The organism is Janthinobacterium sp. UMAB-56 (assembly GCF_900095265.1).
Lineage (GTDB): Bacteria > Pseudomonadota > Gammaproteobacteria > Burkholderiales > Burkholderiaceae_D > Janthinobacterium.
Genome location: NZ_LT607660.1, coordinates 1 through 113,095, shown reverse-complemented (window position 1 = coordinate 113,095; position 113,095 = coordinate 1). Strand labels below are relative to the sequence as shown.

The window sequence follows — 113,095 nt, the reverse complement described above, 5'->3', positions numbered from 1 at the left end:
CCGTCGAAGCCTGGCTGAACCTCAATACCAGCATGCTGCGCGGCAGTATCCAGGCGCTGGAAGTGCAGCGCGGCACCATCGCCACATTGAAATCAATGGGTGCGTCAATGGCGGCGGCCATCACCCAGCCCGGCGCCAGCGAAAAATCCGTGTTTGAATCGGTGCCCTACGCTTCCGCATTTTTCCAGCAAGCTAGCCCTGCGGCGCCTGCACCGAAACCGGCACCTGCCCCTGCACCCGCAGCGGAACCGGCTGCGGCGGCGCCCAGCGATACCGGCAGCCAGGCAGCGGCCCCGTTGGGCAATCCAAGTGCCTGGTGGAATTTGTTACAAGATCAGTTCAAGCAAGCCGTTTCGACGGCGATGTCGCCCGACGCCGCCAGTGCGGCAGCGGCCAGCTTTGGCAGCGTGAGCAAAGCCAAGCCGGCGGCCAGCAAGCCGGCCAAACCTGCCGAGGCAGGCACGGCAGCCAAGGCCAAGGCCCCGCTGCGCAAGGCGCCCGCGAAACGCGCAGCGCCCAAGGCTAAAGCACCAGGGAAGGCCTGATGTCGCAAGCCGGCAATATGATCAGGCGATACGATGAATGCGGATCGCCTCGATCATGTTGTCGGCCTGGCGTTTTACGTCACCGATCGTGATCAGGCCTTCGTCGGCCAGCGCCTTGGCGTGCTCGTACGAAGACTGGAATGTTTCCAGCGTGTCTCCCTTGGCGGCGACCGGGCGTACCCAGGCAATACTGCCGACTTTCATTTTTTTGTACACTTCATTGACCACATCACGCATAGTTTCTTCCTTATTGTTGTAAAGCAACTCAAGCACGGGCGTACCCACACTGGCCCCTAGTTTATCATCCGGCACGCTCACGCACGGATTTTCCGCCTTTTTCCAGCGTTGGCGCTGCCTTTTCCGGCGCCACGATGGCCTCTTCCGGCCCGGTCGGCGGCGTCAGCTGCACCAGTTGCTCCATCAATTGCGCGAAGCGCTGCTGCCCTGGTGCAATTTTGTCTACATATAACAACACGTCCATGGCCTCAGCCGCCAATTCCGCCTGGTAGCCGCGCTGCTCCAGGAATGACACGATGATTTGCGCGGAATTGAACAGGATGCGCAGGTTGTTCGGCAGTTTTTCGCGCGCCGCGCGCATCCAGGCGACCGCTTCGTTGAGCTTGTCCGTCTTCCACAGCAGCACGCCCTTGTTCATCAAGTCCGATGCTTCCTTGCGCGAGGCGATGATCAGGCTCGTACCTTCGTCGCCCATCTTGGCCTTGTCGAAAATCTTTTGCACCTCGTCCTGCACCACCTGGTTGTCGTGGTTATTCTTCACCACGTAGCACAGCAGGCCCGCCGGCGCATCCTTGACGCCGACGGCGAACAGCAAGGTGGCCAGTTCCATGCAGATGTTCTTTTCGGGCCGCGCCGGGTCTTCAAGCAGCATGGCTTCGAGCTCGTCGCCGCACTTTCGGGCGCGCCGGTAATCGCCCGTTTCGTGGTGCACCATGCCTTCCGTGATCTTCGCGCGCAAACCAATTTGCTCGGGCGAGAATTCACGCTGCGCCAGCAACAGCCATTGCAGCGCTTCCTTTGCATCCTTCTTCAGGCCGCATACGCGCGCCAGGCCAAGGTAGGCGTCCGGCGTCTTCATGACGGAAAACTCGCCGATGGAAATACACTTGCGAAAGGCCTTTTCCGCCATGCTGACATTGCCAACTTTCAAGGCCGCCAGTCCCAGGTTGCGCTGGCGCGGCACCGAATTGGGCGACAGGCGCGCCGCCTTTTCCAGCACGCCGCAAGCTTCCTCATGCTGGCCCATCAGCTGGTAAGCGACGGCCATCTGGTCGTAGGCATCGATGTAATACTTGTTTTCAACGATCACGCCCTGGAAAATCTGCCGCGCCGCCTCGTGCTCGCCGTTATTCATGCGTATCTTGCCCAGTCCCGCCTTGGCCCAGCTGTAATCGCGCTCGGCCAGCACTTTTTCGTACACGGCACGGGCCTTTTCCGGTTCGCCGCTTTTCAGCAGCAGGGACGCCTTCATGCGCAGCAGTTCCAGCGCGTGCAGCTTGTTGACCTCGATCTGCGCGTCGCACAGCTTGGCCGCGCGCAGATAATCCTTTTCCATGCAGGCCTGGTCGATTTCGCGAAATACCTGCTTCTTGTGCCACACGCGGTTCAGCCGCGTCAGCAGCACCCCTTCCGTGATGGGCTTGATCAGGTAAGCGTCTGGCTGGTGCTCGGCCGCGCCCATCACCGATTCCACGCTTTTCTCGGCCGACACCATCAGCCACACGCTGGACGGCGCCGTCAGGTTGCGCACGCGCGTCTCTTCCAGCACTTGCTGGCCATTCTTGCCTTCGCCGAGGTTGTAATCGCACAGCACCACGTCGTAGCGCGTCTTGGCCAGCAGCTTCATGGCTTCGCCGCCGCTGGCCGCCTGGTCGATATGGCGCGCGCCCAGGTTGCGCAACGATTCGCGCAGCAGGATGCGGATGCCGATGAAATCGTCGACCAGCAGATAATGTTTGTCGGCCCAGTCGGTGCTGCCCGCTTCGGCGGCGGTGGCGTGGCTGTCTGTCGTCATGGCGTCCTCATTCAGGGCAGGCGCAGGGTGAAACAGCCGCCGCCCAGCGCGCCGCCATTTTCCAGGGCGATGCTGCCGCTGCTGCCCCGGTGCTTGTGCATCTTCGCCACGACACTGGAAAAATACAGGCCCAGGCCCGTGCTGTTGGTGGAAAAGTTCACGCCGGCGGCCATGCCCTCCATGGCCGCGCTGCCCGCGTCGAGCAGTGCCTGCGAGTAGCCCTCGCCATTGTCTTCCACGCGCAATTCCAGCCAGGCATCTGCCTGGCGCACCGACAGGCGGATGGTGTCCTTCGTGTAGCGGATGGCGTTGTTGATGGCATGCGCCAGCACGCCGATGACCAGGTCTTCATCGAGGGTCCAGATCAGCTCCGGCGGACAGGCCGTCTGCAGGTGGATGCCTTTCGAGGCCAGCAGGATCTTTTCCTGGTCCACCACCTGGTCGACCACCTGGCTCATCAGTTGCGGCTGCACGTCGAAGGGGTAGCCGGGCTTGCCCACTTCCTTGTACAGGGCCAGCAGCTGGATCAGGTTATCGTTGAGGCGCTTGGTCTGGTACAGCATCTGCGCCATTTGCAGGTAGGCGGGGTCGGCCTGGGGCGCGGCTTTGGCCTGCCCGGCCGCCAGCAGCGACTCAAGGGTGCCGCTGACGACGCTGATCGAGTTTTTCATGTCGTGCACGGTCGACGCCAGGAACAGGAAAAGCTCGGGCGAACTGTGTTGATCTTCCACCGGATATCTCCTTGGGGCCGCAGCTTGAATATTGCCAAGGATAAATTATACCGCCAGCGTGCCGGCGCCAGCCAGCCGCACGCAAAGACCGTGACATGACGCAACAATGCGGCACGCTGCGCAAACGGAGAGGGAGAGGGAGAACTTATGCGTTACGGCGGCGTTCGCGCAGCAGGAAGCGCGCAGGGTCCAAGGCGGCAGCCAATTGACTCTCCAGCGGCAGCGGCTCGCCTTCCAGCTGGCAAGCCAGCAGCTCGGCCGCCAGCGGCGCCCAGATCAGGCCGCGCGAGGCGTAACCCAGCAAGCCAAACAGGCCAGGCCAGCGGGGCACGTCGCGCAGGCGCTCGCAGCGGCCTGGCACGCCAGGGTCGGGCAAGGCGCCCGCCAGCGGCAGGCGGTCCGGCGCCACGCAGCGAAAGCCCGTGCGCCCGGCCAGCGGTGCTTCGAACGGTGCCACGTCAAGGATGTCGGTGATCTTCGCGATATTTTCGTGCTGGCTGGCCACGCGCAGGCTGCTGTCTGCATCGGCATCATAGGAGGCGCCCGCGCAGACGACGCCCTGATGCGCCGGCGTCATGTAGGCTTCGCGGCAGACGACGAACGGCAACGATGGCAAGCTGCCTTCGGCCAGGTGCGTGACCTGGCCGCGCACGGCGTCCAGCGGCAGACCGGCCGCCTGTTCGAAATCGACCGCTCCCGTGCCTGCCGCCAGGATGACGGTGGGCGCCGCCGCGATCAGGGCACCGTCCGCATCGCGCACCAGCCATTCATCATCGCCACGCTCCAGGCGCAGGGCGCTGCTGGAAAAGCGCCGCGTGAGCAAGGCGCCGCAGGCGTCCAGCATGGCCGCGCAGACGGAAGACGGGCGCGCCCAGCCGCCCTGTTCGAACCACCAGGCGCCGTCGGGCGCCGGCGCGCCCAGCATGGCGGAAGCCTCGGCCACTTCCAGCCAGCGGGCGAATTCGGGCGGATACAGGCCGCTGGCGGCGATGTGCCGCTGCACTTGCGCATGCACGCCATCGCGTGGCAGTTGCAAGACGCCGCATTGTTCGCCCTCGATGGCGGCACCGATGCCGCCCAGGTGCTTCCAGTAGCGCAGTGCATACAGGTAGGCGGCACGCACCAGGCGCGTGACGATATTGTCGTCCTTCGACGGCAGCGGCATGAAGATGCCAGCCAGGTTGCCCGACGCTGCGCTGGCCGGCTGCGCGTGGCGTTCAATCAAAGTCACCTTCCAGCCGCGCGCGGCCAGCCGTTCGCAGGCGGCCGCGCCGGCCACGCCCGCGCCGATGACAATGGCGCGTCGTTCGGGCGCCACGGCAGCCACGTGCTCTGCCCGCCGCGCATAAAACACGGCGCGCAAACGGCTCTCGTCAAAAACAAAGCCGTTCTTTTGCAATTGCGTGCGCTGCGCGTCGTCCAGGTGCACGGCCTGCAGGNGGCCTGCAGGCGGGCGCCGTCCATCATCAGGCCCGCCAGCACCGGCGTGTCTGCCGGCACCCAGGCCAGATGCACTTCGTCGACACGCGCCGACAATTGCGCCAGGCAGACATCTGGCTCGCCGATCAGCACATCGAGTGTGACGAAGCCATCGCGCGAGACCATGCGGTGCAGGCCTGGCACGCAAGGCGGCCACTGTGTGCGCCACTGCTCGGGCAAGTGGCTGGCGTCGACGGGACGCGGCGCCAGCGCGATGTAATGCAGGCGGCGATCGCCATGCGCGGCGCAGGCGGCGCGCAAGCGGGCGCCGTCAAAATCCGTGTCGAGCAGGACCAGGGCGCGGCGCATCAATGCCCCGCGCGGCAAAAGCAGGTGGGTGCATGGTCGTTGACCATGCCGATACCCTGCATGTAGGCGTAGATGATGGTCGAGCCGACGAACTTGAAGCCCCGCTTGGCCAGGTCTTTCGACAATCTGTCGGACAAGGCCGTCTTGGCAGGGAATTGACCCGGTTGCCAGTTGTTGACGATGGGACGGCCATCGACATACGCCCACAAGAAGCTGTCCAGGGTTTGCCCTTCCGCGCGCAGGCGCAGGTAGGCCTGCGCATTCGTGATGGCGGCCGCCACCTTCAGGCGGTTACGCACGATGCCGGGGTCGAGCAGCAGCTGCGCCACTTTGTCCGGACCATACGCGGCGATCTTTTGCGCATCCCAGCCGTCGAAGGCGGCGCGGTAGGTTTCGCGCTTGTTCAAGATGGTTTCCCAGCTCAGGCCCGCCTGCGCGCCTTCCAGGTTCAGCATCTCGAACAGCCGGCGCTCGTCGTGGCAGGGCACGCCCCACTCCGTATCGTGGTACGCGAGATAGCGGGGATTGGCCGGATTGGCCCAGGAGCAGCGGGTAATAGTCGCAATAGTAGTCGCAATGGTCGCGGTGATCGTCATGGTCTTGGTCTTCGTGTGCATGCAGATGCCAGTATAGTTTATCGGCCGCGCAAGATACGCCCCAGTTGCAGCAAGCCGTGCGCCATCTCGGCCGGGGGGATCGCCGCAAAGCCCAATAACAATCCGGGTGGCGTGGCGCACGCTGGCCCCGCCGCCGGATCGGCATAGTGGCCCAGCGGACGCAATTCGATGCCCCGTGCCAGACCCGCGCGCGCGACGATTTCTTCATCGTGGCCAGCGCGAAAATACGCGCACAGTTCCAGGCCGCAGTCGGCCGGGCCGCACAGCAATTGATCATCGAGTTCGCGCGCAAGGCCACGCAGCAGCAGGTCGCGCCGCTCGGCATTGCTGTCGCGCGTGCGGCGGATATGCCGGCCAAAGTGGCCCTCGGCGATGAAGTCGGCCAGCGCCATCTGCGGCACGATGGCCGTGTGCCGGTCCATCACGGCCTTGGCCTGTACCAGCGCTTCGGCCAGCGCGGGCGGCGCCACCATGTAACCGAGGCGCAGGCCGGGGAACAGCACCTTCGACAGGGTGCCCACGTAGACCACGCAGCCGGCCCGGTCCAGGCTTTGCAGCGAGGCCAGCGGCGCGCCCGCGTAGCGGTATTCGCTGTCGTAATCGTCTTCCACCAGCCAGGCTTGCTTGTGTGCGGCCCAGGCCAGCAAGGCCAGGCGGCGGGGCAAGCTCATGCTCACGCCCAGCGGCATCTGGTGCGATGGCGTGACATAGGCCAGCTTTGCCTGCGGACAGTGCGCCACGCCATACGCCACGTCCAGCCCCTGCGCATCGACAGGAACGGGAAACACGCGCGCGCCGGCCGCGCGCAGCGGGCCACTGGCGCCACGGTAGCCGGGCGACTCCATCCAGGCCGAGTCGCCCGGCGCCAGCAGGATGGTCGACAGCATGAACAGCGCCTGCTGCGAACCGGAGGTGATGACGATCTGCTGCGGCGTGCACTGGACGCCGCGCGAGGCTTTCAAATACACGCACAGCAGCTCGCGCAGCGGCAGGTAGCCGGCCGGGTCGCTGTAGCCGAACTGGTGGTCGGGCCGGCGCCAGCGCCGCGCTTCCAGGCGGTTCCACACGTCGAACGGAAAATGGTCGATGCGCGGCATGCCGACGCGAAAAGCGCGCAGCGGGCCACGGTGGAAGGCCACCTGGCGCATGGCTGTCACCACACCCTGCCCGCGCGCCGACAGGGGCCGCAGCAGGCCGGGCGCATCCATCTTGCCGGCCGGCGCAGCCATGGGCTGCGGAACCTCGCGACTGACAAAGGTGCCGCGCCCCACAGCGCCATCGAGATAGCCTTCGGCCGCCAGCTGCGCATACGCATTGAGCACCGTCTGGCGCGACACGGCCAGCAGACGGCAAAAGTCGCGCGTGGGTGGCAGTTGCATGCCGGGGCTCATGCTGCCATCGAGGATGGCCGCCTTGATGGCCGCATACAGCTGGCGAAATAGCGGTTCGCGCGCGCCACGCTGCAGCGGCAAGGCGGCGATGATCTGGTTCAGGTGAGAAGCTGGCATGATGGCGCCTTTGAATTGGTAGTTTCAAGATAGCACTTATTGGCTATTTAAAATAGCCAAAACAAACACTAAGATGACGCATCCCCTTCGACTCTTGCGGAGCATCCATGCATCAATTTTTCGCCACCGTGGCCTGGCAGCGCGACGGCCAGGATTTCGCCGGCCAGCGCTATAGCCGTGGCCATGAATGGCAGTTCGACGGCGGCTTGCGCGTACCTGCCTCGTCGTCTCCTTTGTCCGTGCCGCTGCCCATGTCGGTGGCGGAAAATATCGACCCGGAAGAAGCACTGGTGGCCGCCGCGTCGAGCTGCCACATGCTGTTCTTCCTGTCGCTGGCAGCGCAGCGCGGTTACGTCATCGATGACTACCGCGACGACGCCGTCGGCGAGCTGGGAAAAAATGCCGCCGGGCGCCTGGCCATGACGCGCATCGTGCTGCGACCACGCATCGTATGTTCCGGCGCGGCGCCCTCGCCAGAGGCCTTGGCCACCCTGCACCACGACGCGCACGCGCGCTGCTACATCGCCAATTCGCTGACGGCCGATGTGGTGGTGGAAGGCGCGCACTAGATGTACACGCCCGCCACCTTCCGCGAAGAGCGCCTCGACGTGCTGCACGCCTTGATCGACGCGCATCCCCTGGGCGCGCTGGTGCGTCACGGCGCCGACGGTTTATGCGCCGACCATCTGCCGTTCGAAATCGCCGCGCCCACGCCTGAAGCGCCATTCGGCATCCTGCGCGCCCACGTGGCGCGCGCCAACCCGCTGTGGCGCGCGGCCGGCGGGAACGATGACTGCATGGTGATTTTCCAGGGACCGCACGCCTACATCACGCCCGCCTGGTATGCGGAAAAGCAGCGCAGCGGCAAGGAAGTGCCCACGTTTAACTATGCGGTCGTGCATGCCCACGGCCCCCTGCGCGCCATCGACGATGCGGCGTGGCTGATGGACTTGCTGGAGCGGCTGACGGCGCGCCATGAGGCAGATCAAGCTGCGCCGTGGCGGGTGAGCGATGCGCCGGCCGATTACATCGACAAGCTGTTAAAGGCCATCGTCGGCATCGAAATCCCTCTCACGCGCCTGACGGGAAAATGGAAGCTGGGACAGAACCGCAGCATGCAGGACCAGGCCAGCATGGCGCACGGCCTGGCGCTGGACGCTCAAGCCGGCGCGGCGCAGGCGCTGGGCGCACTGATCGCCGCCAACCTCACGCCAGCCAGCTGACGGCCGCCGAAAACGTCAGGAACGACAGCGCCGTCGAGACCAGAATGATGCGGGCGATGCGCGCCGTGTTCGCTCCGAAGCGTTCCGACAGCAGCGACACATTGCTGGCGCTGGGCAGGCAGGCCACCAGCACCATGCAGGTCAGCGCGTACGGATCGAGTGGCGCGCCCAGCGCGATGGCCGCGTGGCCGATGCCCCACACCAGCAGCGGATGCAGCAGCAGCTTTTTCAGCGCCACGGGCACGTATTCTTTCATCGGCGCCGGGTCGGCCGTGCTCATCTGCGAACGGGCCAGCACGGCGCCGATGGTAAACAGGGCCACGGGCGAGGCGGCGTCGGCCAGCAGGCCCACCGTTTGCATCAAGGGCTTGGGCAAGGCCAGTTCCAGCCACGACGCCAGGGCGCCGAGCACAATCGCCCATGGCATCGGGTTGCCTGCCATGCCCTTCAGGGCGTTGACGACGGCGGCGCGGCTGCCGTGCGCGCCGCCGCTGCCGATACGCGACAGGGCAATGCACAGCGAGCTGGTAATGAGCATGTCGACGACGATGGTGACGATGACCGGCCCCGACGACCTTGGCCCCAGCAAGGTCAATAGCAGGGGCACGCCCATGAAGCCAGTATTCGGGAAGGCCGCCACCAGCGAACCGAAGGCGGCATTGTTCCAGTCGATGCGGTGGCTGAGGGTCATGGCCATGGTGACGCCCACCATGATCAGGGCGCACAACAGGTACACGCCGAACACGCTGGCGTCGAGCAGTTGCGCGATGGGCGTGGCGGCGCCGAAGCGGTACAGCATGCAGGGCAGCGCAAAGTACAGGACAAAGCTGTTCAGGCCGCCGATGGCGGCCAGCGGCAGCAGCTTGCGTCGCACGGCCAGGTAGCCGCACAGCACCAGGGCGAAGAAGGGAAAGGTGATGGCGAGGATGGTCAGCATGGAGCGCCATTGTAGCGCGCTCCCTTGGCGCGCCGCCGGCGCAAAAAAAGGCCGCTCGCGCGGCCCAAGGAGGTTACGGGGAAATCGCCGCTGGCCGGCTAGGGCTTGAGCTGGGCGCGGATCTCGCCAGCCGGGTAGGCGGCGCTGTGCACGTTTACGTACAGCTTGCCGGCCTGGTAGCTCGCATACTGAGGCGGCGTGAGCATGCTGCCGGCCGGCACGGCAAACATGCCTTCCGCAGTTTTCACCAACGCCACGATGACGGGGCCGTTGGCGCCGGCGGGCGCTTCATGGATATGCGCGACGGTGGCCAGCATGCCCGTGTAGCTCACGCCGCCGCTGACGCTACCGTCGTGGGCAGCGCGAATAGTGCTGCTGCCGCTGGCCGTGCTGGTATTGGCTGGCACTTCCTGCGCGCCCGTCAAGGTGACGGCATGGCCGCCCGGATGCTGCGGACCATGGGAACAAGCGCCCAGCAGGGTGGCCAGCGCCAGCACGATGGCGGCGCGGCGCGCGTGTTGTTGCAGTGTGCTCATCGCAGTACTCCTTCAACGGATATCGGATCACGGATGGCGCCCCGCCCTGCCCACACGGCCGAGCCGGGCCTGCGCCTTGTATCGCACAAAAAATTGTCGCGCAAAAAATCTTGCTGTAATGCGAAGTTAACGCCATACCGTCGTGCCCGCTTTGCTTTTCGCCAAACTTGCTGCTCGCCTGGCGTCGCCGTTTCAGGCCAGATGCCCTTCCGCCACCCAGCCCCGGTTGGCGGGCGCGGCCTTTGGCTTGGGTGCGATGCCGCTGCTTTTTTCCGCATCGAGGATGATGCTGCGCATGCTGTCGCTGGCGGCAGGCCCGGGCGCGAACGCGTAGTACTCGTCATTGATGGGCAAGCCCGTCATGGCGTCGACCAGTACCGGATCGGCGGCCAGGCCCGTGTCGCGGCTGGCGATGACAAGGCTGGCGCCTTCCGGCGCGAAGTTTTCATTACCCCAGGCAATAAAGGCCAGCAAGACGGGCTTGAAGGCGCGCCCGGACTTGGTCAGCACGTAATCGTAGCGGGGCGGCTTGGCGCAATACAGGCGGCGCGTCATCAAGCCGCCCTCCACCAGGTCGGCCAGGCGGCGCGTCAGGATGGTGGGGGCGATCTTGAGGCTTTTTTCAAATTCGTCGAAGCGCGTCTTGCCATAAAACGCTTCTCGCAGGATGAGGATGCTCCACCATTCGCCCACCTTGCCCAGGCTGCGTGCAATCGGGCAGGGTAAATTATTAAAGTTGGTATGTTTCATGACCCTCTCCTCATATTGATTCAACACAACAATCGAAAAATAGTTCAGTTGCAATACGGAAACTTCAGTTACTATCAATTCACAAGTGACCTTCGCACCACGGTAACTGCCTGAAAATACGCAAAAACTCACACTTTCCTGCTTCAAGTACAATCATGGCTGCTTCTGTTCCCCCAATCCCGGTGCGAAAAACAGTGCCAGCCACGTCTGCCGGTGCTGCTGCCCACGCCCATTTTTCACTCACTGCGTTCACGATGACCCCTTCGAAGCTTGCCGTACTGCCTGCCCTGCTCGCCCTGCTCCTGTGCCAGACCACCACCGCCGGTACCGTATCTTCCGCCTCGTTCCAGGCCAGCTTCGTCGTCCACGAAGCGTGCACCGTCGTCTCGCAGCGCAGCAGCGCCCAGGTGCACTGCCAACACAACACGCCCTATCTGCTGCTGCAGCAGACAACGCCATCGGGCGCCGGCCTCGTCACCGTCACGTTCTAAAAATATATCGTCGCCGTCACCGTGTCCTTGTAGTCGCCGGGGCGCGGCGATACCTGCGCCGGCACGCGGCCGTAAATCGTCAGCGGCACGCTGGCGCCCGTCCCCGTGCCCGTCACCATGCTCGTGCCCGCCGTTCCATCCCCCCAGAGCGGGCCATCGAGGCTGGATGACAGCAGGTAATTGACCTTGTCCGTGGTCACGGTGTTCTTCATTTGTCGGTTGGCCACATTGGCCGCCACGCTGCCGCCGTTCAGGGCAATCTGGTAAGCATTGTTATTGACGCAGCGCACCGACAAGGTGCTGGTGCTACGCAAGTTGCCCGTCAGGATGGAAGCGTTCGCAAACGCCGTCGGCGTGGCCGTGATGGTGCAATCGTTGACGGCCGTGGCATTCACCGTGAAACCGAAGCTGCCGCTGCTGGCAGTGCAACCCTGCAGGTTGACCAGGCCATAGGTGGTGTAGGTGTAGGTTCCAACACCGGCAAAGCTCGACGTATACACGGTATTGGCGTTGGCGACCGTGGGCACGGCGGCCAGGGCGATGCCGGCAGGAATCTTTGCGTACACGGTAAACGTGGTCGAGTACGTGCCGGGCGGCGCCAGCAAACCGGCCGACAGGATCATGCCGAAGGTCGACGGTGCGCCCGCCACGCCGGCGCCACCCCATATCTTCGCCGTGGCATACGAACTGTCCACGTAGACGTTGTACTCCATGCGATTGCTGCCATTGCCCAGCTTGCGCGGCAGGGCCGAGGTGGAATTCGTGCCCAGTCCCAGCGAGATGCACACTTGCGCATTCGGCGTGAGCAACTGCCCCAGATTCAGCGACGAAAACACGCAACTGAAGGTGCCCGTTGCCTGCGCCACGTAATCGGTGCCGGAAATCGGGCTGACGGCGCCAAAATCGATATTCGTCATACTGACCGAGCAGGTATCGGCCTGCGCCGCACCGCCCCAGGCGCAGCCCAGTAGCAGGGTCAGGCATGGCAGCAGGCGGCGCATCAGCGGCCTGCCCCGGCGCTGGCAACAGCGCTGATGCAGCGCAGCGGCCCGATCACGGGCAAGCCGCCCTTTGCCGGACGCACATAGGCAAACCGCACCGTGCACGCGCTGTCTCCTTCGCCCACTTGCAACTGATTCTGCTCGAGCAGATCGTCGACGAAAACGATGCCGTCAAATCCCACGACCGTTTGCTTGCCGCTTTGCAGGTGCAGCACCGGCAAACCCGTGGCCAGCGGCTTGCCGTGCACATCCTGTACGATGACGGTGGCCGCGCTGTAGCGTTCAATGGGAAAGGCCGCCAGCACGCCCGCCAGCTGTTGCGGCACGACATTGATATGCGTCACGGGCACGCGCGCATCGACGTCGAGTTCCTCCGTGGCGATGCTGATCTGGTTATTGCCATAAGGATTCAAGTTCGGCACCAGCAGATAGCCGCTGCTGCCCGTCACGCCGATCTGGCGGTTTTCATGCAACACGGGAATATTTGCCACGCCGCCCGTGGACACCAGCGCAAAACCGTTGCCCACCTGGCGCGCCGCCTCGACATGGCCATCCATCAGCACCAGCGCTCCGGCTGCGCCCAGCGAGGAGGCATTGCCCATGCTGCTACTTTGCGTGCGCGCGCTGACGCGGCCGTCATTGCCCAGGTATTCCACTTGCGCCTGCCGGTAAGCATTGCCGCCCGCCGTGCCGGCCTGCAAGTTCCAGCCGAAGCCGCCGCCAAAGTCCGCCGCGCGCTGCGCGCTGACGCTGCGGCCGTGCTCGCCATTTTGTCGGCTGCTGTACACGCTGATGGCCAGATTGTTGTCGAAGGCCATGCTCAGGCCGAAGTAAAAACCCCGCTTCTCGCGTTGCCGCAAGTCCTGGAACAGGCTGGCGTTGAAGAACAGACCGTGCAACAGGGTGGCTGAATAGCCCACGGTGGCAATCTTCGACGGCGGCGCGCCAGGCGTGCGGTAGCCGATATAGCTGCTGCTGATGCTGCTTCCTGCCGGCAATGGCAAGCTGACGGTAAGGCGATCCGCCGCACGCACCACGGGGCTGCCGTCGCGCGAGGCAAGGTCGCCAAACCCGGCGCTGGCGCGCACGCTTTGCACATCGACGCTGAAGCGCGGCCCCATGTACTGGTAGCCGGCGCCCAGCTGCGCACCACGGCTGCGGCCGGCGCTAGCCGACAGCGAACCGCTGAGCACACCCGCCTGGCCCAGCCGCCACAGCGCGCCTGCGCCCGCTTGGTACAGGCCGGCCGCAAGTTCCACATGGCCTTCGAGAGTGAGCTTGTCGCTGACGCCATGGCGGCCGGAAGCACTGGCAACGAGCTGCCGCTCATAGGCGAACAGGCGGCGGCCATAGTCACGCCGCACGGCGCCCAGCTCGACCGAGTAATCGCTCAAGCCGCTGGCCAGCATGCGCGTATCGACGTACAGGGGCAGCACCGTCGTCACGCTACGCCCCAGGGCATCGCGCGTGACGACGGTGGCTTGCCCCGCGCCATTGATGCCGGCCACCTGGTTCAGCACGAACGGACCGCTGGGCACGCTGGCAGCATATTGCTGCACGCCATTCACATACAGGCTCAGCGACGATGGCACCAGCGCCGTGCCATCGACGGAGGCGACGGGAAAGGTCAGCAGGTCGGGGCGCAGCTGGAAATTCTTGCGCCACTGCACGCCGCCGACGCGCACGGCGCGACTCCAGCTCAGCGACGAGGAAATCAGGTCGCCCACCTGCCACGTTTGCAAGGTCTCGGGATCGGCATGGCTCCAGAAGGTGTCAAAACGCATGTACTTGCGCTGCTCCGAGCCCAGGTTCAAGGTGCCGGTATTGCTGAAAACGCCGCTGTCATTGAAATAGCGCAAATCGTTGAAGATGGCCGTGCGCCGCGTCTGACCCAGCTCCGCATAGGCTTCGTAATTGAGGACGGCGCCGGGCGTGACGCGCGAGGGCGACGTCTGCACCGCCGGGCGCGCGCTGATGCGGTAAGGCGAGCGCAACTCGTCCGCCACCTGCAGCGACACGCTCTGGCGCGCTGCATCATATTCATAGCTGAGTCCGGGAATCGCATCGAGCGCCACCTCGGTCTGGCCGGGCGCGGCCAGACGCGCCGGGTCCAGTCCCAGCTGCTGCAAGTTCGCCATACTGCTGCGCAAGCCTTTGCCCACCTGGGTAAAGCGCAAGATCAGCCCGCTTGATTCAGCATTCACAGTGACCTCCAGATACAGTTCATTCGGCGCCGCCGGATCGCTGGGCAAGCTGGCGGGGCCCGGATCGGCGCCCGTCATGGCCGCCGCGCCATCGGCCCTGGCCAGCGGCGCCATGGCCAGCAACAATAACGCTGCCAGTACGCGTTTCATGCCGTGGCCGCTTGCGCCCATGCCCGGGGTGCGCGGCAAGCCGGCCCGTCATGGCAGCCAAGTTCAAGGTATCGAATTCTTGGCAATGAGTGCCTTCGCATTCACATTGACCGCAATACTCAACGCTCCATTCAGTTCGGCCTCCCTGGCAACGGGCAAACGCCATACGCGCATGCGTGCCGCCAGGACATAACCAAACAAGCCCTTGCTGATGACGAACTCCTTGCCCGCCTGGTTCGTGAACGTCATCGCACCGATCTGCGCATGGAGAGTGCCGCTGTTTTTGATACGCAACATCCACTCGCCCTGTTCGCGGAAAACCTGCCAGTCAAGCATTTCCTTGCCCGGGGCGCCGGCCGGCAGTAGGAACACGGGCACCGAGTAGCGCAGCCGGATATCGACGCCGCTGCGGCCCGCCTCATCCTCGCGGCTGACTTCATCGATGAGCACGCGATACGTCTTTTCCTGCGCGACCGGGCCAGCCTGGGCACGCACGAGGCGGATGGTCTGCCGGCTGTTGGCGGCGATTTCGACGATAGGCGGACTGGCCACCAGTTCCTGCGTCGGCGCCAGCGTTTCCTCGCCATCGCGCTGATCCCAGGCGAACACCCGCACTTGACCGTAGATGGGCTGCTCACCGAGGTTTTGCAGGTTGATGCCGGCCGCACTCTGTGCCGCGCGAAAATTGAGCGTCACGGGCGAAATCTGCAGACTGGCGCCGTGCGCGCCCGCGGCGCAGCAGGCCAGCAGCGCCAGTACGCCTTTCATCAGGGAAGCAGCAGCGGCCTTCACGCAGCGCCCGGTTTAAAAGTACACGGTGGCCGTGATGGTCGACTTGTAGGTATCGGGGGCCGGTGTCGCTTGCGGCGGAATATTGCCGTACACCGTGATCGGCTGCGATGAGCCGTTGCCCGTGCCGCCGACGGTATCCGTGCCCTGAGTATCGCCCCACAAGGTGCTGCCGGCGCTCTGGTACAGATTGAATTGCACCGTCCCCAGGTTGCCGCCGGTGCCGCTCAGGTAGCGCGTGGTGCCGCTCGAACCGGTCCCCGAGCCGGCCGTCAAGCCCACGTTATACAGCGTGGTATTGGTGCAGGTAACATTCACGGTCGTATTGACGTTAACGGCAGTAGCCAGTACACCCTGACTTTGGCCAAAGTCGAGATTGGCCGCCGCGATGGTGCAATTGGCGATGATTTTCAGGGTGACGTCAAAGGTGGTGCCGGCGCTGCCATTCAGATACACGGCTGCGTCGGCGCCACGAGGCAGAAGCGCCGTAGCGGCAACAACCACGCTGGCAGCAACGATAAGGCGGGGGAAGTTCGCTCGCAACATGATACCTCCTGATGATGAAACATCATTTATGAGCCCGCCAAAATGAGGGGCGTCGAGGATAGTCACGGTATTGCCGGCGTTTTTTGGGGCACGCAAACCAGGACGACAAAATACGTGTGTCGAGAGTCAGAAACCCGGGGACTCCGGCACTTTTTGCAGCATTGGCAAAACAGATGTTTTTACAAGCGACATTGCTTTAAGTCAATGCATGAGTGAATTATTGGCGATCTGGGAAATCCGCGCTTCTTCTCGCGGAGAAACATCTTTTGAAATACGCGAAAAGCAGAAAAAAAAGAAAAAGCGAGGCATAATAAGCCACGAATTGCTATTTGGTTAAGCCATCCATGCCATGCCATTGACCAGCGAAACCATCAAAAAAAACATCCTGATCGTGGACGATTCCGCGTTCGAACAGCGCATGCTGATGGAGCTGCTCAGCGAGCAGCCCTACCGTTTCAGCATCGCGTTCAACGGCTACCAGGGCTACCAGCTGGCACTGGCCACGCATCCTGACCTGATACTGCTCGATGTGCGCATGCCCGAGATGGATGGCTACACGGCATGCCGTTTGCTCAAGGCCAACCCCGAAACGGAACAGATACCCGTGATTTTTCTCAGTGGCGCCGATGCCGCCAAGGAACGCATCATGGGCTTGCAGGTGGGCGGCGTCGACTACATTTCGAAGCCGTTCACGCCGGAAGAACTGGCTGCGCGCATCCATATCCACCTGGGTTTGATGCGTAAAAGCAACAGTACCTTGCCCGCAACGACACCGATCAGCAACAAGCTGCAGCATCCCGACCTGGTGTTTGTCAATGCGGTCAAACAACTCATTCTCGACAACCTGGGCAGCCTGCCGAACTTGTCCGAAATCGCCCGCAGCGTGGGCACTTACCGCGAAAAGCTGACCTTGATGTTCCGCGAGCAAACGGGCATGACGGTCTTCGCCTTCATCCGCGAAGCGCGCATTGCCCGCGGCGTGGAATTGCTGCAGCAGACGGACATCGATGTGCAGGATATCGCCCTGCTGATCGGCTTTCACAACGCGGGCAACTTCGCCACCGCCTTTCGCGAACGCATGGGCGTCGCCCCCAGCGCCTACCGCCAACGCCTGCAGGAGCAGACGGGCCAGCGGCAGGCGGCGGGCAGCGGCTAGCGCTGCCGCAGGCGCGTGCTCAGAACTTGTAGTTCAGTTTGAGTGCCGCAACGCGTCCGCGCGGATCGGCCTGGGTAAAGTCAAAGCCGGTGGCGGCATAGTCCCAGGGCGCCCGTTTGTTGGCCAGGTTTTGCGCGACGAAGGTGACGTTCGCCTTGGGTGTCACCTGCCAGCTGCTGGTCACGTCAAAGGTACTGAAGGCGGCGACCGATTCATCGAGGTGCTGCTGCTGCGCATAGCTGCCCACGTAGTTCCAGCTCAGGGTCGACGCCCATTTTCCCTGTTCCCAGGTAGCCGACGTGACGCCGCGCCACTTCGGGATGGAGCCGAAGTAATTGGTGCCGGCACCATCGGTGAGTGGCGCGCCATCGGACAACGGTTCGGCAAAGCGCAGCACGCGGCTCAGCTGGCCGGCCAGGGTCAGCTTGCCCCAGTGCTGGTCGACGAAACGCTGGCGCAGGTCGATATCGATGCCGGACACTTCGCGCCGGCCCTGGTTGCGGAACTGGCGGTACAGAGTCGTGATGCGCCCATCGGCACCGCGCGTGATCTGTTGCGGCGCCACGCTTTCATTGCCGAGGATGGTGGTGGCGCTGGCCGTGCCGATCACGCCATCTTGCTTGATACGGTAGTAATCGAGGCCGATGCTCGAACTGCTGGTGGGCGACACCACCACGCCCAGGTTCAGGTTGTTCGAACGCTCGGGGCGCAGGTTCGGATTGGCAATGGTCATGACCGTCACACCGCGCGACTGCGTCGGCGTCAGGGGATCGCGGGCATCGATCACGCCGGTATAGCTGACGGCCGTGCTGTCGGTAATTTCCGGCAGCGACGGCGCACGGAAGGCGCGTGAAACAGTACCGCGCAGCAGCAACCATGGCGCCGCCTGATAGCGCGCGCTGGCTTTCGGCGAAAACGCATTGCCAAAATCGCTGTAATGGTCGGCGCGGCCCGCCACGTTGACGGACAGATCCTTCACCACGGGCACATTGAATTCGGCAAACAGGGCCGACACATTGCGCGAGCCGTTGATGATATTGAGTGCGGGGCGCAATTCCGTGCCCGACAGCACGGCCGTCGAGGTTTGCGAATCCATCTTTTCGCGGCGCCATTGAAAACCGGCGGCAAAGCCGAGCGGACCCGCCGGTAGGTTCCAGATATCCTTGGCCGCCGAAAAGTCGAGCGTGTCGAGCGTCGATTCTGCCGGGCGCAGGGTAGACAGGCGCAGGGCGTTGCGCACCGCTTCGCTGTTTTGCGACTGGTCAAAGAAATTGTAGCTACCGTCGGCCAGCACTTTCTGGAAGGCATAGCGGTTGACGAAGTTCTGCACCGTTTCCTCCAGCTTGCTGCTGGAATGGGCCACGGCCGTGTCCCATTCCCAGCCCGCCCAAGTGCCCTTGGCGCCAGCCAGCGCGCGGTAGAAGGTGACGCGATCCTGCTTCAGGCGCGGTCCCAGATCGAACAAGGTGGCCGTGAACGGCAAGGGCGTCGCACCCGGATTATTCGGATGGCCCACGGGCAGCACCACGGGGATGGTATCGAGCAGCTTGCTGCTATTGTTCCACACGCGCGTGGCGTTATTCACCGTCAGCGGCGCGCTGAAGGTCTGATCGGCGCGCGAATAACTGTGCAGCAGGTCGACATAGGCTTCCGTATCCGCGTTCAGTTTGAGGGTGCCACGCAACGAAGAGTGAATGCGCTGGATGCCCGGGATCAGCGTCTTGTACGGCGCCGGATTGTAGGCCAGCACCTGGCCGCTGCGATCGGGATTGATGTCCTTGTACGACACCAGTTGCAGCGGACCGCGCACGCCGCCCAGAGTCTGCGTGGGATCGTTGCCAGCGTAATTCGTGGCAGTCCAGCCCAGGCTGCCGCGCTGCTGCTTGCGGTAATCGGCATCGCGCAGCCATGCCACGTCGCTTTGCTGCAGCTTGTCGCGCTGCTGGGCATCGACCGAGAAGACCACGCTATAACCATCTTCCTCAAGCTTGCCGAAACCCGTTTGCAGCGCCGCGCTCTTTTCGTGCTGGCCCGTGCCTTGCGTCGAACCGCCCCATTGCGCCGTGATGTCCGTGCCCGTGAATTGCTTGTACAGGATGATGTTGACCACGCCGGCCACGGCGTCGGAACCATACACGGACGAGGCGCCATCCTTGAGCACCTCGATGCGCTGCACGGCCGCCATCGGCAGGCTGTTGAGGTCAACGAAAGTCTGCTGCAAATCCTGCGCCGTGGCGTAGCTGGCCACGCGGCGGCCATTCACCAGGATCAGGGTGTTTTGCTGGCCGATGCCGCGCAGCGACAGGCCCGAGGTGCCGGCCGAGAAACTGCCCGTATATTGTTCGTTGTAGCTGTTGCCGCTGTTGGCGGAAATAGCGCGCAGCACCTCCGAGACGCTGGTCTTGCCGCTGGCTTTCAATTCCTTGGCCGTGATGACCTGCACCGCGCTGGCGCCCTCTTTTTCGCTGACGCGGATATTCGATCCGGTGACGTTAACGCGCAGCATGTCCTCCTCGGCATGGACGAAGGCGGGAAAGGCGGCGGCGATGGCAAGACTGATGGCGAGTGGTTTGAACATGGTTTCCTCTTATTGGGATTGCAGCCTTTTTCAGATAAAAAAGGCCGAGCAGGGGCACGCGGACCGGTTAGGCCAGCGGGCAAACGACAACGAAACGGATGGGAAAGACTTAGCGGAGGCGTGGACGGGCACGCATCGGCATCCACTGCGCCATGCATTGCATGGTCAGCTGGTGCCGGGCGGCGTAAAAATAGGTAGAAAGACTAAAGTGCAACATAAAAGACACCGGTAAGCGGGGAAGGACCACTATATCTCGGCGTCTTTATGGTGTGAACGAATTAAAAATTGAATGTATATACGATTTGAATCTAAGGACTGGGCGTGGCGATATCAGGCGTCGGCGGTCGCAGCGGTCGCCAGCGCCGCGCGGCGCGCCTGCACGCCCCACCAGTACCAGGAAATCAGGGCATTGACCCAGTAGGCCGCATACAGCACGGCCGTCAGGTGCAGGCCGCGGCTGTAGTAGAGCGGCACGGCCACGGTGTTGACCAGCAGCCAGAAGGCCCAGGTTTCGATGCGGCGGCTCATCAGCAAGAATTGCGCAATGATGCTAAAGACCAACACTGCCGAATCGATAAAGGGCGCGTAGGCATTCGTAAAGCGGTGCAGCAGCATGCCGTAAATGACCACGGAGGCGATACCGGCCGGCACCACCCAGGCCAGGCTGCGCCAGCCCGTGCGCGTGATCGGCAACGGTTTGCCACCCGGGCCACGCCGCCATTGCAGCCAGCCGATGACGCAGGTGACGATGAAAAACAGTTGCAGCATCACGTCGGCATATAGATTAACCTGGAAAAACAGCACGGCAAACAGCACGCAGCCGACGATGCCGATCCACCAGGAATGAATATTATTGCGTCCGGCCAGGATGATGGAGGCAGTCATCAATACATTGGCGGCAATCTCGAGCGGGGCAGTCAAGCGGTCTTCCTTCGCGGGGCAGTGGTAGCACCGCGCCACTATAGCCGATTTACATTGACCGGTGTCCCACGCGCCAGAGACGCAAGCAAGGGGGGCAGATGGGGAAAAACGCGCAAGAACCCGGGAAAAGCGAACCAGGCCAGCCTTCAGACGCTACACCCCCTTGACTTCCGTGGCCATTCTGGCAAATTGAATATCAAATTAAAACTCTATGGAAGTCCCCGTATGCGCCTGCGCCATCTCCTGTTCGCGGCCGTGCTCTGCGTATCTGTCCTGCCTGCCGTGGCATGCCGCATGGCGATGGCGCTGGAACAGTGGCCGCCGTATGTCTACCGCGATGCGCAAGGCCACTATACGGGCCTGGACCTGGAACTGCTGCGCGCCATCTTCAAGGAAGCGCGCTGCACGCTCGTGACCTTTCCGGAACTGCCCACGGCGCGGCGCCAGCTACTGTTCCAGAAAGGTGGACTGGACCTGATGCTGGCCGCGTCCGAGACGCCGGAGCGCCAGTCCTATGCGCGCTTTTCCATCTCGTATCGCGACGAAGCCGTGGGCGTCTTCAGCAAATCCGGCCATGCCGACGGCCAGCGCCAGATCGCCAGCTTCGCGCAGCTCGCGCGTGGCAAGTCGACCCTGCTGGCACCCAAGGTAGGCTGGTATGGCGCCCAATACGCGGCGGCCAGGCCGGCACTGGAAAAGGCCGGCCGCCTGAATACCTTTGGCAGCTTCCGGCAAGGCCTTCTCATGCTCGATGCGGGCCGCGCCGACCTGCTGCTGGGCGACGTGCTGGCCGTGCGCCACGAAGCCCGCAAGCAGGGCGTCGCCTTGAGCACCCTGCCCTTCCTGGCCCTGCGCGCGCCCGTGCACCTGATGCTCAATGCGCGCACGACCAGCACCGACGACCTGGCGCGCCTGAACGCCGCCATCACGCGCCTGGAACAGCGCGGCGTGCTGGCGGTGATACGTAACAGCTACGAGGTGCCGTAACGGCGATCAAGCATTGGCTGCTGCCTCCAGTATCTCCAGCTAGGTTTCGCGGCCATTCTTTTGCACGCCCTTTGCCTTGTCGTAGCTTTCGATCAGCGCGCGGTACGGCGACACGATATGGTCCGCGTCGGCGCCGTGTGAATGCCCATGCCGCGGGATGCGGCAAGGGTACGCCACAGATTACTTCTCAATACGGGCAAAGCAGCCGCTGTTGAAATCCTCGAACGCCTGCGCGATTTCCGCTTCTGTATTCATGACGAAAGGGCCATGGCCGACGATGGGTTCGTCGATCGGCGCGCCGCTCAGCAGCAGTACCACGGCGTCGTTGTTCGCTTCGACGGTAATGCGGTCGCCATCGCGCTCGAACAGCGCCATCTGCGCTTCACGCAGCACGCTCTCGCCATTGACCAGCAGCGTGCCATGCAGGACGATCAGCGCCGTGCTCCAGCCGGCGTGCACCGGCAGCTCCGTCAGCTTGCCCTGGGCCAGGCGCAGATCCCACACCTGCATCGGCGAGAACGTGCGGGCCGGGCCATGCTGGCCATCGAAGTCGCCGGCGATCACGCGCACCGAGCCGGCGCCATCTGGCAGCGCCACCGTGGGAATGGTGTCGCTGGTGATGGCCTGGTAGCCTGGTGCCGTCATCTTGTTCCTGGCCGGCAGGTTCACCCACAGCTGCACCATTTCCAGCGTGCCGCCCGACTGCGTGAAGGCAGGCGAATGGAACTCTTCATGCACGATGCCGGCGCCTGCCGTCATCCATTGCACGTCGCCGGGGCCGATCACGCCGCCCTGGCCCGTCGAATCGCGGTGCGCCACTTCGCCCTTGTAGACGATGGTCACCGTTTCAAAGCCGCGGTGCGGGTGCGAACCGACGCCGGGCGGACGCGTGCCGGGCGCAAATTCGGCCGGGCCGGCGTAATCGAGCAGCAGGAAGGGGCTCAGCTGCTTGCCATGGCCGTCATACGAAAACATCGAGCGCACGGGAAAACCGTCGCCGACCCAGTGCTGGCGCGGTGCGCTGTAGATAGCTGTGACTGTGTTCATTTGGCTCTCCTATGGTGATTGCATTACGATGGAATCAGAATACCCTTGCAACGATGAAGGCGATAGACGGTAAAATCCGCTATCAGCGTTCCAAAAATAGAACGATCAAGGAGACGGCATGCAGGATCTGAATGACTTGTTTTACTTTGTGCACGTGGTCGACCATGGCGGCTTCGCGCCGGCCGGGCGCGCACTGGGCATGCCGAAATCCAGGCTGAGCCGGCGCATCGCGCTACTGGAAGAGCGCCTCGGCGTGCGCCTGCTGCAGCGCACGACGCGGCATTTTTCCGTCACCGACGTGGGCCAGACGTTTTACGAGCATTGCAAGGCCATGCTGGTGGAAGCGGAGGCGGCGCAGGAAGCGATCGAACTGACGCGGGCCGCGCCGCGCGGCACGGTGCGCCTGTCCTGCCCCATCGCCCTGCTGCACTCCCTGGTCGCGCCCATGCTGGCCGGCTTCATGCGCGAACATCCGCAAGTGACCCTGCTGCTCGAAGCGAGCAACCGCCGCGTCGACCTGGTGGCCGAAGGCATCGACGTGGCCATCCGCGTGCGCCCGCCGCCACTGCCCGACAGCGACATGGTGCTGCGCGTGCTGGCCGAGCGCAGCCAGTGCATGGTGGGCAGCCCGCTGCTGTTCGCCGGCGCGCCGCTGCCAAAGGCGCCGGCCGACCTGGCCGACTGGCCCAGCCTGGCCCTCGGCGCGCCGCAACAACACTACCAGTGGGATTTGCATGGCCCCGATGGCGCGCGCGCCCAGCTGCGTCACACGCCGCGCTTCGTCACGGGCGACATGCTGACGCTGCGCGACGCGGCCGTGGCCGGCGTGGGCGTGGTGCAGCTGCCCACCATGATGATCACCGAACAGGTGGCCGATGGCAGCCTGCTGCCGCTGATGGCGCAATGGCGGCCGCAGCGCGAAATCATCCACGCCGTCTTTCCGTCGCGGCGCGGCCTGCTGCCGGCCGTGCGCGCGCTGATCGACTACCTGGCGCACAGCTTCGCCGCGCTGCAGGAAGAGTGAGCCTTTTCAGGTACGATGGCGTCCTCTCGAATCGCCTGGATACCGCATGCGTTTATTGATTTTGTCGGACCTGCACCATGAGTTATGGCGCGAGGATGCGCCGCAGGGCGATCTTGCGCTCAGCTGCCCTGACGCCGTGATCCTGGCCGGCGACATCGATACGGGCACCCGCGCCGTCGCCTGGGCGGCCAGCGCATTCGCAGGACTGCCGGTGCTGTACGTGCATGGCAACCACGAAGGCTATGGCCACCATCTGGACAAGGTGCGCCGGGAGCTGCATGCCGCCTGCGCCAGCACGCCGAACGTGCATTTCCTCGACTGCGACACGCACCTCATTGAAGACCAGACAGGCAACAAGGTGCGCTTCCTGGGCGCCACCCTGTGGACGGATTTCCGCCTGCTGGGCGACGACACGCGGCAAGCCGCCATGCGCGACGCGGAAGCCGTCATGAACGACTACAAGCGCATCCGCCTGGCCAACATGGGCTTTCGCAAGCTGCGCGCGGCCGATACGGCCATGTTCCACGCGCAGCAAAAAGCCTGGCTGGCGCGCGAACTGGCGCAGCCCTTCGATGGCGCAACTGTCGTCATCAGCCACATGGCGCCGTCGCTGCTCTCGGTCGATGATGCCTACGGCAGCGAGGGATGTTCGCCCGCCTATGCCTCTCGCCTGGACGAGCTGGCCATGCAGGCGGACCTGTGGGTGCATGGCCACATCCATGCTACACGCGACTACCGGATCGGCCCATGCCGCGTCGTGTCCAACCCCTGCGGCTACATGACGCGCAGCGGGACGCCGCAAAATCCAGCTTTTGATCCGAATTTCATCGTCGAACTGCCGTCGTGTTAAACAAGCGCGCTAATCATCCGCTTTGAGGCGGCCCGCCAGCCATTGCTGCAGGCGGTGCTTGCCGGCACGGCGCGCCGCGCGTGGCGACGCTACCGACTGGTGCGCGCCAGCGCCGCCGCGCAGCCTGGCAGCCGCCACCAGCGGGTTGCGCGGCTTGGGTGTGGCTTTCACTTTGATTTTCATGGTGTTTCCTTTCAATCCGGTCGTCCAAAACAAAAAACCCCGGCGAGTTTCCTCACCGGGGTTTGAAAGACACCGGCTCGGGATCGGCAATGCTGCCAATGGCCCCGAGCGTCATGCGCGGGGCTAGTGCTTGTATGACTTGCTGCCAGCCTGCTCGAACATGGGGTTCCTTTCTATTTGATGGTTAATCTGCACTGCGGACGCTGATACTGCACCGTTTGCTGCAGTGCGTCAACCGTCTTTCATGGCGCATGCGCCAATGTTGTTATTTTGTCGCAGCCGCTTTTTCCTTCGCAATGCGGGCATCGAGCTTGGCTTCATTTTTGGCAGCGTAGTTGCTGCACGCTTGCGCATCGATGAAAGGATGCGGCGTGACGCCTTCCAGCAATTGCGTCAGCTTGCGGTCGCCGCCGGAGTGGTCGGGGTGGGCCGAGATCAGGATGTCGCAGGGCAGTTTGGCAAAGTCCTGCATGACGCGGCGAAAGGCTGGCGTCAAGTCCGCATGGCGCTCATCGGCCAGGTAATGAAAATCGTCGGCAGCTACCGGCGTGAGGCTGGCGCCGAACACCACGTTCAGGCATTCCTGACGGTCTGCATCCTCGCATGAAACCCAGGTCCAGCTGGTGCTGCCCGGCGTATGGCCAGGCGTGTAGCGCGCCGTGATGGTCACGTCGCCCAGTTGCAGGGTTTCGCCTTCGGCGATCTCGCGCACGTTTTCCACGGCCGGCATGCCATCGATTTCGCCCGCCTGCGGATCTGCGGCGAGCACCGCTCCCGCGCGCAACGCCTCCGCGCCCAGCGGGCTGGCGACCACTTGCGCGCCGCTGTCGCGGGCCAAGGCGGCAATGCCGCCCGAATGGTCGAAATGCGCTTCCGTATTCAGGATGAATTTGATGTCTTCCAGGCGAAAGCCCAGCTCAAGGATATGTTCCTTGATGGCGGCCACCGATTGCGGCAACGCGCCATCGATCAGGATCAAGCCATCGCGCGTATCGATCAGCACCACGCTCAAGCCACCCACGCCCACGTAATACGTGTCGCCATGGATGCGCGCCGGTTGCTGCGGGCGGTTCCACTGCGCCGCGTAGGGCGAGGCAATCGGCTGCGTCAAGGGATCGACGGCAGGCGTGACAGCATGTGCGGCAAACGGCAGCGCCATGGCGGCCAGCGCGATACTGAGCAAGGTCTTGGGAATGAGGAAAGGCGGCATGCGACTCCAGAAGATAGGCGGGATGAATCAATACCACAGGGTAACGTCACCCCCTCGTGCGGTCAAGCAGACGGGCGCAGCGACTTGCGCTACGATAGAGGCCCATTCACTGCCATGCGCCTTGCCGCGCCCACTGCCATGCGTTTGCTGATCCTGTCCGACCTGCACCTGGAAGTCTGGGGTGAAGACACGCCCGCCATCGACCTTGCCACCTGCCGCCCCGACGTGGTGATACTGGCCGGTGACATCGATACGGGCAGCAATGCCATCGCCTGGGCCGCGCGCACCTTCGGCGCCCTGCCCGTGCTGTACGTGCATGGCAATCACGAAGGCTATGGCCATCAGCTCGAACACATGCAGGACGCCGTGCGCGACGCCTGCACCAGCGCCAATGCACAGGGCGCCAACATCCGCCTGCTCGATGGCGATGCCGTGACGCTCGCTGGCGTGCGCTTCCTCGGCATCACGCTATGGACGGATTTTCTGCTGTTCGGTGAAGAGCGCCAGGAAGAAGCCATGCAGGCGGCGCAAGCCTATATGCCTGACTACAAGCGCATCAGCATGGGCGGCGACACGCCACGCCTGCTGTGCGCCGTCGACACGGCGCAGCTGCACGCGCAGCACCGCTGCTGGCTGGAACAGCAGCTGGCACAGCCCTTTGATGGCAAGACGGTCGTCATAACGCACATGGCGCCATCGATGCTGTCGGTGGATGAGCAATACGCAACCAACCTGGGCTCGCCAGCGTTCGCGTCGCAACTGGACGACCTGGTGGCGCAAGCCGACCTGTGGGTGCATGGCCACATGCACGCCTCGCTCGACTATCGCGTCCAGGACTGCCGCGTCGTGTGCAACCCCTGCGGCTACAAGCGCCCCGATGGCACGCCGGAAAATGAACGTTTTGACACCGGCTTCATCGTCGACATCGCCAGCACGGTTTAATTTTTTCGATAGCGCAGCTGCACCACGCCGCTGGGCAGCTGGCGCGTGCCATCCAGGCGCCAGTCGCTGCGCGGCAAGCCGTCCTCGAACAGGCGCACGCCCTTGCCCAGCACCACGGGTAGTACGGACAAGGTCAGGCTGTCGATGGCGCCCTCGCGCAAACCGGCGCGGATGACGGCGCCGCCATCGAGATACACGTGGCGGCAGCCCTCCTCTGCCAGACCTGCCAGCACTTGCAGCAGGCTGCCTTCGCGGCGCTGCTCACCATGGCGCGGCGCAAAGTCGCGGTGACTCAACACCACCACGCGCTTGCCCCCATACGGCCAAGGCTCGAAGCCCAGCACGGCCTCATAGGTGGTGCGGCCGATCAGCAGGGTATCGACTTGATCCATCAATGCCGTGTAGCCGGTGGCGTCGGGCGAGTCGGGCGCCAGTTCGGCCAGCCAGGACAGGTCGCCGTTTTCTCCGGCGATGCAGCCGTCGATGCTGATGCCGAGAAAGGCGCTGACGAAAGGTTGTTGCATGATGCGCCTCCAATTAATTCTACAGTGTAGAATTATGCCCATGAAATCGCCAAAACTTCAAGCCATAGCATCGCCCGTGCGCCGTCCGGGTCGTCCACGCCGCATCGCGCCCGCACTGGACAACGCCGCCATCCTGCAGGCGGCTTTATCCCTGCTGGAAGAAAAAGGCGAAGCGTTTTCCATGCGCGCGCTGGCGCAGTGCCTTGGCGTCGATGCCATGGCCCTGTATCACTATTACGCGGGAAAAGAGGAATTGCTGCTGGCCCTGATGGCGCAGCGTTTTGTCGCGCTCGATCCACTGCAGCCGCCGTTTACGCCACGCCAGACGCCACGGCGGCGCCTGCTCGCGCTATGCGCGCTGTACCTGAAACTGGTCAGCACCACGCCGTATTTCGTGCGCCTGATGGCGCGCGGGCTGGTGACGCAAGCCGATGTGGCCGAGCGGTTTACGGCGCTGTTCGAGCAAGCCGTGGAGGGCCTCGATCTGCCTGAAAAAACCCGGCTGCGCGGGCGCGATGCGCTCGTCGATTTCCTGCACGGCTATGCGCTGGCGGGCAGGCCGGCCAGCGAGACGCAATGGCACGCCTCGGTCGGCCTGATTCTGGCGGGCATGATCGCCCGACACTAGCCGGGCATCAAGCCAGCAGCTTGAGCAGCGCCTGGGCGGCCACTTCCGACGATGCCGGGTTCTGGCCCGTGACCAGCAAGCCATCGGTGACGGCGTACGGCTGCCAGTCGCCCAGCTTCGAATAGACGCCGCCGTTTTCCTTGAGCATATCCTCGACCAGGAAAGGCACGATGGCCGTCAAGCCGACGGCGTCTTCCTCGGTATTCGTAAAGCCCGTCACCTGCTTGCCGCGCACCAGCGGCGTGCCATCGACCGCCTTCACGTGGCGCAGCACGCCGGGCGCGTGACAGACGGCGGCGACGGGCTTGCCGGCGGCGATCATGTGCTCGATCAGCGCGATCGAGTGCGGGTCTTCGGCAAGGTCCCACAGCGGACCATGGCCGCCCGGATAAAACACGGCGTCAAAGTCGGCCGCCTTCACTTCCGACAGCTTGCCCGTGTTGGCCAGCACGGCTTGCGCGGCGGCGTCCAGCTTGAAGCGGCGCGTGGCGTCCGTTTGCGAATCGGGCTCGTCGCTTTTCGGGTCTAGCGGCGGCTGGCCGCCGTTCGGCGAGACCACGGTCAGCTTGGCGCCCGCCTCCTGCAAGGCATAGTAGGGGGCGGCGAATTCTTCCAGCCAGAAGCCGGTTTTCTTGCCAGTGTCACCGAGTTGATCGTGCGAGGTCAGTACCATCAGGATGTTCATATTGTGTCCTTTTATGTCAGGGTTACAGTGCTGCTTCGAGGATACGGCGGCTGCGCGCGAGGTCGATATCGCGGTGTTCGCCGAGGGAGGTCATGCCATGTGCTTCCAGTTGCGTCAGTACTGCTTCCACCGCTTCCTGGCCCAGTTGGTAGGCCGACAAACGGGTCGGGATGCCCAGGCCTTCAAAGAAGGCGCGGGTGCGGGCGATGGCGGCGTCGATGCGCTCCTCTTCGCTGCCGCTGGTGATATGCCACACGCGCTCACCATATTGCAGCAACTTGCCACGTTTCTGCTCGCGCTGCACGTCCAACAGTGCGGGCAGCACCAGGGCCAGGGTGCGCGCGTGATCGATGTCGTACAGGGCCGTCAATTCGTGGCCGATCATGTGGGTGGCCCAGTCCTGCGGCACGCCGGCGCCGATCAGGCCATTCAGGGCCAGGGTGGCCGTCCACATCAGGTTGGCGCGGGTGGCGTAATCATCGGGCGAGGCCACTGCCTGCGGCGCGATCTCGACCAACGTCTGCAGCAAGCCTTCGGCAAAGCGGTCCTGCACCTTCGCCTGCACCGGATAGGTCAAATACTGTTCCGTGGTGTGGACAAAGGCGTCGACCAGGCCATTGGCCACCTGCGTGCCCGGCAAGGTAAACGTTTTACTCGGGTCGAGCACGGAAAATTGCGGGTACAGCAGCGGGTTGCGAAAACTCAGCTTGTCGTGCGTGGCTTTTTTCGTCACCACACCGCCGCTATTCATTTCCGACCCCGTGGCCGGCAAGGTCAGCACCGTGCCGAACGGCAGGGCACGCTGCACATTGGCGCCGCCGCGTTCGGCGATTTCCCACGGCTCGCCATCGTACAGGGCGGCGGCGGCGACGAACTTGGTGCCGTCGATCACCGAACCGCCACCGACGGCCAGCAGGAAGTCCAGCTTCTCGCTGCGCACCTGGGCCACGGCGCGCATCAAGGTTTCATAGCTGGGATTGGGTTCGATGCCGCCAAACTCCTGCACGCTGCGCTGGCCCAGCGCAAGAGCAGTTCGCACTTCGGCCAGGGTGCCGGTCTTTTCCGCGCTGGCCCCGCCGTACAAAATCAGCACGCGCGCATCGTGCGGCACCAGGGTGGACAATTTGGCGACGGTGTCGGCACCGAAGACGATACGGGTCGGGTTATGGAATTCGAAATTTTTCATGTTGCTGCTCCTTTATTATTAGACTGGTCGTCTAAAATGCAATGTAAAAAATGCGGACGTCTATCATCCGCGTACTGGGTGCCCGCTTATTCGTCCGGCGGCAGGTGCAACATCGCCAGGGTCGCCTGCCAGGCCGTTTGCAGGGCGCTGGCGTCGCGCCGCAGCTTGGTCAGCATGGCCGCGCCCAGCCACAGCTGGTACAAGGTGGCGGCCATCTGCGCCGGATCGGCCACCGATGGCAAGGAAGCATCCACCCTGCCCCGCGCGATGGCCAGCGCCAGCCTGGCGATGATGCGGTGGGTGCCATCGAGCAGCGCCACGCGCATCGGTTCGGACATGTCCGCCACTTCGCTGCTGAGCTTGACGACCAGGCAACGGCAGTCGCAGCCGCTGCCATCGAGGCTCTCACTGGTCCAGCTGGCCCAATACGCCATCAGCGACTGCGCCGCGCTCTGGCCAGGCTGGTCCAGCACGTCTTCCATGCCGGCCAGGTAGCCGGTGACGTAATCGGCAAGCATCGCCTCGCCAAACAATTCCTTGGACTTGAAGTAATGGTAAAACGAACCCTTGGGCACGTCGGCGGCCGCCAAAATCTCGTTCAGCCCCACGCCGGCAAAGCCCTTGCGCGTGATAATGGCCTTGCCCTGGTCGATAATGTGCTGGCGCACATCGGTGTATTCAGCTTTCATGCGATGCATTGTAGCACAATTAGACCAGTCGTCTAGATTCATGTTATGGGCGTGTTTTGATCTGCGCGGAAGGTCTCTTTCCTCCCTTGAGAGCTGCCATCCCAACTGCAACGCCGGGGCCGCGCATCACGCTAGTTGTCATGCATGGCGCATTCATCGCGCTTCTCACGAAGATCAATGGCAGCATGATCCTGGGCGCGCCATTCGCGACGCAATTGCGCTATCCTGTTGCAGGCGGTTCTCGCCAATTTCCACCAGGCAAACGGCCGCGGATCGGCCAGCATACTGAGCGCTCTGGCATAGTCCAAGGTCAGCCCGGGGGTCCACGCCATCGTCACGGCACGCTTGCGTATCTGAGCGGCAACCCACAGCTCCGGCGTCGCCAGGATGCGGAAGAAAACCCGCCAGCCTGCGCGCTCTCCATATAGGCGGCCGACGGCACCGTCGATAGCAGCTTCCAAGGCCCGGGCTACCGTACTGGAACAATTACGATGCGTGAGATTGTAAGTCGTATCGCTGCGATAGCGTCGCCAGAAAGCCTGTAACTGGCGCGGGTCGTAATTGCGGATACGGACCTGAACGGTTGACGGGCACCATGCCTTGGATTCTGTCGCATAATCGGGCTGGAATATGCCCGGCACATCATTCTCACTGGTGGCGCGCAGCAGGCGCCCGAAATCGTCAGGCGAACGGTCGATCTCTACTCGCGGGTACAGGCTGATATAAATACCCTCCGGCGTTTCCAATGCCGCATGCCCGGTAGAGATCACGCCGTTGACATCGATCGCGGCGATATAGCGATCGACAAGCGGATAGTTATGCGTCGGCGACTTGGCTGAACCGACAGGCGTCCAGACATGCACCGTCAGCGCCTGCTCATGCTCCGCAGGAGGACCTTCCCACTCCACTTGCGTGAATGCAGAAGCAAGATGCTCATCGGGCTGCACGGCGGAATGCTCCGCTTCCGACAGGGCCGGATTAGCGCCCATGCGGCGAACACGGGCGGCCAGCCCAATCAAGTTGGCGCCGCCAAAAATCAGAAACAAACCGAGGCAATACGGTAGTGTTCCCACATAATGCGTCGGATATGGCTGATAAAAGAAGATTGCCAGCAGAATCTCGGCCATGCCCCAGGAAAAGGCCACGCGCCAGCGACGATAGCGGACCATGTAGGCGGAGGTGCACTGTATCAGTCCGTCGGCGAGAAACAGCGTTCCAAAAATCATCGATAACAAGAAATTGCCATGATGATGGCCGGCGAAGATCAGCATCGCCGCCAGCACCACAGCGCAGCCTTTCACGTATCGCAAGATGCGCTGGCCACCGACGCCAGTCCATGCCACAGCCAGCGTTGCCAGGCCTTCGATCAGGAACAGGTAGGCAAAAAAATTGATCGGGAAGTACAGCGCATTGTCGAGCGCATCAATAAATATGACCAGGCCTGCCAGCAGCCATATCAAGCCAATTGACAGGATAGCGCGCCAGCGCTTGCGCAGATATTCGACTCCCAGTAACAGCAACACCAAGCGAATCATGAATGTTCCTCCTGTTATTGCCTGCGGCAGCAATACTCGTTAACAAGGACCATGAGCTCTCACATCATTTGAGAATGGTTGTGTCGAAATCAATCCATTGGCGTAAAAAGTCTCGCATAAGTTGAGAGCAATTAACAGCATTAAATCGGTTCGCGCACTTTGTCGCGCATGCAATTGTCGCCAGTATTTTTCCAGGGGCCATCGATAGGGCGCCCCGAAAAACCATTTTGTGGGGCGTGCGCATTTGAATCAGGGGCTACTTCAATCGCCTACATCACCGCTTTGCCCAGCATTCAGGCTCTGGATTGGCAACAATGGTCACGGCGATTCATCGGCAGTCATGCGTCAGTTTGTCGCTGCTGCAGGCTCAGGGTGCACGTTTCTCCCGGCCAGCAAACCGCTCCATGCACCGAGAACGGCAATGACGGATGCGAGCAACAATGGCGTGGACCAGCCCCCAAACACATCGTGTACCCTCATCGCCGATCCCGGTAACCGCACGACCCTTCGTCAATGGGCTGACCTTCTTGCCATGAGTGAACGGTCATTGGCGCGGCTGGTAGAAAACACGACAGGATTGACGTTCGGCCGATGGCGCCAGCAACTGCACTTGATGATCGCATTGAGCCAACTGGCAGAGGGAAAGTCCGTACAAAATGTGACAGGAAACCTGGGCTACGACTCCGTCAATGCCTTCATCACGATGGTCAAGAAGGCCTTGGGAAAATCGCCGACCCAGTACTTTTCATCTATACGATAGACGAACTCCATCCGCTCTTAGCCAGCAAAACAGGACTCGGGCATCCCGTTTATCCCTGGCACGTTCATCGCAAGCAGGGCACCGTCTGCATCGGTGGGCGTGGACAGGCCCACTCGCGCGCTGGTACATAACAACAGGTCGCAGGAGGGTCCGCCGATGACATCGACAAATATTCGCTGATGTTCGAGGGAGGGAGAACAGTAGCGCGTTCATCCGGCGCTGCTTACGCATGGTGGATCGGTGCGAACGATACCCCAAACAAATCGGGCTGGTAAGCGGCGGCACTGAACAGGTGAAAGCAGGATTCGTCGATCGCGGCGCGCAGCTTTTCCTGGTCCACGCCCAGCACGACGCCACCGCGTTTGCGCACGCGCCCTTCGATGATGACGGTATCGATATTGCTGCGCTCTGCCGCGTGCACTACGGTACCGATGGCGTTGTTGACCGGGTACAGGTTGAGGTCGCCGGTGCGTATCAGTACCAGGTCGGCCTGCTTGCCTGGGCTCAAGCTGCCGATGCGTTGTTCCAACCCGGCACAAGCGGCGCCGTCAATCGTGGCAGCCTCCAGCAAGCGGAACGCATCGGTGGGCGCCGCCACGTGGTGATGCCCATGCAAGCGCTGGGTATGTCCCATGACCCTTTGCAGGTAGAACGCCACGCGCATTTCCATGAACATGTCGCCACTATACGAAGTCTCGTTGTCGACACTCAGGCCAGGACGTATGCCGTGCTGAAACGCTGCCTGCCAGGCGTTCATGCCATCCTCGATACCGTAGTGGGCATCCGAGCGCGGGCATACATTGACGCGCACGCCTGCCTCGCGCAAGATTTTCCAGCCCGATTCCGGCAGACAGGTGCAGTGGTTGAAGATATTGTCGTTGCCGAGCAACCCCTGCCGGTGCAGGCCTTCGAGCTCGGCTGCCATGCCACCGCCAAAAAACTCGGTCACGATGGGAATACCCAGTGCTCGTGCGATGGCCCACTGGTCAGGTTCCAGCTGCGCCATCATGGCCAGTGTCACCAGGCTGTCAGGATTGCTGAAATACTTGGCTTGCAGGCGAGCCAGGTTGCCTGGCCAATGCGCCTTATCCCAGTCGCCCGCTACGGGCGCGCCGACGGCGTGCACGGCGCGGATGCCGGTATCGAGCAGCGCTTCGACGGCTGCATCGGAATGCTCAGCCGTGCGGCTGTTGTGGGAGTTGTCGATCACGGTCGTGATGCCGGCATCGATGCAGCCCAAGGCCGTGAGCAAATTGCCCACGTAGATGTCGCGCGGTCGGTAGTATTTGGCAAACGAGAAATGCGTGGCGTTGCAATAGTCCTCGAGCGTAGCCGCATTGGGGTTGATGCGGCGCAGCTGGCCTTCCCAGGAATGGCGATGGGTATCGACCATGCCCGGAATGGCAATCATCTCTGCGGCATCGATCACTTCGGCACCGTCAGCCTCCAGGTGCAAGCCGATGGCGGCAATGGCGCCATCGGCAATCAGGATATCGCCCTTGGGCAAATTACCAACATTGCCATCCATGCTGATGATCGTGGCGCCTCGAATCAACATCTTGTGTGGGGCTGTGGCCAGCGGCGCAAGCAGCGCCTGCAATTGAGGGTCTTGTTCACGCATGATTGATTCCTGCTATCGGTAATGAGTTGCACCCAGTCTAGTGCAGGCAAGCACGCAGAAAAAGCAGGCAGGGAGGTTTTCACCATGCAGAAAAACCGAACAATGTTGGGTTATAGTGCCGTTTCCTTTACCGCCATACGGACAAGACATGGATCGCGTACAAGCAATGCAGGTATTTCTTCGCGTGGTCGAGAGCAGGAGTTTTGTGCGCGCAGCAGAGACCCTGGGCTTGCCGGCATCGTCGGTCACCGGCATCATCAAGCGGCTGGAAAAACATTTGCAGACACGCTTGCTGAATCGTTCCACCAGAAACCTCAGCCTGACACCGGAAGGCGAGCGCTACTTCCACCGCTGCCGCGAAATACTTGACCTGATAGCCGACACCGAAGCCAGCCTGCAAGGCCCGGGCGAGCGCCCGCAAGGACGATTGCGCGTGGATATGCCGGGCGGCATTGCCCATGCCGTGATCCTGCCGCGGTTGCGGCAATTCCAGCAGCGCTACCCGGACATCTACCTGATGATCGGCATCAATGATCGCCAGGTGGACTTGATACAGGAAGGTGTCGATTGCGTCATCCGCACCGGTAGCCTCGATGACTCGACGCTGGTCGCGCGCCGCTTGGGCGCGCTGCGCTGGATCACCTGCGCAGCGCCTTCCTACCTGGCCGAACTGGGTGTTCCCGAGGTCCTGGAGGATTTGCAAGGACACCGGGCGGTCCACTACTTTTCCAGCACCGCGCGGCGGGGGAGCGATCTGCATTTCGTCGAGGAGGGCATCCGCATTGCCGTCCCGGTGCCGGGCACGGTAGCGGTCAACGAGACCGGGCTGTACATCAAGCTGGGCCTCGATGGCCACGGCTTGATGCAGCTGGCCGAGATCCTGGTGACCGACCATTTGCAGGCAGGGGGTTTGGTCGAGGTGCTGGCCGACAGGCGGCCAGCACCGGTACCGGTCTCACTACTCTACCCTCATCACCGCTTTCTGTCCCCGGCGATGCGAGCGTTCACCGACTGGACTATTGAGCTGTTCAGCAACGCCAAATTGGAATGATCACTTTGTCACACTAAAATAGAAGTCAGACTGAGCATCCATCGGCACTCAGCTTAGGCAAACTTCTTGAAGTCCGGCTTGCGCTTTTCAAAGAAGGCCGTAAACGCTTCCTTCGCTTCGGCGCCGCCCAGCATGGCGCTGAACAGTTTATTTTCCTCGGCGATGGCCGTTTTCATCGGCTCCATGCGGCTTTGCTTCATCAGGCGCTTGGTGGCGCGGATGGAGGCGGCAGGCAAGGCCACCAGCTTGGCCGCCTGGCCTTGCGCGAACGTCATCAAGTCGTACAGGGGCACGACCTTGGACACCAGGCCCATTTCCAACGCTTCCTGTGCCGGGAAGGACTCGCCCAGCATCAGCTTTTCCGCCGCGCGCGGGTAGCCGGCCAGTTGCGTGAGCAGCAGGCTGGAACCGAATTCCGGGCACAGGCCAAGCTGCGTGAACGGCATCGAAAAGCTGGCGTTGTCGGCCGCGTAGACCAGATCGCAGTGCATCAGCAAGGTGGTGCCGATACCGATGGCCGGGCCGGAGACGGCAGCCACCACGGGCTTGCTGCTGCCGTACAGGGCGCGCATGAACTGGAACACGGGGCGGTCATGGTCGAGCGAGCCATCCTTCGGGCGCGCCGTCTTCATGAAGTCATCGAGGTCGTTGCCGGCCGTGAAAATCTCGCGCTTGCCGCAGATCAGGATGGCGCGCACGGCATCGTCCGTCTCTGCCGCCACCAGCGCATCGGCCAGGGTCTGATACATGGCGCCCGTGATCGCATTCTTGCGCTCCAGACGATTGAATTCCAGGGTGAGGATGCCCTCGCTCTTGCTGCACAAAATATCCATGTCGTCTCCAAAAAGATAAAGGGCGCCGGGGTAATCCCGCAGCGCCCTGTTGTATTGCTTTACTCAGCCAGACTTATACACGTTCAAAGATACCGGCTGCGCCCATGCCGGCGCCGACGCACATCGTGACCATGCCGTACTTCTGCTTGGTGCGCTGCAGTGCGTGGATCACGGTGGCCGCGCGGATGGCGCCGGTGGCGCCCAGCGGGTGGCCCAGGGCGATTGCGCCGCCCATCGGATTCACTTTTGCCGGGTCCAGGCCCAGGTCGCCGATGACGGCCAGCGCCTGTGCGGCAAACGCTTCGTTCAGCTCGATCCAGTCCAGCTGGTCTTGCGTGATGCCGGCGGCGGCGCACGCTGCAGGAATGGCGAATTTCGGACCGATGCCCATGATTTCCGGCGGTACGCCGCGCACGGCGAACGAGGAGAATTTCGCCAGCGGGGTCAGGTTATGTTCGCGCAGGATTTTTTCGCTGACGATCAACAGCGCGCCGGCGCCATCGGACATCTGCGAGCTGTTGGCGGCAGTGACGGAACCCTTGGCAGCAAACACGGGCTTGAGTTTGGCCAGCGACTCCATCGACGAATCGGCGCGCGCGCCTTCGTCGGTGTCGACGGTGCGGCGCGTCACATCAACCTGGCCGGTAGCCAGGTTCGGCGTGCGCGTGATGATTTCGACTGGCGTCGTTTCCGCCTTGAAGAAACCGGCTTGCTGCGCGGCGATGGCGCGGCGGTGCGATTCGACCGAGAACGCGTCCTGCTGTTCGCGCGACACTTTCCATTGCTGCGCCACTTTCTCGGCCGTCAGGCCCATGCCGTAGGCCATGCCGATGTTTTCATCGCTGAACATGTCCAGGTTCATCGAAGGATGGTGGCCCATCATCGGCACCATCGACATCGATTCGATGCCGCCGGCGATCATCACGTCGGCTTCGCCCACGCGGATGCGGTCTGCCGCCATGGCAATGGCCGTGATACCCGAGGCGCAATAGCGGTTGACGGTGACGCCGCCCACGGTTTTCGGCAAGCCGGCCAGCAGCACCGAGTTACGCGCGATATTGAAGCCTTGCTCCGCTTCCGGGAACGAGCAGCCGATGATGGCATCGGTGATCAATGCCGGGTCGAGGCCAGGCGCTTGCGCCAGTGCCGATTGCAGCACGCGCACCAGCAGGTCGTCCGGGCGGGTGTTTCTGAACATGCCGCGCGGCGCCTTGCCGATCGGGGTGCGGGTTGCAGAGACGATGTACGCGTCTTGAAGTTGTTTGCTCATTTTGTTCTTTCAAAGATGTTGAACGAGGTTCGTGTTCTGTCGAATGTCCGAGGTGGTCTGGTTGCCGCTTAGCGCTTCTGCGACAAATACCAGTCCACCGTCACCTGTGCCGCCAGCGTGCCTTCGGAGTCGACAATGTCGACTTCCACGGGAAACGCCACCTTGCCATCCTGCGCCAGCTGCGCCTTCAAGGCAGCCAGGTCGCCCGGTACCCGGCCTTCGGCGCGCGTCGCGCCCCGGGCCAGCTTCTGGTAGGCGATACGCGACTCCTTGGCCACCGGGCGCAAGCCCAGTATCAGCTCGGCGAAGCCGCCAGCCATGGCCGCGCCTGAAGCCGTTTCGGCCAGGGTAAACAAGGCGCCCGCGTGCTGCGTGCCCAGGTGATTATTCAGTTTTGGATCTTCCGGCATCGACACCTTCGAGGTGCCGGCGCCGATGTCGTCGATGCTGATCCCCAGCAGCCGCACGAAGGGCAAGGTGTCCATCATCTGTTGTTTGATACGGTCATACACCATGCTTGGCCTCACGCGCAGCAATACTTTAAATACCAACGACAGGATCGTCATCGACGTCAGGCTTAGTTACGTACCGGCTTACCGGTCTGCATCATGCCCATGATCCGTTCCTGGGTTTTCGGATGGTTCAACAGCTCCAGGAATGCCTTGCGTTCCATATCCAGCAGCCACTGCTCGCTGACGAAACTGCCCTGGTCCACGTCACCGCCCGATACGATCTCGGCGATCATCTCGCCCAGCTTGAAATCGTGCGCCGAAATGAAGCCGCCGTCGCGCATATTGACCAGCTGCGCCTTGATGGTGCCCCAGCCGTAACGGCCTGTCACCTGGATCAGCGAAGGCAGTTGCGGACGGAAACCGGCGTCGAACATGGCGCGCGCTTCGACCTTGGCCACGTGCAGCAGCTCATAGGCGTTGAACACGATCACGTCGTCTTCCTTCAGGTAGCCCATTTTTTTAGCTTCCAGCGCCGATTTCGACACGTTGGCGGTAGCCGCATTGGTGAAGCCCGTTTTCAGGAATTGCAGGATGTCGTTGCCCTTGGCTTCCTTGTAGGCGCGCTGCGCCGCTTCCTTCAAGCCGCCGCCGGCAGGAATCAGGCCGACGCCCACTTCCACCAGGCCGATATACGACTCGATCGAGGCCACGCGCTTCGAGGAATGCAGCGCCAGCTCACAACCGCCGCCCAGTGCCAGGCCAGCGACTGCGGCGATCACCGGCACGTTCGCGTATTTCAGCGACATGAAGGTGTTCTGCAGTTCGGCGATGATAGGATCGACAGCTTTCACGCCGCCTTGCATGAAGGCCGGCAGGGCCGATTGCAGGTCGGCGCCGGCCGAGAAGGCACCGCCTTCGGCTGCGTCGGCGTGCCAGATCACCAGACCCTTGAAGTTTTTCTCAGCTTCGGCCAGTGCCAGTTTCAGGCCATTAATCACGCCTTCACCGATCACGTGCATCTTGGTCTTGAACGAGATGATCAGGACGTCGTCGCCCGTATGCCAGACGCGCACGGATTCGTCTTCGAAGACGGTGGTGCCAGCAGTCTTGCCGTCGATGGCGCCGCTGCCCAGGACGGGCGCGCGGAATGGCTGGCGGTCATACACGGCCAGGCTCGAACGGGGCACGAAGCTGTTCGACACGGCCGAGTAAGAACCTTCCGGCGTGTGCACGCCGCCTTTTTCAGCGACCGGACCTTCGAATACCCATGCTGGCAAGGGCGCATTGCACAGCGCCTGGCCGGCGTCGATGTCTTCCTTGACCCAGTTGGCCACTTGCAGCCAGTTCGATGCCTGCCACGTTTCAAACGGACCGACGTTCCAACCGAAGCCCCAGCGCATGGCGAAGTCGATGTCGCGCGCATTATCGGCCACGGTGTCCAGATGGATGGCGATGTAATGGAAAGCGTCGCGGAAGATCGCCCACAGGAACTGGCCTTGCGGGTTGGTCGATTCGCGCAGCGCCTTCATCTTCTTGACCGGATCCTTTTCTTTCAGGATGCGGGCGATGATGTCGGCAGCCTTGGCGCCGCCGGCCACGTATTCACCGGTGGCGAAATCGAGGCGTTGAATTTCCTTGCCGACCTTCTTGTAGAAGCCCGCGCCGCTCTTCTGGCCCAGCGCGCCTTTTTCCACCAGTTGCGCCAGCACGGCCGGCGTCTTGTAGACGGCGGCGAACGGATCGTTCGGCAGGTAGTCCTGCATGGTCTTGATCACATGGCCCATGGTGTCCAGGCCAACCACGTCCGCCGTGCGGAAGGTGCCCGACTTGGCGCGGCCCAGCTTGGAGCCCGTCAGGTCGTCGACGACGTCCACGGACAGGCCGAATTTCTCGGCTTCGTGCACGATGGCCAGGATACCGAACACGCCAACGCGGTTGGCGATGAAGTTCGGCGTATCCTTGGCGCGCACGACGCCCTTGCCCAGGGTGGTGGTCAGGAAGCCTTCCAGCTGGTCGGCGATTTCAGGCTTGGTGAACGCGGTCGGGATGATTTCGACCAGGTGCATATAGCGCGGCGGGTTGAAGAAGTGCACGCCGCAATAGCGCGATTTCAGGTCGGCGTCGAAGCCTTCGGCCAGCTTGGTGATCGACAGGCCCGAAGTGTTCGAGGCGAAGATCGCGTTCGGGCCGATATGTGGTGCGACCTTTTGATACAGGTCGTGTTTCCAGTCCATGCGCTCGGCGATGGCTTCGATGATCAGGTCGCAACCGGCCAGCAGGTCCAGGTTGTCTTCGTAGTTAGCCACCTGGATCAGCGCGGCGTCATCCTTGTTGCCCAGCGGCGCAGGCGACAGTTTTTTCAGGTTCTCGATGGCGCGCAGCACGATGCCATTCTTCGGGCCTTCCTTGGCCGGCAGGTCGAACAGCACGACCGGCACTTTCGCGTTGATGCAATGGGCGGCGATCTGCGCGCCCATCACGCCGGCGCCGAGGACGGCTACTTTTTTAACGATGAAATTGGTCATATTTTCCTCAAGTCTTAGAACAGGTCTGCGTCGAGTGCCATCAGGTTGGCCGAACCGGAACGCGCCTGACGGATCAGGGTTGCCGTTTCAGGCTGCAAGCGGGCGAAGTAGAAACGTGCGGTAGCCAGTTTGGCGGTATAGAACTTGTCGCCGCTGGACTCTTTTTCGAGGGCGATCTTGGCCATCTGCGCGAACAGGTAGCTGTAGATCATGTGGCCGACGACACGCAGGTAAGGCACGCATGCCGCGCCCACTTCGTCAGGATTCTGGAAGGCCTTCATGCCGATTTCCATGGTCAGCTTGGTGACTTTGTCGCCCAGGTCGCCCAGTGGGGTGACAAATTCGCTCATCGCTTCATCGGTGCCGTTGTCTTCGACGAAGGCCTTGATCTTTTCGCCGAACTTGCGCAGCTTGGCGCCGTTGTCGCCGAGGATCTTGCGGCCCAGCAGGTCCAGCGACTGGATCGTGTTCGTGCCTTCGTAGATCATGTTGATGCGCGCGTCGCGCACATACTGCTCCATGCCCCATTCCGAGATGTAGCCGTGGCCGCCGAACACTTGCATCGCGTCCGAGGTGGCGATCCAGGCGTTGTCGGTGATGAAAGCCTTGATGACGGGCGTCAGCAGCGCCACTTCGTCGGCGGCTTCCTTGCGCACGTCGGCGTCAGGGTGGTGCAGTTCGCGGTCGATCTGCAGCGCCACGTAGGAAGTGAAAGCGCGCGCGCCTTCGGCGTAGGCTTTACCGGTCAGCAGCATGCGGCGCACGTCAGGGTGCACGATGATGCGGTCGGCTGGCAGTTCCGGGTTCTTGATGCCGGACAGCGAGCGCATTTGCGTGCGGTCCTTGGCGTAGATCAGCGCGTTCTGGTAAGCGATTTCCGTCAGGCCCAGCGACTGCATGCCCACGCCCAGGCGGGCCGCGTTCATGAAGACGAACATGGCGTTGAGGCCCTTGTTCGGCTGGCCGATGATCCAGCCTTTTGCGCCGTCCAGGTTCATCTGGCAGGTCGAGTTGCCGTGGATGCCCATTTTTTCTTCGATGGCGCCGCAGGTGATCGGGTTGCGCTCACCGACCGTGCCGTCCGCGTTCGGCAGGAATTTCGGCACCAGGAACAGCGAGATGCCTTTCGAGCCTTCCGGTGCGTCCGGCACGCGGGCCAGCACCAGGTGCAGGATGTTTTCCGCCATGTCATGCTCGCCGGCCGAGATGAAGATCTTGTTGCCGGTAATGGTCCAGGAACCGTCTGCCTCAGGCAGCGCCTTCGAGCGCAGCAGGCCCAGGTCGGTGCCGCAATGCGGTTCGGTCAGGCACATGGTGCCCGTCCATTCGCCCGACACCAGTTTCGGCAGGTACACTTCCTTCTGGTGGTCGGTGCCGTGTTCCTTCAGGCACTCGTAGGCGCCGTGCGACAGGCCAGGGTACATGGACCAGGCCTGGTTCGACGAGTTCAGCATTTCATAGAACGAGTTGTTCAGCACGACAGGCAAGCCCTGGCCGCCGTATTCCGGATCGCAAGCCAAGGCCGCCCAACCACCTTCGACATACTGCTTGTAGGCTTCCTTGAAACCTTTCGGCGTGGTCACGCTTTTGGTGACCGGGTCGTGGTGGCAGCCTTCGCGATCGCCGGAGTGGTTCAACGGGAACAAGACTTCGGAAGTAAATTTGCCACCCTCTTCCAGCACCTGGTTGATGATGTCTGCGTCGACGTCGGCGTACGACGGCATTTGCTTCAGTTCTTCTTCCACTTGCAGGAACTCATGCAGAACGAATTGCATATCCCGGATTGGCGCGACGTATTGACCCATAATTTTCTCCTGAAGGCGTTTAGCTAAAGTGTTGTACTTGTGAACTGCGTGTGCGTTGTTGCGGATACTGCCTGACGGCTTATTGACTTGTGACGGAATTCTGGTACGACGCCAGCAGGCGGATAAAGCCCGCTTGCGCCCGTTCGATGCTGCCCGGCACGCGCAGGAAGCGCGCGTCGTGATGCAGGGCCAGGATCAGGCCATACATCTCGTACACCAGCTGCTGGGCGTCCGTGTCCGCTTTCAGGTCGCCTGTGGCGATCGATTGCTCGACACAGCGCAGCAGCGCGCCCTGCCAGGCCTGCACCATGGCCACCAGGGCCTCGCGGATAGGACCGGGACGGTCGTCATACTCGACGGCGCCGCTGATATAGATGCAGCCGGAAGCGATTTCCACGCTGACCCGCTTGACCCAGCGCGCAAACATCGACTCCAGGCGCAAGATGCCGCGCGGTTCTTTCATACTGGGGAAAAAGACTTCTTGCTCGAAACGATAGTGGTAAAGCTTCAGCACTTCCATCTGCAAGTCTTCGCGCGAGCCAAAGTGGGCAAATACGCCTGACTTGCTCATGTTCATTTTGTCCGCAAGCAGCCCTATGGTCAGGCCTTCCAGTCCGTCGCGGCTGGACAGGTCCAACGCCACGTCGAGGATGGCTGCACGGGTCAGTTCGCCCTTGCGCATGAATTTGACTGAAGTATTCAAGATGTCCGTTCTAAAAGTGATGTTGCCGATTGGGCGGACTGAAGCGAGGGTAAAAAAAGCACGCTCCGAAAAAATCCGAACGCTCGTACTATTATCCACTACCACGCAAAAGTCAAACGGGAACTTTAGAGCCGGTGTTCTATTAATGCAGCGCAGCATGTTTTGACTGCGTGTTTCCATTGATTTCTGCAGGGCCAAAGCGTCGCGCGCCCTTGCCTACCCACAACAGGCGAACTTCAGGAAAGGTCGCCTGCCTTGCTCAGTTGACGGCGGTCGCGCTTGGTCGGCCGCCCTTTGATGGTGCTGCCCGGCTCGCGGAACAGCTTGCGTTCCTCGGCCAGTTGCTCGCGGCGGGCGATGCTGGCCGGCGTTTCGCCATACAGCAAGCGCGCCACGCTTGCCGCGCCGCGCTTGTCGGACAGGCCCAACACGATCACTTCCCACAGCTCCGCGCCATTGTCGATGGCCAGCGCATCGCCCACGCGCACGCTGCGCGCCGGTTTGACGCGCTCGCCGCCCACTTTTACCTTGCCCGTGTCGACGGCTACGCTGGCCAGCGAGCGCGTCTTGAAGAAGCGCGCCGCCCACAGCCATTTGTCCAGCCTTACCGTTGTCATTTCGTTCATGCGTACTTGCCTACTGAAAAAATGCGCATCACCAGCCGGTACACGAGGAAGGCCGCTTCATAGCCGATGCGCCGGAAACGGCCAATGTGCTTGAAATCATCCTGGTGAATCACGATGCCGTCGGCCACGCCCTGCTCGATATGCTGGCGCAAGCTTTGCGCGAAGGCGACGTCCTTGATCACCACGTTCGCTTCCTGGTTCAGGAATAGGCTCAGCGCGTCAATGTTGCTGGAACCCACCGTCGCCCAGTCATCATCGACCACGGCGACCTTGGCGTGCAGCTGCGTCTTGCGGTATTCGACGATTTTCACCCCGGCGGCCAGCAGCTTCGGATAAAACGAGTGCGCCACCGCATCTTGCATGCGGAACTCACCCACGCCGATCAGCAAGACCACGTCGACGCCCCGCTGGGCCGCCTGGGCCAGCGCGTGGCGCAGTTTGTGCCCGGGCGCGAAATACGGGTTGGCCAGCATCACGCTTTTGCGCGCCTGGCCCAGCGCCTGCAGGTAGGCGCGCTGGATGGTGCGGCGGTTGCGCAGGTTGTCGCGCACGACAAAGCCGGCCACGACAGGGTTTTTCGCCAGCTCCTTGCTGACCACGCGCATCTTGCGGTACAACTTGATACGCCGCACCAGGTTCATCTTGCCCAATCTGGCCCACTGCGCCTGCACTTCTTCATGGATGGCGTCCACCAGCGGCCCCTTCACCTGCACGGCGAAATCCCAGCGCGGCGCTTGCAGGCTGATGTTATGGTCGTAGTCGCAAAACATGTCGTCGTTGATATTGATGCCGCCCACCAGGGCGATCTCGCCATCGGCCACGCATATCTTGCGGTGCGTGCGCGTGATGCCGCGCCGGAACCACGGGTTGAAGATGCGGTGGTGCACGCCGGCCGCTTCCAGTTGCGCATGCATGGCCTTGACACGGCGGTTGCCCGTGCCGAACCAGTCCGTGATCATGCACACCAGCACGCCGCGCGCGGCTGCACGTTTGAGCGCGTCGAGCACCAGCGTGCCCGTGGCGTCATCGGCAAAGATATACGTTTCGAAATAGACCTCGGAACGCGCGCCGTCGATGGCGGCTATCAGCGCGGGAAAGTAATCGGTGCCGCAATACAGCAGCTTGATCTCGTTGTGGGCGATGAAATTGACGGTGCGCATGCCGGCAGTCTACGCGAGTTTCAAAGCAGCAACTATCGGTGCGTGGTCCGACAGTTTTGCCCACAGGGTGCCATGCATCACTTGCGCGCCTTCCACGTGGAAACCGCGCACATAGATGCGGTCCAGGCGGAACCAGGGCAAGGCGGCGGGGAAGGTGCGCGCCGGTACGGGGATCGGCGTTTTCGTCTGACGCCGCGCCAGGGTGCGCACCAGGTCGCCCAGGGCCGAGTTCGACGCCCGCTGGTCGAATACTTCCACCACGCCGAGCGCATTGCGCAGCTTGTCGCTGAGGGTGTTGCGCCAGTCGTTGAAGTCGCCGGCAATGATGACGGGCTCGCCGTTCGGCGCCGATTCCAGGACGGCGTCGATCAGCGCCTGCGTCTGCCGTCCCCGTCCCGACTCGAACAGGCCCAGGTGGACAACATAACAATGCACGTCGGCCTGCGGCGTCTTGAGCACGCAATGCAGGATGCCGCGCTGCTCGTAGGCATGGTCGGACACGTCGTGGTTGGTTTGCGAGGCGATGGGGAACTTGCTCAGCAAGGCGTTGCCATGGTGGCCATGGTCATACACGGCATTCATGCCGTAGGCGGAATGGTGCTCGGCGCCGGCAAAAAACTCGTGCTGCGACGCTTCCGGCCAATGCTTGTGGCCGTTTTTCTCGGCGCCATAGCGGGCCGCATTGCGGTCATGCTTGCCCTGCACTTCCTGCAAAAAGACGACATCGGCCTGGAACAGGGCAATCGCCTGCTTCAAGGCATGCACGCGGGGCAAGCCCCGTACGGAAGAGACACCTTTGTGGATATTATAAGTTGCTACGCGGATTTTCATGCCTTGATTCTACTCCCAGACGGGCCCCGCGCGGCGCCAGCGTAGGTGCGCGTGCGCACCCAAGTCTCACTTTATCTGCCTGCCATCGCTAGCAGCAAACTATCGACGGCACTGATGCTACCCACCACGCTGCCGATTACCCACAAGCCCTTCACCAGCCTGGGTGCGCTGCTCCAGCTGAAGGCGCCGCGTCCACCGGCAAAGCAACGGGGGTGCAGGAGAAATCCCAGCATCAGCAAGGGCAAGCCTGCCTGCGGCAAGCGGGCATGTGGCTGATCGGGGAAACACACGGCATACAGGGCGCCAAAGATCCAGGACAGAAATACGGCGCCCAGGAGGCGCTGCTGAAAAGAAAGTTGAGACCAGTTCAGCATGCGCGCCTTTCGTCATCGAGTGAAATTACCATTAAGGCAATAATACCATACGACAATAGGTGCAGCGGCTCAAGCCAGCATGCGTCCCACGCCCGCCGTCACGCTGACGATCAGCGCGGTGATGCCGGCCGCCCAGACGATCTTGACCAGCAAGGGGGCACCGCGCCAGGCCACGGTGCGCTTGCCCTTGGCAAACGGGGCCGGATGCAGCAGCCAGCCGAGTGCCATCAGTGGCATGCCGATGGGCGGCGTGCGTTCGGGCGGCGTGTACAGGCTGGCTGCCACAATCACGACCAAGCACAGCGCCAGGCAGAATGTGCCGGCCAGTTTTTGTTGCCGGGAGAGATTAAACCAGTTCAACATGGAATGCTTTCTAGGGAAATCAGGTGGCGCGCGCCAGGCCCGTCATGGCCGGCAATTGCAAAATCGCTTCCGCGTTGGACGACGAAAAACAGCGGTCCGCCGCCGCCAGGCAGGGCAGCCACGCATACTGCAGGTGCTCGCGGGGGCTCAGGGTAATGGCGATGTCGCGCGGCACTTGCACGCTGAACACGTGTTCCGTGTTGCGCGTCACGCCGGGCGCATAGCGGTGGCGCCAGATCGGATATATCTCGTACACATTCGACAAGTTCCAGTCGCGCAGCACGATGTCGTGACCATCGGCAACGATACCAGTCTCTTCAGCCAATTCGCGCGCGGCCGTGTGCAGCAGCGGTTCGTCGTCGGCATCGACGGAACCCGTCACCGATTGCCAGAAACCGGGCTGGCCCGCGCGCTCGATCAGCAAGACGTCAAGGTCAGCCGTATGAATGACGACCAGCACGGAAACGGGAATTTTATGGTTCATGTCAACAATAAAAAAGGGGTCAGACCCGTCGGGACTCGGCGTCCCCGTCTGACCCCAGCCCTCAACGGGTCAGGCTTTGGCTTTACGCTACTTTTGGCTCGGTGTTGCGCAAACGGATGTGCAGTTCACGCAATTGCTTCTCGTCCACTTCCGACGGCGCATGCGTCAACAAGTCTTGCGCGCGCTGGGTTTTCGGGAAGGCGATCACGTCGCGGATCGATTCGGAACCCGTCATCATGGTCACGATACGGTCCAGGCCGAATGCCAGGCCGCCATGCGGTGGCGCGCCGTATTGCAGGGCGTCGAGCAGGAAGCCGAACTTCAGCTGCGCTTCTTCGGCGTCGATCTTCAAGGCACGGAAGACCTTGCTTTGCACTTCTTCGCGGTGGATACGGATCGAGCCGCCACCCAGTTCCCAGCCGTTCAAGACCATGTCGTAAGCCTTGGCGATGCAGGCGCCCGGATCGCTTTCCAGCATGTCTTCATGGCCGTCTTTCGGCGCCGTGAACGGATGGTGGGTCGCCGTCCAGCGGTCCGCTTCTTCATCGTGCTCGAACATCGGGAAATCCACCACCCACAATGGCTTCCACACGTCTTCGAACAGGCCGGCTTTCTTGCCGAATTCGCTGTGACCGATCTTCACGCGCAGCGCGCCGATGGCATCGTTGACAACCTTGGCCTTGTCGGCGCCGAAGAAGATCAGGTCGCCGTCTTGCGCGCCCGTCTGTTCGAGGATCGTGGCCAGCACATCGGCAGGCAGGAACTTGACGATCGGCGACTGCAAGCCTTCAGGGCCCTTGGCTTTCTCGTTGACCTTGATGTAAGCGAGGCCCTTGGCGCCGTAGATGGCAACGAACTGGGTGTAGGCATCGATTTCCGAACGCGGCATGCTGCCGCCTTGCGGCACGCGCAGGGCCACCACGCGGCCGCCCTTCATGTTGGCGGCGCCGTTGAAGACCTTGAACTCGACCGACTTCATGACTTCGGTCAAGTCCGTGAAGGCCAGCTTGACGCGCATATCCGGCTTGTCGGAACCGTACAGGCCCATCGCTTCGGCAAAATCCATCACCGGGAACGGGTTCGGCAAGTCGATGTTCAGGGTGTTCTTGAAGACGACGCGTATCATGTCTTCGAACAGGTCGCGGATTTCCTGTTCCGTCAGGAACGAGGTTTCGCAATCGATCTGCGTGAATTCAGGCTGGCGGTCGGCGCGCAAGTCTTCATCGCGGAAGCACTTGGTGATCTGATAGTAACGGTCGAAGTTAGCGACCATCAACAGTTGCTTGAACAACTGTGGCGATTGCGGCAAGGCGAAGAAGCTGCCGGCGTTCACGCGCGATGGCACCAGGTAGTCGCGCGCGCCTTCTGGCGTGGACTTGGTCAGCATCGGCGTTTCGATGTCGATGAAGCCCAGCGCGTCGAGGTACTTGCGCACTTCCATCGTCACCTTGTAGCGCAGGCGCAAGTTGTTTTGCATTTGCGGGCGGCGCAGGTCGAGCACGCGGTGCGTCAGACGCGTCGTTTCCGACAGATTGTCGTCGTCGAGCTGGAACGGCACGGGCACGGACGGGTTCAGCACTTCCAGCTCCGAGCAGACCACTTCGATCTTGCCGGACTTCAGGTTGTTGTTGATGGTGCCTTCGATACGGTTGGTCACGACACCCGTCACGCGCAGGCAGAATTCATTGCGCACGGCTTCGGCGACCTTGAACATCTCCGCTTGTTCCGGGTTGCAGACGATTTGCACCAGGCCTTCACGGTCGCGCAAGTCGATGAAAATCAGGCTGCCGTGGTCGCGGCGGCGATGTACCCAGCCGCACAGGCTGACGGTTTGTCCCAGCATGGCTTCAGTGACGAGGCCGCAGTATTCAGTACGCATAGACATAAAATTCTCAGTTCAGGTTAGTGAGTGTTCAATCCGGCCACGTCCCGCGTGGGACGCCTGCCTTTATTCTTTGGCTGCCGGGGCCGGTACAGCAACAACTTCCGCAGGCGCCACCACGCCCATCGAGACGATATATTTGAGCGCCGCATCGACGCTCATGTCGAGTTCGACGACATCGCTGCGCTTCATCATCAGGAAAAAGCCTGACGTCGGGTTCGGCGTCGTCGGCACATACACGCTGACATAGTCGCCCACCAGGTGGTTCGCCGCATCGCCGCCCGGCACGCCGGTCAGGAAAGCGATGGTCCAGGAGTTCTGGTGCGGATACGGTACCAGAACGGCCTTGCGGAAGGCATTGCCCGACGGGGAAAACAGGGTATCGGAGACTTGCTTGACGCTCGAATACAGGGAGTTGACGATGGGTATGCGCTGCAGCAATTTTTCCCACAGTTTCACCACGTAATTGCCGACCAGGTTATTCGTCAGCAAGCCCGTGAAGAACACGATCAGTACCGTCAATACCGTGCCCAGACCGGGAATCGTGCTCAGCGCAGGCAGCTTGTGGCCGAACCAAACGCTAGGCTGCGTACTGCCGGGCACCAGCAACAGCGACTGATCCATCGTGCTGATCACCAGATTCAGGACCCAGGCCGTAATGGCCAGGGGCACCAAAATCAGTAATCCGGTAATAAAGTATTTACGCATCGGTTTCTCGGTAAGGGAGTGTAGCGGCGCGCTTTTCAATCCGCTTTCGGCGCAGCGGCAGCCGGGGCGGGTGCAGGCGCCGCAGCAGGCGCGCTCTCGGTGGCCGGGGCAGGCTTGGCGTTATCGGCCGGGCCCGTCGGAATGGCCGTGGTGGGCGCCGTGCCGCCGCGGAAATCGGTCGCGTACCAGCCAGTGCCCTTCAATTGGAAACCGGCGGCCGTCAATTGTTTCTTGAAACTGGGCTTGCCGCACGACAGGCACACCGTCAGTACTGGATCGGAGATCTTTTGCAAGACATCCTTGGCAAAACCACACTCGTCACAACGGTAAGCGTAAATCGGCATCTCTACTCCGAGAAAATCATCAAAAACCCTGAATTATAAAGCTTTTCCGCCATTCCCAGCGGAAAAAGCCCGCTCGCTCGGCCTGCCAGGCTCAGTCTGCCCGGCGACGCCAGCGCATCCAGCGCTCCTTGCCGGCGAAGACGGCAATGGAATCGTCCACGGCTTCATCGGCCAGGCAGTCGAAATGCGGTGACAGCAATTCCTGTAGTTTCTCACGCGACATGCCAAACGGCGGTCCCTTGGCATTATCATCAAAGAAAAAGTAACCGGCCAGCATGGCGCCCGGCGCCAGCAGCTGCGCCCAGCGGGCCGCCACCTGCGGCCACATGGCGCGCGGCATGGCGCACAGGAAAGCGCGTTCATAGATCAGATCGAGGGACGCAACCGCTTCCCAGGCAAAGAAATCGGCTTCCACTACCCGCCCTGCCCGTTCGCCGACGACGGCGCGCGCGGCAGCCACGGCGGCCGGCGAAAAGTCGATGGCCGTGGCATCCCAGCCGTGATCGAGCATGAAGACCAGTTCATAGGCCGAGCCGCAGCCGGGAATCAGGCAGCGCAGCGGCGCCGGACTGGCGGCCACGAAACTGCGCAAACGCGTGGGCACGCCGCCCTGGTCCCAGGGCGTGAATTGCTTTTCGAAACGCTCGTCCCAGAAGGCGGGCGAGAGCGGGTCGCGGGTATTGAAGTCAGCCATCACTTACGTCCTCAGCAATTTAAAACGGTAGTTGATGCCAGCGCATGAACACTTGCAAGCCCAGCGCACCGAGGGCGAAGGCGCCCACGAAGTACACGATAAAGCTCAGCAGTCGATTCGTCTGGCGCTGCTCTGCCAGCAAGGTTTTCATCAATTCCACATCGTTTTCACGCGGTTCGCCATGCACCGTCAAGGCCTGGTGGAGCAAGCGCGGCAGTTGCGGGAAGATGTGCGCATAACGTGGCGCCTCGGCACGCAGGCGTTCCATGAAGCCTTGCGGCCCCACCTGGTTGCTCATCCACTTTTCCAGATACGGCTTGGCCGTTTGCCACAGGTCCAGTTCCGGGTCCAGCTGGCGGCCCAGGCCTTCGATATTGAGCAGGGTCTTTTGCAGCAACACCAGTTGCGGCTGCACTTCCACGTTGAAGCGGCGCGAAGTCTGGAACAGGCGCAGCAGCACCTGGCCGAACGAGATATCCTTCAACGGACGGTCGAAGATCGGCTCGCAGCAGGCGCGCACGGCCGCTTCCAGCTCATCGACGCGCGTATCCTTGGGCGCCCAGCCCGATTCGATATGCGCCTCGGCCACGCGCTTGTAGTCGCGGCGGAAGAAGGCGAGGAAGTTTTGCGACAGATAATCCTTGTCGTAGTCGTTCAGGGTGCCCACGATGCCGAAGTCCAGCGCGATGTAGCGGCCGAACGATTCGGGCGCGATCGACACGAGAATATTCCCCGGGTGCATGTCCGCATGGAAAAAGCCGTCGCGGAACACTTGCGTGAAGAAAATTTCCACGCCGTCGCTGGACAGCTTGCGCAAGTCCACGCCGGCCGCCACCAGGCGGTCGGTCTGCGACACGGGAATGCCCACCATCCGCTCCATGACGATGACGCTGCTGGAGCAATAATCCCAGTGCATTTCCGGCACCAGCAACAAGTCCGAGTTGGCGAAGTTGCGGCGCAGCTGGCTGGCGTTGGCCGCCTCGCGCATCAGGTCCAGCTCGTCGTGCAGGTATTTGTCGAACTCGCCCACCACTTCGCGCGGCTTGAGGCGCTTGCTGTCGGCCCACAGGCGGCTGGTCCAGTCGGCGGCGATGTGCATCAGGGCCACATCTTCGTCGATCAGCTTCTTCATGCCTGGCCGCAAGACCTTCACGGCCACTTCGCGGCCATCTTTCAGGGTGGCGAAGTGCACCTGGGCAATCGAGGCGGACGCCACCGGCTCGCGCTCGAAGCGGGCAAACAACTGATCCGGGTGCGCGCCCAGGGACTTGGTGATTTGCGCGATGGCCAGGTCGGAATCGAAGGGCGGCACGCGATCTTGCAGGCGCGCCAGTTCTTCGGCGATGTCGGGCGGCATCAGGTCGCGCCGGGTCGACAGCACCTGGCCGAATTTGACGAAAATCGGACCCAGCTCTTCCAGCGCCAGGCGTAGGCGCAGGCCCCGTGGCGACGACAGGTCGCGCCAGAAAATCAGGGTGTCGATCAATTTGGCGGTGCGGGGAACTTGCAGACCAGAAATCGCTATCTCATCCAGACCGTACTTGATGGAAACACGGATGATTTTAAACAGGCGCAGGAATTTCAATATCATGTAGACAAATCCGGTGAGGAAGACTGCGGCTGGACGGCGGCGGCCGCCTTTTCCAGCCGGGCAAGGCGCTTGGCCAGGCGTTCGACGTCATCGCGCACGCGCGTCACGCCAGAGGAGTACTCTTGCAAGGCAGAAGGACGGATCAGCATGGGCTGTTCGTCGAGAAAATATTCGGCCACGTTTTCCGCCAGCTTTTGCTGGCCCGAGCGCACAAAGGCGGCGGCATCTTTGGCACCGGCAACAAGGCGCGTGGCCAGCATGGGGCCGACTACCTTTTCCAGGTCGTGCTCGGCTTCCCAGCGCAAGCCCTTGCTCAACTGCGAAATCGCATTGGCAAACTCGGCATCGCCATCGATCTTGACGTAGGAAAACGCCCGCTCGCGGTTTTGCAGGATCAGCGGCACGTCGGACAATTTCACGCGGATGGTGACATTGGCCGGCATGTCGGCCGGGGCCGTTGCCAGCATGCCTGCACTGTCGACGCGCAGACGCAAAGCTAAGGCGCCCGTGTCGATGCAAGCGAGCTTGCCGGCGTGCACGGCCAACTGCTGGCGCGCCCACGGCTCCTGCGCCAGCAAGTGGTTGATAGTCGCGATGACGGGCGTCATCGGGGAAAGATCGGAAAGTGGTGCCATCTGTGCTTGCGCTTCACGCGCCCTTAAAAAGAAAAAACCGCCCGTAAAACAACGTGGGCGGTTTCGATCTTACCAGTTCAGCAGGAAATATCTGTTAAGCATCATGCATTCGGCATGGACTTAAGTCATTATTCAGCAAGTTTTGACAATTAATTCAATTGCTGGATGCCTGCCAAGACCCAGCCGCTATTGCCGCTGACGGGTTTCGACATATTCCACACTTCCGCGAACGGTTCCGCTGCCGCGCCAGGCGCCGAACGGATCAGGCCCGTAAATTTCACGCTGGCCAGGTAATCATTGACGCTCGTCTCGATGCCCAGCAGTTCGGCGTCGATCGTGACGACATCGGTAAAGTCCGGCTGCGCGCCCCGCTCCTGGATTTGCATGCGCAATTCCGCATACACTTCCGGCGACGTAAATTCGCCGATATCATTGACGTCAGCCTTGTCCCAGGCCGCTTGCAGGCGAATGAAATTGCTTTTCGCGTGGCGCAGGAAGGCATCCTTGTCGAAGTCGCTTGGCACGCCCCATGGCGCGGCGACCGGCGCCGGCTTGTCCAGGCCTACGCCGGACGAGACGGGCTGCAGCGGTGGCAGCGGTGGCATGCGCGCACCGATGTCGGGCACATTGCCGGCAGGTGCAGGCTGGTTGCCGAAGCCGGCGAACGGCGCATTGTTGCTGGCATTGTTGTCACGCTTGCCACGTACCATGCGGTAGATGAAGAAGGCCACGCCGGCCAGCAAAGCCACCATCAGCAGGGTGCTGATCATGCTGGCCAGGGCGCCGCCCAGGCCGAAATGGGACAGCAGCGCGCCCAGGCCCAGGCCCAGCAAGGCGCCGCCCAGCAAGCCCTTCCAGCGGCTCGGTGCCTTGGCGGCAGGCGCTGCGGCGGGAGCTGGCGCAGCTTGCGCCTGGCGTGGCGCGGCAGCCGGTGCCGGGGTAGGTGCCGGCGCGGGCGCCTGGCGGCCCACGTTTTGCGACTGGCGGCCAAACGAACGGCCACCGCCCATCGGACGGGCCAGTGCCTCGCCCAGCATGGATACCGTGGTCGCGGCCAGCATCATGCCGACCATCAATTTCTTCAATTTCATTCCATCTCCTAAAATCACCGGCAAGGGTGAGTTACAGCTTAAGTTACATCTTGATGCCGGTATGCAAAGCGGCAATGCCTGCCGTCAAATTGTAGTACTGCACGCGCTCCAGGCCCGCCGTTTCCATCATGGTCTTCAGCGTTTCCTGGTCCGGGTGCATGCGAATCGATTCTGCCAGGTAGCGATAGCTTTCCGCGTCGCCGGCGATTTTCTGCCCGAACCACGGCAAGACCGAGAACGAATACAGGTCGTACGGCTTTTGCAGCGGCGCGGCCACCTTGGAAAACTCCAGCACCAGCAACTTGCCGCCCGGTTTCAGCACGCGGCGCATTTCCGCCAGCGCCACATCCTTGTGCGTCATGTTGCGCAGGCCAAAGGCCACGCTGACACGGTCGAAATAGTTATCGGGGAACGGCAGTTTTTCCGCATCACACAACAAGGTGGGGGTCAGCAAGCCGCGATTCAAGAGGCGATCGCGGCCCACGCGCAACATCGATTCATTGATATCGGTCAGCCACACTTCGCCGGTAGGACCCGCCTGCTTGGCGAAGGCCTTCGACAGGTCGCCCGTGCCGCCGGCGATGTCGAGCACCTTGAAGCCGGGGCGCACGCCCGCGTTGGCGATGGTGAACGTCTTCCACAGACGGTGCAGCCCGCCCGACATCAAGTCGTTCATCACATCGTATTTGGCAGCGACGGAATGGAACACCTTGGCGACTTCGCGCACTTTGTCGTCTTCTGCAACTGTTTTGTATCCGAAATGGGTCGTATTGGTCATGGTAGGCAGTCTGTTTGAACTTGCAAGCATTATACAAGCGGCAGGCGCATTTCCCCGTGACGCCGGAGAAGGTATTGCCTTTCCACTGCATTAGTAGCCAGCGTTGCCGCCCGGGCATACGCCGCCAGCGCGCCTGAGCGGTTGCCCTGGCGGCGCAGCAAGTCGGCCCGGGCAGCGTGCAGATAATGCGAATTGGCAAGGCTGGGCAAGGCTTCCAGGCGATCCAGCCACGCCAGGCCGTGTGCGGCGCCATGCGCCATGGCGCAGGCGATCACGGCATTGAGCAAAATCAGCGGCTCCGGCTTGTGCCGCAGCAAGGCGCCATACAGGGCGCTGATCTGGCGCCAGTCCGTCTGGCTGGCCGCAACCGCCCTGGCGTGCAAGGCGGCTATCGCCGCCTGCAATTGGTATGGCCCCGGCGCGCGCGCCGGCAGGGCCTGTTCCAGCACGGCCAATCCCTCGGCAATCAGGGCCTCACCCCACAGGCGCCGGTCCTGTTCTTCCAGGGTCAGCAAATATCCTTCGGGCGACAGGCGGGCCGGACCGCGCGACGCCTGCAGCAGCATCAGTGCCAGCAAGCCCTGCACTTCCGGCTGGCCAGGCTGCAAACTGTCAAGCAGCCGTCCCAGGCGCAGCGCCTCTGCGCACAGGTCCGCGCGCAGCAGGCTAGCGCCGCCGCTGGCGCAATAGCCTTCACTGAAGACCAGGTAAATCACGTGCAGCACTTGCGCCAGCCGTTGCTGCAGCTCTCGCTTCGGCGGCAAGGCGAAAGGGATGCGCGCTTCGGCGATCTTGCGCCTGGCACGCAATAGACGCTGCGACAGGGCCGCTTCCGCCACGCCGAAGGCGCGCGCGATCTCGACCGTGGACAGCCCACACAAGGTGCGCAGGGCCAGCGCCACCTGCGCCTCGGGCGCCAGCGCGGGATGGCAGCAGATGAACAGCAGGCGCAAACGGTCATCCTCGATGACAGGCGCTTCTTCAATCACGGACATAGGCAGGCAGGACAGCACGGCCTCGCCATCGGCCACACTCTTGCCCGCGCGGCGCACCTGATCGAGGCCAGCATTGCGCGCCACGGCACTGAGCCAGGCGGCGGGATTGGACGGGATGCCCGTCTGCGGCCACAGTTCCAGCGCCTTGCGGCACGCTTCCTGCAGCACATCTTCGGCCAGGCCCAGATCAGCAAAGCGCCGCATCAAGCCAGCCAGCACCCTGCCCCTTTCCTGGCGAAAGACGTGTTCGACGGCCGCAATGGCGTCGCCGGCCATGTTTATGCCGTGACGGGCCGTACTTCGATGGTGCCCAGGGAGGCCGCAGGACAACGCCCGGCCCAGGCCAGCGCCTCGTCCAGGTTGGCGCAGGCCAGCAGATAATAGCCGCCCAGTTGCTCCTTGGTTTCCGCGAACGGCCCATCCGTGATGACAGGCTTGCCGTTTTGCACGCGCACGCTGGTGGCGCTGCGCACGGGCGCCAGCTCGGCCCCGCCACGCAGCACGCCGGCCGCTTCCAGCGCTTGCGTATAGCTGGCAAAGTTGGCCATCAGGCTGGCCATCTGGCCCTCTTCCATGGCGTCATAGCGCGCCTCGTCGGCGTAGATCAGGATCAGGTATTCCATAGTCTTCTCCAAAAGAAAAATGCCCGCAAGCGCGGGCATTCATACGACGAACGGGGCGGCGGTTATCCGACAGATTACCGCATTATTTTTAACTCAATGTTTATGGCCGCAGCTCGGGCCATGCACATGACCGGAAGATTGCTTGACCGTCATGTCGGCCTTGGCGTCGCGGCCGCTATCGCCCGGGTAGCCGGCTGCCGCCAGGCGGTCCAGGTAATCCTGCCACAGTGTCGCTTGCTGCGCGCCCAGCTTGTACAGATAAGCCCAGGTATACAGGCCGGAATTGTGGCCATCGCTGAAAGTCGGCTGCACGGCATAGTTGCCGACCGGCTCCAGGCCCGTGATACCGACCAGGCGCTTGCCTAATTGCAAGGTTTCCTGGCCCTTGCCATGGCCCTGCACTTCGGCCGACGGCGAATACACGCGCAGGTATTCGAAGGGCAGCGCAAACTGGCTGCCATCGTCGAAAGCCACGTCGAGCACGCGCGACTGGTTGTGCACGGTCAAGCCCGTCGGTTGGGGCGTTGCTACTTTTTCAATCATGACAATACTCTATGCGGATAAACGTTGAATGATGGCGTCGCGCAAGGCGGGCAACAGGGCGCGGCGCGCGGCCAGGACGGCGGGCGCCGTCTCGCGCTGCACGACTGCCCAACTTGGATTGGGGAAATGCGCGTCGTCACGATAACGGGGAATCACGTGCCAGTGCACGTGCGGCGTCATGTTGCCAAAACTGGCCAGATTGACCTTTTCCGGCTGCATCACTTCACGCACGGCCAGCTCGACTTGCCACACGACTTCCATGACATAGTTGCGCTCGCCCGGCGTCAAATCCGTCATTTCCTTCACGTGCTTGTTCCAGATCACGCGGCAGAAACCGGGGTAGGCAGCCTCATCGACGGCCACCACGGACAGGCGCTCGCTGCGCCACAGCAAGGTTTCCAGACCCTGCTTGTTGGCGTAGCCGTCCAGCAAGTTGCATAGATCGCAACTCGTATACATCACACCAGCACCCGTTCGATGCCGCCGTCATTGGCGCGTTTCACGTAATCCGGCATCCAGTTCTCTCCCAGCAAGTGTTTGGCGATCTCGACGACGATGTAGTCGGCTGTCGTGCCCGAATCGTCATTGTAGCGCGACAAGCCTTGCAGGCAGGACGGGCAGCTGGTGAGGATCTTCACGTCGCCCGTGAAGCCGTCGCCGCGCAGCTTGTCGGCGCCCTTGACCATCTCTTCTTCCTTGCGGAAACGCACTTGCGTGGAAATGTCGGGGCGCGTGACAGCCAGCGAACCCGATTCGCCGCAGCAACGGTCGTTCTTCTCGATCTTCACATTGTCTACCGTGCTGATCAGGGAGTTGATGGTCTTGCCCGATTCCTGCAGCTTCATCGGATTGTGGCATGGCTCGTGGTACATATAACGCGTGCCGTTGACGCCTTCCAGCTTGACGTTTTTCTCCAGCAAATACTCATGGATATCCATGATGCGGCAGCCAGGGAAAATCTTTTCAAACTGGTACGTTGCCAGCTGGTCGTAACAGGTGCCGCACGAGACGAGCACCGTCTTGATGTCGAGGTAATTGAGCGTGTTGGCCATGCGGTGGAAGAGGACGCGGTTATCCGTCATCATCTTTTCGGCCTTGTCGAATTCGCCCGCGCCCCGCTGCGGATAACCGCAGCACAGGTAGCCCGGCGGCAAGACCGTCTGCACGCCCACTTCCCACAGCATCGCTTGCGTGGCCAGGCCCACTTGCGAGAACAAACGCTCCGAACCGCAACCGGGGAAGTAGAACACGGCTTCCGTATCGGCCGTCGTCGTCTTCGGATTGCGGATGATCGGAATGACTTTATCGTCTTCGATGTCGAGCAGCGCGCGCGCCGTTTTCTTCGGCAAGTTGCCCGGCATCTTTTTGTTGATGAAGTGGATCACCTGCGCCTTGACGGGCGGCTTGCCCGTCGATGGCGGCGGCGCCTTGGTTTGCTTCTTGGCAAATTTCTTCAACAGATCGTGGCCCAGGCGCTGCGCCTTGTAACCCCAGCCGATCATGACCTTGCGCGTGGCGTTGATGGTCACGGGATCGGTGGCGTTGAGGAACAGCATGGTCGCCTTGGTGCCTGGATTAAAGCTCTTCTTGTCCATCTTGCGCAGCAAATTGCGCATATTCATCGACACGTCGCCAAAGTCGATGTTGACCGGGCAAGGCGTGACGCATTTATGGCAGACCGTGCAATGGTCGGCCACGTCCTCGAACTCTTCCCAATGCTTGATGGAAATACCGCGGCGCGTCTGCTCTTCGTACAGGAAGGCTTCGATCAGGGACGAGGTCGCCAGGATCTTGTCGCGCGGCGAGTACAGCAAGTTGGCGCGCGGCACGTGCGTCGAGCAGACGGGTTTGCACTTGCCGCAACGCAAACAATCCTTGACGCTGTCGGCGATGGCGCCGATATCGCTTTGCTGCATGATCAGCGATTCATGCCCCATCAGGCCGAACGATGGCGTATAGGCATTGCGCAAGTCGGCGCCCATGCCTGGCAGGTTCAGCAATTTGCCCTTGTTGAAACGGCCTTCCGGATCGATGCGCTGCTTGTAGCTGCGGAACTCGCCGATTTCCTCTTCCGTCAGGAATTCCAGCTTGGTGATGCCGATACCGTGTTCGCCGGAAATGACGCCATTGAGCGAGCGGGCCAGTATCATGATGCGGCCCACGGCTTCGTGGGCGTCTTGCAGCATTGCGTAATTGTCCGAGTTGACGGGCAAGTTCGTGTGCACGTTGCCGTCGCCTGCATGCATGTGCAGCGCGACAAACACGCGGCTACGCAAGATGCGCGCGTGAATCGCCGTCGCCTCGTCGAGTATCAGTTTGAAGGCGGCGCCGTTGAAGATCTGGCGCAACTGGGCGCGGATCTCTTGCTTCCAGGTCACGCGCACGGTGCGGTCCTGCACCACGTCGAACACGGTGGCGTCAGGCTGTGTTTCCAGGCGTGCATCGAAGACGGGCAGCAAGCGCTCCAGGCCCAGTTCGGCCAGCTCGCCCTTCACGTCGGCCAGTGGGCGGTCCAGCTGGGCCAGCAGATAGGTCCAGCGTGCCGTCACTAGCGCCAGCAACTGCTGTGCCTGCTCGGCGCGGTCGCCCAGCATTTCCGCATCGTCGACCCCGTCATCTGACGCATCGTCGCTCTTGCCGACTGGCAAATTGCCCTTGGCAAAAAATTCGCTCAAGGCCTCGGCCAGTTGCAACTTGTTCTTGATCGACAGCTCGATGTTGATGCGCTCGATGCCATCCGTGTATTCGCCCATGCGGTTCAGGGGAATCACCACGTCTTCATTGATCTTGAACGCATTGGTGTGCTTGGCGATCGCGGCCGTGCGGGCACGGTCGAGCCAGAATTTCTTGCGCGCTTCCGGGCTGACGGCGACAAAACCTTCACCCACGCGGGTATTGGCGATGCGCACCACTTCCGACGCCGCTTGCGCGACGGCATTTTCATCGTCGCCGACGATGTCGCCAAACAGGGCCATCTTCGGCAGCACGCCCCGTTTCGACTTGGTGGCGTAGCCGACGGCGCGCAAATAGCGCTCGTCCAGGTGTTCCAGGCCTGCCAGGCGGATGCTCGTGTATTGCTCGCCCTTGGCCGGCAAGCCATCGAGGTAATCCTTGATTTCCACGATCGACGGGATCGCGTCGCGCGCTTGGCCAAAGAATTCCAGGCAGACGGTACGGGCGAATTTCGGCATCTTGTGCAAGATCCAGCGCGCCGACGTGATGAGACCGTCGCAGCCTTCTTTCTGGATGCCCGGCAAGCCGGCGAGGAATTTGTCCGTCACGTCCTTGCCCAGGCCCTCTTTGCGGAACTTGCGGCCAGGAATTTCCAGGATTTCCGTCTTGAACGGCGCGTTCGGCTTCGTCGCATCGCGCGTGCTCGGGTGGCGCCATTCCAGCTGGAAACGTGCCAGTGCAATATCGTGAATCTTGCCCAGGTTATGGTCGAGACGGGTGACGTCGAGCCAGTCGCCGTTCGGGTCGACCATGCGCCACGAGGCCAGGTTGTCCAGCGCCGTGCCCCACAGCACGGCTTTCTTGCCGCCCGCATTCATGGCGACGTTGCCGCCAATGCAAGAGGCGTGCGCCGAGGTCGGGTCGACGGCAAACACGAAACCGGCCTTTTCAGCCGCTTCCGACACTTTGTTCGTGATCACGCCTGCGCCCGAATGGATGGTCGCGTATTCGTGGCTCAATCCCGGCAAGACCGTCATTTCGACGGCGCCCAGGGTAATGAGTTTTTCCGTGTTGATGACGGCCGACATCGGCGTCAGGGGAATCGCGCCGCCCGTATAACCGGTGCCGCCGCCGCGCGGGATGATGGTCAGCCCCAGCTCGATGCAGCCTTTCACCAGGCCGGCCATTTCTTCTTCCGTGTCGGGCGTGAGTACGACAAACGGGTATTCCACCCGCCAGTCGGTGGCGTCCGTCACGTGCGACACGCGCGTCATGCCATCGAAGCGCACATTGTGTTTTTCGGTGTAGCGACCCAGCACCTTGACCGTGCGTTTGCGCAAGTCATAGGTCTTGCGGAATTCGTCGCCGAAGTCGGCCACGGCCTTGCTGGCCGCCTTCAGCAGCAGCTCCACATTTCGGCTGCGCGCCTGCGCCACTTCCGGCGCCTCACCGCTGGCGGCAGCATCGCCGCCAGCAGCATCGATGGACAGGCGGCGCTTGTCGACTTCGGCCAGGCGGTGATGCAAGGCATCGATCAATTCCTGGCGGCGCTTCGGATTGTCGAGCAAGTCATCCTGCAGGTAGGGGTTGCGGCGCACGACCCATATGTCGCCCAGCACCTCGTACAGCATGCGGGCCGAACGGCCCGTCTGGCGGGCGCCGCGCAGCTCGTCGAGCAGGCGCCAGGAGTCCTCCCCCAACAGGCGTATGACGATCTCGCGATCGGAAAACGACGTGTAGTTATACGGGATTTCGCGCAGGCGGCTTGCTGCGGGACCATTCGGCGTTTCTGCCAGTAAAGCTTGGATTTGTGCGGGAGCGTTCATGGAGTGTGGTGACGATGTGGACTGGACCCTAAAGGCCCATTTTATCTTATTGCGCCGCACCATGCGGGAACAGCCTTAGGCGGCCTAAGGTTTAAGCACCTCCTCCGCTACCATAGCAAATATGGAAAAGCCTTCTATTGCATGAATAAAAAACCAGTATTAGTGCTTTTTTGACGCAAAAATGCTAAGAATCAGACTGTGCTGCAAACTATCGAACTGCCCAAAAATGGGGCAAACCAGCGTTGCAATACGCTCCGTTTTCGTGCCGTTTACGCCAGCATTTGTCCAATCCGGTGCCACACGCCATCGGGCACGTAGAGCAGCAAGCCCGTCATGGTCAGATAGCGCGCGCACTTGCCGATGGCCATGTAGACCACGCTGGGCCAGAACGGCAACTTGAGCCAGCCGGCCAGGGTGCACAGGGGGTCGCCCACGACGGGCAGCCAGGCCAGCAGCATGGTCTTGGCGCCATAGCGGGCCAGCCAGCGGAACCAGCGCGTGTCGCGTTCCTTGGCGAACGCCTGCTTGGCCCGGTAGCCCATCCAGTAGTCGACGATACCGCCCAGGGTATTGCCCAGGGTGGCGACGCCGATGGCGGCCCAGAACAGCGCGGGATTGGCCTTGATGACGGCAAACACGGCCGGTTCCGAGCCGAGCGGCAACAAGGTGGCGGAAATAAAGCTGATCAGAAAGACCGATGTCAGCCCGACTTCCGGCGCTGCGATCAGTTGCAGCAGCCAGGCGATTGCGGATTCGATCATGGAACACTTCGCGATGCAGTAAGGCTCTCCATTATAATGAACAGCAGCCTGGGCGCCGCACAATCCGCGCCGACCGGCAAAGGCATACCCGCCCGCAGTTCCACAGAGCATTATTGTCGCCAGGCTATCCGCCGCGGCGCCGCCGCTATCGCCCGACACGCTCCAGACCCTTTCTGGCCCAGAATCACTTGCTTGCAGACTATGAACATCGACTACCTCAAGAAAATCCTGACCGCCCGCGTCTATGACGTCGCTACCGAAACGCCGCTGGAACTGGCCCCTGCCCTGTCGCAGCGCCTGCAGAACCAGATTTACTTCAAGCGCGAGGACATGCAAAGCGTGTTCAGCTTCAAGATTCGTGGCGCCTACAACAAGATGGCTCAGCTCAGCGATGCGGAACGCAAGCGCGGCGTGATTTGCGCCTCGGCCGGCAACCATGCCCAGGGCGTAGCCCTGTCAGCGGCGCGGATGGGCTGCCGCGCCGTCATCGTCATGCCGACCACCACGCCCCCCGTCAAGATCGACGCCGTCAAGGCGCGCGGCGGCGTGCACGTGGAAATCGTGCTGCACGGCGAGTCCTACACGGATGCTTACAACCATGCGCTGACCCTGGAAAAAGAACAGAAGCTGACCTTCGTGCATCCGTTCGACGACCCGGATGTGATCGCCGGCCAGGGCACGATCGGCATGGAAATCCTGCGCCAGCATGCCGGCCCCATCCACGCCATCTTCGTCGCCATCGGCGGCGGCGGCCTGATCGCTGGCGTGGCTGCCTACGTGAAACAGATTCGCCCCGACATCAAGATCATCGGCGTGCAAACGGTCGATTCGGATGCCATGGCGCGCTCGCTGAAAGCGGGCGAACGGGTCACCCTGCCCGATGTAGGCCTGTTTTCGGACGGCACGGCCGTGCGCCTGGTAGGCGAGGAAACCTTCCGTTTGGCGCAGCAATATGTGGATGAAGTCATCATCGTCGACACGGATGCCATCTGCGCCGCCATCAAGGATGTGTTTACGGATACGCGCTCCATCCTGGAACCGGCCGGCGCACTGGCCATCGCGGGTGCCAAGGCCTATGTGGAGCGGGCCAGCCTGAGCAAGCACCCCATCATCAACCAGACGCTGGTCACCATCGCCTGCGGCGCCAACATGAATTTCGACCGCCTGCGCTTCGTCGCCGAGCGCGCCGAACTGGGCGAATTCCGCGAAGCCGTGTTTGCCGTCACCATGCGCGAACAGCGGGGCAGCTTCAAGCGCTTCTGCTCGCTCATCGGCGCGCGCAATGTGACGGAATTTAACTATCGCATCAGCGATGAAAAAGCCGCGCACGTGTTCGTCGGCATTCAAATTGCCGATCGGCATGAATCCAGCGTGCTAGCGAAGACCTTCGAGGAACACGAATTCAAGACCCTGGACTTGACCCACGACGAGCTGGCCAAATCGCACATCCGCCACCTGGTGGGCGGCAAGAGCCGGCTGGCCCAGGACGAGCTGCTGTACCGCTTTGAATTCCCCGAGCGCCCGGGCGCGCTGATGCGCTTCCTCGACAGCATGGCGCCGAACTGGAATATTTCCCTGTGCCATTACCGCAGCCAGGGCGGCGACGTGGGCCGCATCCTGGTGGGCCTGCAAGTGCCCCCCGATGAAATGGGAGAATTCGCCCGCTTCCTCGATACCCTGGGCTACCGTTACTGGGATGAAAGCAGTAATCCTGTGTATAAGCTGTTTCTAGGGTAAGCATCAGCCCCCAACGGCGGCTACTCGCCGTTGGGGGAATTAAGCTACCATGCGTGCTTGACTGAATTCACGCCATTACCATGACCACCACCAACGACCTCGCCGAACTGTCTCCCCTGGGCAAAAGCTCTGCCTACCGCAGCGATTACGCGCCGGAATTGCTGTTTCCCATTCCGCGCCAGGGCAAGCGCGACGAACTGGCATTGCACGGCACCTTGCCCTTCTTCGGCCTCGATATCTGGAATGCGTATGAACTGTCGTGGCTGAACCAGCGCGGCAAGCCGCAGGTGGCCATCGCCAAGGTCAGCGCGCCGGCCGATTCGCCGAACATCATCGAATCGAAATCGTTCAAGCTGTACCTGAACTCCTTCAACCAGACCAAGCTGGATAGCCCGGATGCGCTGCTGGCCCTGCTCAAGCAGGATTTGTCGAACGGTTTCGGCGCGCCCGTGCAAGTGGAACTGACCTTGCAGGAAGATTTCGGCAAGCTGAAAATGGGCGAATTCGACGGCGTGCTGCTCGACCGCCTGGATCTGGAAATCACGCAATACACACCTTCGCCGCTACTCTTGAAGGCGGCGCTGGATGAAGCCCCCGTGGAACAAAAGCTCGTCTCACACTTGCTCAAATCGAATTGCCTGGTGACGGGCCAACCCGACTGGGGCAGCGTGCAGATCGAGTACGCGGGACCGCAGATCGACCAGGAAAGCCTGTTGCGCTACCTGATCGGTTTCCGTGAACACAATGAATTCCACGAGCAATGCGTGGAGCGCATCTTTGTCGATATCTTGCGCCAGTGCAAGCCGCAAAAACTGTCCGTGTATGCACGCTATACACGCCGCGGCGGCCTCGATATCAATCCCTGGCGCAGCAACTTCAGCACGGGAGCGATGCCGGGCAATCTGCGCAATGCGCGCCAGTAGCACGGGCGCCACACGCTGAAACCATGCCAACAGGAATGTTGACTGTGTTTTAAAACAACGTTGCAGTAGTGCCGCAGAGCATGTCAAAGACGCTGAAAAATCGGAAAATCGGCATTCGGCGGCGGAAAAACCGGCGCGCCGCGTGTTTTTAATCAAGAAATAGCCGATACACCCGGATGTTATTTTTTTAATAAAATGATGACGACATGGGCTGCAGCGTCCACTGCGCCCGCAGCGGGCGTATACTGTTGAGAATTGGCGTTACAGGCTGCCGAAACAGGCCTATAATTCGGCTCGCAAGCCCTCTGCGCATTGCACCATTTCATTGAGTGTCATGACTAATCTTAGCAAAATACTATCCCCCGAAAACGTCCTGCTGGACCTGGAAGTTTCCAGTAAAAAGCGTGCCTTCGAGCAAGCAGGCCTGATCTTCGAAAACAATTACGGCATCGCCCGCTCCACCGTGTCGGACAATCTGTTTGCCCGCGAACGCCTGGGCTCGACAGGCCTGGGCCATGGCGTGGCCGTGCCGCATGGCAGAGTCAAGGGCAGCAAGACCCTGAAGGCCCCGCTGGGCGCCTTCGTGCGCCTGGCCGAACCGATTCCCTTCGAGTCGCCCGATGGCAAGCCCGTCAATCTGCTGTTTTTCCTGCTGATTCCCGATCATGTCACCCAGCAACATCTGGAAATCCTGTCGGAAATTGCGGAAATGTTTTCCGACGATGCCTTCCGCACGGCGCTGGCGACGGACCCGGAACCCAAATCCGTGCATTCGCGCATCGTCAATTGGCAACCCAGTCTGCAAGCGGCGGGTTAAACTTCAGGTATTCCTCCACTCCTGAAGAAGACTGCCATGTTGCAAACGCCGCTGACGATACAACGCCTGTACGACGATAATCGTGAAAGTCTGCAACTGGGCTGGTTCGCCGGCTTTCCTGGCGGCGAACGCCTGATCTCGGGCGACGTCTCGTCGGCCGCCGACCAGGTGGGCCACTTGAACCTGATCCATCCGGGCCGCATCCAGGTCTTCGGTCACCAGGAAATCAATTACTACCAGCGCCTGAAGGTCAACACGCGCACCCACGTGATCGGCGAACTGATCGCCGGCGGCCCGCCCGCGCTGATCATCGCGCAAGGGCTGGAAACCCCGCCCGACATCCTCGCCATCTGCGACGAGCAAAACATTCCCCTGTTCTCCACCCCGCTGCCGGCCGCGCAAGTGATCGACTTCCTGCGCGTCTACCTGTCGAAAAAGCTGGCGCAGCGCATCATCATGCATGGCGTGTTCATGGACGTGCTGGGCGTGGGCGTGCTGATCACGGGCGATTCGGGCCTGGGCAAGAGCGAGCTGGGCCTGGAACTGATTTCGCGCAGCCACGGCCTGGTGGCCGACGACGCCGTGGAATTCTCGCGCATCGCACCGAATATGATCGAAGGCCGCTGCCCGCCCCTGCTGCAAAACCTGCTGGAAGTGCGGGGCCTGGGCTTACTCGACATCAAGGCCATCTTTGGCGAAACGGCCGTGCGCCGCAAGATGCGCCTGAAGCTGATCGTGCACCTGGTGCGTCGCAACGCACTGGAAGAGGAAGTCGAGCGCCTGCCCTTCCTGTTCCCCACGGAAGACGTGCTGGGATTGCCCGTGCGCAAGGTCGTCATTCCCGTCGCCGCCGGCCGCAACATCGCCGTGCTGCTCGAAGCGGCCGTGCGCAATACGATTTTGCAACTGCGCGGCATCGATACCTTGCAAGAGTTCATGGAGCGGCAACGACTCGCCATGAGTGGCGATTAATGTTGCCAAGGAGTTCGCCCTTGCAAGGGCGAACCGTTGCGCAGGCGGAGAGCAATGCTCTCCGAAACCCCTGCTACACCAGCGGTTGGCAATGAGTGGCGACTAGTCTGCAGTGGAGTTCGCCCTTGCAAGGGCGAACCGTTGCGCAGGCACGCAGCAACGCTGCGTGAATTCCCTGCTGCACCCGGAATTTTTCTTAACCAACACTGCAGCCAAAATTGCAATAATTTGTAAAGATAGTTGCCTCGGGAGCGCAGCGCCGATCTTTATTGTATGATCGGCCTATGCATATCGTCCTTATCACCGGAATATCCGGCTCCGGTAAATCCGTCGCGCTCAATGTGCTGGAAGATGCCGGCTACTATTGTGTTGACAACTTGCCACCGGCGCTGCTGCCCAGCCTGGTGCAAACCCTGCTCGATGAAGGCACACCGCAACTGGCCGTCGCCGTCGATGCGCGCAGCGCCGAGTCGCTGACCAGCCTGCCGCACAATGTGGCCCTGTTGCGTGACCAGGGGCACGACGTCAAGGTCATGTTTTTGACGGCCACCACTCATGCGCTGGTGGCGCGCTTCTCGGAAACACGGCGCAGCCATCCGCTGTCGCATGAATTGCGTCCGAACCATAATCCCGCCAGCCGCCGCACCTTGATCGAATGCATCTCGGAAGAACGCGAGCGCCTGTCGGCCATCGAGCAACTGGGCCATGTGATCGATACCTCGGAACTGAGCGCCAACAAATTGCGCGCCTGGATCAAGGATATCGTCGCCTCCGAACGCGCGCCGCTGACCCTGTTCTTCGAATCGTTCGCCTTCAAGCTCGGCGTACCGCTGGACGCCGATTTCGTGTTCGACGTGCGGGCCTTGCCGAACCCCTATTACGACCTGGCGCTGCGCCCCCTCGATGGACGCGACGCACCCGTGATCGCCTTCCTCGATGCGCAGCCGAGCGCGCTGGAACTACTGGCCGATATCCGCGCCTTCATCGAGAAATGGTTGCCATCATTCAAGTCCGACAACCGCAGCTATCTGACGGTGGCCCTGGGTTGCACGGGCGGCCAGCACCGCTCCGTGTACATGGCGGAACGGCTGGCGCAGTATTTCGGCCCGAATGAACGCGTAGTATTGCGCCACCGCGAACGCGCCTAGTTAATCCAGATGGCGCAGCGGATGCGCTTGCGCCGGCCAGACGGGTGCAAAGAAGCGCGCCACCATGGCCGCATCGACCTCGTCCAGGCTGGCAGGGTTCCAGCGCGGCGCATTGTCCTTGTCGACCACCAACGCGCGCACGCCCTCGAGCACTTCGCCATGTTCGAAATTGTGGCGCACCACGCTGCGCTCCATGCGCAGGCAATCGGCCACGCCCAGGTGGGCGCCCCGCCGCAGCAATTCCAGGGTCACCGACATCATCAGAGGGGAACGCTGGCGCATGGCCGCCAGCGCCTTGCCGGCAAACGCACTGTCGTCCTGCGCCAGCGAGGCCATGATGGCGGCCACAGGGCCGGCGCCAAAATGGCGGTCCAGCGCCGCGCGCGCCGTGGCCAGCGCAGAAACACCCACCTCGGCCTGGAAGGGCGCCGCCAGCGCCTTGATGGCCACTGGCAAGGCCTCGCCTGGCGTCGATTCGAACAGGGCCCGCAGCGCCCCCATCTGCGCCTCGGGCAGGTAGACATCGGCCAGGCCCGTGTACAGGGCATCGGCCGCACTGATCGTCAAGCCCGTCAAGCCCATATACAGGCCCAGCTGACCGGCCAGGCGGGACAGGAAATAGCTGCCGCCCACGTCGGGGAACAAGCCAATATTGACTTCCGGCATGGCCATGCGGGTGCGTCCCGTGACGATGCGCAGGCGGTTGCCAGGGCCGGCTTGCGCCACGCCCATGCCGCCCCCCATCACCACGCCATCCATCACGGCGATATACGGCTTCGGATAGAAATGAATTAAATGATTTAAAGCGTATTCTTCCGTAAAGAAATCTTCCAGTTGGGCGCTGCCACCTTGCGGCGTGGCCAGCCCCGCATCGTAAAAGAAGCGGATGTCGCCGCCGGCGCACAGGGCCTTTTCGCTGCTAGAGCGGATCACGACGGCGTCTACCTGCGGATCGTCGCGCCAGGCCAGCAGGGCCGAGTTCAAGGCGCGTACCATGTCCAGCGACAGGGAATTCAAGGCTTTCGGACGGTCGAGCACGATGTGCCCGGTGCGGTGGCGGATGGAGATCTGGACGAAGTCGCTCATGGCAGGCAGGAAAGAAGTGAAAGTGCAAACATTCTAGCGCCTTCGGACGCAACATTGCGTTCCCATGGTGCCGCGCGACAAGGGGGACTGGCGCAAAAAAGGGCGCAATGTGCGCCCTTAGTTGATCACAATCGGTTCAAAATCGCAGGCCGTAGAACACGTGGAAAAACCGTAGCGAGCGCATGTGAGTTGTGGCTGAGAAGCGGCGCTGTGGTATGCACAGTGAGCATCGGAGGCCGCAAATCGCGACGCGCAGTCGGTTTTTTGCTGTTCTTAGGCGGCGGCGAAGTCTTCGTCCGAGTTGTCTGGCAGATGCTTGATCGCCTCTTTACCGTGCCCTTGCACTTTGGTTTTGTACTTCATCACTTGCCTGTCGAGCTTGTCGATCAGCGCATCGATCGCGGCATACAGGTCTTGCGCCAGGCTTTCCACATAGACGGTTTTGCCACTGAGGCGCAGGTTGACTTCGGCCTTTTGACGTTTTTCTTTCTCTTTGAGGTTATCCACGGTCAGAATCACGGCAATATCGATGACTTGATCGAAATGACGTTTCACACGCTCCAGCTTCGTTTGTACGTATTCACGGATGGCTGGTGTGACTTCGAGATGATGTCCGCTGATGGTGAGATTCATACACACTCCTAAAGATGATCGGGTTCGTGCGGTCCATCGACTCCGGCCCGCAGAGGAACCGAAAAAAACTTACAAACACTTACGCAGGCTCACTGGCGGAATTTTCAACGCTTCCCGGTATTTGGCAACAGTACGTCGCGCAATCACCATGCCTTGTTCCCCCAGCATGTCCGCAATCTTACTGTCGGATAAAGGATTTTTAGGGTCTTCTGCTCCTGTCAGTTGCACGATCAATGCCCGTATCGCCGTCGATGACGCTTCGCCCCCCGCTTCGGTGGCGACGTGGCTACCAAAGAAATATTTCAACTCGAACATGCCGTGCGGGGTCAGCATGTACTTTTGAGTTGTTACCCGCGAGATCGTACTCTCGTGTAAACCCAGTGTATCAGCTATTTCACGGAGCACAAGGGGGCGCATGGCAACGGCCCCATGCGAGAAAAAGTTCTTTTGTCTTTCTACTATCGCCTGCGCCACGCGCAGGATGGTGTCGAAGCGCTGGCGCATATTCTTGATCAGCCACTTGGCTTCCTGCAACTGTGCGCCCATGGCGCCCTCCCCCTTGCCCTGCTTGAGCAAGTTGGCATACATGGCGTTCACGCGCAGGCGCGGCATGACGTCGTTGTTCAAGGTGACTTGCCAGCCATGGCGCGCGCGCTTGACGACGACGTCGGGCACCACGTAATCGGACACGTCAGAGGCGAACACGGCGCCCGGATGCGGATTGCACTGGCGTATCACCGTCTGCGCTTCGCGCAAGTCTTCATCGTCGCAATCGAGGGCTTTTTTCAGCTTGTTGAAATCGCGCTGGGCAAACCAGGCCAGGTGCTTTTCCACGATGACGAGGGCCATGCGCCGCGTCACCATGGCGATATGTGGCAGGCGCTTGATTTGCAGGGCCAGGCATTCGGACGCGCTGCGCGCGCCGACACCGGGTGGATCGAAACTTTGCAGCAGGGACAAGGCCGTGCGCAGCTCGTCGGCGTCGATTTCCAGCTCTTCGGGCAGGCGCGCCAGGATGTCGTCGAGCGACTCTTCCAGGTAACCATTGTCGTCGAGCGCGTCGATGATCAGCTCGACCAGCGCGCGGTCGCGCAATTCGAGCACCGTCACGCGCATCTGCTCCATCAGGTGTTCGCGCAGGGTGCAGTGATGGGCTTCGAGTTGCGGGCGCGAATCTTCGTCGTCGGGCGCCTTGCCCCGGCTCGCCTCGCTCCAGTCGCTGTCGCCGCCGTCCGCGACGGCCGGGCTGTCGCCGGCCTCGCCATCGAAGGTCTCCGCTTCGGCCGGCGCCGCAGGCGCCTCCTGGCCTGGCGGCTGGGGCGGTGCTTCTGCCGGCGCAGCCGTGGAACTCAGGGCGCCGTCGGACAGCAGGCGCAGCGAATGGTCGAGCGGATCGTCCAGGCGTTCGAGCAAGGGATTGTCCGTCAGCAATTGCTCTAACTCCTGGTGCAATTCCAGGGTGGACAATTGCAACAGGCGTATCGATTGCTGCAACTGCGGCGTCAGTGCCAGGTGCTGCGAAGTGCGCAGCTGCAATGATTGTTTCATTGGCTTACATGCGGAAGTGTTCGCCCAGATAGACCCGGCGTACCGACTCGTTCGCGATGATGTCGTCGGGGCGTCCCGACGCCAGCACCGAGCCCTGGTTGATAATGTAGGCACGGTCGCAAATACCCAGCGTCTCGCGCACATTATGATCGGTGATCAGCACGCCGATATTGCGCTCCTTCAAGAAGCGCACGATGCGCTGAATCTCGATCACGGCGATCGGATCGACGCCGGCGAACGGTTCATCGAGCAGCACGAAACGGGGATCGGTGGCCAGTGCGCGGGCGATTTCCACGCGGCGGCGCTCGCCGCCAGACAGGGACAGTGCCTGGTTCTCGCGCAGCTTTTCAATCTGCAAGTCGGCCAGCAGTTTATTCAGGCGCTCCTCGATCTCGGCCTTCTTCAGGGGACGGCCTTCGATGGTCTGGATTTCCAGCACGGCACGAATATTGTCTTCCACCGTGAGCTTGCGGAACACGGACGCTTCCTGCGGCAGATACGACAGGCCCATCTGCGCGCGGCGGTGGATCGGCAGGCTGGAAATGTCCACGCCGCTGATATCGATGCTGCCGCCGTCCGACGGCACCAGGCCGACGATCATGTAGAACGAGGTGGTCTTGCCGGCGCCGTTCGGGCCCAGCAAACCCACCACTTCGCCGCATTCGACTTGCAGCGAGACATCATGCACGACTTGGCGCTTACCATAGGTTTTTTGCAGCCCGCGAACGATCAGGGTGCTGCCGCAACGTGTATTTTCCATTATTTCTTTCCTGGCGCGGGCGTGGCCGGCACTTTCTCCGCCGCCGGCGCCTTGGTCTTCGGCTGGATCACCATGCGCACGCTGCCGCCATCGGGCGTACTGGTGCCGCTGTTGGAATTTTCCATCGCAAACTCTTCCTTGCGGCTGTCATACGAGATGAAGGCGCCATTCGCCACGTCGGTCACTTTCGTGCCTTCCAGGCGCGTCAATTTGGCTTTGGAAAACAGTTTCACCACTTCCGTCTTGTTATCGTATTCCACGCGCTCCGCTTCGCCTTCGACCCACAGCTCGCCCGCGCCATCGCGCTTCTGGCGGAAAGTGGCGAGCTTGCCGGGATCGGCCCAGAAGGTAATGAACTGGTAACCTTGCGGATCTTCGGTGATCAGGGCCCGGCCCGCCTTCATGGTCAGGGTACCCTTGACCAGCACGACGTCGCCCGTCAGGGTGCGCACCTGCTTGACGTCATCGACGTGGCCGCTACGTGCCGTGATGACAGCTTCCTTCTCGGAATCGGCCTTCTCGGCATGCGCCACGCCCATCATGGCCAGAGAAAATACGGTCAACAGCAAGATGTTCTTCATAGTATGGTTTCCTTGTTTCATTCTGTCATTTTGCCGCCGCGGCCGGGCGCGGTTTCGGCGGGAGGACCATGCGCAGCGTATTGTGCACGTCCACCACGCCGGTGGCGTTATTGGCCTTCATGCCTACGCCGTTGATGCGCGAGGCGCCCGTCAGGATATCGACAGGCAGGTCCGTTTCCATTCTTTCCTCATCCGGGAACACCGTCAGCGCCTCCGTCTTGACCGTCAGGTTCTGCGCCTTGGGACTGGCCACGCGGTCGATCACGACATTGCGGTGCAATTGCAGCCGGGTATTGTCCTGATCGATATGCGCCAGTTCCGCATTCATGTTCATCGGCGGCATGCCTGGCGAGAGCTTGCGCACGAAGGGCTGGTCGATATCGGACGAATCATCGAGCGGATAATGCGTGAGCTTGGTGCCCGACACGATATAGCTGGGCTTGCCCGTCAAGTCCATGCGCACCAGGCTGAAATTGGTAATGAAATAGTCGGGCTCATTCAATTGCTTGCTGGCGTTAATATCCTGCGCATTCTTGTTCATCACCTCGAGCAACCAAAAGCTGCCCAGCGCGACGAAGACGGCCCCCAGCACGGTAAAAATCATGCGCCAGCGATGGGCGCCTCCTGGCTTTTGCATAGTGCTTTACTCTCTTCAATGACACTGGCGGAAAGGCGCGCGCCTCACTCCAGGAACGGCGCCATGACGCGCGCATAGTTGTCCTGGGCGCGCAGCAGGAATTCGCAGATCTCGCGCACCGCGCCGCGACCGCCGCCGGCCTGCGTCACATGGTGCGCCAGGCCCTGCACTTCCGCACGCCCGCCCGGCACGCTGACGGCAAAGCCCACGCGGCGCAGGATGGGCGCATCGATGACGTCGTCGCCGATATAGCCGCATTGCTCTTCCGTCAAGCCCGTCAGCGCCAGCAATTCGCGAAACGGCGTCAGCTTGTCGTGGCCGCCCTGGTGCACATGGGTAATGCCCAGGTCTTGCGCGCGGCGTGCCGTAATCGCCGAGCGGCGCGCGCTGATGATGGCCGTCTGCACGCCCGATTCCTGCAGCAGCTTGATGCCCAGGCCATCATACACATTAAACGTTTTCATCATCTCGCCGTCCGGGCCGAAATGCAGGCTGCCATCGGTGAGCACGCCATCGACGTCAAAGATCATCAATTTGACCTTGGCCGCGCGCGCCAGGTTGTCCGCTACGCTATCCATCAGATCACCTTCGCTTGCGTCAGATCATGGATATGCAGCGCGCCCACCAGCTTGCCGTCGGCATCGACGACCAGCATCTGGTTGATGCGGAACTGCTCCATCACGGCCACGGCGTCCACGGCCAGGCGTTCGGGCGCGATGCTGCGCGGCTGCGCATGCATGACATCGCGGATGGCCACCTGCGTGAAATCCTGCACGCGCTCGAACATGCGGCGCAAGTCGCCATCGGTAAACACGCCCACGGGGCGGTTCTCCAAGTCGACGACGGCCGTCATGCCCATGCCCTTCTTCGTCATTTCTTCCAGCGCCTGCAGCAAGGTTGCCTGCACAGGCACCTTGGGCACCCGTTCGCCGCTGCGCATGACGTCATGCACGTGCGTGAGCAGGCGGCGGCCCAGGGCGCCGCCCGGGTGCGAGCGGGCGAAATCGTCTTCCTTGAAGCCGCGCAAGTCGAGCAAGGCCACGGCGATCGCGTCGCCCAGGGCCAGGGTGACGGTGGTGCTGGCCGTCGGTGCCAGGTTCAGCGGACAGGCTTCTTTCTCGACAGAAATATCCAGGTGCACATCGGCCAGCTGGGCCAGGCTGGAGTTCGGTTTGCCCGTCATGGAAATGAGCACGCCACCCATGCGCTTGACGACGGGCATGATGGCCATCAGTTCCGACGACTCGCCCGAGTACGATATGGCAATAAAAGCATCTTCCGAGGTGACCATGCCCAGGTCGCCATGGGCCGCTTCGGCCGGATGCACGAACAGGGCCGGCGTGCCGGTGGAAGCGAGGGTGGCGGCAATCTTGCGCGCGATATGGCCGGACTTGCCCATGCCCGAGACGACGACACGCCCCTTGCATTGCAGCAACATCGCCACGGCGCGGCCCACGCTGTCGTCCGTGGCCAGGCGCGCGTGCAGCGCATTGATGGCGTCGGACTCGATCTGCAAGGTAGTGCGGGCCAGCGCGACGGCGCGCTCGGTCGTCGCTTGCATGTCAATTCGATCAAAAGCTTTCAGCATTGTTTTTTCATGGGTTACACTCATGCCCAAAGTATAAACGAATTAGGAAAGCAAAAAACTTGCCAGTCACAACAAACAACGATTTCCATTGACCGTACCGGGCAACCCATGTTTTCCTCGCTTGAACTGACCCTGATGTTACTCGGCAGCGCCGTACTGGGCGTGGTCGCTTTCAGAATGTTGCATTTGCCGCCCATGCTGGGCTACCTGGCCGTCGGCATCGTCATCGGTCCCCACGCGCTGGGCCTGGCGGCGGAAAACGAAGCCAGCCACACCCTGGCCGAGTTCGGCGTCGTCTTCCTGATGTTTTCCATCGGCCTGGAATTTTCTCTTCCCAAGTTCCTCGCCATGCGGCGCATCGTCTTCGGCCTTGGCATGGCGCAGGTAGTCACTACCATCATCGCCACCGTCGTCTTCGGCTGGTTCGTCGGGCGCTACCTGTCCGCCTACATCCACCTGAGCTGGCAAGCCGCGTTCGCGCTGGGCGGCGCGCTGGCCATGTCGTCGACGGCCATCGTGTCGAAAATGCTCACGGAGCGGCTGGAACTCGAAAGCGAACACGGCCGCAAGATCATCGGCATCCTGCTATTCCAGGACCTGGCCGTGGTGCCTCTGCTGATCCTCATTCCCGCCCTCACGCGCGATTCGAACAACCTGGCCGAAACCCTGGCCTGGGCCGGCGGCAAGGCTCTGGTCGTACTCATTTTGCTCTTGTTCATCGGGCAAAAGCTGGTGCGCGGCTGGCTGACCATCGTCGCCAAGCGCCGCTCGCAAGAATTGTTCATGCTCAACCTGCTCCTGATCACCCTGGGCGCGGCCTGGATCACGGAACGGGCCGGGCTGTCGCTGGCCCTGGGCGCTTTTGTCGCCGGCATGCTCATTTCCGAGACGGAATTCAAGCACCAGGTGGAAGAGGATATCAAGCCGTTCCGCGACGTGCTGCTGGGCCTGTTCTTCATCACCGTAGGCATGCTGCTCAATGTTCGCGTCGTGTTTGAGAACTGGTGGCTCGTCCTGCTGCTGCTGTGCGGCCCCGTGCTGCTCAAATTCGCCCTGATCGCGGGCCTGGCCAGGCTGTTCGGGTCCAGCAACGGCGTGGCCCTGCGCACGGGGCTGGGACTGGCGCAGGCGGGCGAGTTCGGCTTCGTGCTGCTGAACCTGGCTGGCGGCATCAAGCTGATGGATCCGTTCGTCGTGCAAGTCGTGCTGGCATCGATGGTGCTGTCGATGCTGGCGGCGCCCTTCCTCATCGCCAAGTCCGATGCCATCGTCATGAAGCTGGCGGCCAACGACTGGATGATGCAGTCGCTGGCCTTGACGAAAATCGCCACACGTACCATGGCTTCACAGAAACACGTGCTGATCGCCGGCTTCGGACGCAGCGGGCAAAGCCTGGCCACCCTGCTGGCGGAAGAAAAGATCGAATACCATGCGCTGGACCTGGACCCGGAACGGGTGCAGGAAGCGCAGCTGGCGGGCGCCCACGTATCGTATGGCGACGCGGGGCGGCGCGAAAGCCTGGTGGCGGCCGGTATCTACCGGGCCAGCGCCGTGGTGATTACCTACGCAGACACACCCTCGGCACTGAAGTTATTGCATTTGCTCAAAGAGATGGCACCGACCTTGCCCGTCATCGTGCGCAGCTACGACGATACCGACCTCGACCAGCTGAAAAGCGCGGGCGCGGCAGAAGTGGTGCCGGAATTGATGGAAGGCAGCCTGATGCTCGCCTCGCACGCGCTGATCATGATGGGCGTGCCCCTGCGCCGCGTGGTGCACCGGGTGCAGGCCGCGCGCGAGGAACGCTATGCCTCCTTGCGCGGCTATTTCCACGGTTCCAGCGACGCGGGCGACGATGCCGAGATGGAACGCCTGCATACGGTCACCGTCAACGAGGGCGCGCAATGCGTGGGCTTACCGTTGAGCACGATCGACGTGGCCAGTTGCGGCGCGTGTGTGACGGCTATCCGCCGCGGCCGTGGCCGCCTTGATGTCAGCCCCGAAACGCAACTGGCCAGCGGCGACGTGGTGGTGCTGCGCGGCACGGCCGACGCCGTGGCCAAAGCGGAAACCTTGCTATTGAAATAATCAGCCGATCTTAATCGGACAATCTAGGCCTGCCAGCTGATGACCTTGTTGCGCCCATCCGCCTTGGCCTGATACAGGGCCTGGTCGGCGTGCGCCACCAGTTGCTGCGCCACCGTTTCGATCGGTAGCAGGGCCGCGTCCTCCTCCAGGCTGGCCACGCCGATCGACACGCTGACCCAAGCCCGCGCGCTGCCCGGCAAGTCAAACATGCTGCCGGCGATGCTGGCGCGGATGCGTTCGGCAACAAAGGTGGCGCTGTCGAGGTCGGCGTCGATCAGCAGCACGACAAACTCTTCGCCGCCGAAGCGGCCCAGCGCATCGGAGCGGCGCAATTCCGTGCGTATGCGCGTGGCCACCTCGCGCAGCACTTCATCGCCGCCCTGGTGCCCATGCGTGTCATTGACCAGCTTAAAATGGTCGATGTCGATATACATGCATGAAATACAATAATGTTGCCGCCGCGCGCGGGCGATTTCTTCCAGCAGCCGGCGGTCGATATAGCGGCGGTTGTAGACGCCCGTCAAGGAATCGGTCAAGCCTATGTATTTCAGCATTTCATTGCTGATCACGTTTTCCAGGCAAATGGCGATGATGGAGGCCATGTGCTTGATGAAATCCGTGCCCAGCGCTGGCGTAAAGCGCGTCACGTCGCTGCTGGCCAGGTTCAGGCTGCCAATCAGGCGCTTGTTGCGCAGCAAGGGCACCAGCGCCACGCTGCGCAAGGGAGCATCGATCTGCGGAAAACGCGGGCCATGCATGGACGCGTCGAACTGTCCCAGCAACGGCAACGGCGGCAAGGCCGCCTCACCCTCGGCCACGGGCTTTGGTGCGGCAAAGCCCAGCTCCGCCACGGCATGCACGAACAGCAACTGCGGAAAGGCGCTGAAATCGACGCCCAGCTTTTCCATCACCAGCACGATATCGTCATCCTCGTCGAGCAGGCTCAAGGTGACGCCGTCGAGGTCGGAAATCACGGGCAAGGTACGGAAAATGGTACCGATCAATTCGGGAAACGTGGACGCGCTGACAATTTCCAGGTCGAACGCCTGGTGCCGGCACATGATGTCGTGGTTGCGCTCGACCTGTTCCAGCAGGAAAGCCATGCGCGCGCGCAAGGCCTGGTTTTCGGCTTCGAGACTGGCAATGCGCGGGTCCGGCGGTATTGCTTGATTCATAGGAACCTTAAACCCTTCTGTGCAGGCGCCATGCTTAAAATGCCAGTTCGAAACCGATGTCCTGCCCTACCACGATACGCTCATCGCCGCCTTCGGTGACGATGGCGTTCATGCCGAAGCAGATGGCGCCGTCGAGCTCGGGCTTGGCGCGATAGCCATGCATGACGTCGAGCGGGTCCGGTCCGGGCACGCCCGTGGCCTGGTCCACCGACGGGATCGGGCAGCGCGAGCACGGCTTGACGGGTTTTAATTTGGTGGCGCCCAATTGCAGGAAGTCGGCGTAGTCTTCCTCGAAGGCGCCGATGTCGCCGATGACCAGGTTGGGGCGAAAACGGTTCATCGGCAGCGCCTGGCGACCGGCGGCGCGCAGCTTGTCATTGACATCGGCGAGCGAGGCACTGCCCGCGATCAGCACCGGGTAGCCGTCGGCAAACATGGTCGAGGCGGCCACGCCATCCGTCCAGGTAGTGCTGGTAGCGCGCACCACGTCAGGGTGAAAGCGCACCAGGCGGCACGGCACGCCGATGGCGTTGGAAAACCAGGCGGCCGTGACCGCGTCGCAATCGTAGGCGCGTACGGTATCGTCCCACACTTGCACCTCCAGCATGGGCGCCAATTGCGGATGCGGCAAGCCCAGCTCGATTTCCAGGCGCAGCATGCCCGGTGCGCGCAATTCCAGGGTGGTGGCCTTGATGGACGGCACGATCAGCGCCATGCGCGGATGTTCACGCTGGGTCAGGAAGCGACCTTGCGCGTCCACCACCATCCATTCCCGATCGAATACGTGCTCGCTCATCAACCCTGAGCGGGTCAGGACCGCCTCGCGCAGGTGGATGCCGGCGCACGATTTAATCGGATACAGGATGATGTCGGACAGGATAGCCATGGACAGGGGAGAAGGAACAATGGTGCTGCTTCTGCCGGGAAGTTATTCAGAAGCGAAGTATGGCAGCAAAGCGGGCAAGCGTAAATCAGCCAGGCTCAGCCAATAAGGCTGGCCTGGCGCAACAACGATCAATACGTGTAGAAGATACGCTGGATTTCTTGCGTGCTGTTCGTCTTGGTCAAGGCCAGCATCAGCAGGATGCGGGCTTTTTGCGGATTCAGGGTGTCGGACACGACACTGTCGAGTTCATCGTCGTTGGCTTCGCCATTGCGCGCCACGATGCCCTGGCCGACGCGGCTGGCACGCACGATCAGCACGCCCTTCTGGCGCGCTTCCACCAGGGCCGGCTTCATTTGCGCGGCCACGCTGCCATCGCCCACGCCCGCGTGGATGATGCCCTTGGCGCCGGCGGCAATGAAGGCGTCCATGCCGACCCGGTTCATATTGGCGTAGCCATACACGATGTCGACTTGTGGCAGGGCATCGAGCTTGCTGATGTCAAATTCCGATTCCAAGGTGTGCTTGCGCGTCGACTGGCGGTAAAAGAAAGCCTTGCTGCCCTGGATGTAGCCGAGCATGCCCAGTTCCGGCGACTTGAAGGTGTCGGTGGTGGATGTATTCGTCTTTGTCACTTCGCGCGCGGCATTGATCTGGTCGTTCAAGGCCACCAGCACGCCCTTGCCCACGGCTTCCTTGCTGCCCGCCAGCATCACGGCGTTGTACAGGTTGATGGGACCGTCAGCCGAGATGGCCGTCGATGGACGCATGGCGCCCACCACCACCACCGGTTTATGGCTTTTCACGGTGAGGTTCAGGAAATACGCCGTTTCCTCGATGGTGTCAGTGCCGTGCGTCACGACCACGCCATCGACATCTGGAGAAGCCAGCAGTACGTTGATGCGCTTGGCCAGGGTCAGCCAGTGTTCATTGCGCATGCTTTCGCTGGCGATCTGGAACACTTGCTCGCCTTTGACATTCGCCACTTTCTTCAGTTCCGGCACGGCCGCGATCAAACGGTCTACGCCTACGGTGGCCGAGGTGTAGCCGACGGTGGTGGTGCTGTCGGCACCGCTGCCGGCGATGGTGCCGCCCGTGGCCAGGATCACCACATTCGGCAATTTGACGACCGCGTCCTGCGCGCGCGCGGGCGAAGCGGCGACAAAGCCCATCAACAAGGTGGCCAGCATCAGCTGTGCGCAAGAATGGAATTTACGTGAAAACATGATGCTCCTGTTCGGTGATGTGTCAAAGATAACAAAGTCGTGTGCAAATTATATGTCATCCGTGCGCGGGAAAATCCCGAATTCATGCGTATCGCGCAAACGTGCGCCCCTTCCCATGCGCTACAGTGGCGCCATGTCCACACTGCGCCTCTTCCGCTCTTGCCTCGTCCTGCCGCTGGTCTTGATGGCGCTCAACGCCTGCTCCACGCAAATCGAGCTGCGCACGGCGGCGCAGCAGGAACAGTTCGCGCTGGAAGCTGCCAGCCAGGGCGACTGGACGCAAGCCATGCGCAGCTACGAGTCGGCCGTCGAAAATGTAGAACTGGGCCATGGCGATCTCGCTTGGCAGGCGCGGCTGCATCACCAGGCGGGACGCGCCGCCAGCGGGGCCTGCCGCTACGACGCGGCCGAATTTCATTTCCGCGCAGCCATCGCGCTGGCAAAGCGCAGCAAACAATCGAGCGCCTTCAGCTACAAGGCGCTGATCGAGCAATATGAACGCCAGGGCAAGGCGACAGAAGCCCTGGCCGTGCACAATGAGCTGGGCTTTCATCATTCACGGGCGCTGGGCGCGCTTGCTGATTTCGAATCGCTGCCGGTGGGCAAGTCTTGCGGCGTGCCTCGATGAACACTGTACGCATCTTGCTGGCCGCCTCCGCCCTCTTCGCCATAGTGTCGCCCGCGTGCGCCGCAGAGCCGGCGTTACCCTTATGGGAAGCGGGCATCTTCGGCGGCACGGCCGTCACGCCCGCCTATCCGGGCGCCGGCGAACGCTCGACGCGCAGCCTGGCCCTGCCCTATCTGATTTACCGCGGAAAAGTAATACGCGCCGACCGCTCAGGCGTGGGCGCGCGCCTGCTCGACACGGACCGCCTCGACATCGATATCGGCTTTGCCCTGTCCTTGCCGGCCAGGTCCAGCGACGTGCCGGCCCGGCGCGGCATGCCGGACCTGGGCACCCTGGTGGAGTTTGGCCCACGCCTGAAAATCAAGCTGGCCGAGCCGACGCAACACAGCCGCCTGGGGCTGGAACTCCCCTTGCGCGCCGTCATCGAAGCGCGCGGCGGCCTGCGCCGCCAGGGCGCCACGTTCGAGCCACGCCTCGTGTATGCGCTGCAAGGCGAACAGCAGGCGTGGCAGGTCGACGCCAGCCTGGGCGCCGTGCTGGGCAATGCCGCCATCAACGATTACTTTTATGGCGTCAGCCCCGCATTTGCCACCGGTCAGCGCCCGGCCTATGCGGCAAAAAGCGGGCTGATGCTCACGCGGCTGGGCCTGGGTGGTTCGTACCGCCTGCAGCGGGACTGGCGCGCCTTTGCCTTTTTACGCTACGACAACTACACAGGCGCCGCCAACCGCGCCAGCCCCCTGCTGCGCCAGAACAGCGGCACCTCGGCCGGCATCGGCCTGATGTGGACGTGGCAACGCTCGGATAGTCTGGCACGGGGCGTGGACGATTAGCCCGCTTAAAACTCCGTCGTGGCCGACAGCATGAGCGTCTGCGGCGCGCCCAGGCCCAGGCTGGTCCATTGCGGCAGCGCCCAGTACGCCCTGTTGCCGACGTTCGTCACGCTGGCGCGCACGGTCAGGGGCCGGCCCGCCGCACGGGTGGCGTAGCGCGCCCCCAGATCAAACACGCTGCGGCCCGATACGGACAGCGAATTATCCTCGTTGATGTATTGCTTCGATGCCGCCGTCGCATTCGCCGTCAGGGTCAGCCCCGGCAGTGGCGGCGCGTCCCACTCCACGCCCAGCTTGGCCTGAAGCTTGGGTACGCCGGCCGCCTGCTTACCCTGGTTGACGCCGTTATTCGTCCTGGCCAGGGTCGGATCCACATAGGCGATGCCGCCCATCAGGCGCACGTCGCGCACGGGCGAGCCGAAAAAGCCCCAGTCGACGCCGCGGTTGCGCTGCTCACCGCCAAAGGAAAAGATATTGCTGACCGGGTCAACATAGCTGCTGGGGCGTTTGATTTCATACACGCTGAGCGTGTGGGCGAATTCGCCCAGGTCGACCTTGACGCCGGCCTCCATCTGCTTCGATTTATACGGGGCAAACACTTCACCCGCGTTGGCCGCCGTCATGGGGGCCGTCGCACCCTGGCTCAAGCCTTCGATGTAATTGGCGTACAGCGCAATATTCCTGGCGGCCTTCACCAGCAAGGCGACGGCCGGCGTCGTGGCAGCGGCGTCATAGCGGGAGGTTCGCGTACCCGTCTTCACGTTGAAGCTGTCGTTGAGCACTTCCTGGCGCCGCAAACCCACCGTCAGCTGCACGCGATCTTGCGCAAACGACAGGGTATCGACCAGGCCGACACTGGCCAGGCGCAATTCCGTCTTCGAAATTTGCGGCGCCTCGAAGCGGGTCGCTGGCCCCCAGACGGGATTGTAGATATTTGTGATCCAGTCTTGCGCCAAGGTATTCCTGCGGCCAAACTGCTGGTCCGTGTGGTGGTAATACGTGGCGTTGGCCGCCCATTGATGGCGGATGCCGGCTGTGCGGAACGTGCCCTTCACGCCCGCTTCCGCCGATTGTTTTTCCAGCTTAAAACCCAGGTCCGCCAGATTGGTGCGGTAGTCGCCGGCCGTATTGAACACCTGGATCAGGTAGGCGCCCGTCGACTGGTAATCGGCCTTGCCGGCGCCGATGGCAGCATACGCCATCAGTTGTTCGTTCACGTCATATTCGCCGCGCAGCATGGCGCCCTTGTCTTTCGTGTCATAGAAGGCCCAGCTTGGATTGAGCAAGGTCTCCGCTTTCGGCGGACGCGGCACTGGCAGGCCGGCGGCCAGGTTGACGCCCCGGTTCAAGCCCCGCGCGCGGTCTTCGCTACTGTACAGGTCGGCGGACAGGCGCGCGCCGTTGCCGCGCCAGTCCAGTCCCACGGACGCGAGCCGGGTTTTCTTTTCCTGATGCTCGATGGCACCATCGCCGTCGCGATAGACGCCATTGATGCGGATGCCGAATTGCTTGTTTTCACCAAAACGCTGACCCAGATCAATATGCCCGCCCCATTGCGCATCCGACATATACGACGCCGTCACGCGTGCCAGCGGCGCATCGCCCGCGCGCTTGGGCACCAGGTTGATGCTGCCGCCCACCGAACCACCCGGCGGCATGCCGTTGAGCAAGGCCGACGGGCCTTTCAGCACTTCGATGCGTTCGCACATCTCGGGCGAGGTTCGATAGACGGGCGAAACGCCGAACAGCCCACCAAACGCGACGTCGCTGGTGCCGGAACTGAAACCGCGTATCGAGTAATTCTCGCCAATGATGCCCGTCATGCCGCTGCTGAAGACGGTGGGATCGGTGGCCGAGATCACATCGGTGATGTCGCGCGCCTGCCGGTCTTCGATGAATTTATCCGTATAGCTGATGGTGTTGAACGGGGTTTCCATGAAATCCTTGTCGCCCAGAAAACCCACGCGCCCGCCGGACGCCACTTGCCCGCCCGCATAGGCATCGGTGACAGTGTTGCCTTTACCCCAGACCGTCACGGCCGGCATGGTTGCGGCGGCCTCTGCACTGGCGCTGTGCGCCGGCTCGCGGCGCAGCGTGTAGCTGCCATTGCCCTCGCGCACGGCCTGCAAGCCGTGTCCGCGCAGCAATTCATAAAAGCCTTCTGGCACGCTATAGCTGCCGGACAAGCCCGCGCTATTCTTGCCCTGCAGCAGGCTAGCCTCGACCGTCAATTCGATCCCCGCCGCCGCCGCGAAAGTGTTGAGTGCCAGCCCCAGTGCACCGGCCGGCACGCTGAACGCTTGCCGTGCTTGCGCTGCTTGCGCGTACGCGGACGGGGCCGCCACGCCCAGCGCCCCAACGCTCAGGCCGGTACCGAGCACCAGTTGCACGGCGGTGGCGATGCGGCTCAGAGTCAAGATGGGAAGGTGGTGCATTGCCATATGTTCTGCCATAGCTTAAGTCCTTTTTTCGGATGGGAAGATTGCTTGCTCTCTCCCTATCTCCCGAACGAAAAGGCAAAACCCTCAATGCAAATACGAATCATTACTCACTTATTGCTCTCACAGGTAGCCCTTCAGCACATCGTCTATGAGCAATGTCAACGACGTCACGCTGGCCGCCGTGATGTACCAGGCATCGGCATCGACAAAGACTACGCGACCGTTCTTCCAGGCATTGGTCTGGCGCAAGAGCGGATTGGCCATCTGTTCGGCCGTCATGACGGGACGGTGTTCCATCACGGCCGTACGGTCGACAACATAAATGATGTCGGGATTGGCTTGCTGGATGAACTCGCTGGAAATGGGCTGCCCATGCAAGCCCGCCTCGATGGCCGCGCTGGCCGGTTTGACGCCCAGCGCATCGAAGACGAAGCCATAGCGCGACTGCACGCCAAACGCGCTGAAAGCGCCGTTGTTGTGCAGCACGATCAACGCCCTCTCGGGACGCTCCTGCGTCACCTTGCGCGCGTCCGCCACCTTCGCGTCGAGCTCAGCGGCTTTCTGGCGAGCAAGGTCTTCCTTGCCGAAGATATGCCCAAGTGTCAGCAAGTGTTGCTTGACCACCTCGATGTGCTTGCTCTCGCTGTTCTGGTAATCCACGTCGAAGTGCAAGGTGGGCGCGATCTGGCTCAACTCTTGGTATTGCTTGGCCTGGATCGAGGTCATCAGCACCAGATCGGGCTGGAGCGCGTGGATATGTTCGAGATTCGGCTGCACGATGGCGCCCAGGTCGAGGATGCCCTGGTCGTCCTTATAGCGGGTGAGAAAGTGCGGCACGTAATCCTTCACCATGCCGGACACGGGCACGCCCAGCTGGTCGAGGAAATCGACTTCATTCATGTCGAGCACAGCCACGCGCCGGGGACGCTGTTCGATCACCGTCGTACCCAGCTTGTGCACGATGGTGATGGGAGCGAATGCCGGCTGTGTGGCCGAGACCGCCGGCGCCGGCGATATGCTCGCCGTCTTGTCGGTACAGCCTTGCAAGACCGCCATGGCGGCGATCAACACGGCGGTTGCCAGACGGGGTTGGATGCAGATCATTTCAAGCTCCTGTGGGGGTAAAGTAATTGCAGACGCAGCCGCGTTCGTTGCGCACGATGTGGAAATCGATGTCGTACAGGGCGCGCAAGCGTTCCTCGGTCACGACCTCGTGCGCGGGGCCAGCAAAGCGCACGGCGCCGCCCTGCATGGCGACGATGTGGTCCGAGTAATTGGCGGCGAAGTTGATGTCGTGGATCACCAAAATCACGGTGCGGCCCTGTTCGTCGCACAGACGGCGCAGGGCGCGCATGATCTGCACGGCGTGTTTCATGTCCAGGTTGTTGAGCGGCTCGTCGAGCAGCAAAATGTCCGTCTGCTGGGCAATCGTCATGGCCAGAAAGGCCATCTGGCGCTGGCCGCCGCTCAGCTCATCGACGTACGCCAGGCGCAAAGGTTCCAGCGACAAAAAGGCGATGGCGTCATCGATGGCCAGACGGTCCTGCGGCGTCAGGGTGCCGCGGCTGTAGGGGAAGCGGCCGAAGGCGACCAGTTCTTCCACCGTCAGGCGCAGGTTGAAATCAGGCGACTGGCGCAGGGTGGCCGCTAGTCGCGCATAGTCCTGGATCTTGATTGCAGCAATATCGCGGCCACCGATCAGAATTTGTCCTCCTCCAGGCTCCAGCAGGCGCGCGATAAGCATCAGCAACGTGGTCTTGCCGGCGCCATTCGGGCCGATCAAGGACGTCACTTTCCCCTGGGGAAACTGCGCGCTGACGTTGTCCAGCACGCGCCTGGCGCCGTAGCTTTTTTCAATCTGTTTGACGTGGATCATACGGTGCCTCGGGTGCGGACCATGAGCGCAAGGAAATACGCGCCACACAACAGATTGACGAGAATGCCAACGGTGGTCCGGTAGTTGAAAACGTGCTCGACCAGCAACTGGGCGACGAGGAAGATGGCGATGGCGGTGGCGCAGCCCAGCGGCAAGGTGACGCAATGGCGCGCCGTGCGGGCCAGGGCATAGCTTGTGTTCGCCACAAAGATGCCCATGAAGGCCGTCGGCCCTAGCAGACTCGTCGATACGGCTACCAGCACGGCGATCAGCGCCAGCTGCAACTGCACCATGCGCCGGTAATCGATACCGAGCGAGATGGCTTGCTCGCGGCCCAGCGCCAGCACGTCGAGCGCCGGCAAGGTTGTCATCAGGGCCACGCAGGCGGCGCCCACCAGCAGGGCCGAGTACAGTAATTGTGCGGGCTGCGCCTTGTTGAACGATGCCTGGCTGAATCCTTGCAGGATGGCAAATTCGCCGGGACTGATGCGCAGCTGGATGAACTGAGTAAACGTGCCGATCACCATCGTCAGCACGAATCCCAGCAGTAACAGGAAATACACGTTGTTCTTGCCATCACGAAACAGCCAGTAATGGATGGCCCAGGAGTAGGCCAGCATCAGCGCGATCGACAGCACGAAGTTGCCGTTGTGTCCCAGCAGCACCACGCTGCGCATGCCCATCGCGAGGATCAGCAGCGACTGCAGCAGCAGGTACACGGCTTCATAGCCCATGACGGCCGGCGTCAGAATGCGGTTGCCAGCAATGGTCTGGAAAACAATCGAAGACACGGCCACGCAGACGCCGCCGATGACGATGGCGGCCAGCCGCGCCATGCGCCTGGGGAGGATGTAATCGAAGTCAAAATTCGCGCCGATAAAAAGAAAGGCCAGCGCCAGGGCAAACACGAGCAGCCACAGCATCCGCCGCTTGAATAGCCGCTTCATCGCCGCCCCCGGATGATTAATATGAGGAACAGCACGCCGCCCACGCCGCCCGCCGTCAGGCCGATCGGCACCTCGAACGGGTAGATCAGCAAGCGCCCGGCGATGTCGCAGGCCAGCAGCAGCGAGGCGCCGCACAGGGCCACGATGGGCAAGGTGCGGCCCAGGTTGTCGCCATGGCGCAAGGCCACCAGGTTCGGAATGGCCAGCCCGACGAACGGGATGGCCCCCACCGTGATCACCGTGGCGGCCACGGTGACGGCCACCAGCATCAGGCCCAGCGCCACCGTGCCCGCATAGTTCAGGCCCAGGCTGGTGGCCATGCTTTCTCCCATGCCCAGCACGGTAAAGCGTTGCGCGTACAGATACGTAAGGACAACGATGGGCAAGATCAGATAAATGATTTCATAGTTGCCCTGCACGATGCGCGAAAAATCGCCGAGCAGCCAGCCCTGCATGCTTTGCAACATATTGTTACGGTAGGCATGAAACTCGGCCAGGGCGCTGAGGACGCCGCCATACACGAGACCGATCACGGGGACCAGAATCGTGTTCTTGAAGCGGATGCGGCGGATCAGGGCCACATACACGAGGCTGGCGGCAAAGCAAAAGGCGAGAGCGAAGGCCATCTTGCCGGCCGTGCCCGCCGCAGGCGCCACGGTCAGCGCAACGAGGATGCCCAGCTTGGCCGCGTCGAGCCCGCCCGAAGTGGCAGGTTCGACAAACTTGTTGCGCACAATGTGCTGCAGGATGACGCCACATACGGACAGGCCCACTCCCGTCAGCACCAGCGCCGCTAAACGGGGCAGCCGACTGGCCGTCAAGGTCAGCCAGGTATCGTCGGACAGCGCGCCGGAAGACGACGATGGCGACAGCAGCTGCGCCCACTCCATTTGCCTGGCGCCGACCAGCAAGGATGCGCAGCACAACAGCAGGAAGACGAAAAACAGACGCGCGCGTGTCAAATGCCGGACTCCGTCCCAGGCTGGCGCGTGGGCGCGGCGATGCGCCAGCCCTTGGCCGCCTGGCGTTGAGCCAGGAAACGGGCATACAGGCCGTCCTGCGTGCGCAAGGTGGCTGGCGCGCCCTGCTCGCGGACCATGCCGCCATCGAGCACGACGATCTGGTCGGCCATGGCCACCGTCGACAACTGGTGGGCGATGACGATCAGCGTGCGCTTGCCGCGCAGCCGCGCCAGCGCCTCGGCGATGGCGGCCTGGTTTTCCGCGTCGAGTGCAGCTGTCGCTTCGTCGACCAGCAGGATAGTCGCATCCTTGATCAGCGCGCGGGCAATCGCGATGCGCTGGCGTTCGCCGCCGGACAGGCGCGCGCCGCCCTCGCCGACCAAGGTATCGAGTCCCTGCGGCAAGCGGGCGATGATCTCGGCCACGCCAGCCTGGCGCGCCGCTTCAAGCACCTGGGCCTCGCTGGCATCCGGCTTGCCGAGGCGAATGTTGTCGCCGATGCTGCCCTGGAACAGATAACTGTCCTGGAAGATCTGGCTGATCTGGCCTGCCAATTGCTCGCTGGACATATCACGCACATCGACACCGCCCACCAGCACCGTGCCCACGCTGGCGTCAAAGAAGCGCGCGATCAGGCGCACCAGGGTCGTCTTGCCGGAGCCGGAAGCGCCGATCAGCGCCGTCATGCTGCCCGGTACGATCTGCAGATTGATGCCCGTCAATACATCGGGCTGGTCCCGAGCATAGCGGAAACTCAGGTCGCGCAGCTCGACCGCACCATTGCGCGGCGCTTGCGGCGCGGGTGCTTCTGGCAGGGGCTGCACGGCGAAAATATCGCGCGCAGCATCGAGCGGGCCGCGCGCGCCGCGCAGCACTTCGCCATAGCTGGCCACTTCCTGCAGCGGGTCGACCAGGCGCACCACCAGCAACAGTGCCACGATGACAGCGATGGTCTCTTCCACAGCGGCTGCACCGCCCTGCAGACTGTTGAACCACAGCGCAGCGGCGGCCAGCAAGGCGGCGAAGATGGCTTGCACGGTCCAGGCATTGAGCACCGACGACAGCGCCGACAGGTAAATCAGGCGTGTACCAGCGTTGCGCTGCCGGGCGATGGCTTGCTGCAGAAAACGCGTGCCGTCGCCACCGAATGCGCGCAGGACGGCTTGCGCTTGCGCAAACTCCACCAGGCGCTGGCTGGTCTGCGCAAAATGATGATGGTAGGCGTCGTCGGCACGCTGGCCCAGGTGCGCCGTCAGCCGCAAGGCGCCGGCCAGCAGGGGCAGCGCCAGCAGCGCCATCACGCCCAGCTGCCAGTGCAGCGCAAACAGCGCGGCCACGAGCACCACGGGCGTGACAGCGCCGCAGATGACGGGCGTCAGTACATGGGCCGGCAGTTGCGCCACATTCATCATGCCTTGCGTAATGACGTGGCCCAGCTTCGCCGTGTTGTCCGGCGTGAACCAGCCGACGGGCAGGCGCGCCACATGGTCGCCCAGGCGCTGGCGCGCCCCTTGCAGCAGCGTCACGCCCACGCGCACGCCCGCTTTTTCCACCTGACGCCGCCAGGCCCAGCAAGCGACCAGCCCGGCCAGCAGCACGATTAGCCACAGGGCCGCGCCGCCCGTATCGCCGGCCAGCAGCCGCCCCAGGGCCAGCACCAGTGCCGTGATCGTCAAGCCACTGAGCACGCCATACGCGAACGCCAGGGAACAGTAGCGGCGGAACACGGCCGCATCGTCGCCCAGCAGTTGAATCAACGTTTTCAGCATGCTCGCACCGCCTCTTCCTGGATATCCTGATAGCCGCCCAGCGCCCACATTTGCGCATAGCGGCCCTTGTCTGCAAGCAAGCCGGCATGGCTACCCTGCTCGACGATGGCACCGTTCTCGACAACAACTATGTGGTCGGCATGCATGACGGTGTCGAGCCGGTGCGCGATCACCAGCAAGGTGCGGCCTTGGGCAAAGCGCGACAGCGCGTCCTGGATCGCCACTTCGTTTTCCGCATCGGCCGCAGCCGTCGCTTCATCGAGCACCAGCACGGATGGATCGAGCAGCACGGCGCGGGCGATGCTGACGCGTTGTAACTCGCCGCCGGACAGTTGCGCATCCTCGCCGATCACGGAATCGTAGCCGCGTGGTAAGGCCAGGAGGCGCTCGTGGATGTTCGCCAGGCGCGCCGCCTCTTCGATCTCGTGTGCACTGGCCGATGGCCGGCCCAGCGCGATGTTCTCGCGCACGCTGGCGTGGATCAGCCGCACTTCCTGCAGCACGAAGCCGATGCGCCGGTACAGCTCGGTCATGGCGATGTGCCGCAGGTCGACGCCACCGAGGGTGATGCGCCCTTCAGTGGGATCAAAAAAACGCAGCAGCAGCCGCGCCAGGGTCGACTTGCCGGAACCGGAAGCGCCGACGATGGCCGTGACCGTGCCGGCTTGCAAAGTGAAACTGATGTCCGACAGCACCTTGTTTTTCCCGTCGTAGGCATAGCCCACACGCTCCATGCGAATCTCGGTGCCGTTAGGCAACTGCTGCTGTTCCGGCGCCGGCTGCGCCAGCACTGGCGTATCAAGCAAGGCTTGCACGCGCTGGGCGGCGCCCGTGGCGTTGTTGAGGTCATGCGTCAGGTAATGCAGTAGTAGCATGGGTGCAGAAATACCGGGCGCCACCAGGGCGAACGGCAGGATATCGACGGGCGCCATCGCGCCCAGGGCCACGAAGACGGTGCCGGCGATCACCACCACGCCCAGCACCGCCACGGGCGCGATCAGCGCATTGGCATTCGCCATGGAACCCACCAGCGGACGCGTAAACGCGGCGAAAGCGTCGGCAAACGCATCGACGGCGGCGCGGTAGCTGCCATGCGCGCGACCCGTGGTGCCGAAGGCCTTGACCACGGGAATGCCATTGACGAACTCCACTACGGCATTGTTGATGCGCCCCATGCCGGCGACGAATTGCTCCATATTGCCCCCGCTGGCCTTCAAGGCGCGGCCGAAAAACAGGAAGAAGCCGGGAAACGGCAGAATGGAGACGAGGGCCAGGCGCCAGTCCATGGCGAAAAGGTACAGCACCGAGATGGCGATGGCGCCGACGGCGCGCCCCGTTGTCGTATAGAAGTGGGCCGTAAGGCTGTGCAGAGTATTGATGTCGTCCTGCATCGCCTGCTTGACCTCGCCCGACGCCCGGCTGGTGAACCAGCCCAGCGGCACCTGTCCCAGGCGCTGCATGGCTTGCAGGCGCAGTAGATGGGTGAGGCGGTTGTCGGCCAGGTGCGCGGCCAATTCGCCCAGCGAGATCAGGGCCATGCCGGCAAACAGGCAAGCGACGCTGGCGATGATGAGCTGCCACACTATGCCTTGCGTCAGCGCAGGCGCGGGAGCGAGGGCCATTTTCGCCAGCTGCGCGATGCCGGCCAGCGGTACCAGGGTAAGCATGGAGCCCGTGCCGGCGAGCACGGCGGCGGCGATCAAACGTCCGCGGATGGGGTACAGGATCCGCCTGATCGGGCCGGCTTGACGGCTTTGGCTACGCATGAGAAGACTGAGAAATAAGGTGCATAAGTTCAAGGAATAAGGGTGGCTCTTACCCTATATCCCGAACGAGAATGCAAAACCCTCAATCGCGCACGCGAAATTGTCAGGCAGCAGCCTGGGGCATGGCTTGAAGCGTCACCCAGTAACGCGTGCGCGCAAGCATCTGCACAGGCAAGGCCAGCGCCAGGTTATGCAGCGCGCGGTCCGTGTCGTGCAGAGGAAACACGCCGCTGACGGTCAGGCTGGCCACGGCCGGGTCGCAGCGCAGCAAGCCGTGACGATAGCGGGCCAGTTCCGCCAGCAGGTCGTCCAGGCGCATGTTATCGGCCACCAGCATGCCCTTTGTCCAGGCCGCCGCGCTGGCAGTAACGGGGGCGGCAGATTGCACGATGCCGGCCGAGAAGATGGCACTGTAGCCCGTGGCGATCCCCACAGCGTGACCGGGCGCATGCGCAAGGCGTATTTCGACGGCCCCCTCGAACACGGCCACGCGCGACGTGTATTCATCTTGCCGTAAAGTAAAACGCGTGCCCAGCGCCTGCACCGTGCCGTGGCGCCCCTGCACGCGGAAAGGCCGCTGCGCCGGATCGGGATCGTGCGCCGTGGTGACGAGGATTTCGCCGGTGCGCAAGACCAGCAAACGCTCGCTGGCGTCGAAGCGCACGTCGATGGCGGAAGCGGAAGCGAGGATCACGCGCGTACCGTCAGGCAAGGAAATCTCGCGGATCTCACCCGTGCCGGTGCTATGCCCTGCCGTGGCGACCTGCCAGGCATCCGTGCCGCGCAGCATATACGCCAGGCCGCCCACGGGCAGCAGCACGGCCAGCAACTTCAGGGCACGGCGGCGGTTCAGGTAAGCGGCCGGGGCCGGTTCGCGCAGCGCGTGCCGGGCAACGTCGCGCGGCACGCTGTGCAGCTTGCCCTCGAACGCCTGCAAACGCTGCCAGGCGAGGTCGTGGTGCGGATGGGCGGCGCACCAGCGGGCACACGCAGCCCGGTCTTCGTCGCTGGCGTCATCGGACCAAAGGCGCGCCATCCACTGGGCCGCCTGCTGCACGATCGCGGGCGCAATCAGCACCTCCATGACTCAGGCGTCCGGCGCATACAAGGCCTGGTAGCAGGCCAGCAAACCGGCGGCGATGTATTTTTCGACGGACGAGACGGACACCTGCAATTCGGCGGCGATGTCGCGGTAGCTCAGGCCATCGAGTTTGCACAGCAGCAAGGCCTTGCGCGCCTTGGTGGGTAGCTGGTGCAGCACCGCATCGATTTGCGTCAGCGCCTCGATCACCAGCGCGCGCTCTTCCTCGGACGGAGCCAGCGCTTCGGGCAGCAGAGCCAGCACTTCCAGATAGGCCGCCTCGATCTGGCGGCGGCGGTACAGGTCGATGACCATGCCGTTGGCGATCTGCGTCAGGTGGCGGCGCGATTCTCCGGCAGGCGGAACGCGCCCCGTCTTCATCAGGTGCAGATACACGTCGTGCGCCAGGTCGGCCGCATCGAAGGCATTGCCCAGCTTGCGGCGCAACAAGCCCCGCAGCCAACCATGATGGTCGGTATACAGAATGCTGACTTGCTGCTGAAGCGCTAACTCGGCGGTGCTCACGATACCCTTCCTGTGGTCCTTGGCCTGCGAGACAGCGGACACATTAATATAAATGAGAATTATTCTCATTGTATAGGAAAAAGCAAGGCAAGAGCAACCGGCCTGGACGGAACGCACGGCATGGCAAGGCGATGGAATTAGCCAGGCGGGCAATAAAAAACCCTGCAAATCAATGATCTGCAGGGTTCCTTGTCGCCCCATGCCCAAGCATCGGGCCGGGTCGAAAGTTAGACGTTGAACAGGAAGTTCAGTACGTCGCCATCCTTGACCACGTATTCCTTGCCTTCGGCGCGCATCTTGCCCGCTTCCTTGGCGCCCGCTTCGCCCTTGTAGGCGATGAAGTCGTCATAGGCGATGGTTTGCGCGCGGATGAAGCCGCGTTCGAAGTCGGTGTGGATCACGCCGGCCGCTTGCGGCGCCGTGTCGCCCACATGGATGGTCCAGGCGCGCACTTCCTTCACGCCTGCCGTGAAGTAGGTTTGCAGGCCCAGCAGTTTGTAAGCGCCACGGATCAGGCGGTCCAGGCCTGGCTCTTGCATGCCCATGTCGGCCAGGAAGGCGCCCTTGTCTGCATCGTCCAGGTCGGCGATTTCCGCTTCCAGCGCGGCGCAGATGGCGACGATAGGGGCGTTTTGCGATTGCGCGTAGGCCGTCAGCTGGTCCAGCAGCGGGTTGTTGGTGAAGCCCGAATCGGATACATTGGCCACGAACATGGCCGGCTTTGCCGTGATCAGGCACAAAGGCTTGATCAATTCCATTTCGTCGGCGTCCAGGCCCATGGCGCGCACCGGCTTGGCATCGTTCAGGTAAGGCATCATGCGTTCCATGATGGCCAGCAGCTTGGCTGCGTCCTTGTCGCCCGAGCGGGCTTTCTTGTTTTCGCGGTGGATGGCTTTTTCCACGGTGCCCATGTCGGCCAGCGCCAGTTCGGTCTGGATGACTTCGATATCGTCGAGCGGATTGATCTTGCCGGCCACGTGGATGACGTTGTCATCTTCGAAGCAGCGCACGACGTTGACGATGGCGTCCGTCTCGCGGATGTGCGACAGGAACTGGTTGCCCAGGCCCTCGCCCTTCGATGCGCCTGCCACCAGGCCGGCGATGTCGACGAATTCCACGATGGCATTGACCATGCGTTCCGGCTTGACGATGCCGGCCAGCGCATCCATGCGTGGGTCCGGCACTTCGACGACACCGACGTTCGGCTCGATGGTGCAGAACGGATAGTTTTCAGCCGGGATGCCGGCTTTCGTCAGTGCATTGAACAGGGTGGACTTGCCGACGTTCGGCAAGCCGACGATACCGCATTGGAGACTCATGGAAAACCTTTAAATAATCAATATTGCCGGCAAGCGGCTGGTGCAAAACGGCCATTGCGGGCGTTTTCTGGATAATCTTGCTGTATTAGTGCTCTAAGGGTCAATTGTACCTCTATGCACCCTACTCTTCAAAAAAACCACCCCCTGTGCGGCTAGGGCGCGTCATCCCCGTCGTCCGGCTGCGACGCATCGAATTCCAGGATGTCGCCGGGCTGGCATTCGAGCATCTCGCAAATTTTCGACAAGGTATCGAAACGCACACCGCGCACCTTGCCCGATTTTAAGAGGGAAAGGTTCTGCTCCGTGATGCCGATAAAGGCGGCCAGTTCCTTCGATTTCACTTTTTTCCTGGCCAGTACCAGGTCGAGGCGCACGACGATGGCCATCAGATGAACTCGCTGTTTTCATCGGCCAGGCGCTGGCCTTCATGGAGGATTTGCGCCAGCGCAAGGAAAACCGTACACAGCAGCAAGGTCCACAAGTCGCCGCCCGTGATGTCGATGACCAGGCGTAACTGGCTCGCCCCCTCGTCCAGCAAGCCAAACAGCATGCCGCGCACGGTCGGCTCCAGCAAAGTCAGCACCGTTCCCAACAGCAAGCCGCCAGCGAAACGGCGAAAGCGCTGCGCCACCTGCGGCGTAAAAAAGACGCCCTGCTCGAACTGATGCAAGACCAGGACCAGCTGGCGCACGGCATCGCCCAGCACCAGCAAGGCTGGCAAGGCCAGCGCCAGGCCAAGACCCCGCTGCCACAAGGGCATGGCGGCCAGACGCTCGAATGGCTGGCTCTGCAATTGCAGCAACAGTTCATACATGCCGGCGCCACCGACGCTGCCGTGCGCGGCAGGCGCGGGCGCCAGCCAGCCCAGCACCGTCAGCAGCAGGTACAGCACAAAGAACGCCGAGACGCCGTAGCGCACGCGCCGGCTCAGTCGCGCTGCTCCCGTCTGATTTTTTTTCATATTCAAAAGTATACGGATGCGTAAAGTGTTGTTAGAATAAATTATCGTAAAACAATAACTAAATCATGTTTTGCGACCATTTTAACATGTTACCCCACCATATCGACTGGAGACACCATGAAAACCCTGCTTGCCTCACTCGTTTGCAGCACCGCCTTTTTACTCAGCGGCGCCGCCCGCGCGCATGACTTGCATGCCATGCTGCAACAGGCGCTGGCCGACAAGAGTGTGCCTGCCATGGCTATACTCGTGATCCGCGACGGCACGATCGATGCCCAAGCACAGGCGGGCGTGCGGGCCAATGACGGGCACGATGCCGTGCGCGCCGATGACGTGTGGAATATCGGCTCCAACGGCAAGGCCATGACGGTGACCCTGATCGCGCGCCTGGTGGAACGGGGCGTGCTGTCATGGGACGCGCCACTGTCAAGCATGCTGCCCGCGCTGGCGGGCGGCATGCGTACCGAGTACCGCGACGTCAACTTGATGGATTTGCTGTCGCACCGCGCCGGCCTGCCGCCGAATCCGGACGAGGGGTGGATCAATTCCACCTACACGGACACGCGTCCATTGCCGCAACTGCGCCAGGAATACGCGCAGCGCGCACTGGCCGACGCTCCCGTTGCCGCGCCGCGCGGCGAATCGCACTACTCGAACAGCGGCGCCATGATCGCCGCCGCCATCGCCGAGCGCGTCACGGGCAAGACATATGAAGAATTGATGCAGACGGAAGTGTTCGGCCCGCTGGGCATGCAGGCCGCGTTCGGCCCCACAGTGCGGGGGCAGAACCTGGGCCACAAGGAAAACAAGCCGATTGCCGGCTTGATGGCCAGCAATCCGCTGATGATGGCGCCCGATGGCGAAATCCACCTGAGCATGCAAGACTGGGCCAAGTTTGCGCTCGATCAACTGCACGGCGAGCAAGGCAAGGGAAAACTGCTGAAACAGGAAACGTATGTCTTGCTGCATACGGCGCAGGGCGACACGAATGCGGCATTGGGCTGGGGCGTGATGCACTTTCCACCACAAGCGCCGCAGCGCGTGCTCACGCACCTGGGCTCGAACGGCTACTGGCACGCGCTGATCGCGTTAGCGCCCGGCAGTGGCGATGGCTTGCTGATCGCCGCCAACGCGGGCGAAGGCAGCAGAGCGCAGGCCAGCCAGCAGCAGATGGCGAAAACCATCATGGCCGGCTTTGGCAAGGCAGGGAAATAGACTCAAGCCGTATGCAGCTTCATCGTCGCGGCCTCGAACTTGCCTTCGACGATATGCGGCATGACCTGCAGCGATTTGTCGATGGCTTGCTCGATCAGCTCCTGGTCTTCGCGGCGCGGGCGGTGCAGCACGAAGTCGGCCACCTGCTGCTGCAGGCTGAGGGTGCGCGGGTGGCCGATACCCAGGCGCAAGCGCCAGTAATCCTGCGTACCCAGCGCGGCCGTGATGTCTTTCAAGCCATTGTGGCCGCCGGCCGAGCCGCCCTTTTTCAGGCGCGCGATACCCGGCATCAGATCGAGTTCATCGTGCACGACGAGCACTTCATCGGCGGCAATCTTGAAGAAACGCGCCAGCGCGCCCACGGACTGGCCCGAGCGGTTCATGAAGGTCAGCGGTTCGAGCAGCCAGACTTCCTTGCCGCCAAGGGAGGTCTTGGCCAGCATGGCGTTATAGCGCGAATCGCGCTGCAAGCGCGTGCCGGGCAAGCTGTTGGCAAGGTTGTCCACCAGCCAGAAGCCGGCATTGTGGCGGGTTTGTTCGTATTCGGGTCCCGGGTTGCCGAGGCCGACGATCAGGCGTATGGGCATGGCTGTATCTACAATGGAAAAGAAAGCATTATCGGTGAAAACAGGCAGAAAAAAACCCGCGCGGCGAACCTGGCGGGTTTTTCCTTGCGACTACCGCATTGCTGCGGCGGCAGAATTACTTCTTGTCGGCTTCAACAGCAGCTGCTTCAGCTTCAGCGGCAACGTGGCCAGCCGGTACCGAAGCGGTAGCGATGGTCAGGTTGGCGCCGTGGGTGACAGCGGTCACGCCAGCTGGCAGGACCAGGTCGCCAACGTGCAGCGAGTGACCGACGTCGATGTTCGACAGGTCAACGTTGATGAATTCTGGCAGTTGGCCTGGCAGGCACGAAACTTCGATTTCGTTAGCTACGTGGCTGATGGTCGCGCCGTGCAGTTTGACTGCTGGGGAAACGTCAGCGTTGACGAAGTGCAGAGCAACTTTCACGTGGATAGCTTGCTTAGCATCAACGCGCTGGAAGTCAGCGTGCAGGACCAGTTGTTTGTATGCGTGGACTTGGAAGTCGCGCAACAGAACTTGCTGGGAAACGCCGTCGATTTCCAGATCCAGGATCGACGAGTGGAACACTTCTTTTTTCAACGCGTGGTACAGGGCGTTGTGATCCAGCGAGATCAGCACCGGGGCTTCAGCGCCACCGTAGACGATACCAGGGGTTTGGCCGGAAATGCGCAGGCGGCGGCTCGCTCCGGAACCTTGCAATTCGCGTTTAAATGCGATAACTTTCATGTGAAACTCCAAGAAGAACAAGGCTTGCGCCTTGTGTTATGAAGATTCCCGCGACCAGGAATCTTCGGAAATGGGCGCGTATGCGCCCCGAAAACTAAAACACTGCGGCGCAACAGGCAAAAAGCCGGTCGCGCCGCAGGCATTACGTCTGTTGCTATTTATCGAATTAGTCGATAAAGAGGGAAATAACCGAATCACCCTTGATGATGCGTTTGAACGTCTCGGCCAGCAGCGGCGCGCACGTCAATTGACGGATCTTGCCGCAGGCCAAGGCCGCTGCGGACAGGGGGATCGTATCGGTGACGACCAGTTCATCGAGTGGCGACGCCGAAATACGGTCGATCGCCGGGCCCGACAGCACCGCATGCGTGCAATACGCCACGACTTTTTTCGCGCCACGCTCTTTGAGCACTTCAGCAGCCTTGGTCAGGGTGCCTGCCGTGTCGACCATGTCATCCATGATCACGCAGTTGCGGCCTTCGACTTCACCGATGATGTTCATCACTTCCGACACGTTCGCTTTTGGACGACGCTTGTCGATGATGGCCAGGTCGCAGCCCAGGCGTTTTGCCAGGGCGCGCGCACGTACCACACCGCCGACGTCCGGCGAAACCACCAGCAGATCCTGGTAGTTTTTCTTTTGCAGGTCACCCAGCAAAATTGGCGAAGCGTAAATATTGTCGACTGGGATATCGAAGAAACCTTGAATCTGGTCAGCGTGCAAGTCCATGATCAGGACACGCTCGACACCGGCTTCTTCCAGCATGTTCGCCACCACCTTGGCCGAAATCGCCACACGCGCGGAGCGTGGACGACGGTCTTGGCGGGCGTAGCCGAAGTAAGGAATCGCGGCGGTAATGCGGCCAGCGGAAGCACGTTTCAAGGCATCAACCATCAGCATGATTTCCATCAAGCTGTCGTTGGTTGGAGCACAGGTGGATTGCAAAACAAAAACATCCTTGCCGCGCACGTTTTCGTTAATCTCGACCATTACTTCGCCGTCGGAGAATTTCGAAACGTTTGCTTTACCGAGAGGGATGCCGAGGTTTTTTGCGACCCCCTCTGCCAACGCTGGATTCGCGTTGCCGGTAAAAACCATCAGGTTTTCGTAAGCCATGGGAGTCCCAAGAGGTGATATAGAAGTCTTGAAAAGCACTAACCGGGCATAAGCCCGGTCAGTCATTGTTTAGAATATGCCGCGTGGCGACATATCTGCTTTTTCCCGTACTGGACGCCAACTTCGCATCGACAGACTACGGTGAAATGGTGGCAGGGGAAGAAGGATTCGAACCTTCGCATGCTGGAATCAAAATCCAGTGCCTTAACCAGCTTGGCGATTCCCCTACGTTACTGACTGCTTGCCGTCATGTTGGCCAGTATTATACCGGCTATTTGACGCTAAGCAAAATCTTTTTTTGCTGCCTGCCTTGTTTCACAACAGCGCGAGCATCGGGTGGCGCTTCAATGCTTTTGCCTTCCAGGCGATCCAGACTGGTGGCACATTGCTGAGCACCGCATCCGCTTCTTCCTGACTGCCAAACGCACTAAATACACAAGCACCGGAACCAGTCATCCTGGCCTCACCGTAAGCACCCAGCCATTCTACCGCATCTGCTACGGGCTTGAAAAGACTGCATGCCACTTGCTGTAAATCATTCTTGCCAAACCCGCCCGCATCGTTTCCTTCTGCGAGGTGCCTGGAAAAGTCCGCTATTGTGACGGGTTCGGTATTTCTCGTCAAGCCTTCCGCACAAAAAATTGCAGCGGTCGGTACTTGCACGCCAGGCTCGATCACCACATACCAGCATTCGGGCGTGGAGACGGGCTGCAGGGCCTCGCCCACGCCTTCGGCAAAGGCGTTTTCGCCAAAGATGAAAAACGGGATATCGGCCCCCAGCGGCAGGCCCAGCGCCATCAATTGCTCGCGGCTCAAGCCTGCCTGCCACAGGCGGTTCAAGGCCATCAGGGCCGTGGCCGCGTCGGACGAACCACCACCCAGGCCGCCGCCCATGGGCAACACCTTGTCGATGGCGATATCGACGCCGCGCGGCAAGGCGCCCGTGCGGCGCAGCACTTCGGCCTGCAGCAATTTCGCGGCGCGGATGATCAGGTCCTGCTCTTCCGGCACGCCGGCCAGCGCCGTCACGCGGCGGATCAGCGTGTCGTCGCGCAGCGCGAAGTGCAAGGTGTCGCCGTGGTCGAGCAACTGGAACACCGTCTGCAGCAGGTGGTAGCCATCGGCACGACGGCCGTTGACGTGTAGAAATAAGTTCAGCTTGGCCGGGGCCGGGCAATGGTTCAGGGTCGTCAGTGTCATGGTGCTGGTGCGGATGGGGCGGCATCGAGCACGATGCGCAGCGACACGGCATCGGCCTGCGCGCTGGCATTGCGTTCGGCATCGATACGCCGCGGTTGGGGCAAGGCGCCCGGTACATTTTCGCCCGCATTTTGCCCTACTTCCTGCCACGACACATAGCGCAAGCGCCAGCCGTCTTTGGTCGTCACGCTGTCGTTGGCCGGTGAAGCGACGAAAGGCTGGCCATCGGCGCCCACCGCATAGCCCTGCAGCCAGTCGCGCAAGCCCGATACGGGCAGGGACCAGCCCAGCATCTGCGCGCTCAGGGTGTCGACATCGGGCGCGCTGCGCGGCGCCTTGCCGCTTTGCGTCAACACGGCCTGCTGCGGCGTGACCGCGATCGTGGCCAGGGTGCTGCCAAGGGGCGAATACAGGGTCACGTCCGTGCGCTGCGCCGTCTGCTGCCAGTTGAAATTGACGGTCGCCGATTCGGGCTTGTCATCCTTCTGGTACACCACGTTCAGGCGGCCCGTCAGCTCGACCTGTTCGCGGTAAGGGGCGACGGCTTTTCCGGACGGCGCGGCGCCGGACGAGAATGGGGAGCTCAGGCTCGAGCAGGCCGAGAGAGAAAGGCAGAGCGCGGTGAAGGAGACGAGTTTTTTTAACATGGGTACAAGGAAAAACCAGCGTCAAGGCGCTGGTTTTTGTTAGTTGAGTATATTGAGTATATTGAATCAAGCGATACAATCACAGACTGACATTCAGGCGCGCCAGGGTGCTTTTCAGCGCCTCGTTTTTCGGGTCCTTGGCTTGCGCCTCGCGCCACAATTTTTGCGCTTCATCCTTGTCGCCCTTCTGCCACAGCACTTCACCCAGGTGGACGGCGATTTCCGGATCGCTGCGCACGGCATAGGCGCGGCGCAGCGCATTTTCCGCTTCGGCCAAATTACCCATGCGGAACTGCACCCAGCCCATGCTGTCCATGATGAAGGGGTCGCCCGGCGCCATCTGCAAGGCTTTTTCGATCAGCGCATGGGCTTCCTGCAGGCGGACGCCGCGTTCGGCCAGCGAGTAACCCAGGGCGTTGTAGGCGTGCTGGTTATCGGGCGCCAGCGCCATCACGCGACGCAGGCTCGTTTCCATCTGTTCGAGTTTATCCAGGCGCTCGGCCAGCAAGGCGTAGTCGTACAGCAGCTCAGGATTGTCGGGGAAGCGCAGCAAGGCGTTTTCCAGCACCGTATAGGCGCTTTGCACGTAGCCGGCATCGCGCAGGAATTGCGCGTCGACCAGCAGCACCTGCGCCTGGCTTGCCGGATCGTCCGTTTCAATTTCCGTCAGTGCCTTGCGCGCCGCATCGAGATTGCCGCCACGGGCGATCAACTGGGCGCGCCGCAAACGCGCCTCGACATAGCCGCTTGATGCGCTGTTGTCGACCTTGTCCAGCCAGGCGATGGCGCCGGCCGTGTCGCCGCGCGTCTCGGCGATCTGCGACAAAATCATCAGGGCCTTGAACGGATCGCGCGCGTCGCCAGGGGATTTGTCGAGCACGGCGAGGAAACGCTTGAAGTACTGCTCGGCTCCCTTGCTGTCTTCCAGCTGCAGCGCCACGATGCCGAGCGCATACAGGCCACCCAGGTTATCGGGCTGGCTTTTCAGCAGCAGCAGGAACTGGTCGCGCGCCGGCTCCAGCTGTTTTTGCTCGACCAGCAGGCGTGCATACGCGCCGCGCACTTCGACGGCATCCGGATTGTTTTGCAGGAAAGTGGCCAGCACCTTGCCCGCCGCCTCGGGTTCGCCCGTCACTTGCGCCAGGGTCAGCGCGGCCAGCTCGGAGTTCGGCTTGATGGCCAGCGCCTTGTTCGCTTCGCCGATGGCACGCTCACGCTCGCCGAGCGACAGAGCGCCCTGCGCCAGCACCAGGTGCGCTTCGAACATGTCCAGGTAGGGCTGCACCAGGCGCGTCACCATCGAGTAGGCGTACAGCTTGTCGTTCGAGCGCGACAGGATCTGCTGCATCTGGAACAGGGCGACGCCGCGCGCACCCGCTGGCGCCTTGGCCAGGCGCTCGGCAAAAATCGGTTCCGCTTCTTCGATCTTGTCCGTCAACACGACGAAGCCGAGGAAGAACTGGGTCGCCTCGTCCGATTCGGGCGCCAACTCGCGCCACAGGCGGATGGCCGCCAGCGCTTCGCCGCCCTGCTTGGCGGCCAGCGCCATTTCGGACGCGCGGCGCGCCAGGCGCGGGTCGCGCGTCTGCTGCGCCGCCACCATCATCGTCACGTACGGCCCTTGCCACTGGCCACGCTTGAATTCCATTTCAGCGCGGGTCAGCTTGTACAGCAAGTCGCTGCTCAGCTCGACCTTCGGCAAGCCCCCCGCCTCGGTGTCCGCCTTGGTGTCTGCTTTGGCGTCCACCTTGGACCCGGCGCCCGCTTCCTGCGGCGCGGCTGCGGAGGGGCTGGCCGCGGCATCGGCGGGGGCGACAGGCGTCTGTGCCATGGCATGCGTGGCCATCAGGGCGGACAAGGTTACAATGGCGAAAGCGTTTTTCAAAGGCTGATCCTGGCTAAACGGCAAAGTTTGATTCTACGCCCAACACGGCTATCGCGTACTTCACGTATGTAACGAAATATGTACGTCGTGGCGGCGCAGCGTGCCCGGGCCAGCCATCGGCCGGCAAGCCGCCTGTTTTTACCCGCTTTTCCACCATTCGAGCCCTATGCCAGAATTGCCAGAAGTCGAAGTCACACGGCGCGGTGTCGCGCCTCACATCGAAGGGCGCGCCGTGCGCGCCGTCGTGCTGCGCCGCGACGGCCTGCGCTGGCCCTTTCCCCCGGCCCTGGGCGAACAACTGTCGGGGCAAACCATCGGCCTGACGGGGCGGCGCGGCAAATACCTGCTGATCCATTTCCGTCACGGCACGCTGATCATCCACCTCGGCATGTCGGGCCATTTGCGCGTGCTGCCAACGGGGACGCAGGCGCAAAAGCACGATCATTTCGACCTCGTCGTGGAAGATGCGGACGGCGCCAGCCAGGTGCTGCGCATGACGGACCCGCGCCGCTTCGGCGCCGTGCTGTGGCACGACGAGGCCGACGGCCCGCTGGACAACCACGCGCTGCTGCGTGGCCTGGGCACGGAACCGCTGGAAGGCGGCTTCACGGGCCAGCTGCTGTTCGAGAAGACGCGCAACAAGGGCAGTACCATCAAGCAGGTGCTGATGGCGGGCGACATCGTCGTCGGCGTGGGCAATATCTATTGTTCCGAAAGCCTGTTCCGCGCAGGGATCAACCCGAAGACGCCGGCCCGGCGCATCGGCCTGGCCCGCTATGAGAAACTGGCGCAATCGATACGCGACGTGCTGGCAGAAGCCATCGTGCAAGGCGGTAGCACCCTGCGCGACTTCATCGGCGTGAACGGCCAGTCCGGCTACTTCCAGCAGACGTATTTCACCTACAACCGCGCTGGCAAGCCATGCCGCGTCTGCGGCGCGACTATCCGCCAGATCGTGCAGGGACAGCGTTCCACGTTTTACTGCGTGAATTGTCAAAAGTAAGCACATTCATAGAAGGAGCCAGATGGTCAGGGACTTGGAACAATACAGCGCATGGCGCCAGGATGTGCAGGCCGCCTTGCAGGCATACCGGCACGCCGCCAGCGCGGCGGGCCTGGTCGACGGCGCTTCCGCGCTGCGCCTGGCGCGCTGTGCCTCCCGCCTGCTCGATGACCGCCTGTCGGTGGCCTTCGTGGCGGAGTTCTCACGCGGCAAATCCGAGCTGATCAACGCCATCTTCTTTGCCGGCTATGGCCAGCGCATCCTGCCCTCGGGCGCGGGCCGCACCACCATGTGCCCCACCGAACTGCTGTACGACGCGGCCTGGCCGCCATCGATCCGGCTGCTGCCCATCGAGACGCGGGCGCAGAACCTGTCGACCAGCGACTACCGCGACCTGCCCGCCGCCTGGACCGTCCTGCCACTGAATATCGATGCGGGCGGTGACATGCAGGAAGCCATCCGCCAGGTCAGCCTGACGAAAAAAGTCAGCGTGGAAGCAGCGACGCGCTACGGCCTGTACGACGCCGACGATGCGGACGCCCCCGCCATGCTGGACGAAGACGGCCTGGTGGAAATTTCCATGTGGCGCCACGCCATCATCAACTTCCCTCATCCGCTATTGAAACAGGGCCTGGTCATCCTCGATACGCCAGGTCTGAACGCCATCGGAACGGAACCGGAACTGACCCTGAACCTGATTCCGAATGCGCACGCGGTGCTGTTCATCCTGGCGGCCGACACGGGTGTCACGCGCAGCGATATCGAGGTATGGCGCAACCATATCGGCGCCGGTGCGGGGCGCCTGGTGGTGCTCAACAAGATCGACAGCATGTGGGACGAATTGCGTGGCGATGCGGAGGTGGAGCAAGCCATCGAACGCCAGCAGGCCAGCGTGGCGCATCTGTTGACACTGGACGCTGGCCAGGTGTTTCCCGTCTCGGCGCAAAAGGCCCTGGTGGGCAAGATCAACGACGATGCGGCGCTGCTGGAAAAGAGCCGTTTGCTGCCGCTGGAGACGGCCCTGTTCGACGAGCTGATCCCCGCGCGCAAGGACATCATCCGGCGCCAGCTGGCGTTCGACCTGGACGCCATCGAAGCGGCGCAGCAGGTGCAGGCGGCGGCGCGCGCGCGCGGCATCGCCGAGCAGCTGCACGAGCTGCACAGCCTGCGCGGCAAGAACCAGAGCGTGATCGCGCACATGATGCGGCGCATCGATATCGAGAAGAAGGAATTCGACAGCAGCCTGTTCAAACTGCAAGCGACGCGCGCCGTGTTTACACGCCTGTCGACGGAACTCTATACGAGCCTGGGCATGGACATCGTGCGCGACGATATCGATGGCGTGCGCGCGGCCATGCAGCGCAGCCGCTTTTTCACGGGCTTGCGCGAAGCCGTGCGCCAGTATTTCGAGCGCATCGCCAGCAACCTGGACCGCTCGGAAGGCAAGACGGCCGAGATCACGGAAATGATGAACGTGATGTATCGAAAATTCGCCTCAGAACATGGTCTGGCGCTGGCCTTGCCGATGCCGTTTTCACTGGCCCGCTACCGCCAGGAGATCGCCGATATCGAAGCCGTCTACCATAAACAGTTCGGCACGGCGACCTTGCTGACCACCAACCGGGTGGTACTGATGGAAAAATTCTTCGACACCATCGCCTCGCGCGTGCGCCGCAGTTTCAGCAACGCCAACGATGACGCCAGCGCCTGGCTGAAAGTCATCATGGCGCCGCTCGAAGCGCAGATCGTCGAGTACAAGGAACAGCTGAAATTGCGCTTTGCCTCGATCCAGCGCATCCACGACGCCACCGGCAGCCTGGAACAGAAAATCGCCGGCTTTGAAGCCAGCCTGGCGGCGCTCGAACGCGACAAGGGGCAGCTGGCGCAGTTGCTGGCGGCCTTGCGCGCCGCCAGCGCAAGCTAGGCAACATCAGCAACATCAAACAACAGAACACTGGAATCCCGCATGAAACGTTTGCTGCATCCGCTCTCGCCCGCCACGGGCGCGGCACCTTTGGAAGACTATGTCGACCCGACTTTTTCCACCACCGTCATCGCCTGGCAAAAGCAGCATGGCCGTCATGCGCTGCCGTGGCAAAATACGCGCGACGCCTATCTGATCTGGCTGTCTGAAATCATGCTGCAGCAAACACAGGTCACCGCCGTTCTTGGCTACTACGCGCGCTTCCTCGAACGCTTCCCCACCCTGCGCGACCTGGCAGCAGCCCCCGTCGAAGACGTGATGGCGCAGTGGAGCGGCCTCGGTTACTACACGCGGGCGCGCAACCTGCACAAATGCGCGCAGCGCGTGGTCGCCGAATACGACGGCGTCTTCCCCAGCGACCCTGCCCTGCTGGCCGACCTGCCCGGCATCGGCCGTTCGACGGCCGCCGCCATCTCCGCGTTTTCCAGCGGCACGCGCGCGGCCATCATGGACGGCAACGTCAAGCGCGTTTTCGCGCGCACCTTCGGCATCGATGCTTATCCCGGTGAAAAACGGGTCGAGGAAGCCATGTGGCGCCGCGCCGAGGCGCTGCTGCCTGAATCGGGTATCGAAGCCTACACGCAGGGCTTGATGGACTTCGGCGCCACCCTGTGCACCCGCAGCAGCCCCGATTGCGGCCGCTGCCCCTTGCAAGCGCGCTGCGTGGCCTACGCCACCGGCCGCACCAAGGATCTGCCTGTGCGCAAACCAAAGAAAACCAGCCCGGAAAAACATGCGCTCATGCTGGTCATCATCGACGACGGCCAGGTGCTGCTGGAGCAGCGCCCCGGCTCCGGTATCTGGGGCGGCTTGCTGTCGCTGCCGGAACTCGATGGCCACGTGCTGGCCGATGAAGACTCACCGCGAGAGATCAACCAGGATGCGCTGGCGCGCGCCGTGGCGCCGTTCGGTACGATCGAAACACAGGAACGGCTGCTGCCCATCGTGCACGTGTTTACCCACTACAAGCTGCACATCGTCCCCTGCCGCATCACGCTGGCGCGCCGCCTGGCGCTGGCCGGGGAGGCGACGCACGTCTGGTACGACGGCGCAAAAATCGCCGACGCACCGCTGCCCGCTCCCATCAAGAAACTGCTGCTGGACCTTTTCGGCGATGCGCGTGCTGCACAGCGCAGCATGTTCTAGTGCGGCGTTTTTCACTGTTCGCGCTGACGGCGCTGTGTTTGCACGGCGTGCAAGCGGCTGACGAACTGCCAAAGGTACCAGAAGTGCCAGAGGTGAGAATAGGCGTACTGGCCTACAAGGGCGGCGACGCCGTGCAGCAGGACTGGTCGTATGTGACGCGCCACCTGCAAGCGAGCATCCCCGGTATCCGTTTCATCCTGGCCGACTACGACCAGGCGGGCCTGACGCGCGCCGTACAGTCGCAGGCCATCGCCTTTGCCATCACCAGCAGCGGCCATTATGTGGCGCTCGAACACAGCGACGGCGCCAGCCGCATCGCCACCCTGGAATCGCCGTGGACGGATACACCGCGCCAGGCCATCGGCTCGGCCATCGTCGTGCGCAGCGCGTCGCCGCTGCATGACCTGGCCGACCTGGCGGGCAAGAACGTGATGGCCGTGGCGCCCGATGCCTTTGGCGGCTACCAGATCGCCGCGCGCGAACTGCTGGAAGCGGGCATCGATCCCGCGCATGATTTTTCCAGCCTGCGCTACAGCGGCTTTCCCTCGCAGCAGATCATCGACGCCGTACGCAGGGGGCACATGGATGCGGGCATCGTGCGCACCTGTTTGCTGGAACAGATGGTGGCCCAGGGTGAAGTGCGGGCCGGGGAGCTGCGCGTGATCACCACGCGTCCGATTCCCGGCTTTCGCTGCGCCAGCTCGTCGCGGCTGTATCCAGACTGGCCCTTCGTGACCCTGCGCCAGACACCATCCGCGCTGGCGAAAAAAGTGGCGCAGGCCCTGCTGGCCATGCCGCGCACCAGCGAAGGCTATAGCTGGACGGTGCCCAGCGATTACCAGATCGTCGACGAACTGTTCCGTGAACTGCGCATCGGCCCCTACGCCTATTTGAACAAGCTGACGTTCGAGACGGCCCTGCGCCGCTACTGGGGCTGGATGTTGCTGGTGCTGGCCTTGCTGGTGGCCTGGGCCGTGCACACGGTGCGCGTGGAATACCTGGTCAGCCGGCGCACGGAGCAATTGCGCGCCGCCCAGCACCAGCAGCGCGCGCTGGAAGAGCAGGCGCGCCAGCGCCAGGCCACGCTCGATCACACGGCGCGCCTGGCCATCCTGGGCGAGATGGCCAGCGCCATCGCACACGAATTGAACCAGCCGCTGGCGGCCATCGGCAATTTCGCGCGCGGCATGGCGCGCCGCATTACGGCAGGCCGGCTCGACGCGGCCCCCCTGCTCGACGGCGCGCAGGAAATCGCCACGCAAAGCGAACGCGCGGGCGCCATCATCCGTCACATCCGCGCGATGGCGCAAAAGCGTCCCGCCCACAGCACGGCCTTTGCCCTGGCCGACGCCGTGGAGCAAGCGATATCGCTGTTCCGCGCGGCCCATCCGCAAGCGAGGATCGATTGGCGCCACGACAGCGCCAGCCCTGACGCGCAGGTGCTGGCCGACCCGCAGCAAGTGCAGCAGGTGCTGCTCAATCTGCTCAAGAATGCGCTCGATGCGCAGGTGGAAAACGACAATCCGCAGCATGCCATCGGCGTGATGCTGCACAGTGAAAACGGGGCCTGCACGGTAGCCGTGCGCGATGCGGGATGCGGCCTGGAGGCGGCACAGATGGCACGCCTGTTCGAACCCTTCTTTACCACCAAGGCCGAAGGCCTGGGCCTGGGCATGTCGCTCAGCAAAAGCATCATCGAATCGTTCGGCGGCAGCCTGTCGGCGCACGCCAACGCCGATGCGCCCGGCTTGACGGTGTGGTTCCGCCTGCCCGAAGATACGGGCATGCAAGCCAACAGGGAAACACCATGAATGAAAGCGATGCGATTATCTTTGTCGTCGACGACGACGCTGCCATGCGCCGCTCGCTGGCCTATCTGTTCGATTCGGCCGGCTGGCAAGTGGAGACGTTCGAGTCGGCGCGCGATTTCCTGCAGCGCTATGCGGGCCATGCACCCGGCTGTTTACTGCTCGACGTGCGCATGCCAATGATGAGCGGACTCGAATTGCAACAGGAGCTGTCGCGCCACGCCATAGCACTGCCCGTGATTTTCCTCAGCGGCCACGGCGACCTGGCCATGGCCGTGCAGACGATGAAGGCTGGTGCCTGCGATTTCCTGGAAAAGCCGTGCAAGGACCAGGTATTGCTGGACGCCGTCTCGCGCGCCGTGGCCCGCAGCGTGGAAGAAAGCCGCAGCGCCGCCAGCGCGAATACGGCGCAATCGGCGCTGGCCAGGCTCACCGCGCGCGAGCGCGAAGTGGCGTTGCTGATGGCCGAGGGCAAAGCCTCGAAAGTCATCGCCCGCGAGCTGGGTATCAGCGACAAGACGGTACAGGTGCACCGCCATAACACGATGGAAAAACTGGGACTGCATTCAGCAGCCGAGATAGCCCGGCTGCTGATGGCCAGCGGCGAGATTTAAGCCCGCACGATACGCGCCGGCAGTCCCTGCCGCACCGACGTGCCCGAGACGGGATCGACAAACACGTTCTTGTCGCCGCGACTAGGGTCCGTCAACCCCAGGTCATTCAGGTTGATGCCGGCACCGATGGCAGGTTCATCGGGCTGGCGCGACTTGCCGATGCGGTGGGCACGCGCGCCATGCTCCTTGTGGCCGAAGCCATGTTCGACGGCGATCACGCCGCGCTGCACGCCATGGCGCAGCATCACCGTGGCCCTGGCCCTGCCACCCGGCGTTTCCAGATAAATTTCATCGCCATTGTCCAGTTTCAAGCGCGCCGCATCGTCGGGATGCACGGCGACGGGATTGTCCGGATGGATGCCGCGCAAGCGCCGCGCGCCGATGCTGTAGGAGTTCTGCAGCGCCGATTTAAAACTGATCAACTCGAATGGCCATTCGCTGGCCGGGTAGGTTTTGCGCACGGGCGTGCCATCGGCAAACGCCGCCACTCTCCAGGCAGGCGTGCCGGGAAAACGCTTGCCGCTCAAGCTGTTCTTGCTCACGCCCAGGCCCTCGTTGTACAGCATCATCGGTTTCAGATAGCGGTGCGTGGACCAGTCCTGCGGATACGGCGTCTCGTCGACCACCGGGACAGGAGCTGCGGGCGCCTTGGCATTTACCGGCGGCGGCAGGCGCAGGCCGAACATTTCGCCGTAGCTCTGGTAGCGTCCTCCCCGCGCCAGCATGAAGGCCACCTTGCGCCACTCTTCCGGCTTCAGGGTGCGCTCCAGTTCGGGGCGGATGCGTGCCACGCCGGACAAAGCGATATCGTCGTCGCTGGCTTCAGGCACGGCCGTCTTGCCTTGCCAGGCGATGTTGGCGCCGCCGCGCAGATACCAGTCTTCCGCGCGCAGCAGGGGGAAGCGCTGGCCATCCATGTCCTGCAAGGCTTCCGGGCCGAAGCCGGGCAAGGACATCGCTTTGGCCAGCGCGATGAAGAACGATTCCATGCAGATGCTCTGGCCGTCCGGCGTCTTTTGCACGCGCGGCTCGACCACGGGCCAGCGCGCCGTGCTCATTTTGACGGGCATGCCGCCCCAGGCGCCGGCCCAGCCCCAGCTTTCATACAGCAAGGTATCGGGCAGCAGGTAGTCGGCAAACGCCGAGCTTTCATTGATGAAGGGGTCGATGGCGACGATCAGGGGAATCTTCTTCGGATCGGCCAGCTCCTTGCCGATCTGCGCGCGCAGACCCGTGATGCCATACACGGGATTGCAGCTCCACAGGATCAGCGCCTTCAAGGTATAGGGGTAACCATTCATGGCGCTGGTGAGCCACTCGGTCGCCAGCGCGGGCGCGTTCGGGTACCACGGCGCCCTGGCCGGATACGCCTTGCCCGCCGCCTTCTTCAGCTTGAATTCCGAAGTTTTTTCATAGGGTACATTGCGCCCGATCGGCATGCCGGCAGCCTTGATCTCGCCGTCGAAACTCTCGAGGTTATAGCGCGGACCGGGTCCTGCATCCTTGAAGCTGCCACCGTTGATCAGGGTGCCGCCCTTGCGGTTCAAATTGCCGATCAGGGTGTTGAGCATAACCAGCGCATACGCGTTATAGAAACCGGCGCCCGACATCATGCCGCCGTGCGCATTGACGGCGGCGCGCTTGCCGTGGCTGGTGAGTTCCTGCGCCAGGCCTTCGATGATGTCGCGCGTGATGCCGCAGGCAGCCGCGTATTCATCCATGCTGTGGCGCTGCGCCTCCTCACTCAGCATCGTCATGGCCGTCTTCAGGTGCAGCGGCGCGCCGGCCACTTCCAGCGGACCGTCGAAGAACAGGCGCCCCTCGCCCTTGGCGGCATTGTGCGGCACGATGGCTTGCGTGGCGGCGTCGATCACGCAAAATGCGTCGCCATCCTTGTAGCGCTCTTCTTCCGCCAGCTCCACCGCGCCGATGTCCGACGCGCGCAGGTAACGGCCATCGCGCGGATGGCCCTTCTCGTTGATGATCAGATGCGTGGCATTGCACCAGGCGGCCTCGCCCGCCGCTTCCGCCACCTTCAGGTTCGGCTGCACGAGGAAGTGACGGTCATAGCGTTCGTGCTCGATGATCCAGCGTATCATCGCCATGGCCAGCGCGCCATCCGTGCCCGGCTTGATCGGTACCCAACGGCTGCGGTCTCCTGCGGCCAGGCTGTCGGCATTCGTCAGCACGGGATCGACGACGACGTAGCTGAAATCGCGCTTGCCCGAACGGGCTTTCGCGATCAGGGTGCCCTGGCGCTTGAACGGATTGCCCGCATTGCCGGGCGCCGTGCCCACAAAAATGCAGAACTCGGTGTTTTCCAGGTCCACTTTCGCATGCGGCATTTTCTTCATGTCGCCGAACATGGCGCCGGAGCCGCTGCGGTAGGCGCCGCCGCAATACGAGCCATGGTTGACCAGGTTCAGACTGCCGTACGACTGCTTGAAAAAGCGCGTGCCGAACGCCAGGCGGCCATCGTCCGTGCTGCACATCAAGCCCACCTGGTTGACTTGCGGGCCCAGTTCCGGCTGCGCCGGATCGATCGGTTTTTCCAGCTCGCGCAAGGCGCGCAAGCCCTGCACGTGACCTTCGCCAAACAGGTCGCCGCCTTCCGTCACTTCCTTGACCAGCTGATCGAAGGCGATCGGCTCCCACTGGCCACCGCCGCGCGGGCCCACGCGCTTCATGGGCGCCAGCACGCGGAACGGCGACTCCATCTGTTCCAGCACGCCATTGCCGCGGCCGCAAGCGGTGGAGCGCCCTTTCAAGCCCTTTTCCTGGAAACGCGAGAGCGACACAAAGCTGTCGCGTATCGAGGTCTGGTACGGCAGCGCCGGGTCGGCCGACATGGGGCTGTAGGGATTGCCCGCCACGCGCAGCACCTTGCCGCTTTTTTTATCCAGGCGCACGCGCACGCCGCAAAACGTGGTGCAACCCATGCACATGGTGTAGCTGACCTGCTGCTCGGGATTGACCGTCAATGCACCCGTCGTCGTGTCGACGGAAAACTCGGGCTGCAGGGAATTGCCGTGCAGTTTCTGCACAGGCTTGTCCTTGCCCAGGGCATGGTCGACCATGCGGCCTGCCGTGGTGGAAAAGCTGGCGGCAAAGGCGGCCAGGCCGCCGCCGATGGCGCCGTAGCGCAGCAGCTTGCGGCGCTTTTCGTTTTCATCTTCAGGGACGTCGTTGTTTGCGTTGTTGTGTGTGTGATCGTTCATCATTGACTCCTCAGTGCGTGGCCATGGCGGGACGGCTGCGTGCAGCGACGACGCGTCCGGCCCATGGCAAGAATTCCAGCATCAGCAACAGCAGCGCGATCCACAGACCGGCCGTGCCGATGATCCCCAGCAAACCATCATTACCCATCGGCAGGTGGTAGTCGTACAGGCCCGCACCCGTCTTCGGGATCGTCTGGCCGCCGATAAAAATCGTCCAGCGCATCATCCAGGCGCTGTGCAGTGCGATCAAGCCATTCACCAGGCCACTCGTGGCGGGACGCCAGATGGCCAGGGCCATCGGCACGATGGACGACAGCACGGCCCAGACGGCGGTGAACTGCCACTGCGGCATGCCGGCCACCTGGGTAAAGGCCATGCTATGGCTGGCGCTCACGCCGGACAGGCTAACGAACAGCCAGCCGCCACCCAGGGCAAGCACCAGTGCCAGCGACAGGGCCAGCGCACGGTTCAAGGACACTTCCAGTACCTTGTCGCGGCCCGGCAGGAAACGGTTGAACAGCAGCGCCAAGCCGACCGCGCCGACAAAGGCCGTGGCGGCAAATTGCGCCGGCAGGAAGGGCGTATACCACAGGGGTCTGGCACGCACCACCATCACTTCCATGCCCGTGTACAGGCCTACGACAAAGGCGGCGAGCAAGGTGAAGGCGGCGGCGATGCGGATGGCCCGCATTGAGGCGGCGCCGCCGCGCCCGGCCAGCCGGTACAGGAAGGCCAGACGGTCCTGGCCCTGGCCCCGCGCGGCGAAATCCACGCGCAGCGCCAGCCAGGCATACAGCATCAAACAGCCCAGATACAGGGGAATGAAGAACGAGCCCCACGACATCCACGACTGCGGCTGGAAGTAAATATAGAAATGGTAGAAGCGGCCCGGCCCGTGCAGGTCGGCCAGCAGCGCCACGGGCGCCGTCATGCCGCAGACGAGGGACGCCAGCAGCGCGATGCGTCCCAGGCGCTCGTACGCCTTGCGGCCGAAGACAAAGTACGGCAGGGTCAGCATGAAGCTGCCATAACTGAGACCGAT

108 protein-coding genes and 1 tRNA gene (1 of these 109 cut by a window edge) are annotated in these 113,095 nt (G+C 62.3%); 26 read left to right on the top strand and 83 right to left on the bottom strand.

The window, feature by feature from the left end; genetic code table 11:
• On the top strand, positions 1–545 hold the 3' portion of the coding sequence (locus K0F85_RS18165) for a PhaM family polyhydroxyalkanoate granule multifunctional regulatory protein (protein WP_219117364.1). Its footprint begins 172 nt before the window's first position; the window shows 545 of its 717 coding nt (coding positions 173–717); its start codon lies off the left edge, out of view; its stop codon occupies positions 543–545.
• A 21-nt stretch (positions 546–566) separates the two neighbouring features.
• Here K0F85_RS18165 and K0F85_RS18160 read toward each other — a convergent pair whose 3' ends face one another.
• From K0F85_RS18160 to K0F85_RS18135, 6 genes are all read right to left on the bottom strand, one after another.
• Positions 567–863, bottom strand: coding sequence for a hypothetical protein (locus tag K0F85_RS18160; protein WP_257572856.1), 297 nt, complete (start codon positions 861–863; stop codon positions 567–569).
• A complete protein-coding gene (locus K0F85_RS18155) occupies positions 847–2,577 on the bottom strand; it encodes a response regulator (RefSeq protein ID WP_219117363.1) in 1,731 nt (576 codons plus the stop codon). Before K0F85_RS18155 ends, K0F85_RS18160 begins: the two co-directional genes overlap by 17 nt.
• Before the next feature lie 11 nt (positions 2,578–2,588).
• Positions 2,589–3,308: a sensor histidine kinase KdpD gene (locus K0F85_RS18150; protein WP_219117362.1), complete on the bottom strand. Its 720-nt coding sequence runs from the start codon at positions 3,306–3,308 to the stop codon at positions 2,589–2,591.
• Between the two features lie 145 nt (positions 3,309–3,453).
• The gene (mnmC, locus tag K0F85_RS18145; protein WP_257572855.1) at positions 3,454–4,737 is read right to left on the bottom strand and encodes an FAD-dependent 5-carboxymethylaminomethyl-2-thiouridine(34) oxidoreductase MnmC; all 1,284 of its coding nucleotides are present in this window, start codon (positions 4,735–4,737) and stop codon (positions 3,454–3,456) included.
• A 358-nt stretch (positions 4,738–5,095) separates the two neighbouring features.
• Positions 5,096–5,713, bottom strand: coding sequence for a DNA-3-methyladenine glycosylase I (locus tag K0F85_RS18140; protein ID WP_374198738.1), 618 nt, complete (start codon positions 5,711–5,713; stop codon positions 5,096–5,098).
• 17 nt (positions 5,714–5,730) lie between these two features.
• Entirely contained in the window at positions 5,731–7,221 is a 1,491-nt protein-coding gene (locus tag K0F85_RS18135; protein ID WP_219117361.1) for a PLP-dependent aminotransferase family protein, read from the bottom strand.
• A gap of 107 nt (positions 7,222–7,328) precedes the next feature.
• On the opposite strand from K0F85_RS18135, the gene K0F85_RS18130 reads away from it, so the two are divergent.
• Positions 7,329–7,790, top strand: a complete 462-nt coding sequence (locus K0F85_RS18130) for an OsmC family protein (RefSeq protein ID WP_219117360.1) — start codon at positions 7,329–7,331, stop codon at positions 7,788–7,790.
• A complete protein-coding gene (locus tag K0F85_RS18125; RefSeq protein ID WP_219117359.1) occupies positions 7,791–8,444 on the top strand; it encodes an FMN-binding negative transcriptional regulator in 654 nt (217 codons plus the stop codon). It abuts the gene before it with no gap.
• On the opposite strand, the gene K0F85_RS18120 is transcribed toward K0F85_RS18125, so the two are convergent.
• The 3 genes from K0F85_RS18120 to K0F85_RS18110 all read right to left on the bottom strand — a co-directional run bounded on the left by K0F85_RS18120 (position 8,428) and on the right by K0F85_RS18110 (position 10,667).
• Complete coding sequence (locus K0F85_RS18120) at positions 8,428–9,381, bottom strand: AEC family transporter (RefSeq protein ID WP_219117358.1); 954 nt, start codon at positions 9,379–9,381, stop codon at positions 8,428–8,430. The genes K0F85_RS18125 and K0F85_RS18120 overlap by 17 nt on opposite strands.
• Positions 9,382–9,479: 98 nt before the next feature.
• Complete coding sequence (locus K0F85_RS18115; protein ID WP_219117357.1) at positions 9,480–9,917, bottom strand: CHRD domain-containing protein; 438 nt, start codon at positions 9,915–9,917, stop codon at positions 9,480–9,482.
• 192 nt (positions 9,918–10,109) lie between these two features.
• Positions 10,110–10,667 carry a helix-turn-helix domain-containing protein gene (locus tag K0F85_RS18110; RefSeq protein ID WP_010394680.1) on the bottom strand — a complete coding sequence of 186 codons (558 nt, stop codon included), beginning with the start codon at positions 10,665–10,667 and terminating at the stop codon, positions 10,110–10,112.
• 254 nt (positions 10,668–10,921) lie between these two features.
• Here K0F85_RS18110 and K0F85_RS18105 point away from each other — a divergent pair, with 254 nt between their 5' ends.
• Complete coding sequence (locus K0F85_RS18105) at positions 10,922–11,158, top strand: hypothetical protein (protein ID WP_219117356.1); 237 nt, start codon at positions 10,922–10,924, stop codon at positions 11,156–11,158.
• Here the strand turns inward: K0F85_RS18105 and K0F85_RS18100 are convergent.
• From K0F85_RS18100 to K0F85_RS18085, 4 genes are all read right to left on the bottom strand, one after another.
• Positions 11,155–12,159 carry a spore coat U domain-containing protein gene (locus tag K0F85_RS18100; RefSeq protein ID WP_219117355.1) on the bottom strand — a complete coding sequence of 335 codons (1,005 nt, stop codon included), beginning with the start codon at positions 12,157–12,159 and terminating at the stop codon, positions 11,155–11,157. The genes K0F85_RS18105 and K0F85_RS18100 overlap by 4 nt on opposite strands.
• On the bottom strand, positions 12,159–14,513 hold the full coding sequence (locus tag K0F85_RS18095; RefSeq protein WP_219117354.1) for a fimbria/pilus outer membrane usher protein: 2,355 nt from the start codon (positions 14,511–14,513) through the stop codon (positions 12,159–12,161). Before K0F85_RS18095 ends, K0F85_RS18100 begins: the two co-directional genes overlap by 1 nt.
• 63 nt (positions 14,514–14,576) lie before the next feature.
• Complete coding sequence (locus K0F85_RS18090; RefSeq protein WP_219117353.1) at positions 14,577–15,281, bottom strand: molecular chaperone; 705 nt, start codon at positions 15,279–15,281, stop codon at positions 14,577–14,579.
• A 36-nt stretch (positions 15,282–15,317) separates the two neighbouring features.
• A complete protein-coding gene (locus K0F85_RS18085; RefSeq protein ID WP_219117352.1) occupies positions 15,318–15,848 on the bottom strand; it encodes a spore coat protein U domain-containing protein in 531 nt (176 codons plus the stop codon).
• Positions 15,849–16,197: 349 nt separating this feature from the next.
• Between K0F85_RS18085 and K0F85_RS18080 the strand changes: the two genes are divergently transcribed.
• Positions 16,198–17,004, top strand: a complete 807-nt coding sequence (locus K0F85_RS18080; protein WP_219117351.1) for a response regulator — start codon at positions 16,198–16,200, stop codon at positions 17,002–17,004.
• A gap of 19 nt (positions 17,005–17,023) precedes the next feature.
• Here the strand turns inward: K0F85_RS18080 and K0F85_RS18075 are convergent, their stop codons facing one another.
• Both K0F85_RS18075 and pnuC read right to left on the bottom strand, forming a co-directional pair.
• Entirely contained in the window at positions 17,024–19,582 is a 2,559-nt protein-coding gene (locus K0F85_RS18075) for a TonB-dependent receptor (RefSeq protein ID WP_219117350.1), read from the bottom strand.
• Between the two features lie 330 nt (positions 19,583–19,912).
• Positions 19,913–20,503 (bottom strand): nicotinamide riboside transporter PnuC, encoded by a 591-nt coding sequence (gene pnuC, locus K0F85_RS18070; RefSeq protein WP_219117349.1) that lies wholly within the window; start codon positions 20,501–20,503, stop codon positions 19,913–19,915.
• Between the two features lie 225 nt (positions 20,504–20,728).
• Between pnuC and K0F85_RS18065 the strand changes: the two genes are divergently transcribed.
• Positions 20,729–21,490, top strand: coding sequence for an ABC transporter substrate-binding protein (locus tag K0F85_RS18065; protein WP_219117348.1), 762 nt, complete (start codon positions 20,729–20,731; stop codon positions 21,488–21,490).
• Positions 21,491–21,529: 39 nt separating this feature from the next.
• Here K0F85_RS18065 and K0F85_RS18060 read toward each other — a convergent pair whose 3' ends face one another.
• Together K0F85_RS18060 and K0F85_RS18055 are read right to left on the bottom strand one after the other, a co-directional pair.
• The gene (locus tag K0F85_RS18060) at positions 21,530–21,667 is read right to left on the bottom strand and encodes a hypothetical protein (protein WP_219117347.1); all 138 of its coding nucleotides are present in this window, start codon (positions 21,665–21,667) and stop codon (positions 21,530–21,532) included.
• A 3-nt stretch (positions 21,668–21,670) separates the two neighbouring features.
• On the bottom strand, positions 21,671–22,537 hold the full coding sequence (locus K0F85_RS18055) for a pirin family protein (RefSeq protein ID WP_219117346.1): 867 nt from the start codon (positions 22,535–22,537) through the stop codon (positions 21,671–21,673).
• A gap of 118 nt (positions 22,538–22,655) precedes the next feature.
• Between K0F85_RS18055 and K0F85_RS18050 the strand changes: the two genes are divergently transcribed.
• Both K0F85_RS18050 and K0F85_RS18045 read left to right on the top strand, forming a co-directional pair.
• Positions 22,656–23,561: a LysR family transcriptional regulator gene (locus K0F85_RS18050; RefSeq protein WP_219117345.1), complete on the top strand. Its 906-nt coding sequence runs from the start codon at positions 22,656–22,658 to the stop codon at positions 23,559–23,561.
• A gap of 46 nt (positions 23,562–23,607) precedes the next feature.
• Positions 23,608–24,411: a metallophosphoesterase family protein gene (locus K0F85_RS18045; protein WP_219117344.1), complete on the top strand. Its 804-nt coding sequence runs from the start codon at positions 23,608–23,610 to the stop codon at positions 24,409–24,411.
• Between the two features lie 9 nt (positions 24,412–24,420).
• On the opposite strand, the gene K0F85_RS18040 is transcribed toward K0F85_RS18045, so the two are convergent.
• Positions 24,421–24,594: a hypothetical protein gene (locus K0F85_RS18040; RefSeq protein WP_219117343.1), complete on the bottom strand. Its 174-nt coding sequence runs from the start codon at positions 24,592–24,594 to the stop codon at positions 24,421–24,423.
• Positions 24,595–24,859: 265 nt separating this feature from the next.
• The gene (gene bla / locus K0F85_RS18035) at positions 24,860–25,804 is read right to left on the bottom strand and encodes a subclass B3 metallo-beta-lactamase (protein ID WP_219117342.1); all 945 of its coding nucleotides are present in this window, start codon (positions 25,802–25,804) and stop codon (positions 24,860–24,862) included.
• Between the two features lie 138 nt (positions 25,805–25,942).
• Here bla and K0F85_RS18030 point away from each other — a divergent pair, with 138 nt between their 5' ends.
• Positions 25,943–26,746, top strand: a complete 804-nt coding sequence (locus K0F85_RS18030) for a metallophosphoesterase family protein (protein WP_219117341.1) — start codon at positions 25,943–25,945, stop codon at positions 26,744–26,746.
• Here K0F85_RS18030 and K0F85_RS18025 read toward each other — a convergent pair.
• Complete coding sequence (locus K0F85_RS18025) at positions 26,743–27,270, bottom strand: dihydrofolate reductase family protein (RefSeq protein ID WP_219117340.1); 528 nt, start codon at positions 27,268–27,270, stop codon at positions 26,743–26,745. The genes K0F85_RS18030 and K0F85_RS18025 overlap by 4 nt on opposite strands.
• 40 nt (positions 27,271–27,310) lie before the next feature.
• Between K0F85_RS18025 and K0F85_RS18020 the strand changes: the two genes are divergently transcribed.
• A complete protein-coding gene (locus K0F85_RS18020) occupies positions 27,311–27,898 on the top strand; it encodes a TetR/AcrR family transcriptional regulator (RefSeq protein WP_219117339.1) in 588 nt (195 codons plus the stop codon).
• Between the two features lie 7 nt (positions 27,899–27,905).
• Here K0F85_RS18020 and K0F85_RS18015 read toward each other — a convergent pair whose 3' ends face one another.
• The 4 genes from K0F85_RS18015 to K0F85_RS18000 all read right to left on the bottom strand — a co-directional run bounded on the left by K0F85_RS18015 (position 27,906) and on the right by K0F85_RS18000 (position 31,993).
• Positions 27,906–28,583, bottom strand: a complete 678-nt coding sequence (locus tag K0F85_RS18015; protein ID WP_219117338.1) for a type 1 glutamine amidotransferase domain-containing protein — start codon at positions 28,581–28,583, stop codon at positions 27,906–27,908.
• 22 nt (positions 28,584–28,605) lie between these two features.
• Complete coding sequence (locus K0F85_RS18010; protein WP_219117337.1) at positions 28,606–29,769, bottom strand: iron-containing alcohol dehydrogenase; 1,164 nt, start codon at positions 29,767–29,769, stop codon at positions 28,606–28,608.
• Between the two features lie 86 nt (positions 29,770–29,855).
• The gene (locus K0F85_RS18005) at positions 29,856–30,458 is read right to left on the bottom strand and encodes a TetR/AcrR family transcriptional regulator (RefSeq protein WP_219117336.1); all 603 of its coding nucleotides are present in this window, start codon (positions 30,456–30,458) and stop codon (positions 29,856–29,858) included.
• A 131-nt stretch (positions 30,459–30,589) separates the two neighbouring features.
• Positions 30,590–31,993 carry an HdeD family acid-resistance protein gene (locus K0F85_RS18000; RefSeq protein WP_219117335.1) on the bottom strand — a complete coding sequence of 468 codons (1,404 nt, stop codon included), beginning with the start codon at positions 31,991–31,993 and terminating at the stop codon, positions 30,590–30,592.
• Between the two features lie 421 nt (positions 31,994–32,414).
• On the opposite strand from K0F85_RS18000, the gene K0F85_RS17995 reads away from it, so the two are divergent.
• Complete coding sequence (locus tag K0F85_RS17995; protein WP_306985249.1) at positions 32,415–32,753, top strand: AraC family transcriptional regulator; 339 nt, start codon at positions 32,415–32,417, stop codon at positions 32,751–32,753.
• Positions 32,754–32,976: 223 nt separating this feature from the next.
• Here K0F85_RS17995 and K0F85_RS17990 read toward each other — a convergent pair whose 3' ends face one another.
• Positions 32,977–34,374, bottom strand: coding sequence for an amidohydrolase family protein (locus tag K0F85_RS17990; RefSeq protein WP_219117333.1), 1,398 nt, complete (start codon positions 34,372–34,374; stop codon positions 32,977–32,979).
• Between the two features lie 148 nt (positions 34,375–34,522).
• Here K0F85_RS17990 and K0F85_RS17985 point away from each other — a divergent pair, with 148 nt between their 5' ends.
• Positions 34,523–35,425, top strand: a complete 903-nt coding sequence (locus K0F85_RS17985; protein WP_219117332.1) for a LysR family transcriptional regulator — start codon at positions 34,523–34,525, stop codon at positions 35,423–35,425.
• Between the two features lie 53 nt (positions 35,426–35,478).
• On the opposite strand, the gene K0F85_RS17980 is transcribed toward K0F85_RS17985, so the two are convergent.
• The 26 genes from K0F85_RS17980 to K0F85_RS17855 all read right to left on the bottom strand — a co-directional run bounded on the left by K0F85_RS17980 (position 35,479) and on the right by K0F85_RS17855 (position 61,995).
• Positions 35,479–36,258, bottom strand: coding sequence for an enoyl-CoA hydratase (locus tag K0F85_RS17980; RefSeq protein ID WP_219117331.1), 780 nt, complete (start codon positions 36,256–36,258; stop codon positions 35,479–35,481).
• A 73-nt stretch (positions 36,259–36,331) separates the two neighbouring features.
• Positions 36,332–37,528 carry an acetyl-CoA C-acyltransferase gene (locus K0F85_RS17975; protein ID WP_219117330.1) on the bottom strand — a complete coding sequence of 399 codons (1,197 nt, stop codon included), beginning with the start codon at positions 37,526–37,528 and terminating at the stop codon, positions 36,332–36,334.
• Between the two features lie 68 nt (positions 37,529–37,596).
• A complete protein-coding gene (locus tag K0F85_RS17970; protein ID WP_257572854.1) occupies positions 37,597–38,094 on the bottom strand; it encodes a PaaI family thioesterase in 498 nt (165 codons plus the stop codon).
• Between the two features lie 11 nt (positions 38,095–38,105).
• A complete protein-coding gene (locus K0F85_RS17965; protein WP_219117329.1) occupies positions 38,106–40,505 on the bottom strand; it encodes a 3-hydroxyacyl-CoA dehydrogenase/enoyl-CoA hydratase family protein in 2,400 nt (799 codons plus the stop codon).
• Positions 40,506–40,519: 14 nt separating this feature from the next.
• Positions 40,520–42,310 (bottom strand): acyl-CoA dehydrogenase C-terminal domain-containing protein, encoded by a 1,791-nt coding sequence (locus K0F85_RS17960; protein ID WP_034753387.1) that lies wholly within the window; start codon positions 42,308–42,310, stop codon positions 40,520–40,522.
• A gap of 79 nt (positions 42,311–42,389) precedes the next feature.
• Complete coding sequence (locus K0F85_RS17955; protein ID WP_219117442.1) at positions 42,390–42,992, bottom strand: TetR/AcrR family transcriptional regulator; 603 nt, start codon at positions 42,990–42,992, stop codon at positions 42,390–42,392.
• Positions 42,993–43,249: 257 nt separating this feature from the next.
• On the bottom strand, positions 43,250–43,639 hold the full coding sequence (locus K0F85_RS17950) for an RNA-binding S4 domain-containing protein (protein WP_219117328.1): 390 nt from the start codon (positions 43,637–43,639) through the stop codon (positions 43,250–43,252).
• Complete coding sequence (gene clsB, locus K0F85_RS17945; protein WP_219117327.1) at positions 43,636–44,799, bottom strand: cardiolipin synthase ClsB; 1,164 nt, start codon at positions 44,797–44,799, stop codon at positions 43,636–43,638. Before clsB ends, K0F85_RS17950 begins: the two co-directional genes overlap by 4 nt.
• Before the next feature lie 9 nt (positions 44,800–44,808).
• Complete coding sequence (locus K0F85_RS17940; RefSeq protein ID WP_219117326.1) at positions 44,809–45,630, bottom strand: endonuclease/exonuclease/phosphatase family protein; 822 nt, start codon at positions 45,628–45,630, stop codon at positions 44,809–44,811.
• A gap of 71 nt (positions 45,631–45,701) precedes the next feature.
• Complete coding sequence (locus K0F85_RS17935; RefSeq protein ID WP_219117325.1) at positions 45,702–46,004, bottom strand: hypothetical protein; 303 nt, start codon at positions 46,002–46,004, stop codon at positions 45,702–45,704.
• Positions 46,005–46,073: 69 nt separating this feature from the next.
• Entirely contained in the window at positions 46,074–46,367 is a 294-nt protein-coding gene (locus K0F85_RS17930) for a hypothetical protein (protein WP_219117324.1), read from the bottom strand.
• A gap of 19 nt (positions 46,368–46,386) precedes the next feature.
• Complete coding sequence (gene nudB / locus K0F85_RS17925; RefSeq protein WP_219117323.1) at positions 46,387–46,851, bottom strand: dihydroneopterin triphosphate diphosphatase; 465 nt, start codon at positions 46,849–46,851, stop codon at positions 46,387–46,389.
• 82 nt (positions 46,852–46,933) lie between these two features.
• Positions 46,934–48,736 carry an aspartate--tRNA ligase gene (gene aspS / locus K0F85_RS17920; RefSeq protein ID WP_219117322.1) on the bottom strand — a complete coding sequence of 601 codons (1,803 nt, stop codon included), beginning with the start codon at positions 48,734–48,736 and terminating at the stop codon, positions 46,934–46,936.
• Positions 48,737–48,799: 63 nt separating this feature from the next.
• On the bottom strand, positions 48,800–49,441 hold the full coding sequence (locus tag K0F85_RS17915) for a DUF502 domain-containing protein (protein WP_219117321.1): 642 nt from the start codon (positions 49,439–49,441) through the stop codon (positions 48,800–48,802).
• 35 nt (positions 49,442–49,476) lie between these two features.
• On the bottom strand, positions 49,477–49,785 hold the full coding sequence (locus K0F85_RS17910; protein ID WP_219117320.1) for an FmdB family zinc ribbon protein: 309 nt from the start codon (positions 49,783–49,785) through the stop codon (positions 49,477–49,479).
• A 91-nt stretch (positions 49,786–49,876) separates the two neighbouring features.
• A complete protein-coding gene (locus K0F85_RS17905) occupies positions 49,877–50,479 on the bottom strand; it encodes a methyltransferase (RefSeq protein ID WP_219117319.1) in 603 nt (200 codons plus the stop codon).
• 19 nt (positions 50,480–50,498) lie between these two features.
• Positions 50,499–52,070 (bottom strand): ubiquinone biosynthesis regulatory protein kinase UbiB, encoded by a 1,572-nt coding sequence (gene ubiB, locus K0F85_RS17900; protein ID WP_219117318.1) that lies wholly within the window; start codon positions 52,068–52,070, stop codon positions 50,499–50,501.
• Positions 52,067–52,705 carry an SCP2 domain-containing protein gene (locus K0F85_RS17895; RefSeq protein ID WP_257572853.1) on the bottom strand — a complete coding sequence of 213 codons (639 nt, stop codon included), beginning with the start codon at positions 52,703–52,705 and terminating at the stop codon, positions 52,067–52,069. Before K0F85_RS17895 ends, ubiB begins: the two co-directional genes overlap by 4 nt.
• 149 nt (positions 52,706–52,854) lie before the next feature.
• Positions 52,855–53,796: a Tim44 domain-containing protein gene (locus tag K0F85_RS17890; protein WP_219117317.1), complete on the bottom strand. Its 942-nt coding sequence runs from the start codon at positions 53,794–53,796 to the stop codon at positions 52,855–52,857.
• 43 nt (positions 53,797–53,839) lie between these two features.
• Complete coding sequence (ubiE, locus tag K0F85_RS17885) at positions 53,840–54,574, bottom strand: bifunctional demethylmenaquinone methyltransferase/2-methoxy-6-polyprenyl-1,4-benzoquinol methylase UbiE (protein WP_034753359.1); 735 nt, start codon at positions 54,572–54,574, stop codon at positions 53,840–53,842.
• Between the two features lie 29 nt (positions 54,575–54,603).
• Positions 54,604–55,845, bottom strand: coding sequence for an RNA polymerase sigma factor (locus K0F85_RS17880; protein WP_219117316.1), 1,242 nt, complete (start codon positions 55,843–55,845; stop codon positions 54,604–54,606).
• A 2-nt stretch (positions 55,846–55,847) separates the two neighbouring features.
• Positions 55,848–56,192, bottom strand: a complete 345-nt coding sequence (locus K0F85_RS17875; protein ID WP_219117315.1) for a YciI family protein — start codon at positions 56,190–56,192, stop codon at positions 55,848–55,850.
• Positions 56,193–56,285: 93 nt separating this feature from the next.
• Positions 56,286–56,735: a gamma-butyrobetaine hydroxylase-like domain-containing protein gene (locus K0F85_RS17870; RefSeq protein WP_219117314.1), complete on the bottom strand. Its 450-nt coding sequence runs from the start codon at positions 56,733–56,735 to the stop codon at positions 56,286–56,288.
• A 9-nt stretch (positions 56,736–56,744) separates the two neighbouring features.
• The gene (locus K0F85_RS17865; protein ID WP_219117313.1) at positions 56,745–57,194 is read right to left on the bottom strand and encodes an HIT family protein; all 450 of its coding nucleotides are present in this window, start codon (positions 57,192–57,194) and stop codon (positions 56,745–56,747) included.
• The gene (locus K0F85_RS17860) at positions 57,194–61,234 is read right to left on the bottom strand and encodes a DUF3683 domain-containing protein (RefSeq protein WP_219117312.1); all 4,041 of its coding nucleotides are present in this window, start codon (positions 61,232–61,234) and stop codon (positions 57,194–57,196) included. The genes K0F85_RS17865 and K0F85_RS17860 overlap by 1 nt, the downstream gene beginning before the upstream one ends.
• Positions 61,235–61,503: 269 nt before the next feature.
• On the bottom strand, positions 61,504–61,995 hold the full coding sequence (locus tag K0F85_RS17855; RefSeq protein ID WP_219117311.1) for a YqaA family protein: 492 nt from the start codon (positions 61,993–61,995) through the stop codon (positions 61,504–61,506).
• A 201-nt stretch (positions 61,996–62,196) separates the two neighbouring features.
• Here K0F85_RS17855 and ilvA point away from each other — a divergent pair, with 201 nt between their 5' ends.
• The 5 genes from ilvA to rapZ all read left to right on the top strand — a co-directional run bounded on the left by ilvA (position 62,197) and on the right by rapZ (position 67,592).
• On the top strand, positions 62,197–63,732 hold the full coding sequence (ilvA, locus tag K0F85_RS17850; protein ID WP_219117310.1) for a threonine ammonia-lyase, biosynthetic: 1,536 nt from the start codon (positions 62,197–62,199) through the stop codon (positions 63,730–63,732).
• Positions 63,733–63,812: 80 nt separating this feature from the next.
• Positions 63,813–64,655, top strand: coding sequence for an NADPH-dependent 7-cyano-7-deazaguanine reductase QueF (gene queF / locus K0F85_RS17845; RefSeq protein ID WP_219117309.1), 843 nt, complete (start codon positions 63,813–63,815; stop codon positions 64,653–64,655).
• 334 nt (positions 64,656–64,989) lie between these two features.
• Positions 64,990–65,472: a PTS sugar transporter subunit IIA gene (locus tag K0F85_RS17840; protein WP_219117308.1), complete on the top strand. Its 483-nt coding sequence runs from the start codon at positions 64,990–64,992 to the stop codon at positions 65,470–65,472.
• Between the two features lie 36 nt (positions 65,473–65,508).
• On the top strand, positions 65,509–66,444 hold the full coding sequence (hprK, locus tag K0F85_RS17835) for an HPr(Ser) kinase/phosphatase (RefSeq protein WP_034753337.1): 936 nt from the start codon (positions 65,509–65,511) through the stop codon (positions 66,442–66,444).
• 284 nt (positions 66,445–66,728) lie between these two features.
• Positions 66,729–67,592, top strand: a complete 864-nt coding sequence (gene rapZ, locus K0F85_RS17830; protein ID WP_219117307.1) for an RNase adapter RapZ — start codon at positions 66,729–66,731, stop codon at positions 67,590–67,592.
• On the opposite strand, the gene K0F85_RS17825 is transcribed toward rapZ, so the two are convergent.
• From K0F85_RS17825 to K0F85_RS17790, 8 genes are all read right to left on the bottom strand, one after another.
• The gene (locus K0F85_RS17825; RefSeq protein ID WP_219117306.1) at positions 67,593–68,678 is read right to left on the bottom strand and encodes an enoyl-CoA hydratase/isomerase family protein; all 1,086 of its coding nucleotides are present in this window, start codon (positions 68,676–68,678) and stop codon (positions 67,593–67,595) included.
• Positions 68,679–68,951: 273 nt separating this feature from the next.
• Positions 68,952–69,311 (bottom strand): ribosome hibernation-promoting factor, HPF/YfiA family, encoded by a 360-nt coding sequence (gene hpf / locus K0F85_RS17820; protein ID WP_102121097.1) that lies wholly within the window; start codon positions 69,309–69,311, stop codon positions 68,952–68,954.
• A 69-nt stretch (positions 69,312–69,380) separates the two neighbouring features.
• A complete protein-coding gene (locus tag K0F85_RS17815) occupies positions 69,381–70,859 on the bottom strand; it encodes an RNA polymerase factor sigma-54 (RefSeq protein ID WP_219117305.1) in 1,479 nt (492 codons plus the stop codon).
• 4 nt (positions 70,860–70,863) lie between these two features.
• On the bottom strand, positions 70,864–71,619 hold the full coding sequence (lptB, locus tag K0F85_RS17810) for an LPS export ABC transporter ATP-binding protein (RefSeq protein WP_219117304.1): 756 nt from the start codon (positions 71,617–71,619) through the stop codon (positions 70,864–70,866).
• Positions 71,619–72,200, bottom strand: coding sequence for a lipopolysaccharide transport periplasmic protein LptA (lptA, locus tag K0F85_RS17805; RefSeq protein WP_219117303.1), 582 nt, complete (start codon positions 72,198–72,200; stop codon positions 71,619–71,621). Before lptA ends, lptB begins: the two co-directional genes overlap by 1 nt.
• Before the next feature lie 25 nt (positions 72,201–72,225).
• Complete coding sequence (gene lptC / locus K0F85_RS17800) at positions 72,226–72,837, bottom strand: LPS export ABC transporter periplasmic protein LptC (RefSeq protein ID WP_257572852.1); 612 nt, start codon at positions 72,835–72,837, stop codon at positions 72,226–72,228.
• Positions 72,838–72,881: 44 nt separating this feature from the next.
• A complete protein-coding gene (locus tag K0F85_RS17795; RefSeq protein WP_219117302.1) occupies positions 72,882–73,415 on the bottom strand; it encodes an HAD family hydrolase in 534 nt (177 codons plus the stop codon).
• Positions 73,415–74,449: an SIS domain-containing protein gene (locus tag K0F85_RS17790; protein ID WP_374198733.1), complete on the bottom strand. Its 1,035-nt coding sequence runs from the start codon at positions 74,447–74,449 to the stop codon at positions 73,415–73,417. Before K0F85_RS17790 ends, K0F85_RS17795 begins: the two co-directional genes overlap by 1 nt.
• An 84-nt stretch (positions 74,450–74,533) precedes the next feature.
• On the opposite strand from K0F85_RS17790, the gene K0F85_RS17785 reads away from it, so the two are divergent.
• Entirely contained in the window at positions 74,534–76,513 is a 1,980-nt protein-coding gene (locus K0F85_RS17785; RefSeq protein ID WP_219117300.1) for a monovalent cation:proton antiporter family protein, read from the top strand.
• 23 nt (positions 76,514–76,536) lie between these two features.
• Here the strand turns inward: K0F85_RS17785 and K0F85_RS17780 are convergent, their stop codons facing one another.
• The 3 genes from K0F85_RS17780 to K0F85_RS17770 form a co-directional block, all read right to left on the bottom strand.
• Positions 76,537–77,688 carry a diguanylate cyclase gene (locus K0F85_RS17780; RefSeq protein WP_219117299.1) on the bottom strand — a complete coding sequence of 384 codons (1,152 nt, stop codon included), beginning with the start codon at positions 77,686–77,688 and terminating at the stop codon, positions 76,537–76,539.
• Between the two features lie 34 nt (positions 77,689–77,722).
• Complete coding sequence (locus K0F85_RS17775) at positions 77,723–78,574, bottom strand: MOSC domain-containing protein (RefSeq protein WP_219117298.1); 852 nt, start codon at positions 78,572–78,574, stop codon at positions 77,723–77,725.
• Between the two features lie 128 nt (positions 78,575–78,702).
• Positions 78,703–79,797 (bottom strand): type II asparaginase, encoded by a 1,095-nt coding sequence (locus K0F85_RS17770; RefSeq protein WP_219117297.1) that lies wholly within the window; start codon positions 79,795–79,797, stop codon positions 78,703–78,705.
• Positions 79,798–79,930: 133 nt separating this feature from the next.
• Here K0F85_RS17770 and K0F85_RS17765 point away from each other — a divergent pair, with 133 nt between their 5' ends.
• Positions 79,931–80,425 (top strand): hypothetical protein, encoded by a 495-nt coding sequence (locus K0F85_RS17765; protein WP_219117296.1) that lies wholly within the window; start codon positions 79,931–79,933, stop codon positions 80,423–80,425.
• Entirely contained in the window at positions 80,422–81,258 is an 837-nt protein-coding gene (locus tag K0F85_RS17760) for a MipA/OmpV family protein (protein WP_219117295.1), read from the top strand. Before K0F85_RS17765 ends, K0F85_RS17760 begins: the two co-directional genes overlap by 4 nt.
• Positions 81,259–81,263: 5 nt before the next feature.
• Here the strand turns inward: K0F85_RS17760 and K0F85_RS17755 are convergent, their stop codons facing one another.
• The 12 genes from K0F85_RS17755 to K0F85_RS17700 form a co-directional block, all read right to left on the bottom strand.
• Positions 81,264–83,693, bottom strand: coding sequence for a TonB-dependent receptor (locus K0F85_RS17755; RefSeq protein ID WP_257572851.1), 2,430 nt, complete (start codon positions 83,691–83,693; stop codon positions 81,264–81,266).
• Positions 83,694–83,819: 126 nt separating this feature from the next.
• The gene (locus K0F85_RS17750) at positions 83,820–84,755 is read right to left on the bottom strand and encodes a siderophore ABC transporter substrate-binding protein (protein WP_219117439.1); all 936 of its coding nucleotides are present in this window, start codon (positions 84,753–84,755) and stop codon (positions 83,820–83,822) included.
• Positions 84,756–84,804: 49 nt separating this feature from the next.
• Entirely contained in the window at positions 84,805–85,575 is a 771-nt protein-coding gene (locus K0F85_RS17745; protein ID WP_219117293.1) for an ABC transporter ATP-binding protein, read from the bottom strand.
• Entirely contained in the window at positions 85,572–86,498 is a 927-nt protein-coding gene (locus K0F85_RS17740; protein WP_374198732.1) for an iron chelate uptake ABC transporter family permease subunit, read from the bottom strand. The genes K0F85_RS17745 and K0F85_RS17740 overlap by 4 nt, the downstream gene beginning before the upstream one ends.
• A 20-nt stretch (positions 86,499–86,518) precedes the next feature.
• Entirely contained in the window at positions 86,519–87,484 is a 966-nt protein-coding gene (locus tag K0F85_RS17735) for an ABC transporter permease (RefSeq protein WP_219117291.1), read from the bottom strand.
• Positions 87,481–89,253: an ABC transporter ATP-binding protein gene (locus tag K0F85_RS17730; protein ID WP_219117290.1), complete on the bottom strand. Its 1,773-nt coding sequence runs from the start codon at positions 89,251–89,253 to the stop codon at positions 87,481–87,483. Before K0F85_RS17730 ends, K0F85_RS17735 begins: the two co-directional genes overlap by 4 nt.
• Positions 89,247–91,019 carry an ABC transporter ATP-binding protein gene (locus tag K0F85_RS17725; protein WP_219117289.1) on the bottom strand — a complete coding sequence of 591 codons (1,773 nt, stop codon included), beginning with the start codon at positions 91,017–91,019 and terminating at the stop codon, positions 89,247–89,249. Before K0F85_RS17725 ends, K0F85_RS17730 begins: the two co-directional genes overlap by 7 nt.
• 103 nt (positions 91,020–91,122) lie before the next feature.
• Positions 91,123–92,103, bottom strand: a complete 981-nt coding sequence (locus tag K0F85_RS17720) for a FecR domain-containing protein (RefSeq protein WP_219117288.1) — start codon at positions 92,101–92,103, stop codon at positions 91,123–91,125.
• A gap of 3 nt (positions 92,104–92,106) precedes the next feature.
• Complete coding sequence (locus K0F85_RS17715) at positions 92,107–92,625, bottom strand: sigma-70 family RNA polymerase sigma factor (protein ID WP_219117287.1); 519 nt, start codon at positions 92,623–92,625, stop codon at positions 92,107–92,109.
• Between the two features lie 227 nt (positions 92,626–92,852).
• The gene (gene ychF / locus K0F85_RS17710; protein WP_219117286.1) at positions 92,853–93,944 is read right to left on the bottom strand and encodes a redox-regulated ATPase YchF; all 1,092 of its coding nucleotides are present in this window, start codon (positions 93,942–93,944) and stop codon (positions 92,853–92,855) included.
• Positions 93,945–94,096: 152 nt separating this feature from the next.
• Positions 94,097–94,330 (bottom strand): helix-turn-helix transcriptional regulator, encoded by a 234-nt coding sequence (locus tag K0F85_RS17705; RefSeq protein WP_102121119.1) that lies wholly within the window; start codon positions 94,328–94,330, stop codon positions 94,097–94,099.
• On the bottom strand, positions 94,330–94,905 hold the full coding sequence (locus K0F85_RS17700) for a hypothetical protein (protein ID WP_219117285.1): 576 nt from the start codon (positions 94,903–94,905) through the stop codon (positions 94,330–94,332). Before K0F85_RS17700 ends, K0F85_RS17705 begins: the two co-directional genes overlap by 1 nt.
• Before the next feature lie 117 nt (positions 94,906–95,022).
• Between K0F85_RS17700 and K0F85_RS17695 the strand changes: the two genes are divergently transcribed.
• Positions 95,023–96,120, top strand: coding sequence for a serine hydrolase (locus K0F85_RS17695; RefSeq protein WP_219117284.1), 1,098 nt, complete (start codon positions 95,023–95,025; stop codon positions 96,118–96,120).
• A 2-nt stretch (positions 96,121–96,122) separates the two neighbouring features.
• On the opposite strand, the gene pth is transcribed toward K0F85_RS17695, so the two are convergent.
• The 7 genes from pth to K0F85_RS17660 all read right to left on the bottom strand — a co-directional run bounded on the left by pth (position 96,123) and on the right by K0F85_RS17660 (position 102,280).
• Positions 96,123–96,707 carry an aminoacyl-tRNA hydrolase gene (pth, locus tag K0F85_RS17690; protein WP_219117283.1) on the bottom strand — a complete coding sequence of 195 codons (585 nt, stop codon included), beginning with the start codon at positions 96,705–96,707 and terminating at the stop codon, positions 96,123–96,125.
• 115 nt (positions 96,708–96,822) lie between these two features.
• The gene (locus K0F85_RS17685) at positions 96,823–97,431 is read right to left on the bottom strand and encodes a 50S ribosomal protein L25/general stress protein Ctc (protein ID WP_219117282.1); all 609 of its coding nucleotides are present in this window, start codon (positions 97,429–97,431) and stop codon (positions 96,823–96,825) included.
• 166 nt (positions 97,432–97,597) lie between these two features.
• A complete protein-coding gene (locus K0F85_RS17680) occupies positions 97,598–98,548 on the bottom strand; it encodes a ribose-phosphate pyrophosphokinase (RefSeq protein WP_219117281.1) in 951 nt (316 codons plus the stop codon).
• 150 nt (positions 98,549–98,698) lie between these two features.
• A tRNA-Gln gene (locus K0F85_RS17675) sits at positions 98,699–98,775 on the bottom strand.
• A gap of 88 nt (positions 98,776–98,863) precedes the next feature.
• Positions 98,864–99,748, bottom strand: a complete 885-nt coding sequence (gene ispE / locus K0F85_RS17670) for a 4-(cytidine 5'-diphospho)-2-C-methyl-D-erythritol kinase (RefSeq protein WP_219117280.1) — start codon at positions 99,746–99,748, stop codon at positions 98,864–98,866.
• On the bottom strand, positions 99,745–100,395 hold the full coding sequence (locus K0F85_RS17665; protein WP_219117279.1) for an outer membrane lipoprotein LolB: 651 nt from the start codon (positions 100,393–100,395) through the stop codon (positions 99,745–99,747). Before K0F85_RS17665 ends, ispE begins: the two co-directional genes overlap by 4 nt.
• Before the next feature lie 79 nt (positions 100,396–100,474).
• On the bottom strand, positions 100,475–102,280 hold the full coding sequence (locus tag K0F85_RS17660) for a tetratricopeptide repeat protein (protein WP_219117278.1): 1,806 nt from the start codon (positions 102,278–102,280) through the stop codon (positions 100,475–100,477).
• A gap of 166 nt (positions 102,281–102,446) precedes the next feature.
• Here K0F85_RS17660 and mutM point away from each other — a divergent pair, with 166 nt between their 5' ends.
• Genes mutM through K0F85_RS17635 form a run of 5 tightly spaced genes read left to right on the top strand, consistent with a single transcriptional unit; the run spans position 102,447 to position 108,835 of the window.
• Positions 102,447–103,283, top strand: a complete 837-nt coding sequence (mutM, locus tag K0F85_RS17655; protein ID WP_219117277.1) for a bifunctional DNA-formamidopyrimidine glycosylase/DNA-(apurinic or apyrimidinic site) lyase — start codon at positions 102,447–102,449, stop codon at positions 103,281–103,283.
• Between the two features lie 22 nt (positions 103,284–103,305).
• Complete coding sequence (locus K0F85_RS17650; RefSeq protein WP_219117276.1) at positions 103,306–105,207, top strand: dynamin family protein; 1,902 nt, start codon at positions 103,306–103,308, stop codon at positions 105,205–105,207.
• 42 nt (positions 105,208–105,249) lie between these two features.
• Positions 105,250–106,413 carry an A/G-specific adenine glycosylase gene (mutY, locus tag K0F85_RS17645; RefSeq protein ID WP_219117275.1) on the top strand — a complete coding sequence of 388 codons (1,164 nt, stop codon included), beginning with the start codon at positions 105,250–105,252 and terminating at the stop codon, positions 106,411–106,413.
• The gene (locus tag K0F85_RS17640) at positions 106,413–108,224 is read left to right on the top strand and encodes a sensor histidine kinase (protein WP_219117274.1); all 1,812 of its coding nucleotides are present in this window, start codon (positions 106,413–106,415) and stop codon (positions 108,222–108,224) included. Before mutY ends, K0F85_RS17640 begins: the two co-directional genes overlap by 1 nt.
• Positions 108,221–108,835 (top strand): response regulator transcription factor, encoded by a 615-nt coding sequence (locus tag K0F85_RS17635; RefSeq protein ID WP_219117273.1) that lies wholly within the window; start codon positions 108,221–108,223, stop codon positions 108,833–108,835. Before K0F85_RS17640 ends, K0F85_RS17635 begins: the two co-directional genes overlap by 4 nt.
• Here the strand turns inward: K0F85_RS17635 and K0F85_RS17630 are convergent.
• Both K0F85_RS17630 and nrfD read right to left on the bottom strand, forming a co-directional pair.
• Positions 108,832–112,053, bottom strand: a complete 3,222-nt coding sequence (locus K0F85_RS17630) for a molybdopterin dinucleotide binding domain-containing protein (protein ID WP_219117272.1) — start codon at positions 112,051–112,053, stop codon at positions 108,832–108,834. The genes K0F85_RS17635 and K0F85_RS17630 overlap by 4 nt on opposite strands.
• 10 nt (positions 112,054–112,063) lie before the next feature.
• The coding region (nrfD, locus tag K0F85_RS17625; protein WP_219117271.1) for an NrfD/PsrC family molybdoenzyme membrane anchor subunit at positions 112,064–113,095 on the bottom strand (1,032 nt) is incomplete at its 5' end.

Excerpts from the sequence above, each read along its gene's own strand:
- K0F85_RS18105 (WP_219117356.1), top strand. The coding sequence starts at position 10,922 with ATGACCCCTTCGAAGCTTGCCGTACTGCCTGCCCTGCTCGCCCTGCTC.
- K0F85_RS17665 (WP_219117279.1), bottom strand. The coding sequence starts at position 100,395 with ATGTTAAAAAAACTCGTCTCCTTCACCGCGCTCTGCCTTTCTCTCTCG.
- K0F85_RS17930 (WP_219117324.1), bottom strand. The coding sequence starts at position 46,367 with ATGTTGAACTGGTTTAATCTCTCCCGGCAACAAAAACTGGCCGGCACA.
- K0F85_RS18100 (WP_219117355.1), bottom strand. The coding sequence starts at position 12,159 with ATGCGCCGCCTGCTGCCATGCCTGACCCTGCTACTGGGCTGCGCCTGG.
- K0F85_RS17785 (WP_219117300.1), top strand. The coding sequence starts at position 74,534 with ATGTTTTCCTCGCTTGAACTGACCCTGATGTTACTCGGCAGCGCCGTA.
- K0F85_RS17650 (WP_219117276.1), top strand. The coding sequence starts at position 103,306 with ATGGTCAGGGACTTGGAACAATACAGCGCATGGCGCCAGGATGTGCAG.
- K0F85_RS17940 (WP_219117326.1), bottom strand. The coding sequence starts at position 45,630 with ATGAAAATCCGCGTAGCAACTTATAATATCCACAAAGGTGTCTCTTCC.
- queF (WP_219117309.1), top strand. The coding sequence starts at position 63,813 with ATGACCACCACCAACGACCTCGCCGAACTGTCTCCCCTGGGCAAAAGC.
- lptC (WP_257572852.1), bottom strand. The coding sequence starts at position 72,837 with ATGCAAAAGCCAGGAGGCGCCCATCGCTGGCGCATGATTTTTACCGTG.
- hprK (WP_034753337.1), top strand. The coding sequence starts at position 65,509 with ATGTTGCAAACGCCGCTGACGATACAACGCCTGTACGACGATAATCGT.
- K0F85_RS18075 (WP_219117350.1), bottom strand. The coding sequence starts at position 19,582 with ATGTTCAAACCACTCGCCATCAGTCTTGCCATCGCCGCCGCCTTTCCC.
- clsB (WP_219117327.1), bottom strand. The coding sequence starts at position 44,799 with ATGCGCACCGTCAATTTCATCGCCCACAACGAGATCAAGCTGCTGTAT.
- K0F85_RS17695 (WP_219117284.1), top strand. The coding sequence starts at position 95,023 with ATGAAAACCCTGCTTGCCTCACTCGTTTGCAGCACCGCCTTTTTACTC.
- K0F85_RS17975 (WP_219117330.1), bottom strand. The coding sequence starts at position 37,528 with ATGAGCAAACAACTTCAAGACGCGTACATCGTCTCTGCAACCCGCACC.
- K0F85_RS17775 (WP_219117298.1), bottom strand. The coding sequence starts at position 78,574 with ATGGCTATCCTGTCCGACATCATCCTGTATCCGATTAAATCGTGCGCC.
- K0F85_RS17950 (WP_219117328.1), bottom strand. The coding sequence starts at position 43,639 with ATGAACGAAATGACAACGGTAAGGCTGGACAAATGGCTGTGGGCGGCG.
- ilvA (WP_219117310.1), top strand. The coding sequence starts at position 62,197 with ATGAACATCGACTACCTCAAGAAAATCCTGACCGCCCGCGTCTATGAC.
- pth (WP_219117283.1), bottom strand. The coding sequence starts at position 96,707 with ATGCCCATACGCCTGATCGTCGGCCTCGGCAACCCGGGACCCGAATAC.
- ubiE (WP_034753359.1), bottom strand. The coding sequence starts at position 54,574 with ATGACCAATACGACCCATTTCGGATACAAAACAGTTGCAGAAGACGAC.
- K0F85_RS18040 (WP_219117343.1), bottom strand. The coding sequence starts at position 24,594 with ATGAAAATCAAAGTGAAAGCCACACCCAAGCCGCGCAACCCGCTGGTG.
- K0F85_RS18045 (WP_219117344.1), top strand. The coding sequence starts at position 23,608 with ATGCGTTTATTGATTTTGTCGGACCTGCACCATGAGTTATGGCGCGAG.
- K0F85_RS17720 (WP_219117288.1), bottom strand. The coding sequence starts at position 92,103 with ATGGAGGTGCTGATTGCGCCCGCGATCGTGCAGCAGGCGGCCCAGTGG.
- K0F85_RS17815 (WP_219117305.1), bottom strand. The coding sequence starts at position 70,859 with ATGAAACAATCATTGCAGCTGCGCACTTCGCAGCACCTGGCACTGACG.
- K0F85_RS17855 (WP_219117311.1), bottom strand. The coding sequence starts at position 61,995 with ATGATCGAATCCGCAATCGCCTGGCTGCTGCAACTGATCGCAGCGCCG.
- K0F85_RS18080 (WP_219117351.1), top strand. The coding sequence starts at position 16,198 with ATGCCATTGACCAGCGAAACCATCAAAAAAAACATCCTGATCGTGGAC.
- K0F85_RS17765 (WP_219117296.1), top strand. The coding sequence starts at position 79,931 with ATGTCCACACTGCGCCTCTTCCGCTCTTGCCTCGTCCTGCCGCTGGTC.
- K0F85_RS17770 (WP_219117297.1), bottom strand. The coding sequence starts at position 79,797 with ATGTTTTCACGTAAATTCCATTCTTGCGCACAGCTGATGCTGGCCACC.
- K0F85_RS17750 (WP_219117439.1), bottom strand. The coding sequence starts at position 84,755 with ATGGCGGTCTTGCAAGGCTGTACCGACAAGACGGCGAGCATATCGCCG.
- mutY (WP_219117275.1), top strand. The coding sequence starts at position 105,250 with ATGAAACGTTTGCTGCATCCGCTCTCGCCCGCCACGGGCGCGGCACCT.
- K0F85_RS18055 (WP_219117346.1), bottom strand. The coding sequence starts at position 22,537 with ATGAACACAGTCACAGCTATCTACAGCGCACCGCGCCAGCACTGGGTC.
- K0F85_RS17995 (WP_306985249.1), top strand. The coding sequence starts at position 32,415 with ATGACGGATGCGAGCAACAATGGCGTGGACCAGCCCCCAAACACATCG.
- aspS (WP_219117322.1), bottom strand. The coding sequence starts at position 48,736 with ATGTCTATGCGTACTGAATACTGCGGCCTCGTCACTGAAGCCATGCTG.
- K0F85_RS18030 (WP_219117341.1), top strand. The coding sequence starts at position 25,943 with ATGCGTTTGCTGATCCTGTCCGACCTGCACCTGGAAGTCTGGGGTGAA.
- K0F85_RS18010 (WP_219117337.1), bottom strand. The coding sequence starts at position 29,769 with ATGAAAAATTTCGAATTCCATAACCCGACCCGTATCGTCTTCGGTGCC.
- K0F85_RS17780 (WP_219117299.1), bottom strand. The coding sequence starts at position 77,688 with ATGAATCAAGCAATACCGCCGGACCCGCGCATTGCCAGTCTCGAAGCC.
- K0F85_RS17680 (WP_219117281.1), bottom strand. The coding sequence starts at position 98,548 with ATGGCTTACGAAAACCTGATGGTTTTTACCGGCAACGCGAATCCAGCG.
- K0F85_RS17630 (WP_219117272.1), bottom strand. The coding sequence starts at position 112,053 with ATGAACGATCACACACACAACAACGCAAACAACGACGTCCCTGAAGAT.
- K0F85_RS18005 (WP_219117336.1), bottom strand. The coding sequence starts at position 30,458 with ATGAAAGCTGAATACACCGATGTGCGCCAGCACATTATCGACCAGGGC.
- K0F85_RS17985 (WP_219117332.1), top strand. The coding sequence starts at position 34,523 with ATGGATCGCGTACAAGCAATGCAGGTATTTCTTCGCGTGGTCGAGAGC.
- K0F85_RS18140 (WP_374198738.1), bottom strand. The coding sequence starts at position 5,713 with ATGCACACGAAGACCAAGACCATGACGATCACCGCGACCATTGCGACT.
- K0F85_RS17970 (WP_257572854.1), bottom strand. The coding sequence starts at position 38,094 with ATGACGATCCTGTCGTTGGTATTTAAAGTATTGCTGCGCGTGAGGCCA.
- K0F85_RS17635 (WP_219117273.1), top strand. The coding sequence starts at position 108,221 with ATGAATGAAAGCGATGCGATTATCTTTGTCGTCGACGACGACGCTGCC.
- K0F85_RS18085 (WP_219117352.1), bottom strand. The coding sequence starts at position 15,848 with ATGTTGCGAGCGAACTTCCCCCGCCTTATCGTTGCTGCCAGCGTGGTT.
- K0F85_RS17760 (WP_219117295.1), top strand. The coding sequence starts at position 80,422 with ATGAACACTGTACGCATCTTGCTGGCCGCCTCCGCCCTCTTCGCCATA.
- K0F85_RS18020 (WP_219117339.1), top strand. The coding sequence starts at position 27,311 with ATGAAATCGCCAAAACTTCAAGCCATAGCATCGCCCGTGCGCCGTCCG.
- K0F85_RS17955 (WP_219117442.1), bottom strand. The coding sequence starts at position 42,992 with ATGCGCAAGGGCGAACTGACCCGTGCAGCCATCCTCGACGTGGCGTTG.
- K0F85_RS17935 (WP_219117325.1), bottom strand. The coding sequence starts at position 46,004 with ATGCTGAACTGGTCTCAACTTTCTTTTCAGCAGCGCCTCCTGGGCGCC.
- K0F85_RS17865 (WP_219117313.1), bottom strand. The coding sequence starts at position 57,194 with ATGTATACGAGTTGCGATCTATGCAACTTGCTGGACGGCTACGCCAAC.
- K0F85_RS17915 (WP_219117321.1), bottom strand. The coding sequence starts at position 49,441 with ATGCGTAAATACTTTATTACCGGATTACTGATTTTGGTGCCCCTGGCC.
- K0F85_RS17725 (WP_219117289.1), bottom strand. The coding sequence starts at position 91,019 with ATGCGTAGCCAAAGCCGTCAAGCCGGCCCGATCAGGCGGATCCTGTAC.
- K0F85_RS18110 (WP_010394680.1), bottom strand. The coding sequence starts at position 10,667 with ATGAAACATACCAACTTTAATAATTTACCCTGCCCGATTGCACGCAGC.
- K0F85_RS18115 (WP_219117357.1), bottom strand. The coding sequence starts at position 9,917 with ATGAGCACACTGCAACAACACGCGCGCCGCGCCGCCATCGTGCTGGCG.
- K0F85_RS17740 (WP_374198732.1), bottom strand. The coding sequence starts at position 86,498 with ATGCTGTGGCTGCTCGTGTTTGCCCTGGCGCTGGCCTTTCTTTTTATC.
- K0F85_RS17755 (WP_257572851.1), bottom strand. The coding sequence starts at position 83,693 with ATGCACCACCTTCCCATCTTGACTCTGAGCCGCATCGCCACCGCCGTG.
- K0F85_RS18015 (WP_219117338.1), bottom strand. The coding sequence starts at position 28,583 with ATGAACATCCTGATGGTACTGACCTCGCACGATCAACTCGGTGACACT.
- K0F85_RS18135 (WP_219117361.1), bottom strand. The coding sequence starts at position 7,221 with ATGCCAGCTTCTCACCTGAACCAGATCATCGCCGCCTTGCCGCTGCAG.
- K0F85_RS17960 (WP_034753387.1), bottom strand. The coding sequence starts at position 42,310 with ATGGGTCAATACGTCGCGCCAATCCGGGATATGCAATTCGTTCTGCAT.
- K0F85_RS17905 (WP_219117319.1), bottom strand. The coding sequence starts at position 50,479 with ATGGCTGACTTCAATACCCGCGACCCGCTCTCGCCCGCCTTCTGGGAC.
- K0F85_RS17870 (WP_219117314.1), bottom strand. The coding sequence starts at position 56,735 with ATGATTGAAAAAGTAGCAACGCCCCAACCGACGGGCTTGACCGTGCAC.
- K0F85_RS17840 (WP_219117308.1), top strand. The coding sequence starts at position 64,990 with ATGACTAATCTTAGCAAAATACTATCCCCCGAAAACGTCCTGCTGGAC.
- K0F85_RS17705 (WP_102121119.1), bottom strand. The coding sequence starts at position 94,330 with ATGGCCATCGTCGTGCGCCTCGACCTGGTACTGGCCAGGAAAAAAGTG.
- K0F85_RS18120 (WP_219117358.1), bottom strand. The coding sequence starts at position 9,381 with ATGCTGACCATCCTCGCCATCACCTTTCCCTTCTTCGCCCTGGTGCTG.
- nudB (WP_219117323.1), bottom strand. The coding sequence starts at position 46,851 with ATGAACCATAAAATTCCCGTTTCCGTGCTGGTCGTCATTCATACGGCT.
- lptA (WP_219117303.1), bottom strand. The coding sequence starts at position 72,200 with ATGAAGAACATCTTGCTGTTGACCGTATTTTCTCTGGCCATGATGGGC.
- K0F85_RS17685 (WP_219117282.1), bottom strand. The coding sequence starts at position 97,431 with ATGAAAGTTATCGCATTTAAACGCGAATTGCAAGGTTCCGGAGCGAGC.
- K0F85_RS17990 (WP_219117333.1), bottom strand. The coding sequence starts at position 34,374 with ATGCGTGAACAAGACCCTCAATTGCAGGCGCTGCTTGCGCCGCTGGCC.
- K0F85_RS17875 (WP_219117315.1), bottom strand. The coding sequence starts at position 56,192 with ATGGAATACCTGATCCTGATCTACGCCGACGAGGCGCGCTATGACGCC.
- K0F85_RS17910 (WP_219117320.1), bottom strand. The coding sequence starts at position 49,785 with ATGCCGATTTACGCTTACCGTTGTGACGAGTGTGGTTTTGCCAAGGAT.
- bla (WP_219117342.1), bottom strand. The coding sequence starts at position 25,804 with ATGCCGCCTTTCCTCATTCCCAAGACCTTGCTCAGTATCGCGCTGGCC.
- K0F85_RS17825 (WP_219117306.1), bottom strand. The coding sequence starts at position 68,678 with ATGAGCGACTTCGTCCAGATCTCCATCCGCCACCGCACCGGGCACATC.
- ychF (WP_219117286.1), bottom strand. The coding sequence starts at position 93,944 with ATGAGTCTCCAATGCGGTATCGTCGGCTTGCCGAACGTCGGCAAGTCC.
- K0F85_RS18090 (WP_219117353.1), bottom strand. The coding sequence starts at position 15,281 with ATGAAAGGCGTACTGGCGCTGCTGGCCTGCTGCGCCGCGGGCGCGCAC.
- mutM (WP_219117277.1), top strand. The coding sequence starts at position 102,447 with ATGCCAGAATTGCCAGAAGTCGAAGTCACACGGCGCGGTGTCGCGCCT.
- K0F85_RS18065 (WP_219117348.1), top strand. The coding sequence starts at position 20,729 with ATGCGCCTGCGCCATCTCCTGTTCGCGGCCGTGCTCTGCGTATCTGTC.
- K0F85_RS18000 (WP_219117335.1), bottom strand. The coding sequence starts at position 31,993 with ATGATTCGCTTGGTGTTGCTGTTACTGGGAGTCGAATATCTGCGCAAG.
- K0F85_RS18130 (WP_219117360.1), top strand. The coding sequence starts at position 7,329 with ATGCATCAATTTTTCGCCACCGTGGCCTGGCAGCGCGACGGCCAGGAT.
- K0F85_RS18050 (WP_219117345.1), top strand. The coding sequence starts at position 22,656 with ATGCAGGATCTGAATGACTTGTTTTACTTTGTGCACGTGGTCGACCAT.
- K0F85_RS17730 (WP_219117290.1), bottom strand. The coding sequence starts at position 89,253 with ATGCTGAAAACGTTGATTCAACTGCTGGGCGACGATGCGGCCGTGTTC.
- K0F85_RS18125 (WP_219117359.1), top strand. The coding sequence starts at position 7,791 with ATGTACACGCCCGCCACCTTCCGCGAAGAGCGCCTCGACGTGCTGCAC.
- lptB (WP_219117304.1), bottom strand. The coding sequence starts at position 71,619 with ATGGAAAATACACGTTGCGGCAGCACCCTGATCGTTCGCGGGCTGCAA.
- K0F85_RS17790 (WP_374198733.1), bottom strand. The coding sequence starts at position 74,449 with ATGAGTGTAACCCATGAAAAAACAATGCTGAAAGCTTTTGATCGAATT.
- K0F85_RS18155 (WP_219117363.1), bottom strand. The coding sequence starts at position 2,577 with ATGACGACAGACAGCCACGCCACCGCCGCCGAAGCGGGCAGCACCGAC.
- K0F85_RS17890 (WP_219117317.1), bottom strand. The coding sequence starts at position 53,796 with ATGAAATTGAAGAAATTGATGGTCGGCATGATGCTGGCCGCGACCACG.
- K0F85_RS18095 (WP_219117354.1), bottom strand. The coding sequence starts at position 14,513 with ATGAAACGCGTACTGGCAGCGTTATTGTTGCTGGCCATGGCGCCGCTG.
- ubiB (WP_219117318.1), bottom strand. The coding sequence starts at position 52,070 with ATGATATTGAAATTCCTGCGCCTGTTTAAAATCATCCGTGTTTCCATC.
- K0F85_RS17895 (WP_257572853.1), bottom strand. The coding sequence starts at position 52,705 with ATGGCACCACTTTCCGATCTTTCCCCGATGACGCCCGTCATCGCGACT.
- K0F85_RS17880 (WP_219117316.1), bottom strand. The coding sequence starts at position 55,845 with ATGGCCGGCGACGCCATTGCGGCCGTCGAACACGTCTTTCGCCAGGAA.
- K0F85_RS17700 (WP_219117285.1), bottom strand. The coding sequence starts at position 94,905 with ATGAAAAAAAATCAGACGGGAGCAGCGCGACTGAGCCGGCGCGTGCGC.
- rapZ (WP_219117307.1), top strand. The coding sequence starts at position 66,729 with ATGCATATCGTCCTTATCACCGGAATATCCGGCTCCGGTAAATCCGTC.
- ispE (WP_219117280.1), bottom strand. The coding sequence starts at position 99,748 with ATGACACTGACGACCCTGAACCATTGCCCGGCCCCGGCCAAGCTGAAC.
- K0F85_RS17965 (WP_219117329.1), bottom strand. The coding sequence starts at position 40,505 with ATGACCAATTTCATCGTTAAAAAAGTAGCCGTCCTCGGCGCCGGCGTG.
- K0F85_RS17745 (WP_219117293.1), bottom strand. The coding sequence starts at position 85,575 with ATGATCCACGTCAAACAGATTGAAAAAAGCTACGGCGCCAGGCGCGTG.
- K0F85_RS17980 (WP_219117331.1), bottom strand. The coding sequence starts at position 36,258 with ATGGATATTTTGTGCAGCAAGAGCGAGGGCATCCTCACCCTGGAATTC.
- K0F85_RS18025 (WP_219117340.1), bottom strand. The coding sequence starts at position 27,270 with ATGCAACAACCTTTCGTCAGCGCCTTTCTCGGCATCAGCATCGACGGC.
- K0F85_RS17795 (WP_219117302.1), bottom strand. The coding sequence starts at position 73,415 with ATGGATAGCGTAGCGGACAACCTGGCGCGCGCGGCCAAGGTCAAATTG.
- K0F85_RS17860 (WP_219117312.1), bottom strand. The coding sequence starts at position 61,234 with ATGAACGCTCCCGCACAAATCCAAGCTTTACTGGCAGAAACGCCGAAT.
- hpf (WP_102121097.1), bottom strand. The coding sequence starts at position 69,311 with ATGAATCTCACCATCAGCGGACATCATCTCGAAGTCACACCAGCCATC.